The sequence below is a fragment of the Cryobacterium sp. AP23 genome (assembly GCF_054075385.1).
This window is the reverse complement of sequence record NZ_CM133415.1, coordinates 911580-1023816: the sequence shown is the minus strand read 5'-3', so window position 1 is coordinate 1023816 and position 112237 is coordinate 911580. Positions and strand designations below refer to the sequence as shown.

Here is a 112237-nt window from a genome sequence, read left to right as displayed (position 1 = left end):
GAGATCATGGACCTCATCAACATCCTGCAGAAGATGGGCGCGATCATCACGGTCGACACCGACCGGGTCATCCGTATCGAGGGTGTCGACAGCCTGCAGGGCTACCAGCACCGTGCGCTGTTCGACCGGAACGAGGCCGCCAGCTGGGCTGCGGCCGCGCTGGCCACCGACGGCGACATCTTCGTCGGCGGCGCCAAGCAGGCCGAGATGCTCACCTTCCTCAACGTCTTCCGCAAGGTCGGCGGCGCGTTCGACATCCACGACGACGGCATCCGCTTCTACCACCCGGGCGGCGACCTCAAGCCCGTCATCATCGAGACGGATGTCCACCCCGGCTTCATGACCGACTGGCAGCAGCCACTCGTGATCGCGCTCACCCACGCCCACGGCGTGTCGATCGTGCACGAGACCGTCTACGAGCAGCGCTTCGGCTTCGTCGACGCCCTGGTCGAGATGGGCGCCACCATCCAGATCCACCGCGAATGCCTCGGCGGCCACCCGTGCCGGTTCGGCCAGCGCAACTTCAACCACTCCGCCGTCATCGCCGGGCCCACCAAGCTCGTCGGCGCCGACATCGAGGTTCCCGACCTGCGCGGTGGCTTCAGCCACCTCATCGCGGCCCTCACGGCCGAGGGCACCTCGACCGTGAGCAACGTGGGAATCATCAGCCGCGGGTACGAGAACTTCATCACCAAGCTGCGTCTGTTGGGAGCTGACTTCGATCTCGCAGGATAATGGCAGTGTGCCAGAATCCTCGTCGCCCGAACCCAGCCAGCCCGCATCCTCACCGTCAACGCCGCCGGTTCAGCCCACCGGCAAGGTGAGGAGCGAGAAGGGCACCCCCTCGATCTTCTGGCTGCTGGCCGCGCTCGTGGTACCGGCGATGAACGTCGTCGCCCGGTACCGCATCAGCGACGGTGACAAGTTCCCGAGGCAGGGCGCGTTCGTGTTCGCACCCAACCACTACAGCGAGATCGACCCGATCGTGATGGGCATGGTGAGCTGGAAGCTCGGCCGCCTGCCCCGCTTCCTGGCCAAGGCGTCGCTGTTCAAGCTGCCCGTGGCCGGCTGGCTGCTGCACAAGTCCGGGCAGATCCCCGTTCAGCGTGGCGGGTCGGTGCGCGGCAGCGAACCCGTCAAGGCCGCCCGCACGCTGGTGGAGCGCGGCCAGATGGTCGTGGTGTACCCGGAGGGGTCCCTGACCCGTGACCCGGAGCTGTGGCCGATGCGTGGAAAGACCGGCGCCGTGCGGATCGCCCTCGAGCAGGGCATCCCCATCGTGCCGGCGGCCCACTGGGGCACGCAGCAGATCATGCCGCGGTACTCCAAGAAGCTGCACGTGTTCCCCCGCAAGACCATCCTCGTGAAGATCGGTGACCCGATCGACCTGGCCGAGTTCCGTGGCCGCACCCTCAACACGGCGACGCTGAACGAGGCGACCGCCGTGGTGATGGATGCCATCACCGCCCTGCTCGAGGACCTTCGGAACGAGACCGCACCGGTCAAGCGCTGGAACCCCTCTGAGCACGACCAGAAAGAGACCGGCCGTTTTGAAGCCTAAAGTCCAGCCAGGTACCCGGGTCGCCGTTCTCGGCGCGGGAAGCTGGGGCACCACCTTCGCCAAGATCCTCACCGACGGGGGAGCCGACGTCGTGCTCTGGGCCCGCCGCCCCGAACTGGCGAAGGAGATCACCGAGGGCCGCCGCAACAGCGACTACCTGCCGGGCATCAACCTGCCGGTGGGCCTGCGTGCCACTTCCCGGCTCGACCTGGCTCTGGCCGGCGCCGAGCAGGTCTTCGTGTCGGTGCCGAGCCAGTCGCTGCGTGAGAACCTCATCGCCGCCGAACCGTTCCTGGCGCCCAACGCCATCATCGTGTCGCTCATGAAGGGCGTCGAACGCGCATCCGGCCTGCGGATGAGCGAGGTCATCGAGCAGGTGCTGCCGATCGACCCGTCCCGCATCGCGGCCATTTCCGGGCCCAACCTGGCGCTGGAGATCGCGAAGGAGCAGCCGACCGCCGCGGTCGTGTCCTCCTCCAGCCTGGAGACCGCCCACGCGGTGGCCCTGCTGGCCACCACGAAGTACTTCCGCTCCTACGTGAACACCGATGTCATCGGCACCGAGTTCGGCGGCGTGCTCAAGAACCTCATCGCCGTGGCCATCGGCATCGTCGACGGTGTCGGCTACGGCGAGAACACCAAGGCGTCCATCATCACCCGCGGGCTCGTGGAAATGACCGACTTCGCCGTCGCCTACGGCGCCCAGACGGAGACCCTCGCTGGACTCGCCGGGCTCGGCGACCTCATCGCCACCTGCCAGTCGCCGCTGTCGCGCAACAATACGGCCGGCCGGCTGCTCGGCCAGGGCTACAGCTACAACGACGTCATCGCCCAGATGCAGCAGACCACGGAAGGCCTCGCCTCGGTGGGGCCGATCCTCGAACTCGCCGGCGCCAAGGGCGTCGACATGCCCATCGTCGAACAGGTGCGCCAGGTGCTGGCCGGTACGCTGAAGCCGCGGGATATTGCGCCCCACCTCACGACAGACTCCGGCGCACCGCAGGGTGAAAGGACCATTGATGACGGACAAACTCACGGTAGCGCTGCTGTTTGGGGGGCGTTCAAGCGAACATTCGATCAGCTGCGCCACAGCGGGCGGAGTACTGGCCGCAATTGACCGGGAGCGGTACACCGTCATCCCCGTCGGCATCACCAGGGACGGCGCCTTCGTGCTTGAAGACGACGACCCGACCAAGTTCACGCTCTCCGCGGCGGCCCTGCCCGAGGTAATCGACAACGGCAGCCGGGTGCTCTGGCCCGACAGCGCCACCAGCCGTGAGCTCACCGTCGTCGACGCCTCCGGCCGCCGGAGCCTGGGCACCATCGACCTGGTCTTCCCGATCCTGCACGGACCGTACGGCGAAGACGGCACGGTGCAGGGGATGCTGGAACTCGTCGACCTGCCGTTCGTGGGTTCCGGCGTGCTGGCCTCCGCCATCGGCATGGACAAGCACTTCACCAAGACCGTGCTGCAGCAGGCCTCTCTGGCCGTGGCGCCGTGGCGCACCATCACCGCAGACGACTGGGCGGATGCGCCCGGCATGGCCTACGCCGCGCTCGAGGAACTCGGCCTGCCCGCGTTCATCAAGCCCGCCCGCGCCGGCTCGAGCGTCGGCGTGAGCCGGGTCACGAGCCGTGACCAGCTCGCCGAGGCGATGACCGTTGCCCTCGCCGAAGACGACAAGGTACTTATCGAAGCCGGCCTGGTGGGCCGCGAACTCGAGGTCGCCGTGCTGCAGGGCCGGCCGGGGGAGGCCGCGCATGCCTCCGTCGCCGGCGAGGTCGTCGTCACCGGCCGGGACTTCTACGACTTCGCCGCCAAGTACCTCGACGCGGCCGGCATCGACCTGGTCTGCCCGGCGAACCTGGACGCGGCCGACCTGGCCGAGATGCAGCGCATCGCGGTGCGGGCGTTCGAGGCGATCGACGCCGGCGGCCTGGCCCGGGTGGACTTCTTCCTCACCGCGGACGGCTGGGTGATCAACGAGATCAACACCATGCCCGGCTTCACCCCCATCTCGATGTTCCCCAGCTGCTGGCTGGCCAGCGGGTACACCTACCCGCAGCTGATCGACGAGTTGATCGAGGTGGCCCTGGCCCGGGCGTCACACCGCCGCCGGCGCCCATCCGCCGTCGTCACCGAGTAGCCCGCCTCCTGACGTGCCGCAAAATGCCCCTTGAGAGCTACTGAAGGGGCACTTTGCGGCAACTCGCGGGCGACATGTTCGGCGACTTGCCGGAAAATGCCCCTTGAGAGCTACTGAAGGGGCATTTTGCGGCAACTCGCGGGCTGCCGGGGGCGCTACGGCGCCGGGGTGTCGGACGGGAGCGTGACGTCGTCCGCGCCCAGGCACTGCTTGGAGGCGGGAACGTTGGCCACGGCATCCGCCAGGTCGACGAGTGTCGTCGACCCGCTCACGAGCTCTGAGTCGATGTACACCTCGGTGGCGGGGTCCCGACCATAGGTCGTGTACCGGTACTTGGGCGCCTCTGAGTCGTCTTCGATCCAGTCGATGCCGTTGATGTTCACGCACGGCAGGGTGGTGGGGCCCGGCACCGTCACACCGCAGGTGAGCAGCACGGCCGTCGGGTCGCCCCACGCGCCCGTGGCCTGGGCGTTCGTCTCCCGCTCCGGCTGGTCGGCGACGGTGGTGGGCAGGTGTACGACGACGTTCGCGCAGGCGGGGTTCACGGCGTCGTCAGCGGGCTGCATGGGCACGGCGGCCGCGCAGCCGGCGAGCACAACGGCGGCGGCGCTGAGCAGCACTGCCGTGGCGGCGCGAACGGTGCGGCGCCCGGTGCCGGTGCGGGATGCACGGGGGCGGGGTGTCTTGTCGGGGTGCGAGGGCGCGAACGGGGGAGTCATCGTATTCAGGTTAGCGTTTGACGTATGACGAATGCAGCGGCCGCGACCCCCGAGCCGACCGAGAAGACCCTCGCCGACCTGACCGAAGGCGAAGTCCTGGCGCAGATCTTCCCCCGACTGCCGCACGCCGACACCGAGTTGCTCGGCCCCGGCGACGACGCGGCGGTGCTCTCCGCCGCGGACGGCCGGTTCGTCGTGACCTGCGACATGATGGTGCAGGGCCCCGATTTCCGTCTCGCCTGGTCAACCCCGCACGACCTGGGCTGGAAGGCCGCCGCCACCAACCTCTCCGACGTGGCCGCCATGGGGGCCAGGCCCACCGCCCTGGTGGTCGCGATCGCGGCGCCCCCCTCCACCCCGATCTCGGTGATCCTCGGCATCGCCGACGGGCTGCGTGACGGCTGTGAGGCGCTCGCCCCCGGCTGCGGCGTCGTCGGTGGCGACCTGTCGGCATCCGATGCCCTGACCCTGTCGATCACCGCATTCGGCGACCTCGAGGGGCGCGCTCCGGTGTTGCGCTCCGGGGCCTCCGTGGGTGACGTCGTCGCCCACGCCGGGCGTCTCGGCGACGCCGGTATCGGCCTGGGGCTGCTGTTCCGGTTCGGCGTCGACGCCGCCGGCGTGCCCAGCCGCGTGCACGCCGACGCACTAAAAAAGCGCCACCCGCAGTACGTCGACGCGCAACTGGCCCCCGTGCCGCCCATCCACCTCGGCACGGTCGCGGCGGTGGCCGGCGCGACGGCCATGATGGATGTGTCGGACGGCCTGGCGATCGACGCCGGCCGGATCGCACGGGCGAGCACCGTCGGCATCGACTTCGACTCGGCGTGCCTGGGCGACCAGCGCGAGCTCGCGCTCGGCGGCGGCGAGGACCACGGGCTCCTGGCCACGTTCCCACCGGACATGGCCCTGCCGGCGGGATTCCGGCGCCTCGGCACCGTCACCGCCCAGGCCGGCGCGGTGCTCGTCGACGGCCAGCCGCGCGCGCAGGGCGGCTGGGACCCCTACCGCGGCTGGGACGGCGCGGTCAGCTGACCTGCGCCCCCGGCCTCCTGCCCAGTTGCGGGGGTCAGCGGGCGGACGTGACCAGGGTGCGGGCGATCTCGCGGGCCCACGCCTCGATCTCGGGCCAGTCCCGGAAATCGCCGGCCGGGATCATCTCGGCGGCGCCGGGGAACTTGCGGATCATGCGGTGCGGCAGGCTCAGTGCCGCCGGGTCGATGGCCCCGAAGAAGACCCGGTGGTCGACGGGGCGCAGGGTGCTGGTGAAGTCGGCGATCTCGGCGGGGACGTTGCTGCCCCGCACATCCTTGCCCTCGGCATCGGTCTCGTCGGTGCCGAGCGGGCCGCTGCTGAACAGCCATACCGGATGTTCCAGAAGCGTGGGCTGGTAGCGCCGCACGAAGGTCGTGGCGCTCTTGATCCAGTGCCCCATGTACACGGCGCTGCCGATGACGAAGGCGTCGAACCCGGCCATCTCCTCGGCGTGCGGGGGAGCGGCGGCGTCGAACACCTCGGCGTCCAGGCCGGCGACCCCCAGCTCGGCGCCGATCCGTTCGGCGATCCCCCTGGTGGCGCCGTAATGGCTTGCACAGACAACCGCTACGCGCACGGGGTCGACCTTTCGGTTGCGGTGGACGATGGTGGCCACACCTACGACGCTATGCCCGCAAACCCGTTCTGACCAGCCCTCCCGCCTGCACAGTTGTGCGACTCGGCGGATGCGTCAGGACGGGCTGGCCACCGCGGCATACCAGAGTGTGGTGTCGCCGTAGTCCTTGCGCCGTTCGAGTTCGAGGCCCGGCCCCCAGGCGGGTTCGGGTGAGCGTGACGACCGCTCCACCACCACGAGGGCGTCGCGGTCGAGCAGGGGCGTGAGCGCGGTGAGGTTCGCGGCCAGTTCCGTGTCGGCGAGGTCGTACGGCGGGTCGAGGAAGACGAGGTCGAATCCGTCCGGCGTCGCTGCCAGGAACGAGGCCACGGCCTGGGTGGAAACCGAGATGGCGAGCTGGGCGCCCTTTGGCGCGGCCTTCTGCACCGCCGCGGCGTTCTTGCGGCAGGTCTGGCTGGCCGCGAATCCGTTCTCGACCAGCGTCACCACCCGGGCGCCGCGGCTCGCGGCTTCGAGGCCGAGCGCCCCTGAGCCGGCATACAGGTCGAGCACCCGGTAGCCGCGCACGGCGTCGCGTGCGTCGAGGGCGGAGAACATCGCCTCGCGAACCTGGTCGCTGGTGGGTCTGGTGCCCTTGGCCGGCACGGTGAGGGTGAGGGAGCCGGCAAACCCGGCGACAATTCGCGTCATTTGCCTTCGAGCCTAGCCGCCGGCCGGCTCCCGCTGTCGGTGGCGACGTTTAGCATCGGAGTATGACCGGTTCGGATGCCGCCGCCACCCCGCGCGACCCCTTCGACGACCCCGCCCCGATGACACTGGACTCGCCGCTGCGCGTCGTCCTGCCCGCGGGCCCCGCCACGGTGCTGGCCAAGGCCTTCGGCATGGCCACCGTGGGCGACCTGCTCAGCCACTACCCGCGCCGCTACGCCCGCCGCGGGGAGCTCACCACCCTGGCCGAGCTGCCCCTCGACGAAGCCGTCACCGTGCTGGCCGAAGTGATCTCGGTGAGTGTGCAGGATTACGGCCGTGCGCAGCCGGGCAAGAAGGCGCTGCACCGCACGAAGGTGGTGATCTCCGACGGCCACGGCATGCTCCCGCTCACCTTCTTCAACAAGCCGTGGTTGATCAAGACCCTGCGCCCGGGCATGCGCGGGATGTTCTCCGGCAAGGTGACGGTCTTCAATAAGGCCCGCCAACTCGCTCAGCCCGACTACCAGATCGTGCCCGGCAGCGACGACCCCATGGATGCCACGATCTCGCCGGCGGACGCGGCCGAGGCCCGGCTCTGGGGGCAGCGGCCCATCCCCATCTACCCGGCCACCGCTGCCATGACCAGCTGGCAGATCGCCAAGATCATCGTGGACGTGCTGGGGCAGCTCGGCCCGGTCGACGACCCGATCCCGGAGCAACTGCGCCTTGAGCATTCCCTGCTCGGGCACCGCGACGCGCTCACGCTCATCCACCGTCCCGTCACCGACGAGGAATGGAACGCGGCCAGGACGACGCTGCGCTTCACCGAGGCGTTCGTGCTGCAGTGCGTGCTCGTGCAGCAGCACACCGAGCATCGGGCTCTTCGCACCAGAGCCCGGCTGCCCGTTCCCGGCGGCTACCTCGAACGATTCGATGCCGCGCTGCCGTTCGCCCTCACGGTCGACCAGGAACTCACCGGGGCCGAGATCGGGCGCGACATGGGGCTGACCGCGCCGATGAACCGGCTCGTGCAGGGCGAGGTCGGCTCCGGCAAGACCGTGGTGGCCCTCCGCGCCATGCTCGCGGTGGCCGACTCCGGCGGCCAGGCCGCTCTGCTCGCCCCCACCGAGGTGCTCGCCGGGCAACACCTGCGCTCGATGACGAAGATCCTCGGACCCGACCTCGCGGCCGAGCTGATGCCCACCCTCGTCACCGGCCAGCTGCCCGTGGCTGCGCGGCGGAAGGCGCTGCTGCGCACGGTGTCCGGCCAGGCCCGCATCGTCATCGGCACGCACGCCCTGCTCAGCGACACCGTCAAATTCTTCGACCTGGGCCTCGTCGTCATCGACGAACAGCACCGATTCGGCGTCGACCAGCGGGAGGCCCTCCGGCTCAAGGCCGAACTGCCGCCGCACGTGCTCGTGCTCACCGCCACGCCCATTCCCCGCACCATCGCCATGACCATCTTCGGCGACCTCGATGTGAGCACCATCGCCATGCTCCCCGCCGGCCGGCCCGGCATCGAGAGCTTCGTCGTGCCGCTGGACGAGAAACCGGCCTGGGTGATGCGGGTCTGGCAACGCGTGTCGGAGGAGCTCGCTCTGGGCCGGCAGTGCTTTATCGTGTGCCCGGCGATCTCCCCGAAGAAGCTCGAACAGGGCGAGGAGATCGACTTCGACGCCACCCCGATGACCAATGTGGAGGAGTTGCTCGCCAACCTCCGCCGGCATCCGCTGCTCACGACGGCCCGCATCGAACCCCTGCACGGGGCGATGAGCGCCGATGAGAAGGACGCCACCATGCAGGCGTTCGCGGCCGGCGAGATCCAGGTGCTCGTGGCCACCACCGTCATCGAGGTCGGCGTCGACGTGCCGAACGCCTCGGCCATGGTCGTGATGGATGCTGACCGATTCGGCGTCTCGCAACTGCACCAGCTGCGCGGCCGGGTCGGCCGGGGCGGAATCCCCGGCCTGTGCCTGCTCGTGACGAGCGCCCCGATCGGGTCGCCGGCTCGGGACCGGATCGAGGCCGTCGCCAAGACCCTCGACGGTTTCGAACTGGCCCAGGTGGACCTCGAGCAACGCCAGGAGGGCGATGTCCTGGGCCGGTTCCAGTCCGGCGGGCAGTCCTCGCTGCGGTTGTTGCGGGTGGCGACGGACGGTGACATCATCTCGGATGCGCGCACCGCGGCACGCGAACTCATCGGGGGAGACCCGGAGATCCGCACCATCCCCGCGCTTCGGGCCGCCGTGCGGCGGCGGCTGGACGACTCGGAACGGACTGCCCTGTCCAAGGGCTGAATCCGGCTGCCGACCGGCGGAGCCCGGTGCCGTTCCTGACAATGACCTAGACGTCCGGCCAATCGCCAGCGCCGGGCAGCGCCCGTTGCGGGCTGGCGCTAGGGTGAACCGTATGCGCAGGATCGCCGTCGTCCCAGGTTCCTTCGACCCCGTCACTCTGGGGCATCTCGACGTGATCCAACGAGCCGCCGGCCTGTTCGACGAGCTGCACGTCCTGGTGGTGCACAACCCGGGCAAGTCCGCGCTCCTGCCGATCACCCAGCGGGTGTCGCTCATCGAGCGCTCCATTGCCGAAGGCGGGTTGCCCACGAACATCGTGGTGAGCTCCTGGAGCGTCGGCCTCCTGGTGGACTACTGCATCGATGTGGGCGCCAGTGTGCTGGTCAAGGGCATCCGCTCGCAGATCGATGTGGCCTACGAGACTCCGATGGCAATCGTCAACCGCAACCTGGCGGAAGTCGAAACGATCTTCATGCTGCCCGATCCCGCACACGCGCACGTTTCCAGCTCCCTGGTGCGGCAGGTCGCCGCCCTCGGCGGGGACATCGCCCCGTACGTGCCGCCCGCCGTCGCGGCCTTCCTGAATCGACCGCTGGCATGAACATGCCGCCGGGGATGCTTGGGGCAGGCTCCACCTCGGCTCCAGGCACGACAGTGCGAGAGGCGGGCATCGCCGAAGACTCCGTGGGCGCGGACGGAGACGGGATCGTGGCGCTCTCAGACGTCCAGCGGGCGGCGCAGGCGATCATGCGCAACGTCGAATCCGTCATCGACGGGAAGCACTCAGCGGTGCAGATCGCGCTGACCGTCCTGCTGGCGGAGGGTCATCTCCTGATCGAGGACGTGCCGGGGGTGGGCAAGACCATGCTCGCCAAGGCCCTCGCCAAGTCGGTGGACTCCAGCGTCGCCCGTATCCAGTTCACGCCGGACCTGCTGCCGTCCGATGTGACCGGGGTCTCCGTCTACAACCAGGTCGACCGCCGGTTCGAGTTCAAGCCGGGCCCCATCTTCGCCAACATCGTGATCGGCGATGAGATCAACCGGGCCAGTCCCAAGACCCAATCCGCGTTGCTCGAGTGCATGGAGGAGCGCCAGGTCACCGTGGACGGCACCAGCTACCGCCTTGAGCGCCCGTTCACCGTCGTCGCTACGCAGAACCCGATCGAGATGGAAGGCACCTACGCCCTGCCGGAGGCGCAGCGGGACCGCTTCATGGCGCGCATCTCGATGGGCTACCCGGACTCGGCGTCCGAGCTGGCGATGCTGGACTCCCGGGACGTGACCAGCCCGCTGGGCCAGATCGACGCCGTGGTGACCGCGACCCAGCTGCGCGGGATGATGACCGCCGCCCGTGGCGTGTACGCGTCGGGCGCCGTCAAGGAGTACGCCGTCGCCGTGGTGCGGGCCACCAGGGACGACCGCGACCTGCGCCTGGGAGCGAGCCCACGTGCGACCCTGCAGCTGATCAGGGCGGCGAAGGCGCAGGCCGCACTGCACGGCAGGGAATACGTACTCCCGGATGACATCGACACGCTGGCCGTCGCGGTCCTCGGGCATCGCCTGGTACCCACGACGCGGGCGCTGGGGCACCGGTCCCAGGACAGCGCCCTGCTGATCGAGGAGACGGTGCGGCGGATTCTGGCGGCCACGCCGGTGCCGACGGGCTCGCAGGGCCGGCTGTAACCGGTGGGCTGGGCGGGGGCGGCAATCAGCGTCATCATGGACGTGAGACAGCTGGACCTGCCGGGGCTCGGACACCCGTCTGGCAGGCCGACCAGCGTCCCTCCGAAACGCGCACGACAGACGCGGCAGCGACCAACATGACTCAGACAACCGTTCGCGAGACACAGGAAGGCTTCTCAGCCGCGCCTGCCGCGACCGGGATCCTGCGCCGCCTCCTGCAGCGGTCGACCCGCATCCGCCGACGCGTGCGCCCGACGTTGCGGGGCGCGTTGTTCCTGGGCACGGGAGCCGCGCTTTTCGCGATCGCCTGGTTCTTCGACCTGCGCGACCTCCTTTTCGTGGCCGGTCTGCTGCTGCTCGTGCCGATCACGGCGCTGGGCTACGTGCTAGTGCACCCGGTGCGCGTCACCGTCACGCGCACCTTCCGGCCCGCCAGCGTGCCGGCGGGACTGACGGCGACGGTCACGCTGCAGATCCGCAATCGTGCCGGCCAGTCCGTGGCGGGCCTGCGCTGGCGCGACACGGCCGCCGGCGGCGTGGAGGTTCCGGCCGTCCAGGCGCTCCGGGCCCTCGGCCCGGCCCGGCCCGGCCGGCCCACACCCACCGACACGGCGGTAGTGAGCTACCAGGTGCGGCCCGCCCGGCGGGGCAGCTATCCGATCGGCCCGCTGATGCTCGGCCGGGTGGACCCGTTCGGGCTGGCCTACGGGGAGTGGCCGGTCGGTGCCCCGCACGACCTCACCGTCACCCCCAGGGTCACGCCGCTTCCCGGCGCCGGGGTGTCGATCACCCGGGGAGAAGGATCACGGCACGAACGCCTGCGCCACCTCAACAACGACTCCGATGAACTCATCGCCAGGGAGTACCGGCCCGGCGACCCCCTGCGCCGGGTGAACTGGCCCGCGACCGCCCGGCACGGGGAGATCATGGTGCGCCAGGAGGAACAGCGCAGCCACCCGGAGGCCCGGGTGCTGCTGGACACGACGAGGGGCGGCCACGGTCACGGTCGGTCACGGGATGACGACGGAAGCGGAGGATTGCACGGCGGGGCCTTCGAACGCGCGGTCGAACTCGCCGCGTCGATCGCCGTGCACCTCCTCGAGGGCGGCTTCCGGGTGGAGATGATCGAGATCGGGCCCTCCCAGCTGGTGCATTCCCCGCTTGGGCCAAGCCGAGCGCTCCCCGGCGAGACCCGCCTCACCGCCGACCCCGATGCGGGCCGGCACGGTGGTCTCCGCGGTGATGAGCCGGTGTCGTTCACCGGACCGGAGGGCACCCGCGCCCTCCTGGACGCGCTCGCGCGGGTCGTGCAACGCGACCACGTCGCGCACGCCGGTGCCACCCGCGGCGACAGCGGCGACAGCCCCCGGGCCCGGCTCGGCGGTGGACAGATTCCGACCTTCGCCGTACTCGTCGACACGGCTGCGGGGGACACCGGCGACGTTGTCGCCCTGCGGTCCGTCTGCCAGCCCGCCGTCGCCTTCGTCTTCGACAGCATGAACCCGACGGCCGTCGACCGCCTCGGCGAGGCCGGATGGCAGTGCGTTCCGGTGGCTGCCGTCTCCACGGTGGATGCCGCGTGGCTGCGGGCCGGACAGGATGGGGGAGATCGCCGTGGCCAGGACTAGCGCACCGGCCGGCACGGCAGCCCCGGCGCCCACCAGGACCGCCGCCCCCCGCCGACCCGTCGTGGTGCGCTGGCCGCTGTCGCTGATGCTGCTCGTGCTGCTCCTGGCCGGTTGCGCCGCCCTGGGCCCGGTGCTGGCCGGCTCGGCCTGGTGGTGGGTGCTCCTGGTCGTCGCGACGGTGGTCTTCGCCGCCGCCGCCGGCATCCGGCGCGCACGCGCCCCCGCGGCGCTCGTGCCGTTCCTGACCGCCGCGGTGCTGGTGATGCTGCTCACCCTGCTCTTCGGCGGGGGCACCGGGCTACTGTGGCTCATTCCCACCGGGGAGACCCTGTCCGGTTTCGCGGACCAGGCCAGGGCCGGCATCCTGTCCATCCAAACCCAGGACACGCCCGCGGGGGTGTTCGACGGCATCCTGTTCCTGTTGGCCGTCGGGGTCGGCGTGCTGGCAATCCTGATGGACACGCTCGCGATCGGCCTGCGCTGGCCGGCGCTGGCCGGGATACCGGCCCTGGTGCCCATCGTCGTGCCCGGATTCGTCGTCGCCGAAGGCGCCGGCTGGACCGTCCTCGTCGTGACGGCGGTGGCCTATCTCGTCCTGCTGCGAGTCGAGGTGCACCTGCGTGCGTCGCCCGAAACCGAACGCGGAGCCCCTCGCGGCGGCGCCGGGATGGCGATGCGGGGCGCTGTCTCCATCGCCGCCCTCGGCATCGTCGCCGCCCTGATCATGAGCGCCAACGTTCCCCCGTACGCCGGTGCCGGTGCCGCCGGACGGGCCAACAGCGCCCTGTTCGCCTCGGGAATCACGCCCATGGCCGACCTCGGCCAGGACCTGCGCCGACCCCGTCCCGGACCAGCCCTGCACTACCGCACGACCGCGACCGAACAACCGTATTTCGCGTTGCTCACCCTCGACGAGATCAAGGGCACGACCTGGCTGCCGCGGGAGGTGGAGCCCGACACCGCAAACACCGTCACCGTCATCGAGGACCCGCCCGGGTTGTCCGAACGGGTAGCCAGGACGACGGCGACCACCATCATCGGCATCGACGGCGTCCGGACGAACCGATTGCCCGTTCCCGTGCCGGCAACGAGTGTGGCCGGGCTGAACGGGGAATGGCTCTGGAACAACGACACCCGGGCGATCACCAGCACGGACACCACGACGCTGGGCCAGCGGTACTCGGTGACCTCCCTGGAGGTGCAGCCGACGCGGGAGCAGCTGCGGGAAGCGGGCGGACGCTATCCGGGCAGCATCGAGCCGAGCCTGGAGCTGCCGCCGGACACTCCCGGGATCATTGGGGAAACCGCCCGCGCCGTCACCGCCGGCGCGCAGTCGAACTACGACGCCGCCGTCGCGCTGCAGGACTACCTGAGGGGCAACGACTTCACCTATGACACCGAGTCCCCGGTCGAGGACGGGTACGACGGCGATGGGGCGGGTGTGGTAGCAACCTTCCTCGACGTGAAGCGCGGATACTGCGTGCACTTCTCCTCCGCCATGGCGATGATGTCGCGCAGCCTCGGCATCCCGGCCCGGATCACCCTCGGCTACCTGCCCGGTACGCGCACGTCGACGGTGATCGGCGGCCTCAACCGGTACGAGGTCGATTCGCACGACCTGCATGCCTGGCCTGAGCTGTACTTCGTCGGTGTGGGCTGGGTTCCGTTCGAACCGACCCCGGGGCGGGGGACGGTTCCGGACTACGCACTGCCGGAGAGCTCGGTAGCCCCCGGGCAGTCCACGGCCGGAGCGGCACCCTCCAGCGCACCGCAGACGAACGACATCGAAGGGCTGCAGCCGGGGGCCCTGGGCGCGGAGGCGACCGCCGAAGAGAGCATCGCCGGAACCCTCGCCCGCATAGGCCTCGTCTCGCTGGGACTGATGCTGCTCCTGGCCGTCCCCGGCGTCTGGCGGCGGCTGCGGCGCCGGCGCCGGCGCGCCCGCCTCGCCGACGGCCGGGCCGATGCGTCCGTTGCCTGGCAAGAACTGGCCGACACCGCCGTTGATCACGGAGTCGGTGTCTACGACACCCTCACCGCTCGGGAGCTCGCCGCCGGAATCCGGGCACGCCGGGGGGTGGGCGACACGCCGGAGGTGCGCGACGCCCTCGAACGATTGCTGGAAGCGACCGAACGCATCCGCTACGCCCAGCATCCTGCCGCACCGGTGCCCGGAGACCGGCGACTCCTGCACGACCTCGACCTGCTCGTGCGGGCCGTCCGCGGCGGTTCCCGGGCCCCGCAGCGGATGCGCGCGGTGCTGGCACCGGCGTCGCTGAGCTCACCGATCCTGCGCCGGATGGGGCTGGCGAGGGATGCGCCCGAAGCGCCGGACGGGCCGGGGAACCCGCGCACCCCAATGGACGCGTAGAATTTTCCCTCGTGAACAAGTTCAAGAAGACCCCCTACAAGGTTGACGTCCGCGACATCATCAACCGCCCGGGAACGATGTATGAGCGCAACATCGACATTGTCGTTCCCCACGACCTCGGTGAAGCGCTCGTTGCCGTGAAAGCCGGCTCCACCCTCGAGGCCGACCTGCGCCTTGAGTGCATCCACGAGGGCATCCTGGTGACCGCCGATGTGACCGGAAAAGCCGCCGGAGAGTGCGGAAGATGCCTGATTGACATCGAATTGCCTGTCCGAGTTCATTTTGTGGAGCTTTTCGCCTACGATGTAGACGAAGCTTATGAGTGTGCGGTTCAAGATGACCATGTGGATCTTGAACCACTAATCAGGGATGCAGTGGTGTTGTCACTGCCGTTCCAGCCGGTTTGCCGGCGGGATTGCCCAGGTCTCGACCCAGAGACCGGGGAACGGCGTGCCACTTCCCCTGAACTTGAACCGAGTGACGTGCAGGACCCCCGCTGGTCCGCACTATTGGAATTCCAAGCTTCCGAAAGCATCAGCACGGATGAAGACATCCATGCTGTACCGGATAGAGAAGAGAAGTAGTCATGGCAGTCCCGAAGCGCAAGCAATCACGCTCCAACACCCGCTCACGCCGTTCCTGCTGGAAGGCCGAAGCCCCCACCCTGGTGAAGACCATGGAAAACGGCAAGGTCGTCTACAGCCTCCCGCACCGCGCCAAGGTCGTCACCGACGCCGCCGGCACCGCACTCTTCATGGAGTACAAGGGCCGCAAGGTCGCTGACATTTAGTCAGAGGGTGGTGCGCGCAACCGTGTCAGGTTCTGACGCCGATCCCACAACAGCCGCGACTCCTGCAGGCAAGAACGCTGCAGGAGTTTCTGCTGCCCGGAGGTCGGATGCCGGCTCATTGTCGGCGCTCCAGCAGGTCCTCGGTCTCCGGATCGATGAGGGCCTACTCGAGCTTGCGTTGACGCACCGCTCCTTCGCGTACGAGAACGGTGGCCTGCCCACCAACGAACGCCTGGAGTTCCTGGGCGATTCGATCCTGGGCCAGGCCGTGACCGTGATGCTGTACCGCGAGTACCCGCTGCTGCCCGAGGGCGACCTGGCCAAGCGCCGGGCCAGCCTGGTGTCCAGCGCTGCCCTGGCCGAAATCGCCCGCGGTATCGGCCTGGGCGATTTTGTGCGCCTCGGAAAAGGGGAGACCCTCACCGGCGGCCGCGACAAGTCCTCGATCCTGGCCGACACCGTCGAAGCCGTCATCGGCGCGGTCTACCTCGACACCGGGGTGGAGTCCGCGACGGAATTCGTGCTGCGCCTGATCGAGCCGCTCCTGGCCGACCCCGGACACTTCGGTGTCTCGATGGACCCCAAGACGAGCCTGCAGGAAACCGCCGCCCGCCTGGGCGCGGGCGTTCCGGTCTACGCCGTCGCCGAGAGCGGCCCCGACCACTCCAAGGTCTTCATCGCCACCGTCACCGTGGGCACCAGCGTCACCGCGACGGGTGAGGGCACCAGCAAGAAGCACGCCGAGATGGCCGCCGCCCTCGAGGCGTGGACGCGGCTGCGCACCCGCCGCTGACTCCCGGTGTCCTGTCTGGTCGAAAGCCACCATGCCTGAACTTCCCGAGGTCGAGGTCGTGCGGGCGGGCCTTGAGCCCGCGGTCTCCGGTGCCCTCGTCACCGGCGTCGAAGTCTTCGACGACCGGTCGCTGCGCCGTCACGACCGCGCGCTGGGCGACTTCGAGGCCCTGCTCACCGGGGCCCGCATCGACGCGGCAGTGCGCCGGGGCAAGTTCCTCTGGTTCCCGCTGGGAACCGCCACGGGCACCCAGCCGCCCGCCCAGCTGCCCAGCCAGCCGCCCACCCGGGCGCTGGTCGCCCACCTGGGCATGAGCGGCCAGGTGCTGCTGCGGGCCCCCGGCATCGAACCGGAGAAGCTGATGCGCATCCGGTTGATGCTGCACCACCCGGAGCATGGCGAGCTGGCCCTGCACTTCGTGGACCAGCGCATCTTCGGCAGTATGGCCGTTGACGTCCTGCAGCCCACCAGGGACGGCCGGCCAGCCGGTTACGCCGGACCCGGCATGGCGCCCGGCCTGGCGTCTGGTCTGGTGGCCGATCCGCCGGCCGTCGCCGGTTCGCGGCTGATCCCCAGCCAGGTGGCGCACATCGGGCGCGACCCGCTCGATCCGGCCTTCTCCGCACCGGACTTCTACCGGGCACTTGCCCGCAGCCGCTCCGGCATCAAGCGGGTATTGCTGGACCAGACGGTGGTCAGCGGGATCGGCAACATCTATGCCGATGAGGCCCTCTACGAGGCGAGGGTGCACTTCGATCAACCCGCCGCGTCCCTGTCCACGGTGACGGCCCGGAGGCTGCTCGCCGCGGTGCGGGCGATCCTGCTGCGCGCCCTCGCCGAGGGCGGCACCAGCTTCGACGCCCAGTACGTCAACGTGAACGGGCAGTCCGGCTACTTCTCGCACAGCCTCAACGCGTACGGGCAGCACGGGCGGCCGTGCCCCCGCTGCGGCACCGAACTCGTGCGCGCCCGGTTCATGAACCGGTCGTCGCACTACTGCCCGCGGTGCCAGCGGTTGCGCTGACCCGCCGCCACGCCCCCTCGTAGCCCATCGGCACGAAACCGAGTGCCTCGTTCACGTCGAGCATGTAGCGGTTCTCCTCGGCGTTGAAGGTGGTGACCGCGGACTGGCCCGGGAACTGCAGCGCGAGCTGCTGCAGATTGGCCGCCTTCATCAGCATGCCCAGCCGGTGCCCGCGGTGTTCCCGCAGCACCAGGGTGTCGTCCTGCTCCACTGAGCGACGGGCATCCGTGGGCACGGACAGCTCGGTGAACCCGGCGAGCCGGCCGGACGGCCGGTGCAGGGCGGCGGTGACCAGGGCCACCCGCCCGCCGGTGGCGCTCGCCTCCTGCTCCGTGACCAGCCTGTCCACGCTCCAGACATCCTCCGGTTCCTCCAGGCCGGCCGTCGGCGCATCCGTCGACATGCGGGTATACAGCAGCGCGAAGTCGTCCAACCAGCGCGCGGGGGTGGGTCCCGTCCAGCTCAGCACCGCGTACGCATCACCGGCCCTGGACTGTGCCGCCGCGAACTTCGCGGCGAGGGCCACTGGGTCCACCGGCAACGGCAGGATGCTGCCGCGTTCCACCTGCTCGAGTCGGTACCCGCGGTGCAGCAGGAAACGCACTTCCGGATTGCCCGCCGGCACCGAGCCGAACCCCGTGGGGGCGCTCAGCCGCTCGCCGGGGGCGTCCGGCGACATGGCGTACACCACGCTGATGGTGCGATGCTCGGCATCGGCGATGGAATCCAGCAGCTCGGCCAGCGCCGTGCCGATGCCGCGACGACGGTACTCCGGCAGTACCTCGACGGTGAACCAGGCGAACTCCGACCCGGGCTCGGCCAGGGTCTCGTAGACGGCCCTGGCCACAATGACACCGTCGACCCTGGCCACGAACAGCCGGCGCGGTTCGTGCCGCTGCATGAGCCAGGCCGGCAGTTGCTCCTCGGCGGAGTGGGCCAGCACACCGGTTCCGTAGGCGTGCTCCTCGACGGCGTTGCGCACGGCCGCCGCGGCGGCGAAATCCGCCCAGCCCTCACCCTCCGGTTCGAGGGGAATGGCCAGCTCGGCGAGGTCGAACGTGCGGCTCTTCATGTGCGCCGAGCCTAGGCCTCGTTCCGCGGCTTGGACAGGGCTTCGACCGGGATCCGTGGCCGCGTCCCCCGAGCGGGGGCTGCGCGGGATCCCCAGCGGGCCGGTCCCGGTAAACCAGCGGTGGTCGGGTACCGTTGACTCGATAACTGCCGTGCAGGATGAGTGCGGGAAGGACGGGCGCGTTGTACCTGAAGAGTCTCACCCTCAAGGGGTTCAAGTCCTTCGCCCAGCCGACGACCTTCGCCTTCGAACCCGGTGTGACCTGCGTCGTCGGACCGAACGGCTCCGGCAAATCCAACGTCGTCGACGCCCTCGCCTGGGTGATGGGTGAACAGGGCGTCAAGACCCTGCGCGGCGGCAAGATGGAGGACGTCATCTTCGCCGGCACGTCCACCAGGGGCCCCCTCGGGCGAGCGGAAGTCACCCTCTCGATCGACAACAGCGACGGCGCGTTGCCGATCGAGTACGCCGAGGTGACGATCTCGCGCACCCTGTTCCGCAACGGTGCCAGCGAGTACGCCATCAACGGCCGCACCTGCCGACTGCTCGACGTGCAGGAGCTGCTCAGCGACTCCGGCCTCGGCCGGGAGATGCACGTCATCGTCGGCCAGGGGCAGCTGGATGCGGTGCTGCGGGCCAGCCCGGAGGAACGACGCGGGTTCATCGAGGAGGCCGCGGGAATCCTCAAGCACCGGCGCCGTAAAGAGAAGACCGTGCGCAAGCTCGAGGCGATGCAGGCCAACCTCACCCGGCTCAGCGACCTGGCCGGGGAGATCCGCCGCCAGCTCAAGCCGCTGGGCCAGCAGGCCCAGGTGGCCCGGCAGGCCCAGCAGATCGCCGCCACCGTGCGGGATGCGCGCGCGCGCCTCCTCGCCGACGACGTGGTGGTGTTGCGCCGCGCCCTGGATGCCCACGGCCGGACCGAAAGCGAGCGGCACTCCGAACGGATCGTCCTGCAGGAACAGCTCGACCACAACCAGGTGCGGGTGCGGCGGCTGGAGGAGGCGCAGGTGGGTGACGCCGTCGACGTCGCCCGGCGCACCGCGTTCGGGCTCGAGTCAGCCCAGGAACGGTTGCGGGGCCTGTACACCCTGGCCAACCAGCGCCTGGCCCTGCTGGGAACCCAGGCCGAGCCCGGTGATCGGCCGGCGGGTGTGACGCCGCAGCAGGTCGACGACGCCGTCGCCGAGGTCGAACGCCTGCGGACGGGCATCACGACCGCCGAGGACGCTTGGGCGAGGGCCCGCACGACGACCGCCGCGGTCCGTCGGGACCTCGACGCCGTCGATGAGGAGATCGCGGCGCAATCCGCCCTTGTCTCCCGCCACGACCTTCGTGTTGCCCAGCTCGCCGGCGAAGCCGACACCGCCGCGTCCCGGCTGGCCGCCGTGCGCGGCGAGGTGCTGCGACAGCAGGGCGCCCTCGACTCGGCCCGCGATCGCCTGGCCGCCGCGCAGGGCCAGCTCGCCGAACTCGACGAGAACGCCGACGAAGCTCCCAGCGACGTCGACCTCGAGGAGGTCGTTGACCTCGCGCAGGCCGAGGTCGTGCGGGTCGACGCCGAGATAGACAGGCTCCGCGACCTGCTGCACGGGCACGAACGCGAGCGGGACGCCCTGGCGGCCCGCACCGGCGCACTGACCCTGGCCCTCGGCCAGAAGGACGGCACATCCGCCCTGATCGAGGCGAACCTGGCCGGCATCCGGGGCCTGGTCGCCGAAGGCATGAGCGTTCAGCCCGGCTTCGAGCGTGCGATAGCCGCGGCGCTCGGAACCCTCGCCGACGCCATCGCCGCCGACGACCGCGATGCCGCCATCGCCGCCGTCGGCCACGCCGCGGCGCAGAAGCTGGGCCGGGTTGAGCTGGTGCTCGCCGCGTCGGCCGGCGGCACGCCGACGGACGGGCCCGACCTGTCCGACCTGCCCGGCGCCGTCCTCGCCCACACCGTGGTCGACGCGCCCGCCGGTGTGCTCGGGCTGCTAGCCCGGACGGTCATCGTGGACGACCTCGAGGCCGCCGTGACCGTCTCAGACGCCCTGACGGGGCGCATGGCCGGCACGACGGCGCTGACCGTCATCACGCGCGCCGGAGACGTGCTCACCGCGCACGCGCTGCGCGGCGGGTCCGGCGCCGCACCGAGCAAGCTGGAGCTCGTCACCGAACGAGACAGCGCCGAGGACCGGCTGGGCGAGGTGACGTCACTGATCACCCAGGTCGCCGGCGACCTCGGCGAGCAGCGCAGCCTCCTGTTCACCGTGCGGGACCAGGCCAGGACGGCACAGGCGGCCCTGCGGGAGCACAGCACCAGGGAGTCGGCCCGTGCCGACCGGCGCAACCGCCTGACCGTTCAGGTCGACGCTGCGTCCGCCGACTTCGATCGCCTGCACTCCGCCGCCGACCTCGCCTCGGCCGGCGTGGCCGCCGCCGAGAGCGCAGCCGCCACCAGCGCCCAGGCGCTGGACACCATGCGCTCCCAGCCGAGGCCGATCCTGGACGTGAGCGCACGCGACGCCCTCTTCGCCGAACTGGAACGTGCCAGGGAGACCGAGATCGAGGCGCGCCTGCAGGTGGACACCGCCAAGGAGCGGCGGCGCTCAGGGCAGGGCCGGGTGCACTCCCTGACCCGGCAGCTGGAAGCCGACCGGGCCGAAGCCGATGCCGCCGCACGCCGCGCCGTCCTCCGGCGCCGGCAGGTGGCCGCCGCATCCGCCGTCGCCGACGCGCTGCCCCCGGTGCTCGCCTCGATCGACACCGCCGTGGCCGAGGCCCGCCAGCGGCTCGGCGCGGCCGAGGCCGAACGGGCCAGCCAGAACACCGAACTCAGCGGGCTGCGGCGGGCCGAGGTCGAGCTGCGCACCCGGCTGCAGGCCATCACCGAGAACGTGCACGGGTTGGAACTGGCGATTTACGAGAAGAAGCTGCAGGTGTCTGCGCTGCTCGAACGGGCAGCCAGCGAACTGGGCCTGGTCGAGGACGTGCTCGTCGGCGAGTACGGGCCGGACCAGCCGGTGCCGGCGACCGCCAGGACACGGGACGGTTCCGCCGCGCCGACCCCCAGCGACGACAGCCCAAGCGACGACAGCCAGGCGACGCCCTACGATCGCGCCGAGCAGCAGGCCCGGCTCGCCGCCGCCGAACGCACTTACGCGCGCCTGGGGCGCATCAACCCGCTCGCCCTCGAGGAGTTCGCGGCGCTGGAACAGCGCCACCTGTTCCTGACCGAGCAGCTCACCGACCTCACCACCACCCGGGCCGACCTGCTGCGCATCATCGACGACATCGACCTGAAGATGGGCGCCATCTTCGCCAGCGCCTTCGACGATACCCAGGCGGCGTTCGCCGAGGTCTTCCCCGTGCTGTTCCCCGGCGGCAGCGGCAGCATCACCCTCACCGACCCCGAGAACATGCTCACCACCGGCATCGAGGTGTCGGTGAAACCGGCGGGCAAGAAGATCGAACGGCTCTCGCTGCTGTCCGGCGGCGAACGCTCCCTCGCTGCGGTCGCCCTGCTCATCGCGATCTTCAAGGCCAGGCCGAGCCCGTTCTACATCATGGACGAGGTGGAGGCGGCGCTGGACGACGCCAACCTGGGCCGGCTCCTGACGATTTTCGAAGACCTGCGGGAAACCAGCCAGCTCATCGTGATCACCCACCAGAAACGCACCATGGAAATCGCGGATGCCCTCTACGGCGTGTCCATGCGGCAGGACGGCGTGTCGGCCGTCGTCGGCCAGCGCATCCTCCGCGAGACCGAACAGGTTTCCTGAGGCGGCCGGTCTCAGTCCAGCGCCGACGTGGTTCCGTCCGGTCGGGCGCCGTCGGATGACCCCTGGGTCACTGCACCCGGCGGCGCTGCACCCGGTGTCACTGCACCCGGCAGCGGGCGGTTGCTCCGGAACAGGTTCTCGGGATCGACCCGGCCCTTGATTTCTGCCAGCCGGCGCAGGTCTGCCGCGCCGAACACCAGGGAGAGGTCCTGGCCGTTCGTGAGCATGGACGGCACGCCCCGGGGGACCCTGACGGCCTGCACCGTGTCGTCCAGGGGCTGGAAGAGCAGATGGTGCTCCGCGGTGCCGGGGACCGGCGCCCCCGGCGGCAGGACCGCCGCGGCGAACAGCATGAAGCCCGCGTCGAGGTGGCCCGCAACGCCGTCGGCGCCGATCGCGGGGTCGCCGATCACACCGCCGAGCGGGCGCAGCTGCAGCAGGGTGAGGCCGGCGTAACTCGCCGTGTGGAAGGCCTCGACGAGTGCCGCGATCGTCGCCGAATCCAGTTCGGTGACCGTCCTCGCCCAGTCCACTGCGCCCGACGGCTCCTGCGGCTCCCCGGACACGTCGCCCAGCTGGCCGATCGAGAACGCCCCGCAGAGGTTCGCGATCACCGGTGCGATCGACAATAGCGGGGCCAGCAGCGCCTCGCCCTCCGCCACCGACCCGACGAAGACGGCATCCACCTGGGTGAAGCTGCGGCCACGGAGCAGTTCGGGGACCTGCTCGACGTCGGGAAAGTTGATCAGCCCCAGGAACAGACTCAACTCCGGAGGCGCGTCGAGCAGGATCTCGGCCGCGGCGCCGAAGACGACCTCCGCCGCGTCGGCGGGGAACAGGATCTTGCCGCCGAAGAGGTCGGGTGCGGAATGGAGGTCGATCTCGAGTGTGGTCACCACCCCGAACAACCCGCCCGCACCGCGCAGCCCCCAGAGCAGCTCGGGGTCGCTGTCCCGCGTCACCCGGCGCAACACCCCGGTCGAGTCGACCAGTTCGACGGCGCGAATCGAATGGGCGGCCAGGCCCTTCCACCGGCTGAACCACGAGTGCCCGCCGGAGAGCAGGTATCCGGCCACACTCACATCCGGGTTCGTGCCGGCCAGGGCGATGAGGCCGGTGCCGTCGAGCCGGTTCAGCAGCGTGCCCCACGGCACGCCGGCGCCGACACGGGCGAACCGGGCCACGACATTCACGGTGATCTCATCGAACGCGGTTGTGCGCACCAGGATCCGGCCGGCCAGGTCATCGGTGGCGCCGTGCCCCCTGGGTTGCACGGTAACGCCCAGGCCGGCCTCCCGCGCGGCGACGATCACGTGCCGGAGATCCCGCACCGAGCGGGGCCGCACGATGGCGGCTGGATGTTGGTCGACGGCGAGATTCCACGCCGCCCTGGCGTCGTCCCAGCCGGGGTCGCCGGGCAACAGCACGGTGCCCTCCAGCCGTGCGGCGAGGGCCGCCAGGGTCTCGTGAGCGTCGGGCGTCGGGGCTGGGGTCAGGCTCATGGCCGTCCTTTCGAAGGGGCGCGGCCCGGTCCGCGCGGCGACTACCGTGACGATACCCAGCACCGCCCCGATCCCGCGACCCCCGGGAGCGCGGGCGTCGGGCGAGCCATAGGCTAGGGGCATGGCAGAACGCACCCCGTGGTCCCTCTCCGGCGCATTGCGCGGAGTGTTCGCGAAGAAAACGATCGACGCAGATACCTGGGATGACCTCGAGGACTCGCTCATCACGGCCGACTTCGGCTCCGACGTCACCGACGCTATCGTCACCGAGCTGCGGGCCAAGGTGGCCAGGTACAGCACCACCGACCCCAGGGACCTGCACCGGATGCTCCGCGAGGACCTCGAGGAGCGCCTGTCCAAACTGGACTCCACGCTGAACCTCAGCGCCCGCCCGGCCGTGGTGCTCGTCGTCGGCGTCAATGGTGTGGGCAAGACCACCACCATCGGCAAGTTCGCCAAGTTCTTGCGCGTGTACGACCGCAGTGTGCTGATCGGCGCGGCCGACACCTTCCGGGCTGCCGCCGTCGAACAGCTGGCCACCTGGGCCGAGCGGGCCGGCGCCGACATCGTCAAGCCGCAGGCGCAGGGCCAGGACCCGGCATCCGTGGCGTTCCAGACCGTGGAGCGGGCGATCAACACCGGGACCGAGATCGTGATCATCGACACCGCCGGCCGGCTGCAGACCAAGGGCGGTCTGATGGACGAGCTCACCAAGATCCGCCGGGTGATCGAGAAGCAGACCCCCATCTCCGAAGTGCTGCTCGTGCTGGACGCCACCACGGGCCAGAACGGCCTCGCGCAGGCCGAGGCGTTCATCGAACACGCGGGCGTCACCGGCCTGGTGCTGACCAAGCTCGACGGGTCGGCCAAGGGCGGCTTCGTCCTGGCGGTTCAGGAGAAGACCGGCATCCCCATCAAACTCGTCGGGCAGGGTGAGGGGATCAACGACCTTACCGGATTCACTGCGCACGTTTTCGCACAAAAACTCGTCGGATAGGACATCCCATGACCATCGAACACGATTTCTTCGGCATTCTCGGCAGCGACGACGACAGCGGAGAGGTCTACTGGTCCGACACTGCCGAGCTGGGTGACCAGAACGTCGAGATCGACGTCAGTTCCCCCGATGAGGAGTCGGTGTCGTCCGAGGCGCTCGATATCGTCGCGGCCATGATCAACGCCCTGGAGGACCTGGACTCGCAGGCCCGGGAATCGCTCGTCGCGGACCTGAGCGCCGAAGTCTCCGTGACCGCCCAGTTCATCGTGGGCCAGTTCGACGAGCTCGACCCCGAGGTCCTCGAGGACGCCCTGATCTGGGACTCCGGTGACAAGCAGATCGATTACCTGCGTTCCCTCCAGTTGCAGCGGATCGGTTTCCACCCGCACCACATCGGTAACGACCAGCACTTCGCGGTGTTGGACTACTCGATCAACCCGCACGAGACGGATGCACTGCTGGTGGTCACCCTGGACGTGCACGGCGACACCATCGTGATCGCCGCCGACAGCTAGCATCCGCTGGCCGGCAGCCGTGAACGACGAAGGCCCCCGGAGTGCTCCGGGGGCCTTCGCTGTGTACGGGGACGGGCTGATCAGCCCAGGTGCACGGCCGCTTCGTTGCCGAGCAGGTCCTCCGGGCGCGGGCGGACCATGAAGAAGGCCACCGGGGCGGCCAGGAAGACGCCGACGGCTGCCCAGAAGAAGGCGGCCTGGTAGCCGTCGACGAATGCCTGCAGCTGCGCGACCGGGGTGCCGTCCCCGCCCGCGAGGGAGGAGGCGACGGCCGAGGTATACAGCACGGTGAACACCGCCGAGCCGATGGACCCGCCGATCTGTTGCACGGCGGTGACGGCGGCGCTGGCCGCACCGGCGTCATGGGCGTCGATGCCGGCCAGGGCCACGTTCTGCAGAGGCACGAAGATCATCGCCAGGCCCAGGCCCATCAGGAGCAGGCCGGGCAGGACCTCGACGGCGTAGCTGCCGCCGACGGTGATGCGGGACAGGTAGAGCAGGCCGGCGGCCACCACGACGGGGCCGACGGTCATGGGGATGCGCACGCCCACCCGGGGCAGGAACTTCGACAGGGTGCTTGCACCCACGATGATCATCGCGGTCATCGGCAGGGAGGCCAGGCCGGACTCGAGCGGGGAGAAGCCCAACACGATCTGCAGGTGGAAGGTGAGGAAGAGCAGCCCGCCGAGCAGGGCGGCGCCGGTGAGCGTTCCGGTGATGAACGCACCGCCGCGCACCTTGTCGGCCAGGATCCGCAGGGGGAGCAGCGGGTGGTTCGACCGGCTCTCGACCAGCACGAACAGCGCCAGCAACAACACGCCGAGCGGGATGAAGACCAGAACCTGCCACGACGACCAGCCGTTCTCGGCCTGGGCGAAACCGTAGACCAGCGAACCGAGGCCGAGTGCCACGAGGATGGCGCCGGGCACGTCGTACTTGGTGTTTCCGTGCGCCTTGCTCTCCCTGATGATCGGGATGGCCGCGGCGATCGCCACAATCGCGATCGGCACGTTCACCAGCAGGCACCAGCGCCAGCTGGCGTACTCGGTGAGCACGCCGCCGAGCACCAGGCCCACCGCGGCGCCACCGCCGGCGATCGCGCCGTAGACCGAGAAGGCCTTGATGCGGTCCTTGCCGCCGGGGAAGTTCACGGTGAGCAACGCCAGGGAGGCCGGCGCGAGGAGCGCGGCGAACAGGCCCTGCAGGCCGCGGGCGGCGAGCAACTCCCAGGTACTCTGCGCCATTCCACCGAGGGTGGACGCGATGGCGAAGCCGGCCATGCCGACGATGAAGGACCGCTTGCGACCCCAGTAGTCGGCGATGCGGCCGCCGAGCAGGAGCAGGGCGCCGAAGACCAGGGCGTAGAGGGTGACGACCCAGGTGCGGTCGCCGTCGCTCATGCCGAGGTCGCCCTGGGCGTGGGGGAGGGCGATGTTGACGATCGTGCCGTCGAGTACGACGGTGAGCTGGGCGAGGGCCACGATGGCCAGGAGCCACCACCGGCGCGGGTGATGGGCCGCGGACTCCGGGGTGGGGATAGGGGGTTCTGACGGGGTGGAAACCGGAGAAACGCCGGTCGGGGTCGATTGTGACATGCCGAGAATCCTACCAAACGAACTAGTTCGTTTTGCTACACTGGCGGCATGAACATTGAGGTTTCTCCCGCCGGGCCGGCCCCGAAGGAGCCGGAACCGACCCGGCAGCGCATCCTCGAGGCGGCCAGGATCGAATTCGCCGCCCACGGGCTCGCCGGCGCTCGCATCGACCGGATCGCGCGCGCCGCATCCGCCAGCAAGGAGCGTCTCTACGCGTACTACCGGCACAAGGCCGACCTCTTCGACGCTGTCCTCGAACTCAACCTCGAGGAGTTCGCCGCCGCCGTGGCCCACGGGGGAGAGACCCTCGCCGAGTTCGCCGGGTCGCTCTACGACCACTCCGTGAGCCACCCCGAACACCTGCGGATGATCGACTGGGCGCGCCTGGAGCGCCAGGACATCCTGGCGGAGCCGTCGGCCCGGATCAGCGACTTCCACACGGAGCAGGTGCGCGGAATCCAGGCCCTGCAGGCGGCCGGCGTCGTGGACCCGGGGTGGGACCCCGACCACCTGACCGCCCTGGTCTTCGGCATCGTGTCCTGCTGGATCCACGAACCGGCGGCGGCCTTCTCCGCGTTGCCGGCGCCGGATGCGGGGACGAACGCCGCCCGGCGGGCCAGCGTCGTGCGTGCGGTGGAGCGTCTGGTCGCCCCGGCGGCCTGAGCCCCCGCGTCCCGAATCGGCTACTGGACGGTGCCCTTGACCGGGTCGCCCAGCGGCACGTTCTCGAGCACGCTCACGTCGGTCGGACCGGCGACATGACTCGCGAGCAATGCGTTCAGCTCGGTGATCGGCTCGCCAGCTGCGTGCGCGGCGAGATCGGCCGGAGTGGCCCAGCGTTCGATCATGACCACCTGATTGGCGTCGTGGTGGAGGGCATAGAGCTCGCAACCGGCTTCGGCGTGCACCTTGGGCGAGGCGATGGCGAAGGCGTCCACCACATCCTGGATGTGCCCGTCCAGCGGGGTGATCACGGCGACGACGACAACTGACATGGGTGCTCCTTCGGTACGGCGAAGCTCCTACGGTACGCCGGACGGATGCCAATCGCCCCCAATGACGAGCGGCACCGTCGCGAGCCGGTTAAACTAGGACCACAATGGCTACTTTTGGAAACCTCTCAGATCGCCTCGCCGAGACGTTTAAAAATCTCCGCACCAAGGGCAAGCTCAGCGCGGCGGATGTCGACGGCACCGTACGCGAGATTCGTCGCGCCCTCCTCGACGCCGACGTGGCCCTCGAGGTCGTCAAGGACTTCACCGGGAAGGTGCGCGAGCGCGCCCTCGGCGACGAGGTCAGCAAGGCGCTGAACCCGGCCCAGCAGGTCGTGCAGATCGTCAACGAGGAGCTCATTCAGATCCTCGGCGGCCAGCAGCGCCGCCTCGAGTTCGCCAAGAAGCCGCCGACCATCATCATGCTCGCCGGCCTGCAGGGTGCGGGTAAGACCACCCTCGCCGGCAAGCTGGCGAAGTGGCTGGCCAAGGACGGCCACACGCCGATCCTCGTCGCCGCCGACCTGCAGCGCCCCAACGCCGTCACCCAGCTCGAAGTCGTCGGTTCCCAGGCGGGCGTGCCCGTGTACGCCCCTGAACCCGGCAACGGCGTGGGCAACCCGGTCAAGGTGGCCCGCGACGGCGTCAAGTACGCCCAGCAGAAGCTGCACGACGTCGTCATCGTCGACACCGCCGGTCGTCTCGGCGTCGACTCCGAGATGATGAAGCAGGCCGCGGATATTCGCAAAGCCATCGACCCCGACGAAGTGCTCTTCGTCATCGACGCCATGATCGGCCAGGACGCCGTGGCCACCGCCCGCGCGTTCCAGGACGGCGTCGACTTCACCGGTGTCGTGCTGTCCAAGCTCGACGGCGACGCTCGCGGCGGCGCGGCCCTGTCGGTGGCCTCGATCACGGGGCGCCCGATCATGTTCGCGTCAACCGGTGAGGGCCTGGACGACTTCGAACCGTTCCACCCCGACCGCATGGCCAGCCGCATCCTCGACCTCGGTGACATCCTCACCCTGATCGAGCAGGCGCAGGGCGCGTTCGACGAGGACGAAGCCCGCAAGATGGCGGAGAAGTTCTCCACCGACAGCTTCACCCTCGACGACTTCCTCGGCCAGATGCAGCAGCTGCGCAACATGGGCTCGATCAAGAAGATGATGGGCATGCTGCCCGGCGCCGGCGCCATGAAGCAGCAGCTGGACAACTTCGACGAGCGTGAGATCGTGCGCACCGAGGCCATCATCCAGTCGATGACCAAGGCCGAGCGGGTCACCCCCAAGCTCCTCAACGGCTCTCGGCGCCTGCGCATCGCTCGCGGTTCGGGCTCCACCGTGACCGAGGTCAACCAGCTCGTGCAGCGCTTCGAGCAGGCCGCCAAGATGATGAAGACCGTCGCCAAGGGCGGCATGCCCAACATTCCCGGTATGGGACCGGTCCCCGGCGGCATGGGCGGCAAGCGCCCCCAGGTGCAGCAGAAGAAGAAGGGCTCGAAGTCGGGCAACCCGGCCAAGCGTGCGGCGGAGAACGCGGCGCTCGCGTCGGGGGAGAAGATCGGCGGTGCACCCGCCGGCGGCTCGGGCTTCGGACTCGGCGGCGGCGCGAAGGCTCCGGCCGGCGGGCCCACCCCCGAGGAGATGGCGGCGCTGCAGAAGATGCTCGGCCGGTAACCTCGCCCGGGCGGAGCTGCTGGCCGTAGGATTCTGCAATGACTACTCACCAGCCCCGCCCGGTGCGCCTCGGCGTGCAGATCGCTCCGCAGCACGCCGACTACACCTCGATCCGCAATACCGTCGCGGGCGTCGAGGCCCTCGGCGCTGACATCGCCTTCAACTGGGACCACTTCTACCCGCTCTCCGGCGACCCGGAGGGACTGCACTTCGAGTCCTGGACCCTGTTGTCCGCCTGGGCGGAACAGACCAGCGTCATCGAGATGGGCGCGCTGGTCAACTGCAACAGCTATCGCAACGCCGACCTGCAGGCCGACATGGCCCGCACCATCGACCACATCAGCGGCGGACGCTTCATCTTCGGCACCGGCTCCGGCTGGTTCGAGCGTGACTACGACGAGTACGGCTACGACTTCGGTACGGTCGGCAGCCGGCTGGATGCCCTGGCCGAGAACCTGCCCCGCATCGAAGCGCGCTGGGCAAAGCTGAACCCGGCGCCCGTCCGCGACATCCCCGTGCTCATCGGCGGCGGCGGCGAAAAGAAGACGCTCCGGATCGTGGCGCAGCACGCCGACATCTGGCACTCGTTCTCGACGCCCGACGTCCTCACCCACAAGCTCGGGGTGCTCGGCACGTGGTGCGACACCGTCGGCCGCGACATCAACGAGATCGAGATCTCGACCGAACTGCGCGGCAAGACCACCGAGGAGGCCGACGAACTCTACGAGCTCGGTACCACGCTGTTCACCCTCGGTATCTCCGGCCCGGCCTACGACCTGGCCCCGGTCGAAGACTGGATCGCCTGGCGCGACGCCAAGAACCTCCCCAAGGCCCTGGCGTCCTAAGCCACCCGCACCGCCTGCGAGCCGTGAGCTGAACCCCGAATACCCCGCGTTTTCGGGGTCAGGCTCACGGCTCGCGGGGCGTGGGGTGCAGGCCTTCGCGCAGCTCGCGGGCGAGGGAGGCGACCACCGCAGGGAGGTGGCCGTCGTGCAGGGCGGCCACGGCCAGTTGGCGCTGGTAGCTGGCGCCCTGGTCGAGGATCAGGTTCAGCTGCTGCAGCTCCGGCAGGCAGCCCAGGCGTTCGGCCGTGGGGGAGAGCACCTCGACGAGGCGGCGCACCTCGTCGGTGACCATCCGTTCGGTGCCGGTGGAGTTCACGATGATCTCAGCCGCCAGCCCGTACCGGGCGGCGCGCCACTTGTTCTCGCGCACGAACCACGGCTGCATGGTCGGCACCGGGCGGCCGCTGTCGATCTCGGTCGACATCCACTCGACCAGGCACTGGATGAGCGCGGCGATCCCGCCGAGCTCCTCCACCGTGGAGACCCCGTCGCAGGCACGCACCTCGATGGTGCCCCAACGCGGCGACGGCCGGATGTCCCAGCGCACTTCGGTGGCGTCCTCGATGATCCCGGTCACGGTGAGGTCGTTCACATAGTTCTCCCACGCCGCCCAGTCGTCCAGGCGCCAGGGCAGCCCCGCGGTGGGCAGCTGCTGGAACATCTGCGCGCGGTTGGACGCGTATCCGGTGTTCACGCCGGCCCAGAACGGGCTCGACGCGCTGAGGGCCTGCAGGTGCGGCACGAAGCTGAGCAGCCCGTTGAGGATCGGGATGACCTTGTCGCGGTCCTCGATACCCACGTGCACGTGGATGCCCCAGATCATCATGTTGCGCCCCCACCACTGGGTGCGGTCAATGAGCTTGTGGTAACGCTCCTTGTCGGTGACCTGCTGGTCGAACCACTGGCCGAACGGATGCGAGCCGGAGCAGATCGGGTCGACGCCGCGCGGCTCGGTGATCGCGCGTACCTCGGCGACCTGCCCCGCAACGTCGGCGACGGCACCGGCCACGGTGTGGTGCACCCCGGAGACGAGCTCAACGGTGTTCTGCAGCAGCTCGCCGGTGATGTGCGGGTGCGGGGAGCCATCCGGTTGCGTGAGGGCGTCGAGGACCTCGTCGGCGATCGAGACGAGGTCGCCGGTTGCGCGGTCGACCAGCGCGAGTTCCCACTCGATGCCGATCGTCGAGCGCTCCGAGTGAGCGAATTCGATTCCCGCTGTTCCGGTTCCCACGGCTTCGGTTCCCACGGTGGTGCCCTTCGCGCTTCGGCGCCCCTGGTCGGGGCGATGTGGCCCAATCCTGACAGCAAATCAACCCGGCCGCCGCCCGGCGCGCTACACGGCGTCATGCCCGTACCGAGGAAACCGGATCTCGATTATCACAATGTGGTCGATGTCTGACACAATGATTAGTCGAGTTCCGTTGCGCCCGACCCTCTAATCCGGCGTAACACGAACCTTATTGAGCTTGTGCCGAGTGTGCCCCCACGCTCACGGCTGTCAGTTCGCCAAACTATCTAAATCACAGGAGAATTGTGGCTGTCAAAATCCGTCTGAAGCGCATGGGCAAGATTCGTGCGCCGTACTACCGCATCGTTGTCGCCGACTCGCGCACCAAGCGCGATGGTCGTGTCATCGAAGAGATCGGCATCTACCACCCCACGCAGGAGCCTTCGGTCATCGAGGTCAAGTCCGAGCGTGCCCAGTACTGGCTCTCCGTCGGCGCCCAGCCGACCGAGCAGGTTGCGGCACTCCTCAAGCTGACCGGCGACTGGGGCATCTTCAAGGGTGACAAGAACGCCGTCTCCACCGTCAAGGTCAAGGAGCCCAAGGCTGCTTTCGTCGCCGACGAGAAGAAGAAGCCGGTTCTGAAGCCCAAGGCCGAGAAGCCCGCGGCCAAGGTCGAGACCGAAGACGTTGCCGCTGAGGCAACCGAAGAGGACAAGGCGTAATTTTGCTCGCTCCCGCGCTTGAGCACCTCGTCAAGGGAATCGTTGATCACCCGGACGACGTGCACGTTGTAGCCCAGAACTCACCCCGTGGCGAGGTGCTCGAGGTTCGTGTGAACCCCGAGGACCTCGGCCGGGTGATCGGCCGCGCCGGTCGCACCGCCAAGGCGCTGCGTACTCTGGTGGCCGCTCTGGCCGATGGCAAGCGCGTGCGGGTCGACGTTGTCGACACGGACTTCTGAAGCGGCAGTGACTAGCCCCTCATGAGCGACGACAGCACGACCCCGGCCACCCAACTGCGGGTGGGGCGCCTCACGAAGGCCCACGGCCTCAAGGGCGCCATCAAGCTGGAGCTGTTCACGGACGACCCGGGACGACGTTTCGTCCCGGGCGCCGTGTTCACCCTCCAGGTGCCGACCAGCTCACCCTGGCACGGCAAGACCATCGAACTCGTCGAGCTGCGCTGGTACAACCAGCACGCCGTCGGGTTCTTCAAGGGCGTGCCCGACCGCGAGGCCGCCGAGACCCTGGCCAAGGCCATTCTCTGGATCGACCAGGACTCCGCCGAGCAGACGGATGAAGAAGACGCCTGGTACGACCACCAGCTGGTAGGACTCGCCGTGGTGCGGGACGGTGTGCAGATCGGCACGCTGACGCGCCTCGAACACCTGCCCGCCCAGGACCTCCTGATTGTGAAGACCGCCAACGGCGAGGTGATGATCCCGTTCGTCAAGGCGATCGTCCCCTCGGTCGACGTTGTGGCCGGCATCATCACGATCACCCCTCCGCCCGGACTGCTCGAAGAGCTCCCGGACGAGCCGGACACCGACGAACCGGTGCCGGACGCCGAAACCCCCGAAGAACCGGCAGCGACGCCGACTCCCGACGGTCAGGGCGCGTAACCGCCACTGACCCAGTTCACGGGGAGAGGCGCGCCGCGCCACACCTACTTCACGTTCGTTGATTTCGCGGCCGTTGAAGAGGAGTACCGTCGCATGACCTACGTGAATCCGGACCACCTGATCGATTCGCTCGTTCACTCCGGGGTCGTCAAGACCAACCTCACCGCCCGGCAGATGTTTCTGCGCGGCGCCCTGTCCGGTGCGATCCTGGGTGCGGCGACGTCGCTCGCCCTCACCGCGTCGGCCCAGACCGGCCTGCCGATCGTGGGCGCCATCCTTTTCCCGGTCGGGTTCTGCGTGATCCTGATGCTGGGCCTCGAGCTGGTCACGGGCAGCTTCGCCCTGATCCCGCTTGCGGTGCTCGAGGGGCGCACCACCATTGCGAAGGCGCTCAAGAACTTCGCCGTCGTGATCCCGGCCCACATCGTGGGAGCAGGCCTGTTCGCGCTGCTCTATGTGGGTGTCATCACCTACCTCGGCACCGACACCACCGACCCGGTGATCCAGGCGATCATCCACCTGGCCGAGCACAAGGTGCTCCCGTACGAAGCCGTCGGCGCCGGCGGCGTCCTGGTGGCCGTCATCAAGGCCATGCTCTGCAACTGGATGGTGGCGCTGGGCACCATCATGTTCTACACATCCACCTCGGCCGCCGGCAAGATCCTCGGCATGTGGCTGCCCGTGCTCACCTTCTTCGGCCTGGGCCTCGAGCACGCCGTGGTGAACATGTTCGTCATCCCGGCCGGCATGCTGCTCGGCGCTGACATCAGCTTCGGCGACTGGTGGGGCTGGAACACCGGCCCGGTCCTGATCGGCAACTTCCTCGGCGCCGTGCTCTTCACGGCCCTGCCGCTCTACTTCTCGCACCGCACCCGGGTCAACCGGGAAGCGGCGAGCCACGACGACGTCGACGCGGACAGCACGACGGAACTCGCCGCCGCCCACTCGTAGACTTGACCGTTATGCGCATCGACATCATCAGTATCTTTCCGGAGTTCTTCGGTGTGCTGGACATCTCCCTCCTCGGCCGCGCCCGGCAGGCCGGCCTGATCGACCTCGCTGTGCACAACCTGCGCGATTTCACCCACGACCGGCACAACACCGTCGACGACACCCCCTACGGCGGCGGCGCCGGCATGGTGATGAAGCCGGAGCCGTGGGGCGAAGCGCTGGACAGCATCCTGCCCGCGAGCTCCGACCTGGACGATGACGGAGCCGGTCCGGTCTTGATCTTCCCGTCACCGGCCGGGGACCAGTTCACCCAGGCCATGGCCAGGGAACTGGCCCAGGAGCCGCACCTGGTCTTCGGCTGCGGCCGCTACGAGGGCATCGACCAGCGTGTGGTCGACCACTTCGCCGGCCGTGGCCGGGTGCGCCTGGTCAGCTTGGGCGACTACGTGCTCAACGGGGGAGAGGTGGCCGTGATGGCCATGATCGAGGCCATCGGCCGGCTCATCCCCGGAGTGGTCGGCAACCCGGAGAGCCTCGTCGAGGAATCCCACGAGGACGGCCTGCTCGAGTACCCGAGCTACACCAAGCCGGCCAGCTGGCGGGGCCTGGACGTGCCGCCGGTGCTGCTCAGCGGCAACCACGGCGCCATCGCCGCGTGGCGCCACCAGCAGCAGATCGAACGCACCCGTGCGGTGCGCCCGGACCTGCTGCCGGCCGACATCGCCGATCCCACTCTTCTGCCTCCAGCGAACTCCAAGGCTCGACGGGGCAGCCGCGGGTAATCTGGTGCTGTGATTCTCCGCAGGGTCTTCTACTACTGGCAGTTCGTAGCCGTCGGCGCGCTTCCGCTCTGGCTGATGGTTGCCGCGTCGATTTTCGGCACCTCCGCCTGGCAGGTGCTCGGTGCGAGCTTCGGCGCCATCGCCATCGGGTTCGGCCTGCTCGTCGTGAGCCTGCTCTTCCTGGCCCGCAAGGAGGTGCGCCTGGCGAAGGCCGTCTCCTGGGCCGACGTGGGCGTTCTCACCCTCTGGCACGCACTGATCGTGCTGATGGGCGTGTACTCCGACAGTGCACCGTGGCTGTCCGTGCTGGTCGTCCTGGTTGGCATCGGTGCCTTCTGGTTCGCCGTCTGGGAACTGTACGACGCCGCCCGCAAACGCGTGCGCGAGGCCCTGGCCTATATCGACGAGACCGCCAGGTTCGGCACGGTTCCCGCAGGCGGGTCCCCGTTTCCCACCATGGCGAACCCTTCCGCGGCACGCTCGGAGAACCCCGGCGGTGCCCCAGCGGACCCCAGCGTCATCATCATCCAGGAGAAGCCCGGCGAACGTTGACGCGTCCCGGGTGCTCCCTGTTGGCGCGCCGTGTGATTTCGTGGCAGAATAAGCGTTTGTGCCGCGGCAAGTCTCTGCCACAGGGGAGCTGCATCGATATCGGCACGCACACACTCAATTGGTCGCCACCAGCTCACCTTCCGTGAGCGGGCGGGGCGCCACTAAAACGTCCTCGACCTGTGGCGGGTACAGAGAGCGAATAACATGCATATTCTCGACCAGGTGGACGCGGCATCGCTGCGTTCAGACATCCCGGAGTTCCGCGCCGGCGACACCGTCAAGGTCCACGTCAACATCGTTGAAGGCGCACGCTCGCGTGTCCAGGTCTTCCAGGGTGTCGTCATCGGCCGTTCGGGCGAAGGCGTCCGCGAGACCTTCTGCGTCCGTAAGGTCAGCTTCCAGGTCGGCGTCGAGCGTACCTTCCCGGTGCACTCCCCGGTGATCGACCACATCGAGGTCGTCGTCCGCGGTGACGTGCGTCGCGCCAAGCTGTACTACCTGCGCGGTCTCCGTGGCAAGAAGGCCAAGATCAAGGAAAAGCGCGACTAACCAGCGCCAGTCGCGAACCGTTCGGCCGTAAGCCTGAGCGTATTCGCAGCCCGCTGGATTTCCCCCTGAGCTCCTCCCCGCTAAACTGGGCGAGGAGCTCAGGCGGTTAAATGACAGACAACATTCTGCCCTCGCGATCGCATCGCCTGGAATCAGATTCGCCGCGCAAGAAGCGTGGCGTCGCGATATTCATTCGCGACCTTCTCATCATCTTCGTGGTGGCACTGCTCATCTCGTTCCTGATCAAGACGTTCCTGGTGCGGTCGTTCTACATCCCCTCAGGGTCGATGGAGAGCACCCTGCTGGTGCAGGACCGCATCATCGTCAACCAGCTCGAACCCGACCTCGTGCCCGCCTCTCGCGGCGATGTCGTGGTCTTCCGGGATCCGGGCGGCTGGCTGCCCCCGCAGGCGCCGATCGAGCAGAACCCCATCGTGGCCGCCCTGGACTGGACCATGTCGGTGGTGGGGCTGTCGGCACCGGACAGCAACGACCACCTCATCAAACGCATCATCGGCCTGCCCGGCGACCACGTCGTCTGCTGCAACGCGCTGGGCCAGATGAGCGTCAACGACATCCCGCTGAAGGAGCCGTACGTGCTCCTGCCGGCCGGGCAGACCAGCGCCTCCAAGGACGCGTTCGACGTCGTCGTGCCGGAGGACTCCCTCTGGGTGATGGGCGACAACCGCTACGATTCGCTCGACTCCCGCTACCACCCGGACACCCCCGGCAAGGGGTTCGTGCCGATGGACAACGTGGTGGGCCGCGCCCTCGTGATCAGCTGGCCGGTGAGCCGGTGGAGCTGGCTGGACGACTATCCCGACGTGTTCCGGGGAGTCGAGGAGGCCGAGAAGTGATGATCGGCGACCCACGATGATGGCTGTCGTCGAACCCACCCTCGAGGTGGAACTGGCCATGCTCTCCGCCGGCGCCAGCTGCGTCATCGGCTGCGACGAGGTGGGCCGCGGCGCCCTCGCCGGACCGGTCGCGGTGGGCCTCGCCGTCGTGACGGCCGCCGTCGGAGCGTTCCCCGAGGGCCTCCGCGACTCCAAACTGCTCAGCGAACCGCGCCGCGAGCGCCTCGCCCCACTCGCGGCAGCGTGGGTACAGCACAGCGCCGTCGGGCTGGCATCACCGCAGGAGGTGGATGCCGTGGGCATCATCGCCGCGCTCGGCCTGGCCGGGAAGCGCGCCCTCGCGCTCCTGCACGCCGACGGTGTCGACATCCGGAACGGCGTGGTGCTGCTGGACGGCAACGACGACTGGCTGAACAAGGCCCTCGCCACCCCGCTGTCCGTCGTGACCCGCATCAAGGCTGACCAGGACTGCGCGTCGGTGTCGGCGGCATCCGTCATCGCCAAGGTCCACCGGGACCGCCTGATGATCGCGGCGGACCTCAGCACGCCCGGTTACGGCTGGAAGGGCAACAAGGGTTACGGCAGTGCCGAGCACATGGCCGCCATCGGATCCCTGGGGGCCAGCGCGCACCACCGGCTGAGCTGGCTCAAAATTCCGCAGTAACTTCTGCGCGTAAGATTGACTCACCATGGAAGAAGAAGAGTTCGAGGACTACGACCGCGAGGTCGAGTTGGCCCTGTACCGCGAGTATCGAGACGTAGTGGGGCAGTTCCAGTACGTGGTTGAGACCGAGCGCCGCTTCTACCTCGCAAACGAGGTCGAGCTGGTGCGGCGGGACACCGAGCACGATTTCTACTTCGAGCTCACCATGAAAGACGTCTGGGTCTGGGACGTCTACCGCTCCGACCGGTTCGTCAAATCGGTGCGCGTGCTGACGTTCAAGGACGTCAACGTGGAGGAGCTGGCCTCGAAGGAATTCGAACTGCCCAAGGAACTCGCGCTCGACGAGTAACAGCCTGCACCAGGCCGGCGCCGGGCGTCCGCCCGGCTGCTAGCGTGACGGGATGAACGCTCGTCCGAACCGCTCCCGCACCGACGCCCAGTCCACGGTGGACGAGGCGCTGGACCTTGCCCCGCTGATCGACGGCCACAACGACTGGGCCTGGGAGATGCGCGAACACCGCGGCTACTCCGTGGAAGGCCTCGACGGCGCCCTCGACACCGACACCGACATCGACCGGTTGCGTGCCGGCCGGGTCGGCGGACAATTCTGGTCGGTGTACGTGGAAGACACCCTCGCGGGCGCGGACGCCGTGCAGGGCACCCTCGAGCAGATCGACTGGGTCTACCGGCTCGCCGCCCGGTACCCGGATACCTTCCAGGTCGTCACCAGCGCCGCCGGGGTGGAGGCCGCCCGTGCCGGCGGCCGAATCGCGTCCCTCCTGGGCGCCGAGGGCGCGCACAGCCTCAACGACTCGCCCGCGGTGTTGCGGATGCTCGCCCGGCTCGGTGTGCGCTACCTCACCCTCACCCACGTGCACAACACGAGCTGGGCCGACTCCGGCACCGACGAGCCCGTGCACGACGGCCTCACCGACAGGGGTGTCGAGTACATTGGCGAACTCAACCGCTTGGGCGTGCTGGTCGACCTGTCCCACGTCTCCCCGGCGACCGCGCACGCCGCGCTCGATGTGACGACGGCACCGGTGATCTTCAGCCACAGTTCCTGCTCCGCTGTCACCGCGCATCCGCGCAACGTGCCCGACGACGTGCTGGCGCGCCTGGCCGAGAACGACGGCGTGCTGATGGTGACGTTCGTGCCGCAGTTCGTCTCGGCCGAGTATGCGGCGTGGTTCGCCGGTGACCAGAGCAGCCCGGCGCCGGTGGTGACCCTCGCGCAGGTGGCCGACCACATCGAGCACGCCCGCACGGTCGCCGGTATCCGCCACATCGGGCTGGGCGGCGACTTCGACGGCACCGACGAATTCCCCGACCAGCTCGAGGGCGTCGACGGGTACCCGGCCCTGCTGCTCGAGCTCGCCGGACGCGGCTGGAGCGCCGCCGAACTGGCCGCCCTGGCCGGCGCGAACGTACTGCGGGTACTGCGGGCGACCGATGCCGCGTTCGCCGGGAACGGGGCGGAGCCGACCCGGCTGACGGTCTGACGGTTGGCGGGAGGACGGTCGCGGATTGCATCCAATTTGTGATCATCGGACCGGGCCGCCGCCGGGGGGCCGGCGTAATATCCATCTCAGGAAATTCTTCTGAAGGAGTGGATCGCAATGAAGCGTTCCGTTGCACTCATCCTCAGCGCGTTGATGGGTGCCGTATTGTTCACCTCCGGCACATCCGCCGCCACCGCCGCCCCCTATTGCGGGATCACCTGGGGCTCGTTACCCAAGAGCCAGGGTGTCACCGCACCCGATGCGACGATCACCAATGCCCGCGCGGGCCAGCATCCCTGCTTCGACCGCTTCGTCGTCGACGTCCGCGGTGACCTCACCGGGTACGCCGTGCAATACGGGGTCGTTCGCAAGGAGGGGTCGGGTACGCCCGTGCCGCTTCGCGGCGCCGCCGACCTGCGCGTCATCGCGCTCTCCGACCCGTTCGACAACAACAACGTCGTGACCTACGACCCGGCCAACGACAACGAAGCCGTCAACGTCTCCGGCTACCAGACCTTCCGGCAGGTAGCGTTCGCCGGTGGTTTCGGCGGGGAGAGCACATTCGGACTCGGCGTTAGGGCCCGGCTGCCGTTCCGCACGTTCATCCTCGACGGACCCGGCGATGCCAGCCGACTCGTCGTCGACGTCGCGCACCGGTGGTGAGCCACGTTCCTCAGGGCGTGCGTGGCTCGCAGATGACCACCGGGATGTCCCGGGAGGTTTTGCGCTGGTAGCCGGCGTAGCCGGGATTGGCGCGCACGATGCGCGGCCACAACGCGGCCTTCTCGGCCGCGCCGGCCGTGCGCGCCCGCATCGGCCGGGTGACACCGTGTTCGGTCAGTTCGACGTCGGGATGAGCCACGAGGTTCAGGTACCAGAACGGGTGCCGGTCGTCGCCGCCCTTGGACGCGATCAGCACCACCAGTCCCGGCTCGTGAATCGGTGCCGTGAGCATCGTTGATCGTCGTTGCCCCGAGGTGCGGCCGATGGTGTGCAATTCGACCACGTGCATCGGCCCGATCCTCCAGCCGACGCGGCCGCGGGTCAGGGTGAGGATGGCCCGGTGCACGCCGTTCATCGCCCGCATCGACAGGTCGGTAACGCGGTTGGAGATCATGGGCTCAGCCTACGACCGCGCACCGGTTGACACCCATTTGGGGGCTGGGTACCGTCCTCAGGGATAGAGCCCCATCGACGGGCACCACCCCAACGACGTGAAGGAGTTCCAATGTCTGATGATTCCGTATTCCTCTATCTCGGTGTCTACCCCGACACGGCGACGGCCGAGTCCGACCTGGAGGTCGTGAGCGAGCTGCACGCCAGCAAGGTGATCGGCACCTACGACGCCGGCGTCGCGACGAAACAGGCGGACGGATCGGTGGAGGTGCGCCGCAAGACCAGCAAACACGCCGGCTGGACCGGCGTCGCCGCCGGCGCGGTTGTCGGTCTGCTGTTCCCTCCGAGCATCATCGGTACCGCCATCGTGGGCGGTGCTGCCGGCGGTGTCGTCGGGCACTTCTGGCGAGGCCTGGACCGCGGCGACCTCAAAGAGCTCGGCGAATTGCTCGACTCGGGCGAGGCCGCACTCATCGTCATCGGCAAGGACCGGCTGGACGAAGAATTCCGCAAGGCGGGCCTGGTGGCGCAGAAGCACATCCAGAAGGAGCTCAAGGTCGACGCGAAGGAACTCGACAAGGAACTCGCAGCCGCGTCAAAGGAAATGCAGACCCAGGCGCGCAACGACACCTATTGATCAACGCGTAAAACCGACCCATCAGAACCACCCGAGGCCGCTCCTCCACAGGGGCGGTCTCGTCGCGTGTTGCACAGCCTGGCCTAGACCCCGGTCGGGGGACCGCCGCGCCGACCACGCTGGTCGTGGAGGTGCTCGTGGCACACAAAGACGACGTCGGGCGGCGCGGTGAGGATTGCGCGGCCGAATACCTGCTGGAGGCGGGCTACACACTGCTGGAGCGGAACTGGCGGTGCGACCAGGGTGAGATCGACCTGATCGCAACTCGCAACGGCGACATCGTGTTCGTCGAGGTCAAGACCCGCTCCGGCACCGGATTCGGGCATCCGTTCGAGGCGATCACCGTGGCGAAACTGGCCCGGTTGCGCCGCCTGGCCGGGGCGTGGTGCCGGCAGTCCGGGCTGCGCGCCCGCCGGATCCGAATCGATGCGATCGCCGTGATCACCCGCCCGGGCCAGGAACCCCAGGTCGAACACCTCGAGGGGGTGTTCTGATGGGTCTGGCGCGTACCCATTCGGTCGCGCTGATCGGGCTGTCCGGTTCGCTCGTGGAAGTCGAGGCCGACATCTCGAGCCAGCTGCCGGGGCTGAAACTGATCGGACTGCCCGACGCGGCACTGGCGGAGGCCGCCGAACGGGTGCGCGCGGCGGCCAAGAACTCCGGGTGCGCGTTGAATGGGCACAAGCTCACGGTGAACCTGTCCCCGGCGGCGCTGCGGAAGCACGGTTCCGGGTTCGACTTGGCGATCGCCGTGGCGTGCCTCGCCGCCGACGATGTGATCGCGGCCGACTCCGTCGCCGCGGTCGTGCACATCGGCGAACTCGCCCTTGACGGCAGGCTTCGGCCAACACCGGGCATCCTCCCCGCGGTGATCGCCGCGGCGCGGGCCGGTCGCCGCACGGTGATGGTGCCGGCCGGCAACGCCGATGAGGCGGCGCTGGTGCCCGGCATCCGCGTGATCGGGGTTGCGTCGCTGCGCGACGCCCTGATCTGGCACGGTGCGCCGTTGGACCCGATCGAGGTGGAGGTGCTGAGCGCGCCGGCCGAGGCCGAGCCGGTGGACGAGACCCTCGACCTGCTCGACATCATCGGCAATGACGAAGCGATCCTCGCCCTGCAGGTCGCCGCCGCCGGCGGCCACCACGTGTTCATGCTCGGACCGCCCGGGGCCGGCAAGACCATGCTCGCGGCGCGGCTCCCCGGCCTGCTGCCTGACCTGGGGCCGTCCGCCTCCCTCGAGGTCAGCTCGCTGCGGTCGCTGAGCGGGCGCCCGGTCGGGCGCTCCCGGATCACCCGTCCACCGTTGGAGGCGCCGCACCACACCATCACTGCAGCCGCGATGGTGGGTGGGGGCACCGGGGTGATCCGGCCGGGTGCCGCGGCGCGGGCGTCGCATGGGGTGCTGTTCCTGGACGAGGCCCCCGAGTTCGGCGCGTCGGTGCTCGACGCGCTCCGGCAGCCGCTCGAATCCGGCCAGATCAGCATCCATCGCGCCAACGCCACCGCTCATTTCCCCGCCAGGTTCCAGCTGGTCCTGGCCGCCAATCCCTGCCCGTGCGGACAGTACGGTGCCGGCCGGTCCGGGGGAGCCGACCCGGAGTGCACCTGCCCGCCGCACGCCAGGCGGCGCTACCTCGCAAGGCTGTCGGGTCCGCTGCTGGACCGCATCGACATCCAGCTCACGGTGAAACGGGTGAGCGTGGCTGAACTGCGGTTGGCGGTTGACGGGGGCCGGCTCTCCAGCGCCGCGGCCCGGGAGCGGGTGCTCGCCGCCCGGGCAGCCGCCGCCGAACGGCTCGCCGGAACACCGTGGACCCTGAATTCCGAGGTGCCCGGACCGTGGCTGCGCGGTGCCGACAGACGCCTGGGCGGACAGGTCACCGCCATGCTGGACCGCTCGCTGGAGCGCGGTGGCATCACCATGCGCGGCTACGACCGCATCCTGCGGGTGGCCTGGTCGATAGCCGACCTCGCCGGGGTCAGCCGGCCCGGACCCGACGAAGTGGGGCAGGCACTGTACCTGCGGAAGGGAATGACCTCATGACCATGTTCGGCCTTGACGAGACCGTGGTGCGCGACGCCACCGCCGGCGTGCGCCCGGAGCACACCCGCGACGAGGACCGGGGTGCTGACCCGACAAGCCCGGAGCAGACGCACCCGGACCAGACGGGCCCGGAGCAGACGGAGTCGGGGCGGAAGCCGGTGGATCCGGGCGGGACAGCCGATCCCCGGGAGGTTTTCGCCCGGGCGGCGTGGACCACCATCGCCGAACCCGGCGACGGGGTGGCCGGTGCGGTGGTGGGCATCCTCGGTGCCGCCGCCGCGCTCACCGCAGTGGTCGAGGCGTGGCCCGCCGAACGTCTCACCCGGCGCCTGTCGGCAACCGTCGACGACAACGGGGCCGGCGATGCCTCCGGGCTCCGCCTGGGGCTCGAGCAGGCCCTGGCCCGGTGGCGGCCTCGGCTGTCCTCGGCCGAGGTGATCCGGTCGTTGCAGCAGGCCCGGCGCACCGGGACGGCGCTGCTGCTGCCCGGGGATCCGCTCTGGCCGGCCGGAGTCGACGACCTGGGACAACATGCGCCGCTCGCCCTGTGGTGGCGAGGCCGCACCGAGGCGCTCCACGCCCTCCGGCACTCGATCGCGCTCGTGGGGGCCCGCGCCGCGACCGGCTACGGCGAGAACGTGGCGATGGAGGCCGCCGCCGGACTCGTCGACCGCGGACTCGCCATCGTGTCGGGTGCCGCCTACGGCATCGACGGCATGGCCCACCGCTCGGCACTGGCGAGCAACGGCACGACCGTGGCCTTCCTGGCCGGGGGTGTCGACCGCTTCTACCCCAGCGGCCACGACGCCCTACTCAGCCGCATCGTGGAGGCCGGCGCCGTGCTCAGCGAGCTTCCATGCGGGGCGGCGCCCACCAAATGGCGATTCCTGCAGCGCAACCGGTTGATCGCGGCCGCGAGCGGCGCGACGGTGGTGCTGGAGGCGGGCTGGCGCTCAGGGTCGTTGAACACGGCCGGTCATGCCGCGGCGCTCGGGCGGCCGCTGGGCGCGGTACCCGGCCCGGTCACGTCGCCCACCTCCGCGGGCTGCCACCGTCTGCTGCGTGACTACGATGCCATCTGCGTGACCTCGGCCGCCGAGATGGCCGAACTGATCGGAGTGGGTGTCGACCTGGAACTCAACCTGAGCGGCGGCGACACACCACGGGAGCGCACCAGCGATCAGGTGCGGGTGTTCGATGCCCTCAGCGTGCGGGCGCCGCGGGTTCCCGCCGACATCGCCCGACGGTCGGGGCTGTCCACCGCCGCGGTGCTCGGCGCGCTGGGCGCCCTGGACTTCGAGGGCTCGGTCCGGGAACGGGCCACCGGCTGGGTGCGGGTCACCTGACCCGCCGCGCCGCCAACTGTTCCCCGTCCGGACAACTGGTCCCGGCACACCGGGACCAGTTGTCCGGAGCGGGAACAGTTAGTGGGGGCCGAGGCGGGCGTCGGGAAGGCGGGGGGTCGGGGGGTGCGCTTAGGGTGTGTTGTGGGGCGCGGCACGGTGGGCGTCTCGGACGGAGCCAGCGAAGAGTGTGAGGGGTCAGCCATGACGGGAACGGTACCGACCGGCGGGCACAGCGCAGCGCCATCGAACGCAGCGCCATCGAACGCAGCGCCATCGAACGCAGCCCCATCGAACGCAGCGCCGTCGAACGTGCAGCAGCAGTGGGGCCAGTACCCGCCGGCCACGCACCTGATCGCGCACCTCAGCGACACCCATTTCCTCGGAAACACCGAGGACGGTCGGGGCCGATTGCTCTACGACGCCGTCGACACCGACAGCACTGTCCACCGGGCGATGGCACAGCTGGAGTCCTCGGGGCTGGCCATCGACGCCATGGTCTTCACCGGCGACATCGCCGACCGCGGCGAACCGGATGCCTATCGGCGGGTGCGCGATATCGTCGAAGCGTCAGCGGAGCGCATGGGTGCCACGCTGGTGTGGGTGATGGGCAATCACGACGAACGCGCCGCCTTCCGCACCGAGCTGCTCCGCGTCGACGGTCACGACGCACCCATCGACGCCGTCGCCGACATCAACGGGCTGCGCCTGATCACGCTGGACACCAGCGTGCCCGGCTATCACCATGGCGAGGTCACGGCCGACCAGCTCGCCTGGCTGAGCGACGTGCTCGCCGAACCGGCCGAACACGGCTCGCTGCTCGCGCTGCACCACCCGCCGGTGCCCACCGCCCTGCCGCTGATGACGATCCTCGAACTGCGCGAGCAGGCCGCCCTCGCCGACGTGCTCGGCGGCAGTGATGTGCGCGCCATCCTCGGTGGGCACCTGCACTACGCCACCACCGGCATGTTCGCCGGTATTCCGGTGTCGGTCGCGGCAGCCACCTGCTACACCATCGACGTCGCAGCCCCACCGCGCCAACTCACCGGCGTCGCGGGCGGCCAGTCGATCAACCTGGTACACGTCTACGCCGACCAGGTGGTGCACTCAAATGTCCCGCTCGGTGTGTTCGACGTGGTTACCCGCTTCGACCCGGCCTACCTCGACCGGATGGAGTCCCTCAGCCCGGCCGCCCGTCTCGACGCCTTCTCCCGGCACCTGCCGGCGTAGGACCGTGGTGGACACGGGCCGGCCGGCATCGACCGCCGAGGCGGAAGAGGACGGGAGTATCGCGTCGCTGCCGCGATCCGCGGCGCGGGGGAGAGAAGCTGGAACCATGCACCTCGACCCGGCGATGGACGGCTACGCACGTTACCTCAGCGCCGAGCGCGGATTCTCCGCGAACACCGTTCGGGCGTATCGCGCCGACCTGGCCGGACTGGCCACGTTCGCCGAGGACCGGGGAGTGGACGACGTTCAGGACCTCGGACTCGAGCTGTTGCGTGATTGGCTGTGGGCCGGGACCGAGGCCGGCCTGGCGCGGGCGACGATCGCCCGGCGCTCCGCCTCCGCCCGCGGCTTCACCGCCTGGCTGGCCCGCGAGGGAACCCTGCCCAGCGACCCGGCCGTGCGCCTCCGCTCGCCCAAGCCCGGACGTACTCTGCCCCGCGTGATCAACCGCAGCCAGATGCAGGACCTTTTGGACCGGCTGCAGGCGGCGGCGAGCACGGGGGAGCCGGGAGCCGTTCGTGACCTCGCCATCATCGAGCTGCTCTACGCGTCCGGACTTCGGGTCTCTGAACTCGTCGGCCTCGACCTGGCCGACGTCGATCTCTCCCGGCTGACCCTGCGGGTCACGGGTAAGGGCGACAAGGAACGCGTCGTACCCTTCGGCGTGCCCGCGCAGACCGCGGTGGTGCGGTACCTGACCGTCGCGTGGCCGGTCCTGGCGGCCGCACCGACCGGCCCGGCCGGGACGCCGACCATGCGGAGCGGTGCGCGGAACGATCCGAAGGCCCTCTTCCTCGGCAGCTCCAGGAACCGGCTGGGGGTGCGCGCGGTGTACCGCACCGTGGCTGCCCTGCTCGAATCCATGCCGGGCACGGGTCCCGCCGGCCCGCACGCCCTGCGGCACACTGCGGCCACCCATCTGCTCGACGGGGGAGCGGACCTGCGCGCCGTGCAGGAGATGCTCGGCCACGCCAGCCTCGGCACCACCCAGATCTACACCCACGTTTCGGCGGAACGCCTTCAGCAGAGCTACCGGCTCGCCCACCCTCGCGCCTGACCCTGACCCGGCGGCATGCCGGCCCCCGGCCCAGCCGCGTCGAGGGGGAGCAGCACCGCCTGTTCGATGCCGCCGAGAAACAGCAGCGGCGAGATGTACTGGCCGTGCAGGCGCACACCGAAATGCTCACAGCGGTCGGCGCAGTGCCCGCCCGTCGCCACCGTCCCCACCACCTGCCCGGCACTCACCCGGTCGCCAACACGCACCGTGCCCGAGACCGGTTCGAAGCTGGAGAGGAGGTCGCCGGCGTGCTGGATGGACAGCACAGGCCGGTCGACCACGACACCTGAGAACGACACCACCCCGGCTGACGGGGCGCGTACCGGCGAGCCCGCCCGGCCGGGCAGGTCAATGCCGCGGTGCCCGGCCCCGTAGGTGCTCGCCGGCGCCTCAAAGGGCCGGAGCACGTCGTGGGGCGGCCCGACCGGCCAGTACCACCGCTCCGCCGGGGCTTCGCCCCTCGCCGCGGCCCCAGCTCCGGGAGGCGGGGCCGGGGTCGCGGGTGGGGCGACCACTGCGGCCGGGGCCGCCGACACGGTTGGCGCCGCACGGGCAGTGGTCGACGCGGGCTCGGGCGCAGGGAACACGCCCGCGAGCAGCAGGAGCACGGTGGAGCCGACGCGCGCGACACCGCCGTGGAGGAAGATCCGGGAACCGGTCATGCGACGATTGTCGCGGCGAACACCCATAGGTTCGGTCCCGGGGGTCGACCTGTGCACTCCGGGCGCCGCACGACGCCGGTGGAGGAGGCCGCACACGGGGGACGGCGGGGCCCGGGTGTCCGCGCCACGGGTCGACTGGGTGCTAGAGTTCTCTGAGCAGCGCTTTGCGCGCTGACTACGCGTGCCCATTCGGCCAACACACCCACTCGGTCCTGACTTCTCACGAAGTCGGGCGGGATGTGCGCCGGGCACCAGGAGTAGTGATCATCCGATCACGACACAAACCGATGGGCGTTTTCTGCTGTGCAGAAACGTCGGATAAGGAGTACGGCTCATGGCCGTCGTAACCATTCGCCAGCTGCTCGACAGCGGCGTGCACTTCGGGCACCAGACCCGCCGTTGGAACCCGAAGATGAAGCGATTCATCTTCACCGAGCGTTCCGGCATCTACATCATCGACCTGCAGCAGTCGCTCGGGTTCGTTGACAAGGCCTATGACTTCGTCAAGGAGACCGTCGCCCACGGCGGCACCATCCTCTTCGTCGGCACCAAGAAGCAGGCGCAGGAATCGATTTCGGAGCAGGCGACGCGTGTCGGCCAGCCCTACGTCAACCAGCGCTGGCTCGGTGGCCTCCTCACCAACTTCCAGACCGTTTCCAAGCGTCTGGCCCGCATGAAAGAGCTCGAAGAGCTCGACTTCGAGGACACCGCCAAGAGCGGCTTCACGAAGAAGGAAATGCTCATCAAGAAGCGCGAGCTCGTCAAGCTGCACAAGAGCCTCGGCGGAATCCGCAACCTGACCAAGACGCCGTCCGCGCTCTGGGTTGTCGACACCAACAAGGAGCACCTCGCCATTGACGAGGCGCGCAAGCTCGGCATCCCCGTCATCGCGATCCTCGACACCAACTGCGACCCCGACGACGTGCAGTACCCGATCCCGGGCAACGACGACGCCATCCGCTCCGTTGGCCTGCTCACCCGCATCATCGCGGACGCTGCAGCCGAGGGCCTCATCCAGCGTCACCAGAAGCCGGAAGAGGGCGCCGAAGTCGAGCCCCTCGCCGCGTGGGAAGCCGAGCTGCTCGCCGCTCCGGCCGAGACCACCCCGGAGCAGTCCTCCGCTGACACCGAGAAGGTCGCCGACGAAACCGTCGCCACCGAGCAGGTTGCAGAAGAGGCGCCCGCCGCTGAGCCCGCCGCGGCCGAAGCCGCAACCGAAGAGGTTGCAGCCGACGCTCCCGTAGCCGACACCAAGTAAGGACAACAGGTATGGCAAACTTCAACCTCGAATCCGTCAAGATCCTGCGCGAGCGCCTCGGCACCGGCATGGTCGACACCAAGAACGCACTCGTCGAAGCCGATGGCGACATCGAGCGCGCGGTCGAGATCCTGCGTCTCAAGGGTGCAAAGGGCAACGCCAAGCGCGCTGACCGTTCCACCTCTGAGGGCCTCGTCGCCGCCAAGGTGATCGGCAACACCGCTTACCTGCTGGAGCTCGCCTGCGAGACCGACTTCGTCGCCAAGGGCGAGAAGTTCGGCGCTCTCTCCGAGAAGGTCCTGGACGCGGTCTCCGCTGCCGGCGCCACCAACGTCGCCGAGGCGCTTGCCGCCCCGGCCGACGGGCAGACCGTCGGAGACCTCATCAACGGCGAAGCCGCGATCATCGGTGAGAAGTTCGAACTTCGCCGTGTCGCAGCCGTCACCGGTGAGAACTTCGAGATCTACCTGCACAAGACCAGCAAGGACCTGCCCCCGCAGGTCGGCGTGGTCCTGGGCTACGCCGGTGAGGATGCCGCGACCGCTCGCAGCATCGCCCAGCACATCTCGTTCGCGAACCCGGAGTACCTGGCTCGCGAAGACGTTCCCGCGGAGGCCGTTGAGACCGAGCGTCGCATCGTCACCGAGATCAGCGAGAACGAGGGCAAGCCGGCCGCCGCGCTGCCCAAGATCGTTGAAGGCCGCGTCAACGCGTACTTCAAGCAGGTCGCTCTCCTCGAGCAGGACTACGCCAAGGACAACAAGTTGTCCGTCGCGAAGGTTGTCGCTGACGCGGGCCTGACCATCTCCGGCTTCGCCCGGTTCAAGGTCGGCGCGTAACCAGCACCGCAGAATAGATGAAGGAGATCGGATCGCCCAGGCAATCCGGTCTCCTTCTTCTCTGCCCGTCGTCGAACCCACACGTTCGACCACGGGTTACAGCCCACCGGTGCTGAACCGGTAGTTTTAGAAACAGGCCACAACGGAAGGACGCTCACGGGCATGTCAGATACGGGTACGAAGCGCAGGGTCCTCCTCAAACTGTCGGGTGAAGCATTCGGGGCGGGAAGCCTCGGCGTCAACCCCGACGTCATCAGCAGCCTCGCCCGGGAAATCGCCGAGGCCGCACAGACCGTCGAAATCGCGATCGTCGTCGGCGGAGGCAACTTCTTCCGCGGCGCCGAACTCTCCCAGCGCGGCATGGACCGCGGCCGCGCCGACTACATGGGCATGCTGGGCACCGTCATGAACGCCCTCGCCCTGCAGGACTTCCTCGAGCAGGCCGGCGCTGAGACCCGCGTGCAGTCCGCCATCGCCATGACCCAGGTCGCCGAGCCGTACATTCCGCGCCGCGCCGAACGCCACCTCGAGAAGGGCCGCGTCGTCATCTTCGGCGCCGGTGCCGGACTGCCCTACTTCTCCACCGACACCGTGGCCGCCCAGCGCGCCCTCGAAATCGGCGCGGAGGTCGTGCTCGTCGCCAAGAACGGCGTCGACGGTGTCTACTCCGACGACCCGCGCACCAACCCCGACGCACACAAGATCCACAGCATCACCTATCAGGATGCGCTCCAGCGCGGACTCAAGGTCGTCGACTCGACGGCGTTCAGCCTGTGCATGGACAACAGCATGCCCATGCGGGTGTTCGGGATGGCTCCGCACGGCAACGTGACCGCCGCCATCCTCGGCGCCGAACTGGGAACCCTCGTCTCCAACTAGGATTATTGAAGCCCACCGAAGAAGGAGTCACCGTGATTACGGATGTCCTGTCCGACACCACCCAGCGCATGGATAAGGCCGTTGAGGCCGCGAAGGAAGACTTCGCCACCGTGCGAACGGGTCGCGCGAACCCGCAGATGTTCCAGAAGATCCTGGTCGACTACTACGGAACCCCCACGCCGCTGGGCCAGCTCGCGTCGCTGCAGAACCAGGAAGCCCGCACGCTCCTGATCACGCCCTACGACAAGAGCGCCCTGCGCGACATCGAGAACGCCATCCGGGATACCCCGAACCTCGGCGCCAACCTCGGCAACGACGGGATCGTCATCCGGGCGTCGCTGCCCGAACTGACCAACGACCGCCGCAAGGAATACGTCAAGATCGTCAAGACCAAGGGCGAAGACGCGAAGGTGTCGGTGCGCAACCTGCGCCGCAAGGCCAAGGACGAACTCGACGCGCTCAAGAGCGAGGTCGGCGACGATGACGTGGCCCGCGCGGAGAAGGAACTCGAGCAGATCACCAAGACCCACATCGACGCGATCGATGAGGCACTCAAGCGCAAGGAAGCCGAGCTCCTCGCCATCTAGGGGAGGCCAGCGAATGACGGACGATTCAGGGCCTGCCAAGCCACCCCAACGGGGCCGAGGTTCCACCCGCGCAGAATTCCGTGCGCAGGTGCAGTCGACCAAGGCTGACATCGAACGGCAGATGCAGGCCACCAAGGCACAACTGGATGCGACGAACGAGCGCATCGAGGCGCGCACCGGGCGCAACCTGATCCTGGCGACCCTCATCGGCCTGGTGCTGGGCGGGTCGATGCTGGTGAGCCTGATCTTCATCAAAGAACTGTTCATGATCGTGGCGTTCGTCATCGTCGGGTTCACGGCGTTCGAACTTGCCGAAGCGCTGCGGCGCGGCGGCCGGAACGTCCCGCGGATCCCGGTCCTGATCTCCGCCGTGGCGGTGGTGCCGGCGGCGTTCTACTGGGATGCCGGCGGACAGTGGCTCGCCACCCTCAGCGGTATCGCCCTGATCACCGTGTGGCGACTGGTCATGCTGCTCTTCCCCAAGCACCGCGCCCCACGGGACGTCGTGCTCGGCGATATCGGCGGCGGCTTCCTGATCCAGGTGTACGTCGTGTTCCTCGCCAGCTTCGCGGTGCTCCTGGTCACCCAGGAGGGCGGACAGTGGTGGGCGCTGGCGTTCCTGCTCCTCGTCATCTCCGCCGACACCGCCGCATACGCGGCCGGGCTGTCGTTCGGCAAGCACCGGATGGTGCCGTCGATCAGCCCCAAGAAGACCTGGGAAGGTTTCGCCGGCGCCTTCATCGTGTGCATGGCCGTCGGCATCCTCCTGGCCGTGTTCATGCTGGGCGAGCCGTGGTGGTTCGGACCGATCTTCGGCGTCGTGATCCTCGTCGCCGCCACCTTCGGCGACCTGGCGGAATCGCTGATCAAACGGGACCTCGGCATCAAGGACATGAGCTCCTGGCTGCCCGGCCACGGCGGTTTCCTCGACCGCCTGGACTCGATCCTGCCGTCGGCCGCCGCGGCGTACGCCCTGTACCTGATCTTCGCCTGAGCCCGTGGCTTTCGACACGGCCGCTTCGGTGAGGCAGAATGAGGCGGTGAGCACTACGTTTCCGCGGACCAGCAAGAAGACGCTCGGCTACAACCTCAAGCAGGTCGAGGAGTTTCTCGAGTCCACCCGACAGGCATACGACGCCAACGACGCCCAGGCCCAGCTGAGCGCCGCCGACATCCGGCACACGGCGTTCGCCATGGCCAAGGGCGGATACTCGCCCGAGCATGTCGACGCCGCCCTCGAGCGCCTCGAGGACGCGTTCGCGGCGCGGGAACGCGACCGTGCCGCCCGTGCCCTCGGCGAGCAGGCCTGGCTCGACCAGGCCCGCAGCACCGCGCAGGTCCTGATCAACCGGCTCGGCCGTCCGAACGGGCACCGGTTCGACCGCACCAGCTTCCTGACCACCGGCTACAACCGGGCGGACGTGGACCGGTTCTCCGCCAAGCTCGTCAAATACTTCCAGGACGGGCACCCCGTGACCGTGGACGACGTCCGCACCATCGTGTTCCGGCCGCAACGCGCCGGCTACCGCGAAGCTCAGGTCGACCTGGTGCTCGACGGCGTGGTCGACGTGATGCTCGCCGTCCGCTAAGAAAAGCGTGTCGTTATCGGTTCGTGACCCTCCATCTCCGATAGGGTCGAAGAATCGTGGGTAGACATGTGAACACTTCCGCGCCCGTACGGGGCGCATCGTCGGCGACCAGCCTGGCCAATCGCCAGTACCGTACCGTCGCCTCGGCCAGCGCCCCCCGGCCCAGCCGGCCGCCCCAGCGCAGCATGCAGCGCCCGAAGGCACGTGGGCACGCCGTTCTCTCCTTCTTCGCGTTCAGCGCCGCGGCCGCGTTCGTGCTCGTCACCGTCGTGGATCCGTACTCCGGCGCCACGGCGTCCCCGTACTTCCAGGTGCCCGGCGCCGCTTCCGACCAATACGGCGGAGCCGCCTCCGAGCGCTACAACGGTGAAGCCGCGCAGTCGATGCAGGTGGCCAGCACCGTCACCAACACCGTCACCATGGATGGTTACACCGTCGTGGAACCGGAGCCCGAACCCGAGCCCGTCGTGCCGGCCTCGGTGGCCGGCGTGGCGGTGGCACCGGGTTCGGCGCAGGCGTACGCGGCCGGCGCGGTGGCGTCCCGCGGCTGGGGCAACGACCAGTTCAACTGCCTGGTGAAGCTGTGGAACAAGGAATCCGGCTGGCGGGTCAACGCGGCCAACTCCAGCAGCGGAGCGTACGGCATCCCGCAGTCCCTGCCCGGCTCGAAGATGGCCAGCGCCGGAGCGGACTGGCAGACCAACGCCGGCACCCAGATCGAGTGGGGCCTGGGCTACATCAGCGGCCGCTACGGCACCCCCTGCGGCGCGTGGGGCCACTCCGTCGACGTCGGCTGGTACTAGTACCCCACGTCACACACCCGGGCCGGGTCGCGGGGTCCGGGTACACTTGAGCCATGCCGCGCAGCAATCGCCCCAAGGGCCGCCGAAGCGGCACCGGCGAAGACGAGGGCGATGACCTCTCCCGCATGCTGGCGGGCTGGCGCCGCACCGAAGTCAAGCGCGACGGGCTCTGGCACGTCCAGCCGATCAGCGCCGCCCAGGCGGCGAAGACCTACCTCTGCCCGGGCTGCCGGCTGGAGATCGCCCCTGGCGTGGCCCACATCGTGACCTGGCGCGGCGACGGCGTCACCGGCGACGCCGCAGACCTGGCCGCCCGCCGGCACTGGCACCTGCACTGCTGGAAAATCAAGTGAACCTGCAAGGAGCATCCATGGCCGCACCGGTCGAGATCCGTGGCGGCATCGAGCTGCCAGCCGTCCGCGAGCACATCGAACTGCACACCGAGGACGGCCTCACCCTCGTCGGTGAGCTCGCCGTGCCGCTGGACCGCCTACCGGTCGCGACGCTGGTGACGCTGCATCCACTGCCGACCAGCGGCGGGTTCATGGACTCGCACATCCTGCGGAAGGCCGCCGGGCGCCTGCCGGCTCTGGCCGACCTGGCTGTGCTCCGGTTCAACACCCGCGGCACCAGTTCCCCGCGCGGCACCAGCGAAGGCAGCTTCGGCCACGGCGACACCGAGCGGGCGGATGTGGCGGCGGCGATGGCCTTCGTCGCGGACCGCCACCTCCCGAACCCCTGGCTGGTCGGGTGGTCGTTCGGCACCGAACTGGCCATCAAGTACGGCCTCGAGCACCCCATCCGCGGCGCCATCCTGCTGTCCCCGCCGCTGCACCGGGCGACGGATGCGGAACTGGCCGCCTGGGCGGGCAACGAACGTGAACTCGTCGTCCTCGTCCCCGAGCACGACGACTACCTGCGCCCCGACTCCGCGCGGGCCCGGTTCGCCAGTGTGCCGGAGGCGACACTGATCGCCGTGGACGGCGCCAAGCACCTGTGGGTGGGGGAGAACCAGACCCGGCGGGTGCTCAACGAGATCGTGGCCGTGGTGAACCCCGCGGCCGGTCCGCTGCCCGACGAATGGGCCGGGCAGCTCTAGCCGGGCCTTACAGCTCGTTCTGGCGGGGGATGACGACCTGCTTGATGATCATGATCACCGACGCGGCCACCGGGATGGCGATCAGGGCGCCGAGGATGCCGAGCAGCGAGCCGCCGGCGAGGGCGGCGACCACGACAACTGCACCGGGAACGGCCACCGCACGGTTCATGATGTTCGGGCTGAGGACGTACGCCTCGATCTGCATGTAGACCAGGTAGTAGATGCCGGCCACCAGCACGGTGAGCCAGGAACTGCCGATGCCGGGGATCATGCAGGTGAGCACGATCAGGACGGAGCCGGTGATCGTGCCGACGAGCGGGATCAGGGAGAACAGGAACGCGATCACGGCCAGCAGGGCCGGGAACGGGGCGCCGATGATCGACAGGAAGATGAAGCTCAGGATGCCGTTACAGGCGGCGAGGGCGCCCTGGCCCACGATGAAACGTCCGACTGCGGTGGTGATCTGCTCACTGAGGTCAGCGAAGCGCTCCCGCTTGGAGGCGGGAACCAGCTGGTACATCGCCCGCTTGATGCTTCCGAGCGACGCCGTGAAATAGAGGGTCAGGATCAGGATGATCAGGCCGCCGAACAGACCGGTCACGATGGCGACACCGGACGCGACGATGGCGGACGTGATGGTCGTGACGTTGCCGCCGATGTAGTCCGTGACCGACTCGGTGATCTTCTGCACGTCCAGGCCCGGGAACTGCTTCTGCACGTCGTCGAGGAACGTCGACGTGTTCACCGAGGTGACCAGGTCGGGGATCCGCTCGGACAGCTTGGCGACCTGATCCACGATGATCGGCACGATCGCGAAGATCACCCCGGTCAGCACGCCGAGGACGGCGACGAGAACCGTGAGGATGGCGGCCCAGCGCGGGAACTTCTTCTTCTCCAGCCAGGAGACTGCGGGGTCGAGGCCGAGGGCCAGGAACAACGCCGCACCGATGTAGGTGATGATCGTGGACAGCGACACGATCGAGCTCAGGATCAACACCCCGACGCCGACGCCGAGGGTGCCCACCAGGCCCAGACGGAAGGCGTTTTGAATCTTCACAGTAGTCCCCACATTGTTGGGCCGGGCCGGGCCGGCTGCGTGAGCCGGACCGGTGAAGCCGCCATCGATTACTGGTCCTGGTCGGAGTTCACTTTCTCGGCCTGGGTCAGGACGCTGCGCAGGCTCTCGAAGTAGCCGGCGACTGAGTCGCGCTCAATCCTAATCTGGGCGAGACGATCCTCGGCGTCAGCGACCAGTTCACGGGTGCGTGTCTCCGCGTCGGCGAGAAGCTGCGCCGCGCGGTCCTCGGCGTCCCGTACGATGCGTTCGGCATCGTCGTTGGCGGTTTTCCGCTGGGCCTTGGCCTCGTCACGGGCTCCCGTGTCGAGGGTCTCGTTGAGCGCCCTGAGCTCCACGATGCGGGCGTTGGTGTCGGCCAGCTGCCTGGCGGAGTCGTCCAGGTACTTCTGGGTCTGTGCGACGGCCTGCTGGTGCCGGGACAGGTGGTCCTGCTCCGCCTCATCCCGGCGGGCCTTGAGCTCGATCTCGAGGTCGGCGCGGATCTGGTCGATCTCGCGCCGAAGCTTGGCCGCATCGTGTTCGCCGCGCTTGCGGGTGGCGGTGAGGTGGTTGTCCAGGTCGATGCTGGCCTGCTCGCTGTCGGCGTCGAAGTCGGCCTTGGCCTGCTCGAGTTCGCGGGCGAGGTCGGCCCTGGCCTGCTCGATCTCGGCGGCGAGGTCGGCGTGGGCCTTGTCGAGGTCGCGGGTGACGCCGGCCCGGTCGCGGTCCAACTCGCGATCGAGGTCGGTGTGCGCCTGCTCGCCCTCGATGGCGAGATCCGCCCTGCCCTGGTCGATCTCCCTGGCCAGGTCGGTGCGGCCCTGTTCGATCTCGATCGACAGCTCGGCACGGGCCTGTTCGGTCTCGTGGGCGAGGTCGATGCGGGCCTGTTCGGTCTCCCGGGCCAGGTCGATGCGGTCCTGTTCGGTCTCGGCTGCCAGGTCCAGGCGGGTCTGTTCGGTTTCGCGGGCCAGGTCGGCGCGTTGCTGGTCGAGCTCGTGCGCCACCTCCGCCCGGGTCAGTTCGGTCTCCCGGGTCAGTCCGGCGGCGATCTCCCTGGCCTCGGTGGCCTCGCGCTGGGCGACGACGCGCACCTCGGCGGCCTCGCGTTCGGCCGCCGAGCGGAGCGCGGCGACTTCCCGCTTGACGGTGGCACGCAATTCGGCCGCCTCGGTGGCGACGGCGCCGCGGATACCGGCCGCTTCCTGCAGGGCGTCCTGCACGAGCTGCTCGTGGGTCTGCTTAGCCCGGTCGAGGAGGTCATCCGCCTCGGCCTGGGCGTCATCGAGGATCCGGGTGGCCTTGACCGTCGCGTCGGAGACGGACCGACCGGCGTGGTCGGATGCCTGGCGCTTCATCGCGTCGACCTCGGCCGTCGCGGAGGCGCGCAGCTTCTCGGCGTCGATGTCGGCCTGGGCGATCACCCGGGTGGACTGTTCCTCCGCGACCCGCAGCGTGTTCTCGAGTTTGGTGCCCAGGCCGGAGAACGTGGGGCTGCCGACCTCTTCGATCTCGGCGTTCAGGTCGTCGATCCGGGCGCTGAGCCGCTTGATCTCCTTGGCGGATTCCGTGGCCTGCGCGTTCGCGTGAATGAGGTCGCGGCGGAGCCCCTGGAGGGCCTTGTCGACCTCGTCCTTGTCGTACCCACGGAATACCTGGGTGAAGTCAGCCTCGTCGGTCGCCACGTTGTCTCCTCATAATGGGGCCGTCCCGACCGGTGAAGCCGGAGCAGCCCGGTCAATTTTAGTGCCCCCACCGGCGGTCGCGTGCCCTGGGCGGCGGGGGATTGCGCTCATCAGGCCCCGAAAAAGGGTGCGGGGGCCGCTATTAGGCACCTCTCAGGAGCGTCCACTATCGTGAGACGTCCGTGTCTGTTGCTTTCCGGCCCCGACAAGCGGTGGTTGCGTTGTTCGATGCAGCCATCGGCAGGCAACACAGGAGGGTTTTACGTGCGTTTCGTCTTTGCCATTCTGGCTTTTGTCCTCGCCGCGCTCATGATCGCATTCGGTATTGCGCAGCGGACCATTTTTCTTGAACCCGACTCGGCGAGCATCAGCGCGAGCATCGAGGACGGTTCGCGGTACGCGGTCATCGACGGCAGCGCCCTCGCCGCGGTCCCCGGCAGCCAGACCCTTACCGTCAGCGGTGCAGACACCGTCTTCATGGCCTATGGCCGCACCGCCGACATCCTGGCCTGGATCGGTGACGACGAGTACGCGGCGGTCAACCTCGACGCCGACGGTACCGCGTTCACCGTGACCAGCGAGACCGGTACCCCCGTGCAGGCCGCTGCCACCGCCCTGCCGGCCACACTGCCCACCAATCCAGCGGGATCAGACCTCTGGCTGGAAGAGTTCACCGGGCAGGGATCGCTGACGACGACCCTGAACGTGCCGGACGGAATCTCGGTCGTGCTCGCGTCCGACGGCACCGCGCCGGCGCCGACCGATATCAGCGTGGCCTGGCCGACCGACAACTCCACCCCGTGGGCCGGCCCGCTGATCGTGGGCGGTGCGTTCATGGCGCTGGTCGGTTTTGTCATCTACCTGCTCGGGCTCCTGCACTTCCGCCGCTCCCGCCGCCCGCGCCGCAACGTACCCCGCGGCCCGCGGATGCCCCGGCTGCCGCGCGCACCGCGACCGAAGACCATCAAGGCCAGCGAGATCACCGGCCCGCGCCGGTCGATCGGCCGCTCCATGATCGCCGTCCCCCTGGTGCTGGTGACCGGGTTCGCCCTCTCCGGATGCTCGCCCGAATTCTGGCCTGCCGGCGCTCCCGAAGCGAGCGGCACAGCGACGGCGACCGCCACTCCCACCGCGACCGGCACGGAGACGCCCGTCGTCGACGAGCTGCCGCCGCCCGCGGTCACCCAGCCGCAGCTGGAACGGATCGTCGGGGGCATCGTCACGTTGACCGCCGCCGCGGACGCCGCCCTCGACGCCGACAGCCTGAGCACCCGGTTCACCGGGCCGGCCCTCGAGCAGCGCCTCGCCAATTACAAGATCCGCACGGCGGACCCGGCCGCGGCACCCACCGTCGCCCTGCCGGCCGCCCCGCTGACCCTGACGCTGCCCCAGCAGACCTCGACCTGGCCGCGTGTGGTCATGACGGTTTTGCAGTCGGCGGATGAAGCGTCAGTGCCGACCATGGCGCTGGTGCTCAAGCAGGCTTCACCGCGGGAGAACTTCCTCGTCGAATACACCATCCAGCTGGAGGCGTCCGCGACGGTCCCCGACGTGGCCCCGGCGAGCATCGGTGCGCCGCTGATCGCCCCGGACAACAAATTCATGATCATGGCGCCGGGCGAGGTCGGTCCCGCGTACTCGGACATCCTGCTCAACGGTGAGGCCAGTCCGGCCTTCCCCCTGTTCGAAGCGGAGGGCGACACCGCCCGCACGCAGCTGGGGGTCGAGAGCAAGGCCCAGCGGGAAATCGACCTGGAAGACACCGGCTCGATCGAGTTCAGTAACGCTGTCGGCAGCGGCGAGGTCGTCTCCCTTGCCACGAACGATTCCGGCAGTATCGTGGCTCTGAGCGTGAACGAGATCACGGTCGTGAAAGCCGTGAACGGCAAGGCGACCATCACCCTGGAGGGGCCCAGCAAGGCACTCTCCGGAATCGAAAGCACCGCCAAGGGTGTGCAGAGCACCTACAGCGTGCAGATCCTCTTCCACGTACCCCCCGCCAACTCAACCGACAAAATCGTTCTCCTTGGCTTCAGCCAGGGCCTGATCTCTTCTGTGGAGCTTCCATGACCGTTGTCCCCCCAGCCGGCGCCAACCTGCGCGGCGCCGTCGACCTGTCGTCGCTCGTCAACCGCCCGCCCGCTGCCGGCCCCGGCGCGCCCGCGGCCGGTGCGGCCCCCGGCGGAGCTGTCGCCGGTACGGTTCCCGTGCCGAACCTGGTGCTGGAGGGAACGGACACCAACTTCGCCGAGCTCCTCGAGCTGTCCAAGTTCGTGCCCGTCATCGTGGACCTGTGGGCCCAGTGGAGCGAACCGGCCACCCAGCTGACCCCGGTGATCGAGAACCTGATCCGGGAGTACAACGGCCGATTCGTCCTCGCCACGGTGGACATCGACACCAACCCTCAACTCGCCCAGGCCTTCCAGGCCACGTCCGTGCCCACGCTCGCCGCCGTGATCAACGGCCAGCCCGTGCAGCTCTTCGACGGCGTGCTGCCGGTGGTGCAGATCCGGGAGGTCCTCGAACGGGTCCTCGAGCTCGCCGCCCAGCACGGAGTGACGGGCGTCGCCGACGCCGCCGGGGGACCGGATGCCGAACCGGCCGAGCCGGTGGAACCGGAACTGCCGCCGCATCACCGGGAGGCCTACGACGCCATCGACCGGGGCGACTACGCCGCCGCGATCGACATCTACAAGCTCGCGCTGGCCCGCGACCCCCGCGACGCCATGGCAACGGCGGGTCTGGCCCAGGTGAGCCTGCTCGGCCGGCTGCAGGGCAAGACCATCGCCGAGGTGCGTTCAGCGGCCGCCGACGACCCGGACAACCTCGACGCGCAGCTACTCGTTGCCGACCTGGATCTCTCCGGCGGTCACATCGAGGACTCCTTCGACCGGCTGCTCGGACTGTTCCCCGGGCAGGACGCGGCGGGCAAGAACGCGATCCGCCAGCGGATGCTGGAACTCTTCGAGGTCGTCGGAGCCGACGACCCCCGCGTGCCGCCGGCCCGCAAGCGCCTCACCGCCCTGCTCTACTGACCCCGTCCTTACACAGCACAGCGCCCGTGTGGCGGCCTCAGACGACTGAGGCGACCACACGGGCGCTTTCGTGTTGCCCGGAGCGGTGCTAGCGGCGCAGGCGCAGCCAGAGGGCCCCGAGGGGCGGCAGGGTGATCGTCGCCGAGGCGGGGCGGCCCGCCCACGGCTCGGCGAAGGCGTGCACCTCGCCGAGATTACCCACGCCGGAGCCGCCGAAGTTCTCGGCATCCGTGTTGAGCAGTTCCTCCCAGACGCCGGCCTTGGGCAGGCCGACCCGGTAGCCGGTGTGCGGCTGGCCGGAGAAGTTGAACAGGCAGGCGACGGGGGTGCCGTCGTTGTCCCAGCGCAGGAACGTGACCACGTTCTCCGCCGCGGCGCCGCCGTCGAGCAGCTCGAACCCGCCGGGCTCGTTGTCCCTGGACCACAGCGCGGGCGTGTCCCGGTACACCCGGTTCAGCTGGCCGACGAGGGTGAACAGGCCACGGTGGCCGGGCTGGTCGAGGATCCACCAGTCCAGGCCGCGCTCTTCGCTCCACTCGGAGCGTTGACCGAATTCCGAACCCATGAACAGCAGCTGCTTGCCGGGGTGCGCCCACATGAACGCCAGGTACACCCGCACGTTCGCGAGCTGTTGCCAGGAGTCGCCGGGCATCTTGTTGATCAGCGAGCCCTTACCGTGCACGACCTCGTCGTGGCTGATCGGCAGCAGGAAGTTCTCGCTGAAGGCGTAGACGAACGAGAAGGTGATCTGGTTGTGGTGGTAGGCGCGGTGCATCGGGTCTTCGCTCATGTACTCGAGCGAGTCGTGCATCCAGCCCATGTTCCACTTGAAGCCGAAGCCCAGGCCCCCGCTGGAGGTGGCCGCGGTCACCCCGCCCCAGTTGGTGGATTCCTCGGCGATCATGATCGTGCCGGGGTTGCGCTTGTACGCCGTGGCGGTGATCTCCTGCAGCAGGCTGATGGCCTCCAGGTTCTCCCGGCCGCCGAACTTGTTCGGCTCCCACTCGCCGTCCTTCCGCGAGTAGTCCAGGTACAGCATCGAGGCCACGGCGTCGACCCGGAGGGCGTCGATGTGGAACTCCTCCAGCCAGTACAGTGCGTTCGCGACGAGGAAGTTGCGCACCTGCTTCTGGCCGAAGTCGAAGACGTAGGTGCCCCAGTCCATCTGCTCGCCGCGGCGCGGGTCGGGGTGTTCGTAGAGCGCCTGCCCGTCGAACCGGGCCAGCGCGAACTCGTCCTTGGGGAAGTGCCCCGGGACCCAGTCCATGATCACGCCGATGCCGGCCTGGTGCAGCCGGTCGATCAAGTAGCGCAGGTCGTCCGGGTGGCCGAAGCGGCTGGTGGGGGCGTAGTAGCCGGTGACCTGGTAGCCCCAGGACCCGCCGAACGGATGCTCGGACAGCGGCATGAACTCCACGTGGGTGTACGCGAGCTCCTCGAGGTAGCCGATCAGCTCGTCGGCCAGCGCCCGGTAGCCCAGGCCCAACCGCCAGGAGCCGACGTGCATCTCGTAGACGCTCATCGCCCGGTCGTGCGGGTCGGTGGCGCTGCGGGTCGCGAGCCAGTCCTGGTCGCCCCAGGTGTAGGCGGTGTCGCCGACGACCGACGCGGTGAGCGGCGGAACCTCGGTGTACCGGGCCATCGGGTCGGCCTTCTGCACCCACTCACCGGCCTGGGTGAGGATCTCGAACTTGTAGTTGGATCCGGCGGCGAGCCCGGGCACGAAGAGTTCCCAGACCCCGGTGCTGCCCATGTTGCGCATGGAGTGCAGGATGCCGTACCAGCCGTTGAAGTCACCGATGATCCGCACGGCGCGGGCGTGCGGCGCCCAGACCGAGAACGACGTGCCGCTGACGGGCTTGGTGACGCCGGTGAAGGTGCGCACGTGGGCGCCCAGGACGTCCCACAGGCGTTCGTGGCGGCCCTCGCCGATGAGGTGCAGGTCGAGCTCGCCGAGGGTGGGCAGATACCGGTACGGGTCGTCGCTGACCCAGGCCGGGCCGCCCTCGTAGTGGGCCTCGATCTCGTAGTCGTGCGGGCCGATGGTGCTCACACCCTGCCAGATGCCGTAGCCCAGGTGCGCCAGCTCGATCCTGGCACCGGTGGAGAGCACCGCGACGACCTCGTTGGCCAGCGGGCGGAGCGCCCGGATGACGGTGAGCGGGTCGAGGACGTTCGGCAGGTTCAGCAGGTGCTGGCCGAGGACCTCGTGCGGGTTGTAGTACGACCCGACGGAGACGGTCTCGAGGATGTGCGCGGAGATCACCGGAAGTTCGTCGGCGGGGCGGCCGGTGGCGTGTTTCATACGGCCAGTCCATTCTGTGTCGGTGCGTGGTGCGGGGCCTGGGGCCGCACGTGCAGGATGTGCACGGGCTCGGTGAACGCGTCCAGGCGAACGAAGTTGTCGGCCGTCCAGGTCCACACGGCGCCGGTGACGAGGTCTTCGACCTCGAAAGAGGAGCCGGCGGGCAGGCCGAACCGGGTGACATCGAGGTGCACGACCGTCTCGCGCACGGAATGCGGGTCGACGTTGGCGACGATGATCAGCGCATCCGGGCGGCCGTCGTCGGTGAACTCACCGGCGAGGTACTTGCTGTAGACCAGGATCGAATCGTCGTCGCTGGAGTGGATGTCGAGGTTGCGCAGCTGACGCAGCGCGGGGTGGGCGGCGCGGATGCGGCCCAGCTGCGCCAGGAACGGCGAGAGCGACTTGCCCAGCGCTTCGGCCTTGGCGTAGTCCCTCGGCCGGTACTCGTACTTCTCGTTGTCGATGTTCTCTTCGGCGCCGGGGCGGGCGACGCTCTCGTACAGTTCGAACCCGGCGTACACGCCCCAGGTGGGCGCGGCGGTGGCAGCGAGGGCCGCACGGATCTTGAACGCGGCCGGGCCGCCGAACTGCAGGTACTCGGAGAGGATGTCCGGCGTGTTCACGAACAGGTTCGGGCGCAGGAAATCCGCGGTGACGTGGGAGAGACCGTCGAAGAACTCCTCGAGCTCCTCCTTCGTGTTCCGCCAGGTGAAGTACGTGTAGGACTGCTGGAAGCCGACCTTGGCCAGGCCCTGCAGCAGGGCGGGCCGGGTGAAGGCCTCGGCCAGGAACACGACGTCGGGCGTTTCGCGGTTGATCGTGCCGATCAGCCACTCCCAGAAGTCCAGCGGTTTGGTGTGCGGGTTGTCGACCCGGAAGATCTTCACACCGACGCTGATCCAGTACCGCACCAGGCGCAGTACCTCGGCACGGATGCCGGCGGGATCGTTGTCGAAGTTGATCGGGTAGATGTCCTGGTACTTCTTCGGCGGGTTCTCCGCGTACGCGATGGTGCCGTCGGGCAGCGTCGTGAACCACTCGGGGTGCTCTTTCACCCACGGGTGGTCGGGGGAGGCCTGCAGGGCCAGGTCGATGGCGACCTCGAGCCCGGCGGTGTTCGCGGCGTCGAGGAAGAACCGGAAATCGTCGATGGTGCCGAGGTCGGGGTGGATGGCGTCGTGGCCGCCGGCCGCTGAACCGATCGCCCAGGGCGAGCCCGGGTCGTTCTCGCCGGCGTCGAGGGTGTTGTTCGGGCCCTTGCGGAACGCCCGGCCGATGGGGTGGATCGGCGGCAGGTAGAGCACGTCGAAGCCCATGGCGGCGACGCCGGGCAGGCGGGCGGCGGCGGTGCGGAACGTGCCGCTCTGCCAGCTGCCGTCCTCACGGGGCACTGCGCCCTCCGAGCGGGGGAAGAATTCGTACCAGGATCCGACGCCGGCGCGGGTGCGTTCGACCCGGACGGTGCGCTCGGCGGAGAAGGAGTCGAGGCTGGCCAGCGGGTGCGAGGCAGCGGCGGCGGTGATGGCGGGGTCGGTGACCACGGCCAGCCTGGCCTCCAGCGGGAGCCTCTTGTTGGCCAGGGTCTTGGCGGCCGCGGCGAACAACCGGCGCTGCACGATCGGCCGGGTGAGGTCCTTGCCGGCGGCCGCGAACAGGGTCGAGCCGATGAGGAAGGTGAGGTCGACGTCGATGCCGGCGGGGATCTTGATCAGGGCGGTGTGCACCCAGGTGGCGAAGTCATCCGCGTAGCCGCGCACCCGGTAGGTGTACGCGCCCTGGGCATCCAGGCGCACCTGCGTCTCGTACCGGTCCGTGCCCGGCACGGTGAGCCGCATCGGATGCTGCGTCGTCGTGCCGTCCGGCGCGGTGAGGTACAGCGTCACGCCGATGGCGTCATGCCCTTCCCGGAACGCGGTGGCGCCGAACGGAACAACCTCGCCGGCGAACGCCTTCGCGGGCCAGAGGTTGTCGTTGAGCTGAGGGGAGAGGTCGAGCACCGGGATGCGACCGACTTTGGTCTGCACCTCCGCCGGACTCGGCGTCGAGGGGGTGATAACGGTTCTTTTCGCTGTCTTAGCCACACAATGACCGTAGCGCGAACGAGGGCCGATTCGGTGGGGCACACGCACAGGATCGTTACCCGTTGTACCCGGTGCGCCCCTAAAGTGAGGTTCGTGAAGGCGATCCGTAAATTTACCGTCCGTGCTGTCCTGCCCGACGCGTTGTCCGCGCTCGACGAGCTGGCCGGCAATTTGCGCTGGTCGTGGCACGAACCCACCCGGCAACTCTTCGAACACATCGCCCCCGAACTCTGGCGACGCATCGGCACCGACCCGGTCGCCCTGCTCGGCGCCGTCGACCCGGCCCGGTTGGTGGAACTCGCCCAGGACCACGACTACGTCGCCGGTGTCAACGTGGTGCGGGATGACCTGCGGGCGTACCTGAACGAACCGCGCTGGTACCAGGGACTGACCGGCGACAAGCCCGCGTCGATCGCCTACTTCTCGCCGGAGTTCGGCATCGCGGCGGCCCTGCCGCAGTACTCAGGGGGCCTGGGGATCCTGGCCGGTGACCACCTCAAGAGCGCCTCCGACCTCGGCGTGCCGCTCGTGGGCGTCGGCCTGTTCTACAAGGCCGGGTACTTCAGCCAGGCGATCTCCACGGATGGCTGGCAGCTGGAGAGCTACCCGCTGCTCGACCCCGACGGGCTGCCGCTGTCGGTGCTGCGCCGGGCCGACGGCTCGCCCGTGCAGGTGTCCCTCGCCCTGCCTGACGACCGGACGCTGCACGCCAGGGTCTGGGAGGCCAGGGTCGGGCGCATCCGCCTTCTCATGCTGGACACCGACATCCCGGAGAACACCGACGAACTGCGCCAGGTCACCGACCGGCTCTACGGCGGCGGTGGCGAACACCGCCTTCTGCAGGAGCTGCTGCTCGGCATCGGCGGCGCCCGCGCCGTGCGCCTGTGGAGCAACCTCAACGGTCGTGCGGAACCGGAGGTGTTCCACACCAACGAGGGCCATGCCGGGTTCCTCGGCCTTGAGCGCATCTCCAGCCTGATCGGTGAGGGGCTGAGCTTCGCCGAGGCCCTGCAGGTTGCCCGCGCCGGAACCGTCTTCACCACCCACACTCCCGTCGCAGCCGGCATCGACCGGTTCGAGAGCGCCCTGGTGCGGCGCTATTTCGAAACCGACCTGCTGCCCGGCGTGGCCGTGGACGACCTCCTCAGCCTGGGCGCGGAGAGCTACCCCGGGGGCTCGCCGGATGTCTTCAACATGGCCGTCATGGGCCTGCGATTGGGCCAGCACGCCAACGGGGTCTCGAAACTGCACGGCGAGGTGAGCCGACGGATGTTCAACGGCCTGTGGCCCGGTTTCGACGCCAGCGAGGTGCCGATCACGTCGATCACCAACGGGGTGCACGCGCCCACCTGGACGGACCCGGCCCTCAAGGCCCTCGCCGAGAACCGGTTGGGCACCAGCGACACCTCTGCCGCCGACTGGGCCTCACCCGCGGTGAGCGACGAGGACCTCTGGGACGTGCGCGGCGACATGCGCCGCCAGTTCGTCGAGGACGCCCGCCGGCGCATCGCCGCGGCGTGGCTGGTGCAGAACCCGGGCGGCCTCGTGCCGGCCTGGATCAACCAGGTCTTCGACCCAAACGTCCTCACGATCGGCTTCGCCCGCCGGGTGCCCACCTACAAGCGCCTCACCCTGATGCTGCACGACCCGGAGCGGTTGCGAGCCCTGCTGCTGCACCCGGACCACCCGGTGCAGATCGTCATCGCCGGCAAGTCCCACCCCGCCGACGAGGAGGGCAAGCGGCTGATCCAGAAGATCGTGCAGTTCGCCGCCGACCCCGAGCTGCGCACCAGGATCGCGTTCCTGCCCGACTACAACATCGGCATGGCCCAGCTGATGTACCCGGGCACCGACGTGTGGCTGAACAACCCGCTGCGCCCGCTCGAGGCGTGCGGCACGTCCGGCATGAAGGCCGCCCTGAACGGCGCCCTCAACCTGTCGATCCTGGACGGCTGGTGGCCGGAGTACTTCGACGGCCAGAACGGCTGGGCGATCCCCTCCGCCGATGCGAGCACCAACCCGGCCGAACGCGACCGGCTGGAGGCCGACGCCCTGTACGAGCTCATCGAGCATCAGGTGGCGCCGCCCTTCTACGACCGGGATGGCGACGGCGTGCCCGTGCGCTGGGTGGCCAACATCCGCCAGACCCTGGCCGGTCTCTCACCCGAACTGAACGCCGGCCGAATGGTGCGTGAATACGTGGAAAAGCTCTACCGGCCCGCCGGCGCCTCCGAGGCACGGCTGTCCGCCAACAACTACCGCGGCGCCCGGGAACTTGCCGCGTGGAAGTCGCGAATCGTCGACTCCTGGCCCGGGGTCGCGGTCGAACACGTGGAGTCCGGCGGTGTCGCGCCCGTGCCGCAGGTGGGCGACGAGCTGCGGCTGCGCGCACACGTGCAGCTCAACGGCCTTGACCCGGCGGATGTGACGGTGCAGGTCGTCTACGGCCGGAGCCAGGGCGGGGATGACCTGTCCGACGTCAGCACGCAGGCGCTCGAACCCATCAACGACGCCCTCAGCCAGGACGCCACCGAACCGGTTGTGCACGGAGCGCCGACGCTGTTCACCGGCGCCGTCGAACTGGACCGGGCCGGCGGGTTCGGTTACACGGTGCGGGTGGTGCCGCGCCACACGCTACTGGCCGGGCCGGCCGAGATGGGGCTGGTCGCCGTCGCGAGCTGACCTGGCTCCGCCTCCGATCCCGCCACAGCGCCCACCGCGCCTCCATTGGCCGCTCGCGCCCGCTACAGCGGGAGCGACTCGCCACCAGGGGCGCGGTGACGGTCGCTACTCGGCGACGCAGATGGATTCGTACTCGATGATGAGGTCGTAGGAGATGTCGTCGGTCGCGTAAACCCCCACACGCTCGATCGAACCGCCGGACACACGCACCTGCGGGTGGATCCCGTCCACGGTCGTGTCACCGCCGGAACGACGCGGCTCGTAGCCGGCATCCCGCCAGTACGCCTCCACACCGGCCAGGGCGGCGATGGGGTCGCCGGGGGTGTCATACCGGTGGTCGCTGCTGGAAATGACCACGCCGGGCCCGAGATTGCTCAGCTCGCAGGGCTCGGAGTTGACCCCGGGAGGATCCTCCCCGGGCAACAGAGTGTCGGGCACGGCGCCGCCGGCCGCCGCAGCCAGATCTGCGATCAGGGTCTCGGCCTGCGCCCGCAGTTCCTCGGGGGTGAATTCGGTTTCCGCGGCGGTCGGGGGACGCGACCGGATGGCCGCGTCACCGATCGTCTTGCTCGCTGAGGTGACCAGGGTCGGACCGACGGCCAGCAGCCCGAGGGCCAGGAGGACGACGCCCCAGGCCGTGGCTGAGACGGCGGCGCTGCGGGTGACCTCCCGGTGCCGATGCCGGCGGCCCATGATCAGGAGCCCGATGGGCGCCGCGCACACGACGACGAGCAGAACGATGGACGTCAGCACCAGAGTGCCGGGCCCGGCCTCCCCGAATTCCTGCCGGAGGACGGCGGCGAGCATGCCGATCGCCCCGCCGACCAGCGCGATGAGGCCCAGCACCTTGAGGATGCCGATGGTGCCGCGGACCCGGCGGGATGCCTCGTCCGGCACGAATTCGGCGTCGATCGCGGCGAAGATCTCGGCCGTCGACGGTGGTGCACTATCCGGGTCGGGCTCGCGGGCCGATTCCGGGGCGGGTGGGGTCGCCGGCGGGTGTGCGGCATCCGGGGCCGTGGGCTCGGCCGGACCGTACGGGAAGGGCCCGGCGGAGGGCTCGCCGTCGGCGGGCGGATGGGTCATCGGTCCCTCGCGATGGCGGCAACACTAGCCCCGGTGACGGTGACGAGGTCGCCGGGGGAGAGCTCGATGTCGAAGCCGCGGCGGCCGCCGGAGACGAAGACGGTGTCGTAGAGCTCGGCGGTCTCGTCGAGCACGGTGGCGTGCCGGGTCTTCTGCCCGATCGGGCTGATCCCGCCGAGGACGTAGCCGGTCTTCCGCTGGGCGAGAACCGGGTCGGCCATGACGGCCTTCTTCGCGCCGACAGCCGCGGCCAGCGCCTTGAGGTCGAGCTGCCCGGAGACGGGCACGATCGCCACGACGAGCGTGCCGTCGGCGTCGGCGAGCAGCGTTTTGAACACCTGGGCGGGGTCGAGGCCGAGCTTGTCGGCGGCCTCGAGGCCGTAGCCGGCGACGGCAGCGTCGTGCGCGTACGGGTGGGCGGTGAACCGGATGCCGGCGTGTTGCAGCGCCACCGTGGCGGGCGTGCCGCCGGCATCCGGCTTGCTCATGCCTGGGCTTCTTCGGCCCGCAGCAGCAGCATGGAGGTTCCGCCCATGCTGAGGCGGTCACCCGGCAGGTAGGAGTTCTGGACCTCGCGGATGTCGTCGTGACTGGAGTCCCAGAGCACCGTGTAGCCGGAGACGCCGGAGTGCAGGGGCAGCGTCACGTCCACCGGGGTCTCCAGGCCGTGCACGATCAGCAGGATGCGGTTGAAGTCCTCGTGCTCCGGGGTGCTGGCCGCGAGGTACTGCAGGGTGCGCTCCCGGGGGGAGTTCCAGTCGGTCTCCGACATCGAGGCGCCGGCGGCGTTGTACCAGTCCATCTGGCTGGCGCTGAGGGTGGTTTGGCCGGGGCGACCGAACCGGACGGGCCGGAGGGCCGGGTTCTCCCGACGCAGGGCCAGCAGCTTCCGGGTCACCCGGTGCAGGTCCTGCTGCCAGTCGTCGAAGTCCCAGTCCAGCCAGGTCAGTTCACTGTCGTGGCAGTAGGCGTTGTTGTTGCCGCGCTGGCTGCGCCCGAACTCGTCGCCGGCGGTGAGCATCGGCACACCGGCGGAGAGCAGCAGGGTGCCCAGCAAGTTCCGCATCGCCCGGCGGCGGGTGCGCAACACGGTGACGTCGCGGGTGGGACCCTCGACGCCGTGGTTGAAGCTGTTGTTGCCGTCGGTGCCGTCGCGGTTGGCCTCGCCGTTGCCCACGTTGTGCTTCACGTTGTAGGCGGTGAGGTCGGCCATGGTGAAACCGTCATGGGCGGTGATGAAGTTCAGCGACGCCAGCGGGCCTCGTTCCACCGAGAAGGTGTTGCCGGAGCCGGCCAGGCGGGACGCGAACCGGCCGATGCCGCTGTCCGAGGTGGAGTTGTGGCGCACAGCGGCGATGTCGGTGAGCCAGAAGGAGCGCATCCGGTCGCGGTAGCGGTCGTTCCACTCCGACCAGCCGGACGGGAAGTTGCCGGTCTGCCAGCCGCCCATGCCCACATCCCAGGGTTCGGCGATGAGCTTCACCCCGGCGAGCTCCGGGTCGTCGCGGATGGCGGTGAGCAGCGGGTGGTCCGGCGTGTAGTGCACGTTCTCGTCCCGGCCCAGGGTCGCGGCGAGGTCGAACCGGAAACCGTCGACCTGCATCTCGTTGGCCCAGTAGCGCAGGGAGTCCAGCACCAGGCGCATCGGGACGTCGTGGCCGAAGTTCACGGTGTTGCCGCATCCGGTGACGTCGATGTAGTGGCCTTTGGCGTTCTGCCGGTAGTAGGTGGCGTTGTCGATGCCGCGGAGGCTGGTCACCGGGCCGGCCGGTCCCTCCTCGGCGGTGTGGTTGTAGACCACGTCGAGGATGACCTCGAGGCCCGCCTCGTGCAGGAGCTTCACCATGCCCTTGAACTCCCGCAGCACCGCCTCCGGCCCCTCGGACTGGGAAGCCTGGGTGGCGTAGTCGGCGTGCGGGGTGAAGAAGTTGAGGGTGTTGTAACCCCAGTAGTTGGTCAGGCCCTGCTTGATCAGACGCTGTTCGGAGACGAAGGACTGCACCGGCAGCAACTCGACCGTCGTCACACCGAGGTTCTTGAGGTACGCGATCGTGCTCTCGTGGGCGAGGCCGGCGTAGGTGCCGCGCAGTTCGACGGGCATCGCCGGGCTCAGCTTGCTCAGCCCGCGCACGTGCGCCTCGTAGACGACGGTGTGGTCCAGCGGGATGTTCGGCTTCACGGCGCCGGCCCAGTCGAAGTCGCCGTCGACCATGGTGGACTGCCACTGGTCGGGGCCGACCCGGGCGAGGCCGCGCGCGTACGGGTCGATCAGCGTCTTCTCGGGGTGGAAGGAGTGCGTGGGCCCGGCGGGACCGGACACCCGGATGCCGTAGCGGCGGCCCGCGGTGAGGGTGCGGGAGCGCCCGACCCAGACGTTGTGCGCGTCGCGCACCATGGGCACGGTACGCACGATCCAGTTGGGGTCGGTGTGGTCGAAAATGCACAGTTCGATGGCCTCGGCGTGCTCCGACCAGACGCGGAGTTCTCCGCCGTTGCTCGTAGCGCGGACGCCCAGATTGCGGAGGGAGTCAGCTGGAGTCATGAGATCTAGAGTAATGAGTGAACATGGTGCGTTCTGACCAGCCCGGACAACGAAAATCTCGGCCACGGAACCAGCCGGAAGGTGAAGAAATGTCGGTCTACCTCGACCACGCGGCCACGGCCCCCATGCTGCCTGCCGCCATCACGGCATATGCGGAGGCGATGGCCGTCGTCGGCAACCCGGCGTCCATCCACAGCCAGGGCCAGAACGCCAAGCGGATGCTCGAGGAAGCCCGCGAACAGGTTGCGACGAGTGTGGGCTGCGACCCCATCGAGATCGTCTTCACCGGCAGCGGCACAGAGGCGGTGAACCTCGGCATCAAGGGGCTGTACTGGGCGCGCGCACCACGCACCCGCATCCTCGTGCCCGGGGGAGAACACCACGCCACCGTGGACACCGTGGAATGGCTTGCCCAGCAGGAGGGCGCCATCGTGCAGTGGATCCCCTTGGACGCGCTGGGCCGCATCGATCTCGTCGCCCTGGCCGACGCCATCCGCGCGAACCCCGACGACGTGGCACTGGTCACCCTGCTGGCCGCCAACAACGAAGTGGGAACCCTGCAGCCGATCGAGCGGGTGGCGGCGCTCGCCGCGACCCACGGCATCCCCGTGCACGTCGACGCCATCTCCGCCTACGGGCACGTCCCGATCGACTTCGCCGCCCTGCACCAGGCCGGAGTGTCGGCGCTGAGCGTGTCGGCGCACAAGATCGGCGGGCCCGTCGGCATCGGCGCGCTGGTGCTGTCCCGCACCGCCACCGTCGTCCCGCTGATCCACGGCGGCGGCCAGCAGCGCCAGGTGCGCAGCGGCACCCAGGATGTGGCAGCGGCGGTGTCGTTCGCGGTCGCGGCCACCGCCATGACCGCGGAACTGTCGGCCGAGAACCGGCGCCTGGCGGTGCTGCGCGACGCCGTGATCGAGGGTGTTCAGGCCGCGGTATCCTCCGCCGTGCTCAACGGCGACCCCGACCCGGCCGGGCGGCTGCCCGGCAACGCGCACTTCACCTTCCCCGGCTGCGAGGGCGACTCCCTGTTGTTCCTGCTCGATGTCGCGGGCGTGTCGGTGTCCACCGGCTCGGCCTGCCAGGCGGGCATCCCCGAACCCTCGCATGTGCTGCGCGCGATGGGCCGCAGCGAGGCCGAGGCGCGAAGTGCCCTCCGGATCACTCTGGGCCGCACCTCGACCCTTGCCGACGTCGATGCCCTGGCCAGCGCGCTTCCGGGAGCCTGGTCGCAGGCGATCGGCGCGGGAATGGCCGACTCGGCGCCGCGTGCGTACACTTAACCAGTGAAGATTCTGGCAGCAATGAGCGGTGGGGTGGATTCCGCCGTGGCCGCAGCCCGCGCGGTCGAGGCAGGGCACGAGGTGGTCGGGGTGCACCTGGCTCTGTCGCGCATGCCCGGCACGCTCCGTACCGGCAGCCGCGGCTGCTGCACCGTCGAGGACTCGATGGACGCCCAACGGGCGGCCAACATCATCGGCATCCCGTACTACGTGTGGGACTTCTCCGAGCGGTTCAAGCTCGACGTGGTGGATGACTTCATCGCCGAGTACGCCGCCGGCCGCACCCCGAACCCGTGCATGCGCTGCAACGAGAAGATCAAGTTCGCCGCGCTGCTCGAGAAGGCCCTGGCACTCGGCTTCGACGCCGTCTGTACCGGCCACTACGCCTCGATCGTGACGGATGCCGACGGCAACCGCGAACTGCACCGGGCCAGCGCCTGGGCCAAGGACCAGTCCTACGTGCTCGGTGTGCTCACCAAGGAGCAGCTCGCGCACTCGATGTTCCCGCTGGGCGCCACCCCGTCCAAGGCCGAGGTGCGCGCCGAGGCCGCCGAACGCGGTTTCTCGGTGGCGAACAAGCCCGACTCCTACGACATCTGCTTCATCCCCGACGGTGACACCCGCGGCTGGCTCGGCGAGCGGGTCGCCCCGGCGACCGGCGACATCCTCGACCGCGAAGGCAACAAGCTCGGCGAGCACGAGGGCGCCGTCGCGTTCACCGTCGGCCAGCGGAAGGGACTGTCCATCGGCATCCCCGCCGCCGACGGCAAGCCCCGCTTCGTGCTCGAGGTGCGCCCGGTGTCGAACACCGTGGTCGTGGGGCCCAAGGAGGCCCTGGCGATCAAGGAGATCGCCGGCACCAAGTACACCTGGGCCGGCCGGGCGCCGGAGCACCCCGAGGTTGAGTTCGCCTGCGACGTGCAGATCCGCGCGCACGCCGACCCGGAGCCCGCCGTGGCGCAGGTCATCAGCGTGCCGGCCGATCCGACCGCCACCCCGCCGGTGGAGGCGCACACCGAACTGCGCATCACCCCGACCGAGCCGCTGACCGGAGTCGCCCCCGGGCAGACCGCCGTGGTCTACATCGGCACCCGGGTGCTGGGCCAGTGCACCATCGACCGCACGGTCAGCGCCGTGCCGGTCATAGCAAGCAGTGACGTTGCCGTTCCGGTTCCCGCCGACTCCGCGACGATCAATGCCTGACGCGACCGGAGCGTCACCCGCGGCAGCGCTGTCCGCCGCCGGCGACGAGGCCGTGAGTCTCACCACGCGCATCCTCGCGGCCCGCGACGCGTATTACGAACGCAATGAAGTGGTCATCTCGGACGCGGAGTACGACCACCTGATCCAGCGCCTCGAGGAACTCGAACGGCTCTTCCCCGAGCTGGCCAGCCAGGACAGCCCCACCCAGACCGTCGGCGGCCGGGCCGAGACCACCCTGTTCGACCCGGTGCAGCACGCCGAACGGATGCTCAGCCTCGACAACGTGTTCTCCCTCGAGGAGTTCGAGGCGTGGGCGGCGAAGGTGGAACGCGACGCCGGCCGCCCCGTGCACTACCTCTGCGAACTCAAGATCGACGGCCTGGCCATCAACCTGCGCTACCTCAACGGTGTGCTCGTCAGCGCCGCCACCCGCGGCGACGGCGTGGTCGGTGAGGACGTCACCGAGAACATCGCCCTGGTCCCCGGCATCCCGGCCCGACTGTCCGGCACCGGGCACCCGCCGCTGATGGAGGTCCGCGGGGAAGTCTTCTTCCCGGTCGAGGCCTTCCGTGAACTCAACGCCGCCCAGAGCGCCGCCGGCGAACGGGTCTTCGCCAACCCGCGGAACGCCGCCAGCGGATCGCTCCGGCAAAAAGCGGAGAGCAAGAACGCCGACCAGCTCGCCCTGATGAAGGCCAGGCTCGGCCGGCTGCGGATGCTCGTGCACGGCATCGGCGCCTGGGAACAGCCCGGTGCCGACGCGCAGTCCGCGGTCTACGAGCTGCTCGCGGGCTGGGGCCTGCCCACCAGCGCCCACTACAAGGTCGTCGCCAAGGCGAGCGAGGCATCCGCCTTCATCGAGTACTTCGGCGAGCACCGCGGCAGTGTCGAGCACGAGATCGACGGCATCGTGATCAAGGTCGACGAGCTCGCCCTGCACGACGAACTCGGCGCCACGAACCGGGCGCCGCGGTGGGCGATCGCCTACAAGTACCCGCCCGAGCAGGTGAACACGAAGCTGCTCGACATCGTCGTGAGCGTCGGCCGCACCGGCCGGGCCACCCCGTTCGCCGTGATGGAACCGGTGCGTGTCGCCGGGTCGGTCGTGCGCCAGGCCACCCTGCACAACCAGGACGTCGTCAAGGCCAAGGGTGTGCTCATCGGCGATACCGTCGTGCTGCGGAAGGCCGGCGACGTCATCCCCGAGGTCCTCGGTCCGGTCGTGGAGCTGCGTGACGGCACCGAACGCGAATTCGTGATGCCCCAGAACTGCCCGGTCTGCGGCACCCCGCTCAAGGCCGCGAAGGAAGGCGACATCGACCTGCGCTGCCCCAACGCGCGCAGCTGCCCCGCCCAGGTGCGTGGCCGGGTGGAACACATCGGCTCCCGCGGCGCCCTCGACATCGAGGTGCTCGGCGAGGTCACCGCTGCCGCGCTCACCCAGCCGACCACCCCGGAGACACCGCCGCTGGACACCGAGGCAGGCCTGTTCGAGCTCACCATCGACGACCTGCTGCCCATCTCCGTCGTCGTGCGCGACGCCGAGACCGGGCTGCCCCGCGAGGACGAGGACGGCACCGTGCGCCAGCGCACGCCGTTCCGCCGCAACCCCTCCGCCGCCGAGAAGAAGGCCGGGCTGGAGGGCCCGCAGCCGTCTTCCAACGCCGTGAAACTGATCAACGAGATCGAACTGGCCAAGACCAAGCCGCTGGCGCGCATCCTGGTCTCCCTGAACATCCGCCACGTCGGCCCGGTCGCCGCCCGGGCGCTGGCGAACCACTTCGGCTCCCTCGACGCCATCCGGGCGGCCAGCCGCGACGAACTCGCCGAGGTCGACGGGGTGGGCGGCATCATCGCCGACGCCGTGATCGACTGGTTCGAGGTGGACTGGCACCGCGAGATCGTGGAGCGCTGGGCCGCCGCCGGCGTGCAGTTCACCACCCCTGGGCACCCGGGACCGGGCGCAGCTGCCGCGGCCGGGGGAGTGCTCACCGGTATCACCGTCGTGGCGACCGGATCGCTCGAGGGGTTCACCCGCGAGGGCGCCTCCGAGGCCATTCTTGCCGCCGGCGGCAAGAACGCCTCCAGCGTGTCCAAGAAGACCGACTTCGTGGCCGCCGGCCCCGGCGCCGGCTCCAAGCTGGCCAAGGCCGAGGCCCTCGGGTTGCGCATCATCGACGCCGATCAGTTCCGCCTGTTGCTCGAGCACGGCCCGTCGGCCCTCGCCGAGCCGGCGGATGTGACGGCGGCCGACAGCGCCGCTACCCCCGACGTCGACACCGAGTAGCCCGCTCTTAACTGTTCCCCGTGCGGACAAGTGGTCCCGGCACACCGGGTGCAATTGTCTGCACGGGGAACAGTTGTGGGGCCAGACGGGCCCAGCGTGGGTCAGCACGGCTAGGCTGCGGGCATGGCCCACATCGCCGACGAGGACCGACCGGGGAACCCACCGACGGGGGAACCCATCGCCCCGGAGCCGACTGAGCCGCGGGAGCCGCCTTACCAGGCATTGTTCCCCAACCTGGACCGGGTGTCCCGCTCCGCCTTCCGCCCGGGTACCGTCAGCCGGCGCCGCATCGCCCGGGCGACGGGCCTGCTGGCCGGCGTGCTGGTGGTCATCGCGGGGCTGGTCGGCGCGAGCATCCTGCTCTGAGCCCCGCTACCGGCTGCAACTGTTCCCCGTGCGGACAAATGGTCCCGGCACACCGGGTGCAATTGTCCGCACGGGCAACAGTTGTGCCCGGGACGGCGCGGCGGGGGTCAGGCGCGCGGGGCGACGTCGATGAGCACCTTGCCGACCACGCCCGCCTCCACGGCGGCATGGGCGTCAGCGGTGCGCTCCAGCGGGAACCGGTGCAGTGGCAGCCCGGCCACCTCGCCCACCGCGAAGACGCCGTCGGCCGCAGCCGCGCTCACATCCTCGCGCGCGGCGTCCAGGGCCGCCTGGCCCACCGTGTACAGCAGGATGAACTGGTACCGCACGTTGCCGCCCATGTTCGGGGAGGCGTCGAGAGTGATGCTGCCGCCGCCATCCGTGGCGTAGATCGCGACCGACCCGCGCGCGGCCACCACGGCCGCGTCGAGTTCGGCGTTCACGGCCGGCGCCACCTCGACGATCAGGTTCACCCCGTTCGGGGCGATGGCGCGGATCTGCTCCGCGGTGTTTCCCTCGGTGTACACGACCACGTGATGCGCTCCCGCGGCGGTAGCCAGGGCCGCCTTGGCGGGCCCGCTCACCGTGGTGATCACGGTCGCACCCGCCCAGCGGGCCAGCTGGATGGCCGCGTGCCCGACCGCACCGGCGCCACCGGCGACCAGGACGAACCGGCCGGCTAGCGCGCCCGGATGCAGCCGGGCCGGGCCGTCCTCGGACACGGTCAGCGCGCGGTGCGCCGTCATGGCCGGAACACCGAGGCTGGCCCCCACGTCGAAGCCGGCCGCATCCGCCAGCGGCGCCACCCGGTTCACCGGCAGCACCGCGAACTCCTGCGCCGTGCCGCTCTGCCGCTGGTACGCGGCCAGGTGCAACCAGACCCGGTCGCCAACGGCGAACTCGGTCACGCCCGTCCCGAGAGCGTCGACCACACCGGCGCCGTCCTGGTTCGGCACGACCTCGGCGACAGTTGTGCTCAGGATGCCCTGGCCGCGCCGGGACTTCCAGTCGGTGGGGTTCACCCCGGACACCACGACCTTCACGCGGACCTCTCCGGCGCCGGGCTGTGGCACGTCGCGCTCCACCAGCTGAAGGACGGAGGGGTCACCGGTCTGGGTATAGACGATTGCTTTCATTCCACCGGAAACGCCTGGGGCGGCCGAATGCTTCCCGCCGCACCCGGCACATCCGCACCCGGCACAGTGGGTGCCGGGACCTACACTCGAGCATGTCAAACGAATGGCGCCGCATCGTTGCCGCGCTCACCAATCCGGAACTCCGCCGGGTGTACGCCGAGGTCATCCTGGCGGAGCACCGGGATCGGCCTCCGCTGGCGCCGGCGCGCCGGGCGCGGGCGGTGCGGTCGCTCACCGACGCCGGACTGGTGCGGCCAGGGCCGGCAGGTTCCATGCACGCCGACGACGAGCTCCTCGCCCGTCTCCTCGCCACGGGGGACCGAGCCACCCGCCAGGGCGTCGAAAGGTTTCTGCGGGCCGGCCGCATCGACCGGTATCCGGCCCGGGCGTCGGAGCGTCGCGAGTTGCTGGTCTGGATCATCGCCCGTGCCCTGCCCGACCACGACGACCGCACAGAATCCCAGGTCAACGACGCCCTGCTGGACTACACCGACGACGTCTCCACTCTCCGCCGCTATCTCGTGGACGCCGAGCTGCTGGAGCGCACTCCGTCGGGCAGCGCCTACCGCCGGGTGCACGACTCGGCCGGTGCCTCAGGAGTCCGAAATCCGGGCCCGGAAACCTGACCGAAACATTGGGCGGCAAAACCCGGCCGAATCCCCCCGGATAGCCCTGTTAGAGGGGCATAGCGGGGGTCGCGGAATCGCTAGGCTGGGGCGTGCACGACTTGCCAGGGGCGTCAGGTCGGCCATTTGTAGTTCGTTCGGGAGGGGACGGAACCTGTCGTGCTGTTCGAGACCGCTGTCGTAGCGACGCTCTCGTTGTCCCTCATGGGGGCGGGCGCGACTACCGCCGTGCCCGAATCGGCGAGTCTCAGCATGCAGGGCACCGTTGCCGAACGGCTTTCCGACCGGCAGAGCGACGGCGGTCCGTCAACGCTGTGGACGCAGCTGGAGCCCGAGCTGGCCTCCGCGGCAGCCACCACGGTCGACATCGACCTCGCCTCCATCCACAGCATGACCGGCGCCAACCTGCTCGTCGGTCTGGCCCAGCTTCCGCTGGCGGATGTCGCCGCCTTCGCCGCCGAGTACCCCACCCACATCGACGCCATCCTCACCGCGCCGCCGGAGGCCACCGTGGTGACGGCCTGGTGGACCATGCTCGACTCCACCCAGCGGGCATCCCTCACCGCGGCGACCCCGCGGCTCGTCGGCAATCTCGACGGTGTGCCGCTCGCCCAACGCAGCCGGGCCAACGAGACGTACCTGCGCGAATCCCTCGCCGACATCGGCCGAGCCCTCGACGGGAACCCGTCCGCGGCCGAGCAGAACCGGCTCACCCGCCAGGAGGCCATGCTCGAACAGGTCGCCGAGGCCCTGCGCGCCAGCGACGGCGGCCCCAAGCGCAGCCTGATCCTGCTCGACCCGGCGGGCACCGGCCGCGCCGCGATCGCCCTGGGCAACCCCGACACCGCCGACTACATCGGCTACCTCGTGCCCGGCATGAACTACCAGGTCGAACCCCAGATGGTGAACTGGACCACGGTCGCCGACGACCTCTACCGCGAAGAGCTCAAGGTGCTCACCGAACGCGCCGCCGAGCCGACTTCCACCAGCACGCCTCCAGCCACCATCATCGCGGCCGCGACCACAACGGGGTCCTCGAGCCGCGGTCTCAGCGCCGGCGCTCCGATCACCGTCACCGGCACGACCGAGACGGCTGCCCCAGCCGGACCGCCCACCGTCGCCACCATCTCCTGGATCGGCTACGAGGCGCCCGACCTGTTCTCCGTGGGCGGGCTCGACCGCGCCGAGGCCGGCGCCGAGTTCCTCGAAACATCCTGGGCCGGGGTGCGCGCCACGCGCGGCGGTGACCAGCCCTTCGTCGGGGTCTTCGCCCACTCCTACGGCTCGACGGTGTCCCTCCTCGCGCTGGCCCAAGGATCGGTGGAGGTCGACGCGCTCGTCCTCGTCGGCTCCCCGGGCAGCGCCATCCAGTCGGCGGCGAAGCTCAAGGTCACCGACGAGAACGTCTTCGTCGGCAAGGCGGACTGGGACCCGGCCGTGAATTCGGCGTTCTTCGGCAGCGATCCGGGCGCCGCCTCCTACGGGGCCACGGCGCTCGGCGTGCGCGGCGGAATCGACGCCCTCACCGGCGACACCCTGGCCGGATCCGTCGGCCACAACGACTATTTCAAGCCCGGAAGCGAGTCGCTGCACAACATGGCGTTGATCGGCACGGACAACGCGGAACTGGTCACCGGCGACACTGAATAGAATTGAAGCTTCCACTTCGATGTTCTTGGGAGTTTCATGTCTGAAATCACGGCCGAGCAGGTGGCCCACCTGGCCAACCTCGCCCGGATCGACCTCAGCTCGGCCGAAATCGATCGTCTCACGATCGAACTCGGCCAGATCGTCGACTCCGTCGCCAAGGTGGCCCAGGTCGCAACGCCCGACGTGCCGGCGACCAGCCACCCGATGCCGCTGACCAACGTGTTCCGCGATGACGTCGTCGTGCCGTCGCTCACCGTCGACCAGGCGCTCTCCGGCGCGCCCGACCGTGCCGGCGACAAGTTCCGCGTGCCCGCCATCCTGGACGAGGAGTAACCCAGTGACCAACCTCATCAGCCAGACCGCCTCCGCCCTGGCCGGCCTGCTCGCCGACGGCACGGTCAGCTCCGTCGACGTCACCCGCGCGCACCTCGACCACATCGACGCCGTCGAACCCGACGTGCACGCCTTCCTGCACGTCGCCCGCGACGCCGCCCTGGCCACCGCCGCCCGGGTGGATGCCCGCCGCGCCGCCGGCGAGAAGCTCGGCCCGCTCGCCGGGGTCCCGATCGCCATCAAGGACGTGCTCGCCACCCACGACATGCCCTCCACCGCCGGATCGAAGATCCTCGAGGGCTGGATCCCGCCGTACGACGCCACCGTCGTCAAGCGCATCCGCGACGCCGGCCTGATCCCGCTCGGCAAGACCAACATGGACGAATTCGCCATGGGGTCCTCCACCGAACACTCCGCCTACGGCCCCACCCACAACCCGTGGGACCTGGACCGCATCCCCGGCGGGTCCGGCGGGGGCTCCGCGGCCGCCGTCGCCGCGTTCGAGGCGCCCCTGGCGCTCGGCAGCGACACCGGCGGATCCATCCGCCAGCCCGCCGCCGTCACCGGATCGGTCGGCGTCAAGCCCACTTACGGCGGCGTCTCCCGCTACGGCGCCATCGCGTTGGCCTCCTCGCTCGACCAGGTCGGCCCGGTCACCCGCACGGTCCTCGATGCCGCGCTGCTGCACGACGTGATCGGCGGGCACGACCCACTCGACTCCACCTCGCTCACGGATACCTGGCCGTCGATGACCGCCGCCGCCCAGGCCGGCCTCAAGGACGGCGCGCTCACGGGCGTGCGCGTCGGCGTGATCAAGGAGCTCAACGGCGCGGGCTTCCAGCCCGGCGTCAAGCAGCGCTTCGAGGAGACCCTGGCCCTGCTCAGCAAGGCCGGCGCCATCGTCAGCGAGGTGAGCGCCCCGAACTTCGAGTACGCGGTCTCCGCCTACTACCTGATCCTCCCCGCCGAGGCCTCCAGCAACCTGGCCCGCTTCGACTCCGTACGCTTCGGCATCCGGGTCAACCCCGAAGACGGCCCGCTCACCAGTGAGCGCGTCATGGCCGCCACCCGCGACGCCGGCTTCGGCGACGAGGTCAAGCGCCGCATCATCCTGGGCACCTACGCTCTCAGCGCCGGCTATTACGACGCCTACTACGGCAGCGCCCAGAAGGTGCGCACCCTGATCCAGCGCGACTTCGCCGCCGCGTTCGACAAGGTCGACCTGCTGGTGTCGCCCACCGCGCCCACCACGGCGTTCAAGTTCGGCGAGAAGATGCACGACCCGATGGCGATGTACCTCAACGACATCACCACCATCCCGGCCAACCTCGCCGGCGTGCCCGGCATGAGCCTGCCGATGGGTCTCGCGCCCGAAGACGGCCTGCCCGTCGGCCTGCAGGTGATGGCGCCCGCCCGCGCGGATGCCCGCTTGTACACCTTCGGCGCCGCCGTCGAGCAGCTGCTCGAGGCGCACTGGGGTCACACCCTGCTCAGCCAGGCACCCAAGCTGGCCAACATCGAAATGTTCGCAACCGAAGGGGGAGCCGTCTGATGGCATCAGCCGAATTGATGGACTACGACAAGGCCCTCGAACTGTTCGAGCCGGTGCTCGGCTTCGAGGTGCACGTCGAACTCAACACCAAGACCAAGATGTTCTGCGGCTGCGCCAACGAGTTCGGCTCCGGCGCCAACACCAACACCTGCCCCACCTGCCTTGGCCTGCCCGGCGGGCTGCCGCAGGTGAACCGCCAGGCGATCGAGTCGTCGATCCGCCTCGGCCTGGCCCTCGGCTGCGAGATCGCCGAGACCAGCCGGTTCGCCCGCAAGAACTACTTCTACCCGGACACCGCGAAGAACTTCCAGACCTCGCAGTACGACGAGCCGATCGCGTTCGACGGTCAGCTCACCATCGAACTGGAGAGCGGCCGCCAGGTCACGGTCGACATCGAGCGCGCGCACATGGAGGACGACGCCGGCAAGCTCACCCACATGGGCGGCGCGGCCGGACGCATCCAGGGCGCCGACTACTCGCTGGTGGACTACAACCGCGGCGGCGTGCCACTGGTGGAGATCGTCACCCAGATGATCGAGGGCGCCGAAGCGGACGCCCCGGAGATCGGTAAGACCTACGTCGCCGCGATCCGCGAGATCGTCAAGGCGCTCGGCGTTTCCAACGCCCGGATGGAAGAGGGCAACGTGCGCTGTGACGCGAACGTGTCGCTGCGTCCGCGCGGGTCGAACATCCTGGGCACCCGCACCGAGACCAAGAACGTGAACTCGCTGCGCAGCGTCGAACGTGCCGTGCGCTACGAGATCCAGCGCCAGGCGGCGCTGCTCACCGCCGGCGGCACCATCACCCAGGAGACCCGGCACTGGCACGAGGACACCGGCGTCACCTCCGCCGGCCGGCCCAAGAGTGACGCGGATGACTACCGGTACTTCCCCGAGCCCGACCTGGTGCCCGTCGCCCCGTCTCGCGCCTGGGTCGAAGAGCTGCGCGCCACGCTGCCCGAGCCGCCCGCGGCCCGCCGTAAGCGGCTGCAGGCCGACTGGGGCTTCGTGAACCTGGAGTTCCAGGACGTCGTCAACTCCGACCTGCTCGACGTCATGGAGGCCACCATCGCCGCCGGCGCCCCCGCCCAGGCCGCCCGCAAGTGGTGGACCGGCGAGGTCGCCCGGCTCGCGAACGCCGCCGGCGTCTCCGCCGACTCCCTCGTCACCCCGGCCCAGGTCGCCGCGTTGATCGAACTGATCACCGACGGCACCCTCACCGACCGCCTGGCCCGCCAGGTACTCGAAGGCGTCATCGCCGGAGAGGGCACACCCAGCGAGGTCGTCGCCAGCCGCGGACTCGCCGTGGTCAGCGACGACGGTGCGCTCATCGCCGCCATCGACGACGCGCTCGCCTCCCAGCCCGACGTGCTCGCGAAGATCCGCGACGGCAAGGTCCAGGCCGCCGGCGCCGTCATCGGCGCGGTCATGAAGGCCATGCGCGGCCAGGCGGATGCCGCCCGGGTGCGCGAGCTCGTGCTCGAACGGGCCGGATCGGCAGAGTCTGGACCGGCCGAGTAATGGCGCTGTTCAAGCGCCGCCCGGTGGACGTCCCCGCTTCGGCGGGGGCGGCCGCCGCGTTCGGCGTCGGCATGCAGGTCATCGTGCGGCTTGACCGCTCACGCTACCCCGACTCGATGGTGGAAGATCCCATCGGCGTCATCACCGCGCCCGGTGAACTGGTCGGGAGCGCCCTGTACGCGCCCGTGGTGGGCAGGGAAGCGGTCTGGGTCGTGCACTTCGAGGAGCCCTTCTACGGCCTCGACGGCAGCGGCCCGCACGAGTCCGCCCGCGTGTCGCAGCGCTCGCTCGAGGCCGCGCCGGAGTGATCGCGGTGTCCGAGACGAAGCCGCCCGAGTCCGACATCCGTCGGTGGCGCCAGTACCTGGCCGACGAACAGGCCGAAGCGGCCGTGTACCGCGACCTGGCCGGCCGGCGCACCGGCGAGGAACGCGAGATCCTGCTCGCCCTCGCCGAGGCGGAGGGACGGCACGAGGAACACTGGCGGACCCTGCTCGGCGACCGGGTCGGGCAACCCAAGAAGGGCGCGCTGCGCACCCGGCTGCTCGGGCTGCTGGCCCGGCGGTTCGGCTCGGTGTTCGTGCTCGCCCTCGCGCAACGCGCCGAGGCCCGCTCGCCGTACGACGGCGACGCCGACGCGACGGATGCGATGGCCGCCGACGAACGCATCCACGAGGAGGTCGTGCGCGGCCTCGCCGCCCGCGGCCGGCAGCGGCTCTCCGGCACCTTCCGGGCCGCCGTGTTCGGTGTCAACGACGGCCTGGTGAGCAACCTCGCCCTCGTGCTGGGTATCGGCGCGACCGGGGTGCCGGCCGCGACCATCCTCTTCACCGGCATCGCCGGCCTGCTCGCCGGCGCGCTGTCGATGGGTGCGGGGGAGTACGTCTCCGTGCGCTCCCAGCGGGAACTGCTCGACGCGTCGACGCCGAACCCTGCCACCCGCAGCGTGCTGTCGCACCTGGACGAGGCCGCCAACGAGCTCACCCTGGTCTACCGGGCGCAGGGCATGACGGAGGCCGAGGCCGAGGTGCACGCCCGTGAGGTGCTCCGCACGGTGGCCATCGCCACCGACGCCCTCGACCTGAGCCGGTTGAAGGCCGCGGCGGAACCCGAGGTCGACGAGCACGAGGCCATCGGCACGGGCATGACCGCCGCGGTGTCGAGCTTCTGCTTCTTCGCTTCCGGCGCGCTCTTGCCGGTGCTGCCGTACCTGTTCGGCATGCAGGGAATCGGGGCCATCATCGTGGCCGCCGTGCTGGTGGGCCTGGCGTTGCTGGCGACCGGCGCCGTGGTGGGACTGCTCTCCGGCGGGCCGCCGCTCAAGCGGGCGCTGCGCCAGTTGGCGATCGGCTTCGGTGCGGCCGGCGTCACCTACGTGCTCGGCCTCCTGTTCGGCACCACGGCTGCCTAGCAGCGCCGCCTAGCAGCACCCGCAACTGTTCCCGAAACGGACAAATGGTCCCGGTGTGCCGGGCCCATTTGTCCGCACGGGTAACAGTTGGTGCGGCTAGTGGCGGTCGTCGCGGCCGGTGAGGGCGAGCAGCCGGGACTGCAGCGGAGCGTCCGCGGGCATCGGCACCGGGGAATCGAACAGGCCGCTGGCCTCCAGGGTCTCCCGCTGCGGCTCGAACACCGTGTACACGGCCTCGACCAGGGCAGCGTCGAGGTTCTCGTCCGCCGCCGTGGCGCGGGCGAGGTCCCAGGAATGGATCGTCACGTCAGACACCTGCTCGCGCAGGTAGTCCAGCACGGTCACGGTGTCGTAGGAGAGCTGGACGGATGCATCCGCCGGCGCCGCCTGCCAGGCCGCGGTGGCCCGTTCGGAGTGGGTGCGCCACTCCGCGGCCAGGTCGTCGCCCAGCGGCTCGATCCGGCGTTTGGCTTGCTCGAGGGTGAGCCCGGCCAGCAGCGCGGGGATCCACTGCTGCTCCTGCACGACGTGGCGCACGAGGTCGCCCACGCTCCACTCCTTGTCGGGAGTGGCCGCGTCCCAATCCCGGATGCCGTCCACCCGCTCGCCGAATTCGCGGTGGGCCTGTTTCTGCAAGGCAAACCAGTCGGTGGTGGTTGTCACCGTGCTGTCGGATGTAACTGTGGTGTCGGATGTCAGGGTGTCAGAAGTCACTGGGGCTCAATTCGTTGATGATTCACGCGGCATCCGCCCGAAGGCGTGCGGCTGTCGTCCCGGAGGCGTTCAGCTGATGGTGAGTGCAACGACATCGGGCCCGCAGGCATTCCGCTCAGGCGCTGCGGAATCCCACCTGCACGCCGCCGGTGACCCGCACGCTGAAGTTGTAGAGCAGCGCGTAGCCGGCCCCGACCGCGGTGAGCAGGACCGTGTTCAGAACGGCCACGGCGGCGGCGAAGGCCCACACCGCGCTCGGTTCCAGCAGCCCGCCGAGATCGACGGAGGAGTCCGTGAGGTCCTCGTACACCCCGGTGACGCTGGAGAAGACCTCCGTGTCGGTGAGGATCTGCACGATGAGGAAGATCAGGATCACCGTTACCGTGTTGAGGCAGAGCGAGAGCAGGAACGCGAGTTTCGCGCTGGACCACACGCCGATGTGCGCAAGCCCCAGCCGCATCTGCCGCACCGGTTCGCCACGATCGCCCTTGCGGGCCAGCCTCTCGGCCACGTCGGTCACCGGTGAACCCCCACCCGTGTGCCGTTGGTTCGCATGCAGTACTTGGTCATAATTCCCCCGAATCATTTGTCCCCTTAGCAATATATGTCCGGCACCGGTGGAAAGGTCTCAGTTCTGGCGAAAGAATCTAACTGGGGGCGCCCATTCGGGCGGTAAGTTCGGGGGAGAATCCGCCGATCAGCGCCGGCGGCCCCACCGAAACGAGGATGCCCGTGCCCGCTGCCATCGCCGTCATGCTGCCCCGCGACCTGCCCGCCGCCCAGTTCGTGGCCTACGCACGCCGGGCCGAGGAGCTGGGTTTCGACGAGATCTGGGTGGTGGAGGACTGCTTCTTCCGCGGCGGCATCGCCCAGGCCGCCGTCGTGCTCGCCGCCACCACGACCATCCGCGTGGGCATCGGCATCCTGCCCGCGGCCGCGCGCAACCCTGCCTTCGCGACCCTGGAGGTGGCCACCCTCGCCGAGCTCTTCCCCGGTCGCCTGCACGTGGGCGTCGGTCACGGTATGCCGGGGTGGATGCGGCAGGCCGGCATCTGGCCGTCCAGCCCGCTGGCGATGCTGGCCGAGACCCTCGACCTCATGCGCGGACTGCTGCACGGGGAGACCGCCACCGTCACCGGCCGGTACACGAGCGCGGATGCCGTGCGCCTGGCCGGCCCGCCGCCGACGGTTCCGCCGGTACTCGCGGGGGTACGCGGACCGAAGTCGCTGGCCCTGGCCGGAGCCGCCGCGGACGGCGTGGTGCTCGCCGAACCGGTCACACCCGAATACCTCGCCGGGGCCCTGGCCGCCCTCGACGCCGGGGCCGCCGCAGCGGGCGGCAAGCTCGGCTTCCCCGAGCTCCGCCCACCGCTCGGTGACCGGCACGTCGTGGCCTACAACGTCGCCGCCGTGCACGACGACCCGGCGGTGGCCCGTGCCACGGCCCGGCCCGCGCTGGAGTGGATCGGCGATCCCGACTGGGCCCCGCACATCCGGGTGCTACCGTTCGCCGCGGAGTTCGACGCCTTGCGCGCGCAGAGCGCCAGCCGGTCGGACTTCGCCCGGGCGCTGCCGGACGCCTGGGTGGACCAGCTCGCGGTCGTCGGCACCCCCGCATCCGCCCGCAGCCGCATCGACGAGTTGCATGCGGCGGGCGCCACCAGTGTCGTGCTGATCCCCGCCGGGGAGGACCCTGTGAATGCGCTGGAGTCGCTGGCCGCGGTCCTGTCGGCCGGAGCGGGCGCAGCCTAGGCTGGGTACCCACACCGAAGGAGAACGCACATGGGATTCCTCGACCGCCTCCTGGGCCGCCCCGAACAGCCGGAACAGCCGCGTCGCGCGGCACCGCAGCGCACCGACGATGAGATCGCTGTGGAACGCTACCGCTACCTGCTGCGCACAGCGCCGCCCGAGACCATCGAGCAGGTGCACACCGAAGCGTTCAGCAAGCTCACCGATGAGCAGCGCGACCTGCTCTTCACCCAGCTGACCGAGAACGCGATGGAGGGCGAGCGCCCCGCGAACGCCGAACCCGCCACCCTGGCCAAGTCCGCCACTCGCGCGGAACTGCGCCAGCCCGGCACCCTGGACCGGGCGTTCGGCGGCGACCAGGCCGGCAACCGGCAGGGTCCGGGCTTCGGCAGCATGCTCGGCGCCTCGTTGCTGGGCACCGTGGCCGGTTACGTCGTCGGGTCGGCGCTCGTGAGCACCTTCCTGCCCGACGCGGGCGGTGAGGCGGATGCGTCCGCCGACGCCGGCGCTGACGCCAACGCGGAGTCCGGGGCCGATTCCGGGACCGACGCGGGCGGCGACTCCGGGTCCGATTTCGGCGGCGATTCCGGCGGGTTCGGCGACTTCGGTGGCGGGGACTTCGGCGGCGACTTCGGCAGCTTCTAGCCGGCCGCGAATCCCCCCGGTCCGCCCCTCAATCGGTGCGGGCAGGGCCGGCCGGACCGCGCGTGCCGGGAGTCCGAATGCCCGGCGCAACCGGTACCCTCGAAGGTAGCTTCGAATTGAGGGCGGCCACGGCGGCGGAAGGGTGTGGAACTGCATGAGCAAGCAGGACGGCAGTGACCGGCAGATCACCGGCAGCGACGTCGACGACACCACCGCCACCATCCTGCACATCGACATGGACGCGTTCTTCGCCTCGGTCGAGCTGCTCGACCACCCCGAGCTGGTGCATCTGCCCGTGGTGATCGGGCACCGCTCCGGCCGGTCCGTGGTGACGGCCGCGAATTACGTGGCCCGCAAGTACGGCGTCAACTCGGCCATGCCGATGTCGATCGCGCTGCGCCGCTGCCCGGCCGCGATCGTGCTCGAACCGCACATGAGCCGGTACGCGGAGGTGTCCAGGCAGGTGATGGGCATATTCCTCGACATGACACCGCTGGTCGAACCGCTCAGCATCGACGAGGCCTTCCTCGATGTCGCCGGCGCCCGGCGCCTGCACGGGTCGCCGGCTGAGATCGGGGAGAAGATCCGCGCGCGGGTCTTCGCCGAAACCGGCCTGACCTGCTCGGTCGGTGCCGCGTCCACCAAATTCGTGGCCAAACTGGCGTCCGGCCGGGCCAAGCCCGACGGGCTGCTGGTCATCCCCGCCGACAACACGATCGACTTCCTGCACCCGTTGCCGGTCGGCGCACTCTGGGGGGTCGGCGCCACCACCGAACAGTCGCTTCTCGGAATGGGCCTCCGCCACGTGCGGGACATCGCGCACGCGTCCAGGGAGATGCTGGAGCGGGCCGTGGGCGTGGCCGGCGCGCAGAAGCTGCACGACCTGTCCTGGGGCATCGACCCACGCGGGATCAACCTCGAACGCGAGGAGAAGAGCATCGGTCACGAGGTGACCTTCGAACACGACGTGACGGATGCGGCCCGGCTGCGCAGCGAACTGCTGCGGCAGGCCGACGCCGTGGCGGCCAAGCTCCGCGGCAACGGCCTCGTCGCCCGCACCGTGGTGCTCAAACTGCGCTACGCCGACTTCAGCACCGTCACCCGCTCCCGCACCCTGGCCGAACCCACCAATGTGGGGCGCCGGATCTACGAGGAGGTCGCGGCGAGCTTCGACCTGCTTGCGGCCCGCGGCATCCGGGTGCGGCTCATCGGCGTACGGGCCGAGCAGCTCGGCACCGGCGACGGCGCCGGGATGGGACTCTGGGACGATGACGACGATTGGCGGGAGGCGGAACTGGCCGTGGACACCGTCACCGCCCGGTTCGGCCGCGGTGTCGTGCGGCCCGCCTCGCAGCTCGGCGGCGGCAGCGCACCGAAGCGGGACGTGCATCCCTTCGGAACGCCCGACGCCGGCAGCTGACTCGTCCTGGCCGGGGAAAATCCCGGCGGGACAGCCCGGAACAGGGGGAGTAGCCTCTCACCATGACTAATCTCGCCTTGAAGCTCGCAGAAAACGCAGGATCCATCGGAGTCCGGTCTGCCTACGGGGATCCCGTGCAGATCGAGGGTGTCACCATCGTGCCGGTCGCGCTCGTGCAGTACGGGTTCGGCGGCGGCGGCGAGGGCGACGAGGCCGAGGGAGCAGCCGGCGGCGGCGGTGGCGGCATGGCCATCCCGATCGGCGCGTACGTGAAGTCCGGCGGAGCGGCCCGTTTCGAGCCGAACGTGATCTCGCTTCTTGCGGTGGGGATCCCCTTCGTGTGGGTGGCCGGTAAGGCGATCGCGCGCATCATCCGCGCCCTCAAGAAGTAGCGCCGGCGGCGCCCGGCGCGCCGTGCCCCGTGATCGCGCCCATCTCATCGGTCGAGCGTGTCGAGACCTGCGTGACGGGCGAGTTCGGCGCGCCCGAACGCTGACACCGCGCGTGCCTGCCCGACTCCGGCACCCCGTATCCGCCCGAGGGGACCTATACTCGGTAGCGAACACGGGAGTCCGGTGAACCGGGCTGAGAGGAAGCTACTTCAGCTTCGACCGTCGAACCTGATCTGGATCATGCCAGCGCAGGGAGGCTTCTCAATCCCGTGCCCTGTATTTATCTACGGAAAGGGCACGAACAGTGCATGCAACAACCGAAACCCTGTCCCCGTCCACGACCCGGAAGCCGCGCGTCCTGCGCTGGCGGGTCGTCGACATCGTGGTCGCCAGCGTCATCGGCGTCGCCAGCGGCGTCATCTTCTGGGCCTGGGGCCTGGCCTGGTCGCCGCTGAGCGCCCTGCTCGCCTTCACGCCCGGCCTCGAGGGGCTCCTGGCCGGCGGATGGCTGTTCGCCGGCGTGCTCGGCGGCCTCATCATCCGCAAGCCCGGGGCCGCCGTCTACACCGAAGTCGTCGCCGCGGTCGTCTCGATGCTCATCGGCACCCAGTGGGGCTTCTCCACGCTGATCTGGGGTGTCGTCGAAGGCCTCGGTGCCGAGATCATCCTGGCCCTGTTCCTCTACGCGAATTGGCGCCTCGGCGTGGCCCTGCTGGCCGGCGCCGGCGCCGGCGTCGCGGTCGGCCTGCTCGACACGACCTTCACCAGCTACGCCGCCCTGGACATCGGCTACAAGGCCGTCTACTTCGTCTCCGCCGTCGTCTCCGGCACCGTCCTGGCCGGCCTGCTGTCCTGGCTCGCCGTGCGCGGCCTGGCCGGCACCGGCGCGCTCGCCCGATTCGCCGCCGGCCGGGAAACCGGCCAGGTCGACCGGGCCCAGCCCCAGCCCCAGCCCCTCCGGTGACCGACGGCGGATGCCGGCTGTCGCACCGCGGGGAACGCGCATGACCGGCGCCAGGGTCACGGCCACCGGCTGGGGCTGGCGACACGCCGGCCGGTCGCGCCCGGCCGTGTCCGGGCTGGATCTCGACATCCAGCCCGGCGAGCGGGTGCTGGTCCTCGGCCCCAGCGGTGCGGGGAAGAGCACGCTGATGCACGCCCTCGCCGGGGTCCTGGGCGATGACGAGGACGGCGACGAGACCGGTGAACTGCTGGTCGACGGCCAGCGGCCCAGCCGGGCGCGCGGCCGCGTCGGCCTCGTCCTGCAGGACCCGGATTCCCAGGTCGTGCTCGCCCGGGTGGGCGACGACGTCGCGTTCGGGTGCGAGAACCTCGCGGTGCCGCGCGCCGAGATCTGGCCGCGGGTGACCCGGGCCCTGGCCGAGGTGGGCCTCGACCTGCCGTTGCGGCATCCCACGAGCGCCCTCAGCGGCGGGCAGAAACAGCGACTGGCCCTGGCCGGGGTGCTGGCCATGCAGCCCGGCCTGGTGCTGCTGGACGAACCCACCGCGAACCTCGACCCCGACGGGGTGATCGAGGTCCGTGACGCCGTGCTGCGCTCGGTGCAAGGTTCCGGGGCGACCCTGATCGTGATCGAACACCGGGTGAAGGTGTGGCAGGACGTCGTCGACCGGGTCATCGTGCTCGACCCGGCGGGCGGCATCCTCGCGGACGGACCCACCGCCGACGTGCTCACCGCGCAGGGCGAACGGCTGGCCGCCGCCGGGGTGTGGATCCCGAGCCACCCGCCCGCCCGACCCGACCGCAACCACGTCGCCGCCACGAGCGCCGATATCCTCCTCCGGGGCGAGGGGCTCGCGGTGGGCCGGGTGCCGTTCGCGCGCAAGCAGGCCGTCGTCGTGGCCGATGGTCTCGACCTTGACGTGCGGGGCGGCCAGGCGATGACGATCAGCGGGCCGAACGGGACCGGCAAGTCCACCCTCGCCCTCACCCTGGCGGGCCTGCTCGCCCCGGCCGGCGGGCACCTCACCGCCGGGGCTGGACTGGCCGACGGGTTGGGCACCGCCCCACACCGCTGGCGATCCCGGGCCCTGCTCGCGCGTATCGGCACCGTGTTCCAGGACCCCGAGCATCAGTTCCTGGCCGGCACCGTGCACGCCGAACTCGCCGTCGGCCCGCGCGCCCTCGGCCTGTCCCCGGCCGCCCAAACCGAGCGGGTCGACGCGCTCCTGCACCGGCTCCGGCTGGACCACCTCGCCGATGCCAACCCGTTCACGCTCTCCGGCGGGGAGAAGCGCCGCCTCTCCGTGGCCACGGTGCTCGCCACCCGGCCGCGCCTGCTGGTGCTCGACGAACCCACCTTCGGGCAGGACTCCCGCACCTGGGCGGAACTCGTGCGCCTCCTGGCAGAGCTGCTCGACACCGGCACCGCCGTGGTGGCCGTCACCCACGATGATGACTTCGTGGGCGCGCTGGCGGACTCCCGGCTCATCCTCGCGGCGGGGCCGGGCGGGACCACCGCCCGCCGCGTGCTCGGCGGTACCGCGGCGGTGCCCGCCCGGCCGGCGAGGGGGATCGGCCGATGAGCGTGTTGACCCCCACCATCCGACCGAGCGCGATCGCCCGAGTGAACCCGGTGGCCAAGCTCGCCGTTGCCCTGCTGATCAGCTGCGCGCTGATGCTCTCCATCGACTGGGTGTCGGCGGCGGTGGCCCTGCTGCTCGAGGGCCTCCTGCTGGCCTGGTGCGGGCTCAGCGCCCGACAGTTCTGGTTGCGCACTGCCCCGGTCTGGATCGCGGCGCCGTTCGGCATGCTCACCACGGTGCTCTACGGCGAGGATTCCGGCGCCGTCTGGTTCAGCGCCGGCATCGTCACCATCACCGAGGGGTCGGTTGCCCTCGGGCTCGCGATCGGGCTGCGGGTGCTCGCCATCGGTATCCCCGGCATCGTGCTTCTGGCCACCACCGACCCGACCGACCTCGCGGACGGCCTCGCGCAGGTGCTGCGTCTGCCCGCCCGGTTCGTGCTGGGTGCCCTCGCCGGCCTCCGCCTGGTGGGGATGTTCATCGACGACTGGCACTCGCTCTCCCTCGCCCGGCGCGCCCGCGGTGTGGGGGACGGGGGAGGCCTGCGGGGCCGGGCGCGCCGCTTCGGCGGGTTGGCCTTCGCCCTGCTGGTGTTGTCGGTGCGCCGGGGCAGCAAGCTGGCCACGGCGATGGAAGCGCGTGGTTTCGGCAGCGACGAGCCCCGCACCTGGGCACGGCCGTCGGTGTTCGGCGTACGCGACGGCCTGGTCGTGCTGCTGGGCCTCGGCATCGCCGCCGTAGCCATCACAACGGCCATCCTCGCGGGAACGTGGCATTTTGTCCTCGCCTGACGCCCGCACGGACTCGCAGCCGGCCGCACAGCCGACCGCGCTGCTGACCCCTGTTCTCGCCGCGGTGCGCGCGCTCGGGCCGTCGGGTGATCGGGCCGTCGTGCTGATCGACGGGCCCAGCGGTGCCGGCAAGAGCACCCTGGCGGATGCGGTCGCCGCCGCGTGGCCCGGGCCGGTGGCCCCGACCCTGGTGCGCCTCGACGACATCTACCCGGGTTGGGGCGGCCTGGATGCCGCCATCGACCTGGTCGGTACCCGGATGCTCGGGCCCCGGCGGGCCGGCGCCGCCGCGGCCTGGCAGCGTCACGACTGGGACACCGAGCAAGCGGCGGAGTGGCACACCGTCGATCCCGCCCGGCCGCTCATCGTGGAGGGCTGCGGTGCCCTGGCGCGAGCGCACGCGGGGCTGAGCGACGTGCGGGTGTGGCTGGACGCCGACGACGGCATCCGGAAGCAACGCGCCCTGGACCGGGACGGCGGAGTCTTCGAGGCGCACTGGGACCAGTGGCAGCAGGACTGGGAGCGGTACCGCCGGCGGGAACAGCCCGAACGGTGGGCCACGGTGCGCCTCACGGCGACGCCGTAACGCCCGAGGCCTGTAACGCCCACGGTCTGTAACGCCCACGGTCTGTATCGCTCAACGTCCGCGCCGCCGGGCGCGTGCCGCGCCAAAACCGGGCGGCGGCAGTAAGTTGGGGGTATGAGTACACCGCAGAACGAGAACACCGAATACACCGTCGAATTCGTCGACGGACCCCTCGAGGGCCAGACCGACAGCCGCGTGCTCCTGCACGGCGCCCACGACAAGCGCATCAGCATGCTCGCCGCCGTGGACAGCATGGAATCGCTGTTCTGGTACGACGAGATCGACTCCCGTGAGGTGCAGGGCAAGCTGCACGTGCGCTATGCCTTCGACTCCGGTGACAGTGACCCGGTCGAGTCGAACGACGAGCCCAGCTGACCTGACCCGATGTGAACGATCTGAAATGATCCGGCGGTTGAACCGCCGGATCATTTTTTGTGCCTATCGGACTGCTGTGCCTATTGGACTGCTCTGCCTATTGGGCGTCGATGAGGGCGCTGATCACCGGGATCGGGTGCAGCAGCCGCCAGCCCGGACCCGGATCGGTGAGGGTGTCGTCCAACTCGAGGGTTGAGGTGACGCTGTCGCCGAAGGCCTCAACGGTGACCCGGCCGACCTTGCTTCCGGCCCGCCCGGTGGCGACATCGTCCAGGGTGACCTCAGCACCGGTCGGCTCGGCGGCCTGCCAGCCGAACCGGGTGCGTGCGGTGGCCACCACCGCGTCGGCGGCATCGCCCCACGCGGTCGTGAGCGTCGCGTACGCGTCCCCTTCCGCCAGGACCGGCAGCTCGGTCACCCCGGCGGTGGCCGAGGCCATCAGCGCCGTCAGGTCGGCCGTGAGGGTGTCGTAGTCGGGTTCGCCGATGAACCCACCCGCGAAGCTGAAGGTCTGCTCGTTCACCGTGACGGCGGCGGTGAAGAGGAAACAGACGCCGCCGGCATCGGTGTAGCTGCGGGAGATGCCCGTGATGCCCAGCTCCGGCAGGTACGCGGTGGTATTGCTGACCCCGCGCTGGTTGACCAGGGCCGAGGCCGGGTTGCCGATGATGTCTGCGATGACGGGGTTGGTCGCGGCGAGGCCGGCGATCCGGGCCAGGTCGGCGCCGGTGCCGGCGCTGGCGTCCGACAGGCCGTTGGCGTCGGCGACCTGGGTGTCCGGCATGCCGTTCTTCACCAGCCACGCGTTGGCGGCGGTGACGTACTCGTCGACCGAGCCGAACGCCCAGCGGGCCAGGGTGTCGGCGTGGTTGTTGCTGGAGCCCAGGATCATGGCCTGCAGCAGCTCGCGCTGGGTCCAGCTCTCATTCGGGAACACGATCACGGTGCGGGCACCCTCGGCGGTGTAATCGAGGTAGTCCTGGTAGTCGGCGGTGACGAGGGAGTACGCCGGGCCCGGCTCCCCGACGGCGAGAGGCTTGGCGTCGAGGACGACCAGGGCGGTGATGATCTTCGCGGCGGAGGCCATCGGCAGGGGATCGGAGCCGCCGCCGGTGGCGATCGGGTCGACGGCCAGCGTGGCGGCCTCGTCGGTCGTGGTCTCTCCCTCGGCGTCTTCGGCCGGGGTGATGGCGAGGATGCCGCTGGTTCCAGCGGCCGGAAGCACGGGGGTGGAGGCGCTCACCGGCGCATCCGGGGTGCTCAGCGCAACCTCGGCGGCGGGCAGCGGGCCGAGCAGGGTGGCCGGGCCGTACACACCGATGCCCAGGATGATGAGAGTTCCCACCAGGATGCCGATCAGACGGCCAGGTCGAAATCTGTTCATGGTTCAGGGTAGCCCGCGGGGGATCAGGCCCAGCCCAGCTCGTGCAGCCTGTCGTCGTCAATCCCGTAGAAATGCCCGATCTCGTGCACCAGGGTGACGTGCACCTCAGCGTGCAACTCGTCCAGGTCCGCCACGATCGCCAGCAGTGGTTCCCGGTAGATCACGATGCGGTCGGGCATCTCGCCGAAGCCGTACTGCCCGCGCTCGGTGAGGGCGACGCCGTCGTACAGCCCGAGGGTGTCCAGGCTGCCGTCTTCCGGCCGGTCCTCGACGACGAAGATGACGTTGTCGAGGCCGTCGACCATGTCGTCGGGCAGGAGATCGAGTTCATCGATGACGAGGCGTTCGAAGTCGTCGTGGCTGAGCGTGAGCATCCGTTCAGCATGGCACGGGTTAAAGCAGAAAGTCCCGGTCTCTTACGAGACCGGGACTTTCGTGCATTGGGGTGAGTAACGGGGCTTGAACCCGCGACCTCCTGGACCACAACCAGGCGCTCTACCAGCTGAGCTATACCCACCATGTGCCGCTTCGCTGTAGCAGCGAAGGCAACTCAAGAATTCTATTACACGTTTGGAGCGAAGTTGTTCACTACGGCCGCTGCGTGCGATTTTGCTTCCGCACTGGTGGGTCCGGGGTCGGCGACGAACACGCTCTTGCGGTAGTACGCGAGCTCTCGGATCGACTCGAGGATGTCGGCCAGGGCGCGGTGACCGCCGTCCTTCGCGGGTGCGTTGAAGTAGGCGCGGGGGAACCAGCGGTGGGCGAGTTCCTTGATCGACGAGACATCCACGTTGCGGTAGTGCAACTGCTTGTCCAGCCGCGGCATGTAGCGGGACAGGAAGGCCCGGTCGGTGCCGATGGAGTTGCCGGCCAGGGGAGCGCGCTGGTCCTCGGGCACAAAGCGGAGCAGGTATTCGATCACCTGGTATTCGGCCTCGGCCACGCTCACGCCGTTCGGGATCTCCTCGATCAGTCCGGAGGAGGTGTGCATGTTGCGCACGAAGTCGCCCATGTTCTCGAGGGCGGAGGAATCGGGCTTGATCACGATGTCGAGGCCCGGGTCGAGGATGTTGAGGTCGAAGTCGGTGATGACCACGGCAATCTCAACCAATTCGTCGTTGTTGAGGTCGAGCCCGGTCATTTCACAGTCGATCCATACCAACCGGTCACTGCTGTTTGTCATGGGGCGAGTCTAGCGGTGGGGCCCGACAGCCCACCGGGCGGGTTCGCTCGTAGACTGAGCCTGATGCTTACGACACTCGCCATCCTGCTCCTGCTCAACGCCGTCTGGAACGTCGCCGTCTGGCCCCGGTTCTACAAGCGGGTCAGCCAGGACGAGCGTGCGAGGGACGCGTCGGGCAAGCCGACCACGTTCCTCATCGTGCACGCCGTGCTGGTGGGCGTGTCGCTGCTGCTCGCGGTCGTGTCCGCCGTCGTCGCCGTCATCGCCCTGGTGAACGGGTAGGCGCCGCCGTGGAACTCGTCTTCTTCTCCTCGGCCTTCTGCGAACCGTGCCTACAGGCGCGGGCGGTCCTGGCCGAGGTCGAACGGCTGGTGCCGGCGGCGACGGTGCGCGAGTTCGATGTGGCGCAGGACAATGCGCAGGCGGAGGCCGCCGGGATCCGCAACACGCCCACGATCATCGTGCGGAACGCGGCCGGCGACGAGGTCTTCCGGGCCGGTGGTGTGCCCACCCTGGCGCAGCTTCTCGTGGCCGCCGCAAAGGCCCTGTAGAACCGCTCGGGAAGGTGCCGGGGACCCTGGCGGCCCGACTACGGTATCGTTGAAGCGCTATCCGCCCCCGTAGCTCAGGGGATAGAGCAGGAGCCTTCTAATCTCTTTGTCGCAGGTTCGAATCCTGCCGGGGGCACAGCACAACCCCGCCGGTTCCCACCGGCGGGGTTGTTTTCTTGCGGGGCGGATGTGCAGCATCCGGGGGGCGAGGACTTGGTAGATTCGACCCATGCGAGAACAACAGGTGCGAATCATCGCGGAACTTCACGTCACACCGACCATCGACCCTGCCGCTGAAATCCGCCGCCGGGTCGACTTCCTCAAGGACTACCTGCTGGCCAGCGGCGCGAAGGGCCTGATCCTGGGGATCAGCGGGGGACAGGACTCCTCCCTGGCGGGTCGGCTCTGCCAGCTCGCAATCGAGGAACTCACGGTGGAGGGCCACGCCGTGCGCTTCGTGCCGGTGCGCCTGCCGTACGCGGTACAGCGGGACGAGGACGACGCGCAGCTGGCGCTGGAGTTCATCAAGCCGGAGTCGAATCTGGTGTTCAACATCCAACGGGCCGTGGATGGCTTCGAGGACGAATTCGCCGACAGCACCGGCTCCGCCCTGCCCGACTTCGACAAGGGCAACGTCAAGGCGCGCGCCCGGATGATCGCCCAGTACGCGATCGCCGGCGCCTCCGGTCTCCTCGTGGTCGGGACCGACCACGCCGCGGAGGCCGTGACCGGTTTCTTCACCAAGTACGGCGACGGCGGCGCCGACCTGCTGCCGCTCACCGGGCTGACCAAACGGCAGGGCCGGGCCCTGCTGATGGTGCTCGGCGCCCCCGAGCACCTGTACCTCAAGGCGCCGACCGCCGACCTGCTCGACGACAACCCCGGCCAGACCGACGAGGCCAACCTCGGCATGCAGTACGAGCACATCGACGACTACCTCGAGGGCAAGGATGTGGACGACTCCGTAGCGACGGCCATCGAGCGCCGCTACCTCAGCACGGAGCACAAGCGCCGCGTGCCGGCATCCCTCTTCGACGACTGGTGGAAATAACCCACCAACACGAAAACGCCGGTCCGCTCGAGAGCGGACCGGCGTTTTTTGCGCGTTGCGAGGTTACGGGTTCGGCAGGGGAGCCGGGCGTACCTCGAGGGCCTGAACGTCGTCGAGGAGGCGCTGGGTCTCCGTGGACGGCGCCGGGGCGGCGGGCACGTAACCCAGGGTCGGCGCGGCCTGGTTCGCCGGGGCGGCGAACTGGTCGTGGTGCTGCTGCGCCACCCAGGCGTCCTGGTCGGCGAGGGCGCTCTTCTCCGAGGACGAGTTCTGCGCCTTCCAGCGTTCGATGTCGCCCTGGAAGATCTTGCGCGCGCGTGACGGCTTGTTCTGCCATTCGATCAGGCGGTCACGGAACTCGATCAGCGCCGGCTCGAGCTGGTATCCGAACGTGGCGGAGGTGCGCTTGAGCTCGGCGAGCTGGTGTGCTGCCCAGTCGGCAGCGAGGCTGGAACCCTTCACCGGCAGCAGTCGCACCTGGATGTCGGCCATGCCAACGGCACGATCGTTCATCACCTGCTCCTGTGGCGTCAGGGAGTTCCACACCGAGGCTTCGGTCGCGGCGTCCACGATGGTGCCGATGGCCGCGGACTTGAGTTCACGATCGTGCTGGGCCAGCAGGCGCTTGATCGCGCCGCGGGATATCCACGAGGCCAGCACGCTGGCCACGATAATGGCGACGATCAGCACGACTACGCTGAAAATCACGGGCTGGTTACTGGTCGCTGAGAGCCAGTCTACGAAATCATTCCACCACTGCATGTGCGGAAGATTACCTCGCGGGGGAGCCAATCAGCGGGAGCCGTCACGGCGTGGCCGGATACCAGCCGGAAACCGTCTGCGGCCTATCTCGGTGCTGCGGCGGGAAGCCTGTCGACGGTGTCCCGGCTGAGCATCGCCGCCCCGGCCACCGCGGCCGGCATCGCCACCACGGCAGCGAACGGCACCAGGAAGATCAGGTAGGACGCCGCCCCGAAACCGACCGCCACGGCGCGGCGGGACTTCAAGGCCCTGCGGCGCTCACGCAGGGTGAAGCCGCGGGCGTCGAAGGCGAAACCGGTGAGCTCCACTACCAGCAACCAGCCACCGAACAGGGCGCCGAAGACGGCGCCGATGAGGGGACCGACGACGGGAATGAACCCGCAGGCCAGCAGCAGGATGCCCACGCCGATGGCCGGAAGCAGAAGCCGGATACCGTCACCGATGGCCCGGCCGACGGCGCGCATCAGGCTCAGCTTGAGCTCGGCCGGTGCGTTTCCCAGCCGGTCCTCCACCTCGCGCCAGATGCGTTCGTAGAACGGATCGCCCACCACGAGGGTGACGGCGGTGAAGGTGTACACGACGAACAGGGCCGCCACGATCACGAAGACCAGGGCCGCGGCAACCCGGGTGCTGATGGCGAGGGGCTCGGCCCATCCGTTGGCGAACGGGGTGGCCCAGATCACGACCGAGTCGAGGTTGACGATCAGGAACACGATGCCGACCAGGTACACGATGCCCACGAGGAGGGCGGGGATCGCGCCCAGCAGCATCAGCCGGGGCGAGGTGACCCACATGCCGAACCCGCGACCGAGGTACCGAACCCCGGACAGGGCGCTCCGCACCACACGGGGCTCGGCTGTCACGGCCGGCGTGGGCGGGGAAGAATCGGGCTGGGGCAGCATCGTCTCAGGATAGTGCGACCGGCCCGCCGGGCCCGGGCGCCGGTGAGCGCCGCGCCCGCAGGTCAGCGGAAGCAGTCAGCGGCCTCGTCCATCCGCCAGAACGCGCCGAGGTCGATGCGCCGGGTGGACATCACGATGCGGCGGGCGAGGTACCGCTCGCCGTCGTTCTGGGCCTGGCGTTCGATGTGGCCGAGGACGGCTCCGGTGCGGTCGACGACGCGCCACAGGCCGTCCCGCACGGCGACGAGGGTAGGGCCGCTGTTGCGACCGGCGACGTTCGGGACGGCGACGTTCGAAACGCTGGTGCTCGAGACGGTGGCGCTCGAGACGCTGGCGCTCGAGACAGTGGTGGGGCGGTTCTGCGCGGTGAGGGTGATCACGGTGTGCTCCAAGGTGTCGGCCGGCCCGGATGGGATGCTGTCAGGCTAGAACCGACCACCGACATCCGGCCCGCCCGGCACCGCCCCCCCCGTGCGGCCCCCGGCACAACGACGCCCGCCCGCGACCCCGACTGGTCCCGGTGCGGACAATTGTGGCCGGTGTGCCGGGACCAATTGTCCGCAGGAGGAACAGTGGGAATCGCGGGCGGGGAGCCGCGCGGCGGGTCTAGTTCATGCCGGTGCCGTGCACGGCGTACGGCTCGATGCTCGCGATCTCGTCGGCGTCCAGCGCCGGCGCGTCGAGGGCCGCGACGGTCTGCTCGAGCTGGCCGATGCTGCTGGCGCCCACGAGCACGCTGGTGACCTGCGGCTGGCGCAGGATCCAGGTGACGGCGAGCTGCGCGAGGGTCTGACCGCGATCGGCCGCGATGGTGTTGAGTGCGCGGGCGCGCTCGAGGTAGGGCTCGCTGAGCGAGTTCTCGTTCAGGAACCGGCTGGTCGCCACCCGGGAGTCGGACGGCACGGTACCGCCGAGATACCGGTCGGTGAGAAGGCCCTGCGCGAGGGGGGAGAAGACGATGCTGCCCATGCCGAGGTCATCGAGTACAGGGAACAGGCCCTCTTCGATGTGACGGTCGAACATGGAGTAGCGCGGCTGGTGGATGAGCAGCGGGATCTTGTGCTCGGCCAGGGCCGCGTAGGCGGCCACGGTCTGCTCGGGGCTGTAGTTGGAGATGCCGGCGTAGAGCGCCTTGCCCGATTGCACCGCCGTGGCCAGGGCGCCCATGGTCTCTTCGATCGGGGTCTCAGGGTCGGGACGGTGGGAGTAGAAGATGTCGACGTAGTCCAGGCCCAACCGGCCCAGGCTCGCATCCAGCGACGAGAGCAGGTACTTGCGCGACCCGAAGTCACCGTAGGGGCCCGCCCACATGTCGTAGCCGGCCTTGCTGGAGATGATCATCTCGTCGCGGTACGGGCGGAAGTCCTCGGCGAAGATGCGGCCGAAGTTGGTCTCGGCCGAGCCGGGAGGCGGGCCGTAGTTGTTGGCCAGGTCGAAGTGGGTCACACCCAGGTCGAAGGCACGGCGCAGGATGCCGCGCTGCGTGTCGATGGGGCGTTCGTGCCCGAAGTTGTGCCATAGGCCCAGGGACAGGGCGGGAAGCTTCAGGCCGCTCCGTCCGGTTCGGCGGTACGACATGTCGGAATAGCGGTTCTCTGCAGCAGCGAAGGTCATGCAGTAACTCTAGGTCCGGGCGGTGCGTCCGGAGCGTGAGGTCGCCGGTGGGGCGGGCGGTTCCAGCCGGGCACGCCCGTTCCTCCCGAGACCGGTCGACCGGCAGGTTCTGCACAACCTCACCGGGCGCCGTAGCGTGGAGCTGTCGCCGCCACAGAGTGGGTGCAGCGCGTCCCCGGCCACGAACCCGGCACGAGGACTGGTCGGGGGCGCGCGGTTCGCACCCGCCATCCGCTTCGAGACGCCAGGAGATCCCAGTGACCGACACCATCACCCTGACCGGCATCGTGGCCACAACGCCCCGAAGCCTCGTCACCAGCACCGGCTTGCCCATCACCTCGTTCCGGCTCGCCTGCCGCCAGCGCCGCTTCGACAGGCTGAGCAGCAGCTGGGTGGACGCGGACACCAACTGGTACACGGTGTCGAGCTTCCGGCAGCTGGCGCGCAACGTGGAGCATTCCGTGCAGAAGGGCGAGCCGGTGCTGGTGACCGGGCGGCTGCGCATCCGGGATTGGGAGAACCAGGACCGCTCCGGAACGTCGGTGGAGGTGGAGGCCGATGCGGTCGGCCACAACCTGGCCTGGGGCACGACGTCGCTCGTGCGCGCCACCGCGGCGACGGCGCCGGAGCAGAAGGATGCTGAGCATCCCACTGCCCAGGCCGGCTCGGTGCCAACAGTGTCTGTGCCAACAGTGTCGGGGCCAACAGTGTCGGTGCCGACAGGATCAGAGCAGACCGAATCGGAAACACAGTCCGCCTAGACTCGACTTCTCGGCTGCAGCGCGCGGCCGCGGGGGAGGACGACGCGTGGCCCGCATACTCACCGGACAGACCCGGACCAGCCGCACCGCGGCAACCTGGGCTGCCTGCCTGATTGTGGGCCTCGGGCTGACCGGATGCGCCGACACCGCGGCCGGCGTCCCCGCCAGCACCGGCAGCCCGTCCGCGACGGCCTCAGCCGCCCCGACACCCACCGAAGCCGCCGCTCCGGCCCTCGCCCCGGACGGCACCGCCACCGACAACCTCGCCTTCTTCGATTCGGTGATCGCCGGGACCCTGGCGACCGAGGCCAATCCACCCGGCCGCACGATCATCGACGCCCTCGTCGCGGCCGGATTCGTCAAGGCCGACCTCGAAGTCACCAGCGACACCACCACCAAGGGCGAGCCGGCCGACTCGATCCAGTTCTCCGCGCGGGTCAACGGAGAGTGCATCGTCGGCCAGAACGGCCCGTCCTCCGGCGGCTACCACAGCGTCGTCGTCCCCCTGCTCGCCACCGGAACGTGTCTTGTCGGGGCCACGCGCCAAATAGACTGGTAAACACTATGGCTGAATTCATTTACTCGATGGTGCGTGCGCGCAAAGCCATTGGAGACAAGCTCATCCTCGACGACGTCACGATGTCGTTCTTCCCCGGAGCCAAGATCGGCGTGGTGGGCCCTAACGGTGCCGGTAAGTCCACGATCCTCAAGATCATGGCCGGACTCGACACCCCCAGCAACGGTGAGGCCCGGCTGTCGCCCGGCTACTCCGTCGGCATCCTGATGCAGGAACCGCAGCTGGACGAGACCAAGACCGTGCTGGAGAACGTGCAGGAAGGCGTTGGCCCGATCAAGGCCAAGGTCGACCGGTTCAACGTGATCAGCGCCGCCCTGGCCGAACCTGACGCCGATTTCGACACCCTGCTCGAAGAAATGGGCACGCTGCAGGAAGAGATCGACGCCGCCGACGCGTGGGACCTCGACTCCCAGCTGGAGCAGGCGATGGACGCCCTGCGTACCCCGCCGGGCGACTACTCCGTCGTGGACCTGTCCGGTGGTGAGAAGCGCCGCGTGGCGCTGTGCAAGCTCCTGCTGCAGAAGCCCGACCTGCTCCTCCTCGACGAACCGACTAACCACCTCGACGCCGAAAGCGTGCTGTGGCTCGAGCAGCACCTCGCCAAGTACCCCGGCGCCGTGCTCGCCGTCACCCACGACCGGTACTTCCTCGACCACGTGGCCGAGTGGATCGCCGAAATCGACCGCGGCCACCTGTACCCGTACGAGGGCAACTACTCCACCTATCTGGAGAAGAAGCAGGAGCGCCTGCAGGTGCAGGGCAAGAAGGACGCCAAGCTCTCCAAGCGCCTCGCCGAGGAACTCGAGTGGGTGCGCTCGAACGCCAAGGGCCGTCAGGCCAAGTCGAAGGCCCGTCTGGCCCGGTACGAGGAGATGGTCAACGAGGCCGAGCGCGGACGCAAGCTCGACTTCGAAGACATCCAGATCCCCGTCGGCCCGCGCCTGGGCGCGCAGGTCATCGACGCCAAGAAGCTCAAGAAGGGCTTCGGCGACCGCGTGCTGGTCGAGGACCTGTCCTTCACCCTGCCGCGCAACGGTATCGTCGGCGTCATCGGCCCGAACGGTGTCGGTAAGACCACGCTGTTCAAGACCATCGTCGGGCTCGAGCCGCTGGATGCCGGTGACCTGAAGATCGGTGAGACGGTCGACATCTCCTACGTCGACCAGAGCCGTGGCGGGATCGACCCGAACAAGTCGCTCTGGGAGGTCGTCTCCGACGGCCAGGACTACATCCAGGTCGGCAAGACCGAGGTGCCGTCCCGCGCGTACGTCTCCACCTTCGGCTTCAAGGGCCCGGACCAGCAGAAGAAGGCCGGTGTGCTCTCCGGTGGTGAGCGCAACCGCCTGAACCTCGCGCTCACGCTCAAGCAGGGCGGCAACCTGTTGCTGCTCGACGAACCGACTAACGACCTGGACGTGGAGACCCTCGGCTCGCTCGAGAACGCGCTGCTCGAGTTCCCCGGCTGCGCCGTGGTCATCACTCACGACCGGTGGTTCCTGGACCGCATCGCCACGCACATCCTCTCCTACGAGGGCACGGCGGAGGAGCCGGGCAACTGGTACTGGTTCGAGGGCAACTTCGAGTCCTACGAGCAGAACAAGATCGAGCGCCTCGGCCCGGACGCGGCCAAGCCGCACCGGTCCGCGTACCGCAAGCTCACCAGGGACTAGGTTCCGATGCGGCTGCACGTTCCCATCCGGCTGCGCTGGTCGGATCTCGACGCGTACGCCCACGTCAACAACGCCGAGATGCTGCGCCTCCTCGAGGAGGCGCGCATCCAGGCGTTCTGGTCCAACGACGAGCCCGATGGGGACGTGCCCGCGGCCGGCGAGAGCACCGCTGTGCTCGACGGCCGGCCGGGCGCGGCGACGCTCACGCTGATCGCCCGGCTGGAGATCGAGTACCTGGCGCCGATCCCGTACCTGCGGGCACCGATCGACATCCAGCTGTGGATCGGCAAACTCGGCGGCGCGAGCCTCGACGTCTGCTACGAGGTCTGCAGCCCGGCCGGGCAGGAGCCCGCGCAGGTCTTCGCCCGCGCGAGCACCACGATCGTGCTGGTGGATGCGGCCACCGAGCGTCCCCGCAAGATCAACGACATCGAACGGGCCGCCTGGACCCCCTACCTGGAGTCGCCCGTAGCCTTCGCCCGCAAGTAAACCCCTCGCGGGATGCGGATCAGCCCGCGAGGACCTTGTCGCCGTCCAGGGCGACCGCGACCCCGGCCAGGGCATCGGTGGCCGGCCCCTGCAGCACCGCGCCGGTCGCCGTGTCGAACAGCGACTGGTGACACGGGCAGTTGAGGCCCTTCTTCTCCGGCACGACGATGCAGCCCTGGTGGGTGCAGATGGCGCTGAACGCCACCACCTCGCCGGCGGTGGGCTGCGACACGATGACCTGCGACCCGTTCAGCATCACTGCGACCGCCCCACCGACCGGGATGTCGGACAGTTTGGCGACCTCGGTTGCCGCGCTGGTGCCGGAACCGGTGCTCGCGCCTGAGCCGGCGGCGCTGGGCGCGCAGGCGGCCAGGGCGAGGGCTGTTCCGGCTCCTCCCGCCACGAGCAGGGCACGACGGGTGAGGGCGGCTGAGTCGGTCATGATGCTCCCGGTGTGGTCAAGGAATTCAGCTGGGGTGGCCCGAGGGCCGGTGGCTAGTCGCGCGGTTTGGGTACCCGCACCATGCCTTCCTGGGCGACGGTGGCGAGCAACAGGCCCTCGCGGCTGTAGATGCTGCCGGTGGAGAGGCCCCGTCCGCCCTGCGCCGAGGGGGAGTCCTGCACGTACAGCATCCACTCGTCGACCCGGCCGAACCGGTGCCACCACATGGCGTGGTCGAGGCTCGCGACCTTGAGCCCGGGTGTGGCCCAGGCCAGCCCGTGCCGGCGGAGCACCGGCTCCATGATCGAATAGTCGCTCACGTAGGCCAGGGCGGCCCGGTGCAGGTCCGGGTCGTCGGGGATGGGCTCGAAGGTCTTCATCCAGATCATTTGCTTGCTGGTGTGCTCGCCGTCCACGCTCAGGTAGATCGACGAGGGGATGTGGCGCATGTCGAACGGCCGGTCGTTGGCCCAGTGCCGGGCGAAGTCGTGGTCGATGTGGCCCAGGGTGTCGGAGGTCCGCGGCAGCGACTCGGGGTCCGGCAGGTCCGTCGGCATCTCGAGGTGGTGCTCCAGGCCCTCGTCCTCGTCCTGGAACGACGCGATCATCGACAGGATCGGCACGCCGTTCTGGTACGCCTGGGTGCGACGGGTCGAGAACGACCGGCCGTCGTGGATCCGGTCGACCGAGAAGGTGATGGGATGGTTCACATCGCCCGGGCGCAGGAAGTAGCCGTGCATGGAGTGCACGTTCCGCTCGTCCGGCACGGTGCGCATGGCGGCGACGAGGGACTGCGCGAGCACCTGTCCGCCGAAAACACGACCCTGCGGCATCCATTGCGACGGACCGGTGAAGATGTCTTCACTGGTGCGTGCCTCGGTGTCGGTCAGGTCGAGAGCGGCCAGAAGACCCTCCAGCGGTGCGTGCATGCTGCCTCCTCGTTCGAGCTCGAGTCCTGGGGACTCGACGTACCTTGGTAGTTTAGACAGCAGATGAGCCAGTCATTTTCCCTCTCAGATTCCCTGTCCCTCGGCGACCTCCAGGTCTACCTTTCGCGCGCCGGGAGGGTGGAGGACGGCTCGGTTCGCCTCGTGTCGGCCGCCGGGGTACTGGCCGTATACACCGCGATCCTCTACCCGAGGGGGCTGCTGGACTCGAGCCCCACGGTGCTGGGCCTCCGCACCTTCGCGCTCACCGAGCCGGTCGAGCTCGATGTCGTCGTGCCGGTGCGGTCGCTCCTGGACCGGCTGGTGCGACTTGAGGCGGCCGTGACCGACGTGGATGCGCCGGTGAGCGTCACGGTGCCGCTGCAGGTGTCCTCGGTCACGTGGGCGGGCATCACCCCGCCGCGCGGCGGGTGGAAGCCCCAGGGCAGCACCTCGTCGGCCGTGCTGGAGACCGCCGCCCGCGCCGGTATCGCCGAGGTCGCGTCGGTGATTCCCACCGGAACCGGCGAACAGATCGTGCAGCGGGTGCGGTCGGAGGTCTGGGGTCGCCCGATCGACGAGCTCGATTTCGTGCCGGCCGGTGCCGCGTTCGCCGCGGTCAGTCTGGGCTTCCTGTCGCCGGATGAGCCGGTGCAGCTCTTCGAGACCGGCCCCTGGACGCGCCTGAGCACCGCGCGCGGCCACATCCTGGTGCGCCGTAAGCCCTGGACCCTGCGCGCCTAGCGCCTTCTACTGCCCGAACCGTGACCTGAGCCCCGAAAATCCGGGATTTTCGGGGCTCTTCCCACGGGTCGCGAGGGTCAGAGGGCGGCGGCGACGGCCCGTCCGGCGGTGCGGCCGGTGAACAGGCAGCCGCCGAGGAACGTGCCCTCGAGGGAGCGGTAGCCGTGCACGCCGCCGCCGCCGAAGCCGGAGGCCTCACCGGCGGCGTACAGTCCGGGCACCGGCTGGCCGTCGGCGCCGAGCGCGCGGCCGGAGAGGTCGGTCTCGATGCCGCCGAGGCTCTTCCGGGTGAGCAGGTGCAGCTTCACCGCGATGAGCGGCCCGGCGGACCGATCCAGCAGCTTGTGCGGGCTCGCCACCCGGATGAGCCGGTCACCCCGGTAGTGCCGGGCCTGCCGGATCGCGTTGATCTGCGCATCCTTGCTGAACGCGTTGTCGAGTTCCCGGTCCCGCGCCAGCACCTCCCGTTCCACCTGGGCGGCGTCGATGTGCACGCCCGGGGAGCGCTTCTGCATGCCCGCGATCAGCTCGTGCAGGGTGTCGGCGACTACGAAGTCGTCGCTGTTGCGCTTGAACGCCTCCACCGGCGCCGGGGCGCCCGGGGCGACCCGTTGGGCGAGCAGCCGCAGGTCCTTGCCGGTGAGGTCTGGATTCTGTTCGCTGCCGGAGAGCGCGAACTCCTTCTCGATGATCTTCTGCGTGAGAACGAACCAGCTGTGCTCGTGGCCGGTCTTGAGTAGGTGTTCCATGGTTCCGAGGGTGTCGAAGCCGGGGAACAGCGGGGCGGGGAGCCGCTTCCCGGTGGCGTCCAGCCACAGCGACGACGGTCCGGGCAGAATGCGAATGCCGTGGCCGGCCCAGACCGGATCCCAGTTGACGATGCCCTCGGTGTAGTGCCACATCCGGTCGCCGTTGATCAGCCGGGCGCCGGCGGTCTCACTGATGCCGAGCATCCGGCCGTCGACGGATGCGGGCACGCCGGCGAGCAGTTCGGCGGGCGCCGGGCCGAGCCGGGTCGGCCACTGGGCGCGCACCAGGTCCTGGTTGCCGCCGATCCCGCCGCTGGTGACGATCACCGCCTGGGCTCGCAATTCGAACTCGCCCGCCATCTCACGGCTGCTGGCCTGCCCGCGGGCCACTGTGCTCGGGGCGAGCACGCTGCCGCGCACCCCGACGACGGTGCCGGCATCGACGATCAGCTCGTCCACCCGGTGCCGGTGCAGCGCGGTCACCAGCCCGGCGCGCACGCCGTCGCGCACTCGCAGGATGAACGGCTCCAGGATGGCCGGCCCGGTGCCCCAGACGATGTGGAAGCGCGGCACCGAGTTGCCGTGCTGCAGCGCGGTGTAGCCGCCGCGTTCGGCCCAGCCGACCACCGGGAAAAAGGTGACGCCGCGTTCCCGGAGCCAGGCCCGTTTCTCGCCGGCGGCGAAGTTCAGGTACGCCTCGGCCCAACGGGTAGGCCAGTAGTCCTCGGTGCGGTCGAAACCGGCGCTCGCGAACCAGTCCTGCCGGGCGAGCTCGAGCGAGTCCTTCACACCCATCCGGCGCTGCTCGGGAGAATCGACCAGGAACAACCCGCCGAACGACCACCAGGCCTGCCCGCCGAGTGACGCCGCGGGCTCCTGATCCACGAGCAGCACCCGCTTGCCGGCATCCACCAGCTCCGCCGTGGCGACGAGGCCGGCCAGCCCCGCTCCCACGACGATCACGTCGGCGGATGGCTGTGCCTGCGCGGGCAGGCCGGGGCGGGTTGGGCTCATGGTGACTCCATCGTCAGTGAGGGGTTGTGCCCTGAGGCGGTTGTGCCCTGAGGCAGTGGTGCCAATCAGGCGTGTTGCGGGCGGATGCCGCGGATGAAGCGTTAGTTGTCGAAGGTGTTGACCATAGCGTGCGCCGCGCGCTCGAGGTAGTCCCAGAGGGTGGCACGCTGCAACGGGGGCAGGTCGCAGGAGTCCACGGCGGCCTTCATGTGCAGCAACCAGCGGTCACGGGCATCCGGGTTCACCGTGAACGGCTGGTGACGCTGGCGAAGCCGCGGGTGGCCGCGCTGTTCGCTGTAGGTGCCGGGCCCGCCCCAATACTGCTCGAGGAAACCGGTGAGCCGCTCGGCGGCCGGACCGAGGTCTTCCTCCGGATACATCGGCTTGAGCACCGGGTCGCCGGCCACGCCGCGGTAGAACTCCGCAACGAGCTTCTCGAAGAACGGGCGGCCGCCCACGTCCTGGTAGAACGACGGTCCGAGCGCCGCACCGTTCTCGCCGGCCCGCAGGTGCACGCCGGACGGCCCGGTGGCGGGAATGAGCACCGGCCCCTGGGCGGATGCGGCCTGGACGGCCGGATCCGTGGCCTGCGGATCAGTCATGGGTGTCTCCATCGCGGGGTGTGGTCGTGTCGAGCGGCTTGTCGGCGGTGTCGGCATTGACGGTCTTGTCGGCCTGCGGTTCGGCAGGCTTGCCTTGCTTGGCGATCGGGCGCGTTCGTGGCTTGGTCGGCTGCTTCGCGGCGGGTGCAGCGGACGGTTGCGTCACCGTGTCGCTTGCCGCACTGCCGTCAGGCGCACTGCTGTTGTTGGCAGTGCTGTCCTCGGGGGACTGAGCCGCCGGGTCCTGGACTACCGGCAGACGCACCGTCCGTGGTGCCCGGGGCGCCTGGTTGCGGGCGATCGAGGGCATACGGACGGTGGGGCGAGTGGCTGCGGCCTCGGCCTGTGGTGCCGCCGGCGAGATGGACGGTGCGACGGCCTCCGCCGGGGCCTTGGCGGCGCGCGGCGCGGCCGGGTGCGCGGTCGCGGGCCGCGCAGCGGCCGTCGGGCGTGCCGCCGGCGCTGGGACCGGTGACGCGACGGCAGCGGCTGCCTCGGCAGCTTCGGCGGCCTTCTGGGCACGGGTCTTGCGCACCTTCTTGGCGGGCGGAGCAATCACCGGCAGCGGCGTGGTGCGCGGCGGTCGGGCGCCCTGCACGCTGGCGGCGCCGTCGAAACCGGTGAGCACGATGCTGGTGAGGGACGGCAGCTGCACGTCCATGGCGTCGAGGGCCGTCTTCAGGCGAAGGCGCAGCTCGCGGGCCACGTCGTCCTTGGCCGTGCTGCGGGTCTTCATGACGATGCGGATGACGATGGCGTCGGCCGAGATGGACTCGAGGCCCCAGATCTCGGGCTTTTCGAGCACGCGGGAACGCCACTTGGAGTTGGTCGCCATCTCCATGGCCACGCGCAGCATTTCGGCCTGGACGGCCTCGACATCCGTCTTGTATGGCACAGCGAGGTCGATGATCACGCGAGCCCACCCCTGCGACATGTTGCCGACGCGCAGGATCTCACCGTTGCGCACGAACCAGAGGGTGCCGTTCACGTCACGAACCTGGGTGATGCGGATGCCGACGGCCTCCACAACACCGGTGGCGAAGCCGGTGTCGACGACGTCGCCGACCCCGAGCTGGTCCTCCATCACCATGAACAGGCCGTTGAGCACGTCCTTGACGATGTTCTGCGCGCCGAAACCGAGACCGGCGCCGAGCGCGGCGGTGAGCAGCGCGAAGGAACTGAGGATGGTCGGGTCGATCACATTCACGATCAGCAGGATCGCGACCACGACAACGAGCACGTTCACGATGTTCGTCAGCACAGAGCCGAGCGTGCGGGTACGTTGCACCGTGCGGACCGCCGCGACCGGTGACACATTCAGTGCCTGTGTGTCATCGACGTTCTGGGTCTTCTTCACCCCCGACACGATCTGGTTGACCACCCGATGGATGGCGAAGAGCAGCACCCACCGCGCGATGAAGGCGAAAACGATGATGAATACGACCTTGACGATTCTCATGTTCAGAATGTCGTTGGTTGTCGTCCAGAAGATATCCCATGTCATAGCGGGCCCAGTCTACCGAGAGCCCACCCGGCGCTTCCTGAAGGCGCAACGACAAAGGCGCCGCCCCCTCCTTGAGAAGGGTGCGGCGCCATCCGGCCTGCGGCGGGTGCCGGTCAGTCCTTGTCGCGGGCCTGAACGCGGAGGCTCCGCTCCACACCGGCGAGGTTTTCCACCACGAGGCGGCGGAGCGCGGCGGGCTCCGGGTTGGCGTCCAGCCACGCGCGGGTGGCGTCGACCAGGGCCTGGTTCGACAGCGGCGACGGGTAGAGGCCCACGATGAGCTTCTCCGCGATCGCGTAGCTGCGCTCGGCCCAGACCCTCTGCAACACGTCGAAGTACTGGGCCACGAACGGCTCGAGCAGGGTCGTGTCGTGGGCGCGCAGGAATCCGGCGGCGGTGACCCGCACGATGGTGTTCGGTGCCGTGTCCACGTCGATGAGCGACGACCAGGCCGCCTGCTTGCCCTCGATGGTGGGGATGGCGGCGCGCACGTTGGCGGCCGACTGGGCGCCGGTTGCGGTGTTGTCCGCGGCCAGGGCTGCGTCGATCTCCGGCGCGCCGGCTTCTCCACCGGCGACGAGGGCACCGAGCAGCTCCCAGCTGAGGTCGGTGTCGATCTCCAGACCCGGCAGCTTGAACGAGCCGGTGCGGAGGCCCGCGATCGCGGCCAGCTGTGCGGGAGTCTCGGCCACGGAGGCGAAGAACTTCACGAACTGGAACTGGGCATCGCTGCCGGCCTCAGCACCCTGCGCCAGCGCCCAGAGGGCGTCACCGACAGCGGCGACGGTGGCGTCGCGGTGCTCGCGGGCGACGTAGTACTGCGCGGCGAGCGACACCTGGCCGAGCACGGTGCGCAGCGTGGTCGACTCGGTCTCGGTGGCGATGTTGCCCAGCACGAGCTTCACGAAGTCGCGCGGCGAGGTCTCGGCGTCGCGGGTGGCGTCCCAGACGGAACCCCAGACCAGGGAGCGGGCCAGCGGGCTTTCGATCGCGGCGAGGTGCTCGAGCGCCACGGCGTGCGAGGCTGGGTCGAGACGCACCTTCGCGTAGGCGAGGTCGTCATCGTTGAGCAGGATGAGGGCGGCGCGGGTGCGGCCGACGAGCTCGGGCACATCCGTCTGCGCGCCGTCGACGTCGAGCTCGACGCGGTGGGTGCGCACGAGGGCGCCGTCAACCAGGTCGTAGAACCCGATAGCCAGGCGGTGCGGGCGGATGGTGGGGTAGTCATCCGTTGCGGTCTGCAGCACGGCGAACGCGGTGATGACACCGGCCTGGTCGACCTCGATCTGCGGGCGCAGCGTGTTGACGCCGGCGGTCTCGAGCCACAGCGCGGCCCAGTCGGAAAGGTCCCGGCCGGACGCGGCCTCGAGCTCAACGAGCAGGTCGCGCAGCTCGGTGTTGCCCCAGGCGTGCTTCTTGAAGTACGAGGCGACGCCGGTGAAGAAGGCGTCGATGCCGACCCAGGCGACGAGCTGCTTGAGCACCGAACCGCCCTTGGCGTAGGTGATGCCGTCGAAGTTCACCTGCACGTCTTCGAGGTCGGTGATGGTTGCCACGACCGGGTGGGTGGACGGCAGCTGGTCCTGGCGGTAGGCCCAGCTCTTCTCCATCGCGGCGAAGGTGGTCCAGGCTTCGGTCCACTCGGTGGCCTCGGCGGTGGCGATGGTGGACGCCCACTCGGCGAACGATTCGTTCAGCCACAGGTCGTTCCACCACTTCATGGTGACCAGGTCGCCGAACCACATGTGCGCGAGCTCGTGCAGGATGGTGACGACGCGGCGTTCCTTGATGGCGTCGGTGACCTTGGAGCGGAAGACGTAGGTCTCGGTGAAGGTGACCGCTCCGGCGTTCTCCATGGCGCCGGCGTTGAACTCCGGCACGAACATCTGGTCGTACTTGTCGAACGGGTACGGGAAGTCGAACTTGTCCTCGTAGTAGGCGAAGCCCTGGCGGGTCTTCTCGAAGATGTAGTCGGCGTCCAGGTACTCGAACAGGCTCTTGCGGCTGAACAGGCCGAGCGGGATGACGCGGCCGTCGCTGGAGGTCAGCTCGCTGCGCACGACGGCGTACGGGCCGGCCACGAGCGCGGTGATGTAGCTGGAGATGGTGTGGGTGGGTTC

General features: G+C 69.4%; 111 protein-coding genes, 2 tRNA genes and 1 riboswitch (2 of these 114 only partly in view). Of the genes, 79 read left to right on the top strand and 34 right to left on the bottom strand.

The window, feature by feature from the left end; all coding sequences use genetic code 11:
- The 4 genes in view from murA to ACU5E9_RS04760 are tightly spaced (at most 7 nt apart) and all read left to right on the top strand, a layout consistent with a single transcriptional unit that may run on beyond the window.
- On the top strand, positions 1-735 hold the 3' portion of the coding sequence (murA, locus tag ACU5E9_RS04775; RefSeq protein ID WP_456812474.1) for a UDP-N-acetylglucosamine 1-carboxyvinyltransferase. Its footprint begins 585 nt before the window's first position; only the last 735 of its 1320 coding nucleotides appear in the window; its start codon lies beyond the left edge, outside the window; its stop codon occupies positions 733-735.
- A 7-nt stretch (positions 736-742) separates the two neighbouring features.
- Positions 743-1561: a lysophospholipid acyltransferase family protein gene (locus ACU5E9_RS04770; RefSeq protein WP_456812473.1), complete on the top strand. Its 819-nt coding sequence runs from the start codon at positions 743-745 to the stop codon at positions 1559-1561.
- Positions 1551-2678, top strand: coding sequence for an NAD(P)H-dependent glycerol-3-phosphate dehydrogenase (locus ACU5E9_RS04765; protein WP_456812472.1), 1128 nt, complete (start codon positions 1551-1553; stop codon positions 2676-2678). Before ACU5E9_RS04770 ends, ACU5E9_RS04765 begins: the two co-directional genes overlap by 11 nt.
- On the top strand, positions 2581-3708 hold the full coding sequence (locus ACU5E9_RS04760) for a D-alanine--D-alanine ligase family protein (protein WP_456812471.1): 1128 nt from the start codon (positions 2581-2583) through the stop codon (positions 3706-3708). The genes ACU5E9_RS04765 and ACU5E9_RS04760 overlap by 98 nt, the downstream gene beginning before the upstream one ends.
- A 155-nt stretch (positions 3709-3863) precedes the next feature.
- Here ACU5E9_RS04760 and ACU5E9_RS04755 read toward each other — a convergent pair whose 3' ends face one another.
- A complete protein-coding gene (locus ACU5E9_RS04755; protein ID WP_456812470.1) occupies positions 3864-4427 on the bottom strand; it encodes a DUF3515 family protein in 564 nt (187 codons plus the stop codon).
- Between the two features lie 24 nt (positions 4428-4451).
- On the opposite strand from ACU5E9_RS04755, the gene thiL reads away from it, so the two are divergent.
- Positions 4452-5462, top strand: a complete 1011-nt coding sequence (gene thiL / locus ACU5E9_RS04750; RefSeq protein WP_456812469.1) for a thiamine-phosphate kinase — start codon at positions 4452-4454, stop codon at positions 5460-5462.
- 34 nt (positions 5463-5496) lie between these two features.
- On the opposite strand, the gene ACU5E9_RS04745 is transcribed toward thiL, so the two are convergent.
- Together ACU5E9_RS04745 and rsmD are read right to left on the bottom strand one after the other, a co-directional pair.
- On the bottom strand, positions 5497-6078 hold the full coding sequence (locus ACU5E9_RS04745) for a flavodoxin domain-containing protein (RefSeq protein ID WP_456812468.1): 582 nt from the start codon (positions 6076-6078) through the stop codon (positions 5497-5499).
- Between the two features lie 75 nt (positions 6079-6153).
- Positions 6154-6729, bottom strand: a complete 576-nt coding sequence (rsmD, locus tag ACU5E9_RS04740) for a 16S rRNA (guanine(966)-N(2))-methyltransferase RsmD (protein ID WP_456812467.1) — start codon at positions 6727-6729, stop codon at positions 6154-6156.
- A gap of 62 nt (positions 6730-6791) precedes the next feature.
- Between rsmD and ACU5E9_RS04735 the strand changes: the two genes are divergently transcribed.
- From ACU5E9_RS04735 to mutM, 9 genes are all read left to right on the top strand, one after another.
- The gene (locus ACU5E9_RS04735; protein ID WP_456812466.1) at positions 6792-9029 is read left to right on the top strand and encodes an ATP-dependent DNA helicase RecG; all 2238 of its coding nucleotides are present in this window, start codon (positions 6792-6794) and stop codon (positions 9027-9029) included.
- 112 nt (positions 9030-9141) lie between these two features.
- Entirely contained in the window at positions 9142-9630 is a 489-nt protein-coding gene (coaD, locus tag ACU5E9_RS04730) for a pantetheine-phosphate adenylyltransferase (RefSeq protein ID WP_456812465.1), read from the top strand.
- 2 nt (positions 9631-9632) lie between these two features.
- Positions 9633-10712, top strand: coding sequence for an AAA family ATPase (locus tag ACU5E9_RS04725; RefSeq protein ID WP_456813498.1), 1080 nt, complete (start codon positions 9633-9635; stop codon positions 10710-10712).
- Positions 10713-10849: 137 nt separating this feature from the next.
- On the top strand, positions 10850-12340 hold the full coding sequence (locus ACU5E9_RS04720) for a DUF58 domain-containing protein (protein WP_456812464.1): 1491 nt from the start codon (positions 10850-10852) through the stop codon (positions 12338-12340).
- Positions 12327-14711 carry a transglutaminase TgpA family protein gene (locus tag ACU5E9_RS04715; protein ID WP_456812463.1) on the top strand — a complete coding sequence of 795 codons (2385 nt, stop codon included), beginning with the start codon at positions 12327-12329 and terminating at the stop codon, positions 14709-14711. The genes ACU5E9_RS04720 and ACU5E9_RS04715 overlap by 14 nt, the downstream gene beginning before the upstream one ends.
- 11 nt (positions 14712-14722) lie before the next feature.
- A complete protein-coding gene (locus ACU5E9_RS04710; protein WP_456812462.1) occupies positions 14723-15295 on the top strand; it encodes a YceD family protein in 573 nt (190 codons plus the stop codon).
- 2 nt (positions 15296-15297) lie between these two features.
- On the top strand, positions 15298-15501 hold the full coding sequence (rpmF, locus tag ACU5E9_RS04705) for a 50S ribosomal protein L32 (RefSeq protein WP_220604099.1): 204 nt from the start codon (positions 15298-15300) through the stop codon (positions 15499-15501).
- Between the two features lie 118 nt (positions 15502-15619).
- A complete protein-coding gene (rnc, locus tag ACU5E9_RS04700) occupies positions 15620-16294 on the top strand; it encodes a ribonuclease III (RefSeq protein WP_456812461.1) in 675 nt (224 codons plus the stop codon).
- A gap of 31 nt (positions 16295-16325) precedes the next feature.
- Entirely contained in the window at positions 16326-17318 is a 993-nt protein-coding gene (mutM, locus tag ACU5E9_RS04695; protein ID WP_456812460.1) for a bifunctional DNA-formamidopyrimidine glycosylase/DNA-(apurinic or apyrimidinic site) lyase, read from the top strand.
- Here mutM and ACU5E9_RS04690 read toward each other — a convergent pair.
- Positions 17269-18390 carry a GNAT family N-acetyltransferase gene (locus ACU5E9_RS04690; RefSeq protein WP_456812459.1) on the bottom strand — a complete coding sequence of 374 codons (1122 nt, stop codon included), beginning with the start codon at positions 18388-18390 and terminating at the stop codon, positions 17269-17271. The two genes, mutM and ACU5E9_RS04690, sit on opposite strands and share 50 nt — an antisense overlap.
- Before the next feature lie 182 nt (positions 18391-18572).
- Here ACU5E9_RS04690 and smc point away from each other — a divergent pair, with 182 nt between their 5' ends.
- Positions 18573-22157, top strand: coding sequence for a chromosome segregation protein SMC (gene smc, locus ACU5E9_RS04685; RefSeq protein ID WP_456812458.1), 3585 nt, complete (start codon positions 18573-18575; stop codon positions 22155-22157).
- A gap of 11 nt (positions 22158-22168) precedes the next feature.
- On the opposite strand, the gene ACU5E9_RS04680 is transcribed toward smc, so the two are convergent.
- Positions 22169-23659 (bottom strand): FAD-binding oxidoreductase, encoded by a 1491-nt coding sequence (locus tag ACU5E9_RS04680; RefSeq protein WP_456812457.1) that lies wholly within the window; start codon positions 23657-23659, stop codon positions 22169-22171.
- Between the two features lie 121 nt (positions 23660-23780).
- Between ACU5E9_RS04680 and ftsY the strand changes: the two genes are divergently transcribed.
- Positions 23781-24656, top strand: coding sequence for a signal recognition particle-docking protein FtsY (gene ftsY / locus ACU5E9_RS04675; RefSeq protein WP_456812456.1), 876 nt, complete (start codon positions 23781-23783; stop codon positions 24654-24656).
- 8 nt (positions 24657-24664) lie between these two features.
- Positions 24665-25171: a DUF2004 domain-containing protein gene (locus ACU5E9_RS04670; RefSeq protein ID WP_456812455.1), complete on the top strand. Its 507-nt coding sequence runs from the start codon at positions 24665-24667 to the stop codon at positions 25169-25171.
- An 80-nt stretch (positions 25172-25251) separates the two neighbouring features.
- Here the strand turns inward: ACU5E9_RS04670 and ACU5E9_RS04665 are convergent, their stop codons facing one another.
- Complete coding sequence (locus ACU5E9_RS04665; protein ID WP_456812454.1) at positions 25252-26766, bottom strand: MFS transporter; 1515 nt, start codon at positions 26764-26766, stop codon at positions 25252-25254.
- Positions 26767-26814: 48 nt separating this feature from the next.
- Here ACU5E9_RS04665 and ACU5E9_RS04660 point away from each other — a divergent pair, with 48 nt between their 5' ends.
- Positions 26815-27429 (top strand): TetR family transcriptional regulator, encoded by a 615-nt coding sequence (locus tag ACU5E9_RS04660; RefSeq protein WP_456812453.1) that lies wholly within the window; start codon positions 26815-26817, stop codon positions 27427-27429.
- A gap of 20 nt (positions 27430-27449) precedes the next feature.
- Here the strand turns inward: ACU5E9_RS04660 and ACU5E9_RS04655 are convergent, their stop codons facing one another.
- Complete coding sequence (locus tag ACU5E9_RS04655; RefSeq protein ID WP_456812452.1) at positions 27450-27761, bottom strand: putative quinol monooxygenase; 312 nt, start codon at positions 27759-27761, stop codon at positions 27450-27452.
- 104 nt (positions 27762-27865) lie between these two features.
- Here ACU5E9_RS04655 and ffh point away from each other — a divergent pair, with 104 nt between their 5' ends.
- Positions 27866-29434: a signal recognition particle protein gene (gene ffh / locus ACU5E9_RS04650; protein ID WP_456812451.1), complete on the top strand. Its 1569-nt coding sequence runs from the start codon at positions 27866-27868 to the stop codon at positions 29432-29434.
- A 38-nt stretch (positions 29435-29472) separates the two neighbouring features.
- A complete protein-coding gene (locus ACU5E9_RS04645; RefSeq protein ID WP_456812450.1) occupies positions 29473-30279 on the top strand; it encodes an LLM class F420-dependent oxidoreductase in 807 nt (268 codons plus the stop codon).
- Between the two features lie 64 nt (positions 30280-30343).
- On the opposite strand, the gene ACU5E9_RS04640 is transcribed toward ACU5E9_RS04645, so the two are convergent.
- Positions 30344-31525, bottom strand: coding sequence for a glutamate--cysteine ligase (locus ACU5E9_RS04640; protein ID WP_456812449.1), 1182 nt, complete (start codon positions 31523-31525; stop codon positions 30344-30346).
- A gap of 287 nt (positions 31526-31812) precedes the next feature.
- Here ACU5E9_RS04640 and rpsP point away from each other — a divergent pair, with 287 nt between their 5' ends.
- The 12 genes from rpsP to ACU5E9_RS04580 all read left to right on the top strand — a co-directional run bounded on the left by rpsP (position 31813) and on the right by ACU5E9_RS04580 (position 39648).
- The gene (gene rpsP / locus ACU5E9_RS04635) at positions 31813-32229 is read left to right on the top strand and encodes a 30S ribosomal protein S16 (RefSeq protein WP_456812448.1); all 417 of its coding nucleotides are present in this window, start codon (positions 31813-31815) and stop codon (positions 32227-32229) included.
- A gap of 2 nt (positions 32230-32231) precedes the next feature.
- Positions 32232-32468: an RNA-binding protein gene (locus ACU5E9_RS04630; RefSeq protein WP_066596208.1), complete on the top strand. Its 237-nt coding sequence runs from the start codon at positions 32232-32234 to the stop codon at positions 32466-32468.
- 21 nt (positions 32469-32489) lie between these two features.
- The gene (gene rimM / locus ACU5E9_RS04625; RefSeq protein ID WP_456812447.1) at positions 32490-33128 is read left to right on the top strand and encodes a ribosome maturation factor RimM; all 639 of its coding nucleotides are present in this window, start codon (positions 32490-32492) and stop codon (positions 33126-33128) included.
- 93 nt (positions 33129-33221) lie between these two features.
- A complete protein-coding gene (locus ACU5E9_RS04620) occupies positions 33222-34079 on the top strand; it encodes a formate/nitrite transporter family protein (RefSeq protein WP_456812446.1) in 858 nt (285 codons plus the stop codon).
- Between the two features lie 11 nt (positions 34080-34090).
- Entirely contained in the window at positions 34091-34861 is a 771-nt protein-coding gene (gene trmD, locus ACU5E9_RS04615) for a tRNA (guanosine(37)-N1)-methyltransferase TrmD (protein WP_456812445.1), read from the top strand.
- Positions 34862-34870: 9 nt separating this feature from the next.
- The gene (locus ACU5E9_RS04610; RefSeq protein ID WP_456812444.1) at positions 34871-35413 is read left to right on the top strand and encodes an MFS transporter; all 543 of its coding nucleotides are present in this window, start codon (positions 34871-34873) and stop codon (positions 35411-35413) included.
- 204 nt (positions 35414-35617) lie between these two features.
- Entirely contained in the window at positions 35618-35962 is a 345-nt protein-coding gene (gene rplS, locus ACU5E9_RS04605) for a 50S ribosomal protein L19 (protein WP_220604071.1), read from the top strand.
- A 110-nt stretch (positions 35963-36072) separates the two neighbouring features.
- Positions 36073-36819, top strand: coding sequence for a signal peptidase I (lepB, locus tag ACU5E9_RS04600; RefSeq protein WP_456812443.1), 747 nt, complete (start codon positions 36073-36075; stop codon positions 36817-36819).
- A 16-nt stretch (positions 36820-36835) separates the two neighbouring features.
- Positions 36836-37483, top strand: a complete 648-nt coding sequence (locus ACU5E9_RS04595; protein ID WP_456812442.1) for a ribonuclease HII — start codon at positions 36836-36838, stop codon at positions 37481-37483.
- Positions 37484-37508: 25 nt separating this feature from the next.
- The gene (locus tag ACU5E9_RS04590) at positions 37509-37832 is read left to right on the top strand and encodes a DUF2469 family protein (protein ID WP_130176401.1); all 324 of its coding nucleotides are present in this window, start codon (positions 37509-37511) and stop codon (positions 37830-37832) included.
- Between the two features lie 52 nt (positions 37833-37884).
- A complete protein-coding gene (locus ACU5E9_RS04585) occupies positions 37885-38985 on the top strand; it encodes a dipeptidase (protein WP_456812441.1) in 1101 nt (366 codons plus the stop codon).
- Positions 38986-39102: 117 nt separating this feature from the next.
- On the top strand, positions 39103-39648 hold the full coding sequence (locus ACU5E9_RS04580) for an AMIN-like domain-containing (lipo)protein (RefSeq protein ID WP_456812440.1): 546 nt from the start codon (positions 39103-39105) through the stop codon (positions 39646-39648).
- Positions 39649-39658: 10 nt separating this feature from the next.
- On the opposite strand, the gene ACU5E9_RS04575 is transcribed toward ACU5E9_RS04580, so the two are convergent.
- A complete protein-coding gene (locus ACU5E9_RS04575) occupies positions 39659-40102 on the bottom strand; it encodes a nitroreductase/quinone reductase family protein (protein WP_456812439.1) in 444 nt (147 codons plus the stop codon).
- Positions 40103-40213: 111 nt separating this feature from the next.
- On the opposite strand from ACU5E9_RS04575, the gene ACU5E9_RS04570 reads away from it, so the two are divergent.
- From ACU5E9_RS04570 to ACU5E9_RS04545, 6 genes are all read left to right on the top strand, one after another.
- Complete coding sequence (locus ACU5E9_RS04570) at positions 40214-40738, top strand: DUF1269 domain-containing protein (RefSeq protein WP_456812438.1); 525 nt, start codon at positions 40214-40216, stop codon at positions 40736-40738.
- 137 nt (positions 40739-40875) lie between these two features.
- Positions 40876-41232, top strand: a complete 357-nt coding sequence (locus ACU5E9_RS04565; protein ID WP_456812437.1) for a YraN family protein — start codon at positions 40876-40878, stop codon at positions 41230-41232.
- Positions 41232-42782, top strand: coding sequence for a YifB family Mg chelatase-like AAA ATPase (locus ACU5E9_RS04560; protein WP_456812436.1), 1551 nt, complete (start codon positions 41232-41234; stop codon positions 42780-42782). Before ACU5E9_RS04565 ends, ACU5E9_RS04560 begins: the two co-directional genes overlap by 1 nt.
- Entirely contained in the window at positions 42779-44128 is a 1350-nt protein-coding gene (gene dprA / locus ACU5E9_RS04555) for a DNA-processing protein DprA (protein WP_456812435.1), read from the top strand. Before ACU5E9_RS04560 ends, dprA begins: the two co-directional genes overlap by 4 nt.
- A gap of 309 nt (positions 44129-44437) precedes the next feature.
- The gene (locus ACU5E9_RS04550; protein ID WP_456812434.1) at positions 44438-45355 is read left to right on the top strand and encodes a metallophosphoesterase; all 918 of its coding nucleotides are present in this window, start codon (positions 44438-44440) and stop codon (positions 45353-45355) included.
- 106 nt (positions 45356-45461) lie between these two features.
- The gene (locus ACU5E9_RS04545) at positions 45462-46412 is read left to right on the top strand and encodes a tyrosine recombinase XerC (protein ID WP_456812433.1); all 951 of its coding nucleotides are present in this window, start codon (positions 45462-45464) and stop codon (positions 46410-46412) included.
- On the opposite strand, the gene ACU5E9_RS04540 is transcribed toward ACU5E9_RS04545, so the two are convergent.
- Positions 46385-47074 carry a M23 family metallopeptidase gene (locus ACU5E9_RS04540; RefSeq protein ID WP_456812432.1) on the bottom strand — a complete coding sequence of 230 codons (690 nt, stop codon included), beginning with the start codon at positions 47072-47074 and terminating at the stop codon, positions 46385-46387. The two genes, ACU5E9_RS04545 and ACU5E9_RS04540, sit on opposite strands and share 28 nt — an antisense overlap.
- A 334-nt stretch (positions 47075-47408) precedes the next feature.
- On the opposite strand from ACU5E9_RS04540, the gene rpsB reads away from it, so the two are divergent.
- The 9 genes from rpsB to ACU5E9_RS04495 all read left to right on the top strand — a co-directional run bounded on the left by rpsB (position 47409) and on the right by ACU5E9_RS04495 (position 54128).
- Positions 47409-48332 carry a 30S ribosomal protein S2 gene (gene rpsB / locus ACU5E9_RS04535; protein ID WP_456812431.1) on the top strand — a complete coding sequence of 308 codons (924 nt, stop codon included), beginning with the start codon at positions 47409-47411 and terminating at the stop codon, positions 48330-48332.
- Positions 48333-48343: 11 nt separating this feature from the next.
- Positions 48344-49171, top strand: a complete 828-nt coding sequence (tsf, locus tag ACU5E9_RS04530; protein ID WP_456812430.1) for a translation elongation factor Ts — start codon at positions 48344-48346, stop codon at positions 49169-49171.
- Positions 49172-49333: 162 nt separating this feature from the next.
- Complete coding sequence (gene pyrH / locus ACU5E9_RS04525; RefSeq protein ID WP_456812429.1) at positions 49334-50050, top strand: UMP kinase; 717 nt, start codon at positions 49334-49336, stop codon at positions 50048-50050.
- Between the two features lie 32 nt (positions 50051-50082).
- On the top strand, positions 50083-50637 hold the full coding sequence (gene frr, locus ACU5E9_RS04520) for a ribosome recycling factor (RefSeq protein WP_456812428.1): 555 nt from the start codon (positions 50083-50085) through the stop codon (positions 50635-50637).
- A gap of 88 nt (positions 50638-50725) precedes the next feature.
- A complete protein-coding gene (locus tag ACU5E9_RS04515; protein WP_456812427.1) occupies positions 50726-51631 on the top strand; it encodes a phosphatidate cytidylyltransferase in 906 nt (301 codons plus the stop codon).
- Between the two features lie 46 nt (positions 51632-51677).
- Positions 51678-52226 carry a DivIVA domain-containing protein gene (locus ACU5E9_RS04510; RefSeq protein WP_456812426.1) on the top strand — a complete coding sequence of 183 codons (549 nt, stop codon included), beginning with the start codon at positions 51678-51680 and terminating at the stop codon, positions 52224-52226.
- A gap of 68 nt (positions 52227-52294) precedes the next feature.
- On the top strand, positions 52295-53029 hold the full coding sequence (locus ACU5E9_RS04505; protein ID WP_456812425.1) for an aggregation-promoting factor C-terminal-like domain-containing protein: 735 nt from the start codon (positions 52295-52297) through the stop codon (positions 53027-53029).
- 53 nt (positions 53030-53082) lie between these two features.
- Positions 53083-53382: a hypothetical protein gene (locus ACU5E9_RS04500; RefSeq protein WP_456812424.1), complete on the top strand. Its 300-nt coding sequence runs from the start codon at positions 53083-53085 to the stop codon at positions 53380-53382.
- Between the two features lie 17 nt (positions 53383-53399).
- Complete coding sequence (locus ACU5E9_RS04495) at positions 53400-54128, top strand: alpha/beta hydrolase (RefSeq protein WP_456812423.1); 729 nt, start codon at positions 53400-53402, stop codon at positions 54126-54128.
- A 7-nt stretch (positions 54129-54135) separates the two neighbouring features.
- On the opposite strand, the gene ACU5E9_RS04490 is transcribed toward ACU5E9_RS04495, so the two are convergent.
- Entirely contained in the window at positions 54136-55185 is a 1050-nt protein-coding gene (locus tag ACU5E9_RS04490; protein ID WP_456812422.1) for an AI-2E family transporter, read from the bottom strand.
- A 68-nt stretch (positions 55186-55253) separates the two neighbouring features.
- Positions 55254-56870, bottom strand: a complete 1617-nt coding sequence (locus ACU5E9_RS04485) for a DivIVA domain-containing protein (RefSeq protein WP_456812421.1) — start codon at positions 56868-56870, stop codon at positions 55254-55256.
- A 264-nt stretch (positions 56871-57134) separates the two neighbouring features.
- Here ACU5E9_RS04485 and ACU5E9_RS04480 point away from each other — a divergent pair, with 264 nt between their 5' ends.
- Both ACU5E9_RS04480 and ACU5E9_RS04475 read left to right on the top strand, forming a co-directional pair.
- The gene (locus tag ACU5E9_RS04480; RefSeq protein WP_456812420.1) at positions 57135-58940 is read left to right on the top strand and encodes a hypothetical protein; all 1806 of its coding nucleotides are present in this window, start codon (positions 57135-57137) and stop codon (positions 58938-58940) included.
- The gene (locus tag ACU5E9_RS04475) at positions 58937-59905 is read left to right on the top strand and encodes a tetratricopeptide repeat protein (protein WP_456812419.1); all 969 of its coding nucleotides are present in this window, start codon (positions 58937-58939) and stop codon (positions 59903-59905) included. The genes ACU5E9_RS04480 and ACU5E9_RS04475 overlap by 4 nt, the downstream gene beginning before the upstream one ends.
- Before the next feature lie 88 nt (positions 59906-59993).
- On the opposite strand, the gene glgB is transcribed toward ACU5E9_RS04475, so the two are convergent.
- Complete coding sequence (glgB, locus tag ACU5E9_RS04470; protein WP_456812418.1) at positions 59994-62210, bottom strand: 1,4-alpha-glucan branching protein GlgB; 2217 nt, start codon at positions 62208-62210, stop codon at positions 59994-59996.
- Complete coding sequence (locus tag ACU5E9_RS04465; protein WP_456812417.1) at positions 62207-64237, bottom strand: maltotransferase domain-containing protein; 2031 nt, start codon at positions 64235-64237, stop codon at positions 62207-62209. Before ACU5E9_RS04465 ends, glgB begins: the two co-directional genes overlap by 4 nt.
- Positions 64238-64387: 150 nt before the next feature.
- Between ACU5E9_RS04465 and glgP the strand changes: the two genes are divergently transcribed.
- Positions 64388-66976 carry an alpha-glucan family phosphorylase gene (gene glgP, locus ACU5E9_RS04460; RefSeq protein ID WP_456812416.1) on the top strand — a complete coding sequence of 863 codons (2589 nt, stop codon included), beginning with the start codon at positions 64388-64390 and terminating at the stop codon, positions 66974-66976.
- 105 nt (positions 66977-67081) lie between these two features.
- On the opposite strand, the gene ACU5E9_RS04455 is transcribed toward glgP, so the two are convergent.
- The 3 genes from ACU5E9_RS04455 to glgX are packed head-to-tail and all read right to left on the bottom strand — an operon-like array spanning position 67082 to position 70604.
- Positions 67082-68062 carry a hypothetical protein gene (locus ACU5E9_RS04455; protein WP_456812415.1) on the bottom strand — a complete coding sequence of 327 codons (981 nt, stop codon included), beginning with the start codon at positions 68060-68062 and terminating at the stop codon, positions 67082-67084.
- Entirely contained in the window at positions 68059-68550 is a 492-nt protein-coding gene (ybaK, locus tag ACU5E9_RS04450; protein ID WP_456812414.1) for a Cys-tRNA(Pro) deacylase, read from the bottom strand. Before ybaK ends, ACU5E9_RS04455 begins: the two co-directional genes overlap by 4 nt.
- The gene (gene glgX / locus ACU5E9_RS04445) at positions 68547-70604 is read right to left on the bottom strand and encodes a glycogen debranching protein GlgX (protein ID WP_456812413.1); all 2058 of its coding nucleotides are present in this window, start codon (positions 70602-70604) and stop codon (positions 68547-68549) included. The genes ybaK and glgX overlap by 4 nt, the downstream gene beginning before the upstream one ends.
- A gap of 89 nt (positions 70605-70693) precedes the next feature.
- On the opposite strand from glgX, the gene ACU5E9_RS04440 reads away from it, so the two are divergent.
- From ACU5E9_RS04440 to ACU5E9_RS04425, 4 genes are all read left to right on the top strand, one after another.
- Complete coding sequence (locus ACU5E9_RS04440) at positions 70694-71887, top strand: cysteine desulfurase family protein (RefSeq protein WP_456812412.1); 1194 nt, start codon at positions 70694-70696, stop codon at positions 71885-71887.
- Between the two features lie 3 nt (positions 71888-71890).
- A complete protein-coding gene (gene mnmA, locus ACU5E9_RS04435) occupies positions 71891-73090 on the top strand; it encodes a tRNA 2-thiouridine(34) synthase MnmA (RefSeq protein ID WP_456812411.1) in 1200 nt (399 codons plus the stop codon).
- Positions 73083-75377, top strand: a complete 2295-nt coding sequence (gene ligA, locus ACU5E9_RS04430; RefSeq protein ID WP_456812410.1) for an NAD-dependent DNA ligase LigA — start codon at positions 73083-73085, stop codon at positions 75375-75377. The genes mnmA and ligA overlap by 8 nt, the downstream gene beginning before the upstream one ends.
- A gap of 123 nt (positions 75378-75500) precedes the next feature.
- On the top strand, positions 75501-75743 hold the full coding sequence (locus tag ACU5E9_RS04425) for a hypothetical protein (RefSeq protein ID WP_456812409.1): 243 nt from the start codon (positions 75501-75503) through the stop codon (positions 75741-75743).
- Positions 75744-75850: 107 nt separating this feature from the next.
- On the opposite strand, the gene ACU5E9_RS04420 is transcribed toward ACU5E9_RS04425, so the two are convergent.
- Positions 75851-76879 carry an NADPH:quinone reductase gene (locus ACU5E9_RS04420; RefSeq protein ID WP_456812408.1) on the bottom strand — a complete coding sequence of 343 codons (1029 nt, stop codon included), beginning with the start codon at positions 76877-76879 and terminating at the stop codon, positions 75851-75853.
- 92 nt (positions 76880-76971) lie between these two features.
- Here ACU5E9_RS04420 and ACU5E9_RS04415 point away from each other — a divergent pair, with 92 nt between their 5' ends.
- The 7 genes from ACU5E9_RS04415 to ACU5E9_RS04385 all read left to right on the top strand — a co-directional run bounded on the left by ACU5E9_RS04415 (position 76972) and on the right by ACU5E9_RS04385 (position 83971).
- A complete protein-coding gene (locus tag ACU5E9_RS04415; RefSeq protein WP_456812407.1) occupies positions 76972-77505 on the top strand; it encodes a DUF2087 domain-containing protein in 534 nt (177 codons plus the stop codon).
- Positions 77506-77664: 159 nt separating this feature from the next.
- Positions 77665-79155, top strand: coding sequence for an alpha/beta hydrolase (locus tag ACU5E9_RS04410; protein WP_456812406.1), 1491 nt, complete (start codon positions 77665-77667; stop codon positions 79153-79155).
- 36 nt (positions 79156-79191) lie between these two features.
- On the top strand, positions 79192-79488 hold the full coding sequence (gene gatC, locus ACU5E9_RS04405) for an Asp-tRNA(Asn)/Glu-tRNA(Gln) amidotransferase subunit GatC (protein ID WP_066596071.1): 297 nt from the start codon (positions 79192-79194) through the stop codon (positions 79486-79488).
- Between the two features lie 4 nt (positions 79489-79492).
- The gene (gatA, locus tag ACU5E9_RS04400; RefSeq protein ID WP_456812405.1) at positions 79493-81040 is read left to right on the top strand and encodes an Asp-tRNA(Asn)/Glu-tRNA(Gln) amidotransferase subunit GatA; all 1548 of its coding nucleotides are present in this window, start codon (positions 79493-79495) and stop codon (positions 81038-81040) included.
- On the top strand, positions 81040-82560 hold the full coding sequence (gene gatB / locus ACU5E9_RS04395; protein ID WP_456812404.1) for an Asp-tRNA(Asn)/Glu-tRNA(Gln) amidotransferase subunit GatB: 1521 nt from the start codon (positions 81040-81042) through the stop codon (positions 82558-82560). The genes gatA and gatB overlap by 1 nt, the downstream gene beginning before the upstream one ends.
- A 23-nt stretch (positions 82561-82583) precedes the next feature.
- Positions 82584-82868: a hypothetical protein gene (locus ACU5E9_RS04390; protein WP_456812403.1), complete on the top strand. Its 285-nt coding sequence runs from the start codon at positions 82584-82586 to the stop codon at positions 82866-82868.
- A 5-nt stretch (positions 82869-82873) separates the two neighbouring features.
- Complete coding sequence (locus tag ACU5E9_RS04385; RefSeq protein WP_456812402.1) at positions 82874-83971, top strand: VIT1/CCC1 transporter family protein; 1098 nt, start codon at positions 82874-82876, stop codon at positions 83969-83971.
- 96 nt (positions 83972-84067) lie between these two features.
- Here the strand turns inward: ACU5E9_RS04385 and ACU5E9_RS04380 are convergent, their stop codons facing one another.
- Positions 84068-84634 carry a TIGR03086 family metal-binding protein gene (locus tag ACU5E9_RS04380; RefSeq protein ID WP_456812401.1) on the bottom strand — a complete coding sequence of 189 codons (567 nt, stop codon included), beginning with the start codon at positions 84632-84634 and terminating at the stop codon, positions 84068-84070.
- A 166-nt stretch (positions 84635-84800) separates the two neighbouring features.
- The gene (locus ACU5E9_RS04375; protein ID WP_456812400.1) at positions 84801-85205 is read right to left on the bottom strand and encodes a DUF3566 domain-containing protein; all 405 of its coding nucleotides are present in this window, start codon (positions 85203-85205) and stop codon (positions 84801-84803) included.
- A gap of 206 nt (positions 85206-85411) precedes the next feature.
- Here ACU5E9_RS04375 and ACU5E9_RS04370 point away from each other — a divergent pair, with 206 nt between their 5' ends.
- From ACU5E9_RS04370 to ACU5E9_RS04330, 9 genes are all read left to right on the top strand, one after another.
- Positions 85412-86437, top strand: coding sequence for an LLM class flavin-dependent oxidoreductase (locus ACU5E9_RS04370; RefSeq protein WP_456812399.1), 1026 nt, complete (start codon positions 85412-85414; stop codon positions 86435-86437).
- 30 nt (positions 86438-86467) lie between these two features.
- Positions 86468-87082 carry a hypothetical protein gene (locus ACU5E9_RS04365; protein ID WP_456812398.1) on the top strand — a complete coding sequence of 205 codons (615 nt, stop codon included), beginning with the start codon at positions 86468-86470 and terminating at the stop codon, positions 87080-87082.
- 154 nt (positions 87083-87236) lie between these two features.
- Positions 87237-88502 carry a DNA polymerase IV gene (dinB, locus tag ACU5E9_RS04360; protein ID WP_456812397.1) on the top strand — a complete coding sequence of 422 codons (1266 nt, stop codon included), beginning with the start codon at positions 87237-87239 and terminating at the stop codon, positions 88500-88502.
- Positions 88503-88564: 62 nt separating this feature from the next.
- On the top strand, positions 88565-88894 hold the full coding sequence (locus ACU5E9_RS04355) for a hypothetical protein (RefSeq protein ID WP_456812396.1): 330 nt from the start codon (positions 88565-88567) through the stop codon (positions 88892-88894).
- Positions 88895-89056: 162 nt separating this feature from the next.
- Positions 89057-89167: riboswitch (TPP riboswitch) on the top strand.
- Between the two features lie 31 nt (positions 89168-89198).
- Positions 89199-89858: an ECF transporter S component gene (locus ACU5E9_RS04350; protein WP_456812395.1), complete on the top strand. Its 660-nt coding sequence runs from the start codon at positions 89199-89201 to the stop codon at positions 89856-89858.
- Between the two features lie 10 nt (positions 89859-89868).
- A complete protein-coding gene (locus ACU5E9_RS04345; RefSeq protein ID WP_456812394.1) occupies positions 89869-91440 on the top strand; it encodes an ABC transporter ATP-binding protein in 1572 nt (523 codons plus the stop codon).
- Positions 91437-92231, top strand: a complete 795-nt coding sequence (locus ACU5E9_RS04340) for an energy-coupling factor transporter transmembrane component T family protein (RefSeq protein ID WP_456812393.1) — start codon at positions 91437-91439, stop codon at positions 92229-92231. The genes ACU5E9_RS04345 and ACU5E9_RS04340 overlap by 4 nt, the downstream gene beginning before the upstream one ends.
- Entirely contained in the window at positions 92218-92817 is a 600-nt protein-coding gene (locus ACU5E9_RS04335; RefSeq protein WP_456812392.1) for an ATP-binding protein, read from the top strand. The genes ACU5E9_RS04340 and ACU5E9_RS04335 overlap by 14 nt, the downstream gene beginning before the upstream one ends.
- Positions 92818-92931: 114 nt before the next feature.
- A complete protein-coding gene (locus ACU5E9_RS04330) occupies positions 92932-93192 on the top strand; it encodes a hypothetical protein (protein WP_456812391.1) in 261 nt (86 codons plus the stop codon).
- A 97-nt stretch (positions 93193-93289) separates the two neighbouring features.
- Here ACU5E9_RS04330 and ACU5E9_RS04325 read toward each other — a convergent pair whose 3' ends face one another.
- From ACU5E9_RS04325 to orn, 4 genes are all read right to left on the bottom strand, one after another.
- Positions 93290-94576 (bottom strand): D-alanyl-D-alanine carboxypeptidase family protein, encoded by a 1287-nt coding sequence (locus ACU5E9_RS04325; protein ID WP_456812390.1) that lies wholly within the window; start codon positions 94574-94576, stop codon positions 93290-93292.
- 23 nt (positions 94577-94599) lie between these two features.
- On the bottom strand, positions 94600-94950 hold the full coding sequence (locus ACU5E9_RS04320) for a metallopeptidase family protein (RefSeq protein ID WP_456812389.1): 351 nt from the start codon (positions 94948-94950) through the stop codon (positions 94600-94602).
- A gap of 67 nt (positions 94951-95017) precedes the next feature.
- A tRNA-His gene (locus ACU5E9_RS04315) sits at positions 95018-95093 on the bottom strand.
- Between the two features lie 45 nt (positions 95094-95138).
- On the bottom strand, positions 95139-95759 hold the full coding sequence (gene orn, locus ACU5E9_RS04310; protein ID WP_456812388.1) for an oligoribonuclease: 621 nt from the start codon (positions 95757-95759) through the stop codon (positions 95139-95141).
- 63 nt (positions 95760-95822) lie between these two features.
- On the opposite strand from orn, the gene ACU5E9_RS04305 reads away from it, so the two are divergent.
- From ACU5E9_RS04305 to nadE, 4 genes are all read left to right on the top strand, one after another.
- Positions 95823-96041, top strand: coding sequence for an SCO4848 family membrane protein (locus tag ACU5E9_RS04305; protein WP_456812387.1), 219 nt, complete (start codon positions 95823-95825; stop codon positions 96039-96041).
- Positions 96042-96049: 8 nt separating this feature from the next.
- Positions 96050-96310 (top strand): thioredoxin domain-containing protein, encoded by a 261-nt coding sequence (locus tag ACU5E9_RS04300; RefSeq protein WP_456812386.1) that lies wholly within the window; start codon positions 96050-96052, stop codon positions 96308-96310.
- A gap of 63 nt (positions 96311-96373) precedes the next feature.
- Positions 96374-96446, top strand: a tRNA-Arg gene (locus tag ACU5E9_RS04295).
- A gap of 93 nt (positions 96447-96539) precedes the next feature.
- The gene (nadE, locus tag ACU5E9_RS04290) at positions 96540-97361 is read left to right on the top strand and encodes an ammonia-dependent NAD(+) synthetase (protein ID WP_456812385.1); all 822 of its coding nucleotides are present in this window, start codon (positions 96540-96542) and stop codon (positions 97359-97361) included.
- 63 nt (positions 97362-97424) lie between these two features.
- Here nadE and ACU5E9_RS04285 read toward each other — a convergent pair whose 3' ends face one another.
- The 4 genes from ACU5E9_RS04285 to ACU5E9_RS04270 all read right to left on the bottom strand — a co-directional run bounded on the left by ACU5E9_RS04285 (position 97425) and on the right by ACU5E9_RS04270 (position 100639).
- Positions 97425-98069 (bottom strand): hypothetical protein, encoded by a 645-nt coding sequence (locus ACU5E9_RS04285; RefSeq protein ID WP_456812384.1) that lies wholly within the window; start codon positions 98067-98069, stop codon positions 97425-97427.
- A 137-nt stretch (positions 98070-98206) separates the two neighbouring features.
- A complete protein-coding gene (locus ACU5E9_RS04280; protein WP_456812383.1) occupies positions 98207-99025 on the bottom strand; it encodes an EI24 domain-containing protein in 819 nt (272 codons plus the stop codon).
- A 62-nt stretch (positions 99026-99087) separates the two neighbouring features.
- Positions 99088-99405, bottom strand: a complete 318-nt coding sequence (locus tag ACU5E9_RS04275) for a hypothetical protein (protein WP_456812382.1) — start codon at positions 99403-99405, stop codon at positions 99088-99090.
- 226 nt (positions 99406-99631) lie between these two features.
- Positions 99632-100639, bottom strand: a complete 1008-nt coding sequence (locus ACU5E9_RS04270; protein ID WP_456812381.1) for an aldo/keto reductase — start codon at positions 100637-100639, stop codon at positions 99632-99634.
- Between the two features lie 257 nt (positions 100640-100896).
- Between ACU5E9_RS04270 and ACU5E9_RS04265 the strand changes: the two genes are divergently transcribed.
- Genes ACU5E9_RS04265 through ACU5E9_RS04250 form a run of 4 tightly spaced genes read left to right on the top strand, consistent with a single transcriptional unit; the run spans position 100897 to position 104136 of the window.
- Positions 100897-101400 (top strand): single-stranded DNA-binding protein, encoded by a 504-nt coding sequence (locus ACU5E9_RS04265; protein ID WP_456812380.1) that lies wholly within the window; start codon positions 100897-100899, stop codon positions 101398-101400.
- A 46-nt stretch (positions 101401-101446) separates the two neighbouring features.
- The gene (locus ACU5E9_RS04260) at positions 101447-101959 is read left to right on the top strand and encodes a DUF6993 domain-containing protein (RefSeq protein ID WP_456812379.1); all 513 of its coding nucleotides are present in this window, start codon (positions 101447-101449) and stop codon (positions 101957-101959) included.
- 5 nt (positions 101960-101964) lie between these two features.
- Positions 101965-103647, top strand: coding sequence for an energy-dependent translational throttle protein EttA (ettA, locus tag ACU5E9_RS04255; protein ID WP_456812378.1), 1683 nt, complete (start codon positions 101965-101967; stop codon positions 103645-103647).
- A gap of 6 nt (positions 103648-103653) precedes the next feature.
- Positions 103654-104136 carry an acyl-CoA thioesterase gene (locus ACU5E9_RS04250; RefSeq protein WP_456812377.1) on the top strand — a complete coding sequence of 161 codons (483 nt, stop codon included), beginning with the start codon at positions 103654-103656 and terminating at the stop codon, positions 104134-104136.
- A gap of 19 nt (positions 104137-104155) precedes the next feature.
- Here ACU5E9_RS04250 and ACU5E9_RS04245 read toward each other — a convergent pair whose 3' ends face one another.
- Together ACU5E9_RS04245 and ACU5E9_RS04240 are read right to left on the bottom strand one after the other, a co-directional pair.
- Complete coding sequence (locus ACU5E9_RS04245) at positions 104156-104578, bottom strand: QcrA and Rieske domain-containing protein (RefSeq protein ID WP_456812376.1); 423 nt, start codon at positions 104576-104578, stop codon at positions 104156-104158.
- Positions 104579-104631: 53 nt separating this feature from the next.
- Entirely contained in the window at positions 104632-105507 is an 876-nt protein-coding gene (locus ACU5E9_RS04240; protein WP_456812375.1) for an acyl-CoA thioesterase, read from the bottom strand.
- A 63-nt stretch (positions 105508-105570) separates the two neighbouring features.
- On the opposite strand from ACU5E9_RS04240, the gene ACU5E9_RS04235 reads away from it, so the two are divergent.
- Positions 105571-106248, top strand: coding sequence for a hypothetical protein (locus ACU5E9_RS04235; protein WP_456812374.1), 678 nt, complete (start codon positions 105571-105573; stop codon positions 106246-106248).
- Between the two features lie 77 nt (positions 106249-106325).
- Here ACU5E9_RS04235 and ACU5E9_RS04230 read toward each other — a convergent pair whose 3' ends face one another.
- From ACU5E9_RS04230 to pepN, 4 genes are all read right to left on the bottom strand, one after another.
- A complete protein-coding gene (locus tag ACU5E9_RS04230; protein ID WP_456812373.1) occupies positions 106326-108011 on the bottom strand; it encodes an FAD-binding dehydrogenase in 1686 nt (561 codons plus the stop codon).
- A 101-nt stretch (positions 108012-108112) separates the two neighbouring features.
- On the bottom strand, positions 108113-108613 hold the full coding sequence (locus ACU5E9_RS04225; RefSeq protein ID WP_456812372.1) for a globin: 501 nt from the start codon (positions 108611-108613) through the stop codon (positions 108113-108115).
- Positions 108606-110117, bottom strand: coding sequence for a mechanosensitive ion channel domain-containing protein (locus ACU5E9_RS04220; RefSeq protein ID WP_456812371.1), 1512 nt, complete (start codon positions 110115-110117; stop codon positions 108606-108608). The genes ACU5E9_RS04225 and ACU5E9_RS04220 overlap by 8 nt, the downstream gene beginning before the upstream one ends.
- A gap of 113 nt (positions 110118-110230) precedes the next feature.
- A protein-coding gene (gene pepN / locus ACU5E9_RS04215) for an aminopeptidase N (RefSeq protein ID WP_456812370.1) crosses the window boundary here: on the bottom strand, positions 110231-112237 show its 3' portion. It continues 537 nt past the right edge of the window; only the last 2007 of its 2544 coding nucleotides appear in the window; the start codon falls outside the window, past its right edge; its stop codon occupies positions 110231-110233.

Coding starts and splice junctions, on each gene's coding strand:
- ACU5E9_RS04760 (WP_456812471.1), top strand. CDS start 2,581: ATGACGGACAAACTCACGGTAGCGCTGCTGTTTGGGGGGCGTTCAAGC.
- ACU5E9_RS04755 (WP_456812470.1), bottom strand. CDS start 4,427: ATGACTCCCCCGTTCGCGCCCTCGCACCCCGACAAGACACCCCGCCCC.
- thiL (WP_456812469.1), top strand. CDS start 4,452: ATGACGAATGCAGCGGCCGCGACCCCCGAGCCGACCGAGAAGACCCTC.
- rsmD (WP_456812467.1), bottom strand. CDS start 6,729: ATGACGCGAATTGTCGCCGGGTTTGCCGGCTCCCTCACCCTCACCGTG.
- ACU5E9_RS04735 (WP_456812466.1), top strand. CDS start 6,792: ATGACCGGTTCGGATGCCGCCGCCACCCCGCGCGACCCCTTCGACGAC.
- coaD (WP_456812465.1), top strand. CDS start 9,142: ATGCGCAGGATCGCCGTCGTCCCAGGTTCCTTCGACCCCGTCACTCTG.
- ACU5E9_RS04725 (WP_456813498.1), top strand. CDS start 9,633: ATGCCGCCGGGGATGCTTGGGGCAGGCTCCACCTCGGCTCCAGGCACG.
- ACU5E9_RS04720 (WP_456812464.1), top strand. CDS start 10,850: ATGACTCAGACAACCGTTCGCGAGACACAGGAAGGCTTCTCAGCCGCG.
- rpmF (WP_220604099.1), top strand. CDS start 15,298: ATGGCAGTCCCGAAGCGCAAGCAATCACGCTCCAACACCCGCTCACGC.
- mutM (WP_456812460.1), top strand. CDS start 16,326: ATGCCTGAACTTCCCGAGGTCGAGGTCGTGCGGGCGGGCCTTGAGCCC.
- ACU5E9_RS04690 (WP_456812459.1), bottom strand. CDS start 18,390: ATGAAGAGCCGCACGTTCGACCTCGCCGAGCTGGCCATTCCCCTCGAA.
- ACU5E9_RS04680 (WP_456812457.1), bottom strand. CDS start 23,659: ATGAGCCTGACCCCAGCCCCGACGCCCGACGCTCACGAGACCCTGGCG.
- ftsY (WP_456812456.1), top strand. CDS start 23,781: ATGGCAGAACGCACCCCGTGGTCCCTCTCCGGCGCATTGCGCGGAGTG.
- ACU5E9_RS04670 (WP_456812455.1), top strand. CDS start 24,665: ATGACCATCGAACACGATTTCTTCGGCATTCTCGGCAGCGACGACGAC.
- ACU5E9_RS04665 (WP_456812454.1), bottom strand. CDS start 26,766: ATGTCACAATCGACCCCGACCGGCGTTTCTCCGGTTTCCACCCCGTCA.
- ACU5E9_RS04660 (WP_456812453.1), top strand. CDS start 26,815: ATGAACATTGAGGTTTCTCCCGCCGGGCCGGCCCCGAAGGAGCCGGAA.
- ACU5E9_RS04655 (WP_456812452.1), bottom strand. CDS start 27,761: ATGTCAGTTGTCGTCGTCGCCGTGATCACCCCGCTGGACGGGCACATC.
- ffh (WP_456812451.1), top strand. CDS start 27,866: ATGGCTACTTTTGGAAACCTCTCAGATCGCCTCGCCGAGACGTTTAAA.
- ACU5E9_RS04645 (WP_456812450.1), top strand. CDS start 29,473: ATGACTACTCACCAGCCCCGCCCGGTGCGCCTCGGCGTGCAGATCGCT.
- rimM (WP_456812447.1), top strand. CDS start 32,490: ATGAGCGACGACAGCACGACCCCGGCCACCCAACTGCGGGTGGGGCGC.
- ACU5E9_RS04620 (WP_456812446.1), top strand. CDS start 33,222: ATGACCTACGTGAATCCGGACCACCTGATCGATTCGCTCGTTCACTCC.
- trmD (WP_456812445.1), top strand. CDS start 34,091: ATGCGCATCGACATCATCAGTATCTTTCCGGAGTTCTTCGGTGTGCTG.
- rplS (WP_220604071.1), top strand. CDS start 35,618: ATGCATATTCTCGACCAGGTGGACGCGGCATCGCTGCGTTCAGACATC.
- lepB (WP_456812443.1), top strand. CDS start 36,073: ATGACAGACAACATTCTGCCCTCGCGATCGCATCGCCTGGAATCAGAT.
- ACU5E9_RS04595 (WP_456812442.1), top strand. CDS start 36,836: ATGATGGCTGTCGTCGAACCCACCCTCGAGGTGGAACTGGCCATGCTC.
- ACU5E9_RS04590 (WP_130176401.1), top strand. CDS start 37,509: ATGGAAGAAGAAGAGTTCGAGGACTACGACCGCGAGGTCGAGTTGGCC.
- ACU5E9_RS04585 (WP_456812441.1), top strand. CDS start 37,885: ATGAACGCTCGTCCGAACCGCTCCCGCACCGACGCCCAGTCCACGGTG.
- ACU5E9_RS04580 (WP_456812440.1), top strand. CDS start 39,103: ATGAAGCGTTCCGTTGCACTCATCCTCAGCGCGTTGATGGGTGCCGTA.
- ACU5E9_RS04575 (WP_456812439.1), bottom strand. CDS start 40,102: ATGATCTCCAACCGCGTTACCGACCTGTCGATGCGGGCGATGAACGGC.
- ACU5E9_RS04570 (WP_456812438.1), top strand. CDS start 40,214: ATGTCTGATGATTCCGTATTCCTCTATCTCGGTGTCTACCCCGACACG.
- ACU5E9_RS04560 (WP_456812436.1), top strand. CDS start 41,232: ATGGGTCTGGCGCGTACCCATTCGGTCGCGCTGATCGGGCTGTCCGGT.
- dprA (WP_456812435.1), top strand. CDS start 42,779: ATGACCATGTTCGGCCTTGACGAGACCGTGGTGCGCGACGCCACCGCC.
- ACU5E9_RS04545 (WP_456812433.1), top strand. CDS start 45,462: ATGCACCTCGACCCGGCGATGGACGGCTACGCACGTTACCTCAGCGCC.
- ACU5E9_RS04540 (WP_456812432.1), bottom strand. CDS start 47,074: ATGACCGGTTCCCGGATCTTCCTCCACGGCGGTGTCGCGCGCGTCGGC.
- rpsB (WP_456812431.1), top strand. CDS start 47,409: ATGGCCGTCGTAACCATTCGCCAGCTGCTCGACAGCGGCGTGCACTTC.
- tsf (WP_456812430.1), top strand. CDS start 48,344: ATGGCAAACTTCAACCTCGAATCCGTCAAGATCCTGCGCGAGCGCCTC.
- pyrH (WP_456812429.1), top strand. CDS start 49,334: ATGTCAGATACGGGTACGAAGCGCAGGGTCCTCCTCAAACTGTCGGGT.
- ACU5E9_RS04500 (WP_456812424.1), top strand. CDS start 53,083: ATGCCGCGCAGCAATCGCCCCAAGGGCCGCCGAAGCGGCACCGGCGAA.
- ACU5E9_RS04495 (WP_456812423.1), top strand. CDS start 53,400: ATGGCCGCACCGGTCGAGATCCGTGGCGGCATCGAGCTGCCAGCCGTC.
- ACU5E9_RS04475 (WP_456812419.1), top strand. CDS start 58,937: ATGACCGTTGTCCCCCCAGCCGGCGCCAACCTGCGCGGCGCCGTCGAC.
- glgB (WP_456812418.1), bottom strand. CDS start 62,210: ATGAAACACGCCACCGGCCGCCCCGCCGACGAACTTCCGGTGATCTCC.
- ACU5E9_RS04455 (WP_456812415.1), bottom strand. CDS start 68,062: ATGACCCATCCGCCCGCCGACGGCGAGCCCTCCGCCGGGCCCTTCCCG.
- ybaK (WP_456812414.1), bottom strand. CDS start 68,550: ATGAGCAAGCCGGATGCCGGCGGCACGCCCGCCACGGTGGCGCTGCAA.
- glgX (WP_456812413.1), bottom strand. CDS start 70,604: ATGACTCCAGCTGACTCCCTCCGCAATCTGGGCGTCCGCGCTACGAGC.
- ACU5E9_RS04440 (WP_456812412.1), top strand. CDS start 70,694: ATGTCGGTCTACCTCGACCACGCGGCCACGGCCCCCATGCTGCCTGCC.
- ligA (WP_456812410.1), top strand. CDS start 73,083: ATGCCTGACGCGACCGGAGCGTCACCCGCGGCAGCGCTGTCCGCCGCC.
- ACU5E9_RS04425 (WP_456812409.1), top strand. CDS start 75,501: ATGGCCCACATCGCCGACGAGGACCGACCGGGGAACCCACCGACGGGG.
- ACU5E9_RS04420 (WP_456812408.1), bottom strand. CDS start 76,879: ATGAAAGCAATCGTCTATACCCAGACCGGTGACCCCTCCGTCCTTCAG.
- ACU5E9_RS04415 (WP_456812407.1), top strand. CDS start 76,972: ATGTCAAACGAATGGCGCCGCATCGTTGCCGCGCTCACCAATCCGGAA.
- gatC (WP_066596071.1), top strand. CDS start 79,192: ATGTCTGAAATCACGGCCGAGCAGGTGGCCCACCTGGCCAACCTCGCC.
- gatB (WP_456812404.1), top strand. CDS start 81,040: ATGGCATCAGCCGAATTGATGGACTACGACAAGGCCCTCGAACTGTTC.
- ACU5E9_RS04370 (WP_456812399.1), top strand. CDS start 85,412: ATGCCCGTGCCCGCTGCCATCGCCGTCATGCTGCCCCGCGACCTGCCC.
- ACU5E9_RS04365 (WP_456812398.1), top strand. CDS start 86,468: ATGGGATTCCTCGACCGCCTCCTGGGCCGCCCCGAACAGCCGGAACAG.
- dinB (WP_456812397.1), top strand. CDS start 87,237: ATGAGCAAGCAGGACGGCAGTGACCGGCAGATCACCGGCAGCGACGTC.
- ACU5E9_RS04355 (WP_456812396.1), top strand. CDS start 88,565: ATGACTAATCTCGCCTTGAAGCTCGCAGAAAACGCAGGATCCATCGGA.
- ACU5E9_RS04345 (WP_456812394.1), top strand. CDS start 89,869: ATGCCGGCTGTCGCACCGCGGGGAACGCGCATGACCGGCGCCAGGGTC.
- ACU5E9_RS04340 (WP_456812393.1), top strand. CDS start 91,437: ATGAGCGTGTTGACCCCCACCATCCGACCGAGCGCGATCGCCCGAGTG.
- ACU5E9_RS04330 (WP_456812391.1), top strand. CDS start 92,932: ATGAGTACACCGCAGAACGAGAACACCGAATACACCGTCGAATTCGTC.
- ACU5E9_RS04325 (WP_456812390.1), bottom strand. CDS start 94,576: ATGAACAGATTTCGACCTGGCCGTCTGATCGGCATCCTGGTGGGAACT.
- ACU5E9_RS04320 (WP_456812389.1), bottom strand. CDS start 94,950: ATGCTCACGCTCAGCCACGACGACTTCGAACGCCTCGTCATCGATGAA.
- orn (WP_456812388.1), bottom strand. CDS start 95,759: ATGACAAACAGCAGTGACCGGTTGGTATGGATCGACTGTGAAATGACC.
- ACU5E9_RS04305 (WP_456812387.1), top strand. CDS start 95,823: ATGCTTACGACACTCGCCATCCTGCTCCTGCTCAACGCCGTCTGGAAC.
- nadE (WP_456812385.1), top strand. CDS start 96,540: ATGCGAGAACAACAGGTGCGAATCATCGCGGAACTTCACGTCACACCG.
- ACU5E9_RS04280 (WP_456812383.1), bottom strand. CDS start 99,025: ATGCTGCCCCAGCCCGATTCTTCCCCGCCCACGCCGGCCGTGACAGCC.
- ACU5E9_RS04270 (WP_456812381.1), bottom strand. CDS start 100,639: ATGACCTTCGCTGCTGCAGAGAACCGCTATTCCGACATGTCGTACCGC.
- ettA (WP_456812378.1), top strand. CDS start 101,965: ATGGCTGAATTCATTTACTCGATGGTGCGTGCGCGCAAAGCCATTGGA.
- ACU5E9_RS04250 (WP_456812377.1), top strand. CDS start 103,654: ATGCGGCTGCACGTTCCCATCCGGCTGCGCTGGTCGGATCTCGACGCG.
- ACU5E9_RS04245 (WP_456812376.1), bottom strand. CDS start 104,578: ATGACCGACTCAGCCGCCCTCACCCGTCGTGCCCTGCTCGTGGCGGGA.
- ACU5E9_RS04240 (WP_456812375.1), bottom strand. CDS start 105,507: ATGCACGCACCGCTGGAGGGTCTTCTGGCCGCTCTCGACCTGACCGAC.
- ACU5E9_RS04235 (WP_456812374.1), top strand. CDS start 105,571: ATGAGCCAGTCATTTTCCCTCTCAGATTCCCTGTCCCTCGGCGACCTC.
- ACU5E9_RS04230 (WP_456812373.1), bottom strand. CDS start 108,011: ATGAGCCCAACCCGCCCCGGCCTGCCCGCGCAGGCACAGCCATCCGCC.
- ACU5E9_RS04225 (WP_456812372.1), bottom strand. CDS start 108,613: ATGACTGATCCGCAGGCCACGGATCCGGCCGTCCAGGCCGCATCCGCC.
- ACU5E9_RS04220 (WP_456812371.1), bottom strand. CDS start 110,117: ATGACATGGGATATCTTCTGGACGACAACCAACGACATTCTGAACATG.